The organism is Mucilaginibacter sp. UR6-1 (assembly GCF_020880975.1).
Taxonomy (GTDB): Bacteria; Bacteroidota; Bacteroidia; order Sphingobacteriales; family Sphingobacteriaceae; genus Mucilaginibacter.
This window is the reverse complement of record NZ_JAJIWP010000003.1, coordinates 980,415-1,080,300: the sequence shown is the minus strand read 5'-3', so window position 1 is coordinate 1,080,300 and position 99,886 is coordinate 980,415. Positions and strand designations below refer to the sequence as shown.

The 99,886-nt window shown below is 44.3% G+C and carries 84 protein-coding genes and 1 tRNA gene (1 of these 85 running past the window's edge); 26 read left to right on the top strand and 59 right to left on the bottom strand.

Translation table 11 applies throughout. The features are described from left to right. The 12 genes from LJ707_RS15235 to LJ707_RS15180 form a co-directional block, all read right to left on the bottom strand. Positions 1-888 (bottom strand): DUF6443 domain-containing protein (locus LJ707_RS15235; RefSeq protein WP_228952500.1); only part of this gene is annotated, 888 nt, incomplete at its 3' end. 16 nt (positions 889-904) lie between these two features. Next, a complete protein-coding gene (locus LJ707_RS15230; RefSeq protein ID WP_228952498.1) occupies positions 905-4,885 on the bottom strand; it encodes a PKD domain-containing protein in 3,981 nt (1,326 codons plus the stop codon). Between the two features lie 809 nt (positions 4,886-5,694). After that, entirely contained in the window at positions 5,695-7,131 is a 1,437-nt protein-coding gene (locus LJ707_RS15225; RefSeq protein ID WP_228952496.1) for a tetratricopeptide repeat protein, read from the bottom strand. Next, positions 7,118-8,155: a tetratricopeptide repeat protein gene (locus tag LJ707_RS15220; RefSeq protein WP_228952492.1), complete on the bottom strand. Its 1,038-nt coding sequence runs from the start codon at positions 8,153-8,155 to the stop codon at positions 7,118-7,120. Before LJ707_RS15220 ends, LJ707_RS15225 begins: the two co-directional genes overlap by 14 nt. Positions 8,156-8,713: 558 nt before the next feature. Then, a complete protein-coding gene (locus LJ707_RS15215; protein ID WP_370632408.1) occupies positions 8,714-9,013 on the bottom strand; it encodes a hypothetical protein in 300 nt (99 codons plus the stop codon). Continuing rightward, the gene (locus tag LJ707_RS15210; RefSeq protein WP_228952489.1) at positions 8,949-9,893 is read right to left on the bottom strand and encodes a site-specific integrase; all 945 of its coding nucleotides are present in this window, start codon (positions 9,891-9,893) and stop codon (positions 8,949-8,951) included. Before LJ707_RS15210 ends, LJ707_RS15215 begins: the two co-directional genes overlap by 65 nt. A gap of 564 nt (positions 9,894-10,457) precedes the next feature. Further along, positions 10,458-10,545 (bottom strand) — tRNA-Ser (locus LJ707_RS15205). A 100-nt stretch (positions 10,546-10,645) separates the two neighbouring features. Further along, on the bottom strand, positions 10,646-11,647 hold the full coding sequence (locus LJ707_RS15200; protein ID WP_228952485.1) for a YihY/virulence factor BrkB family protein: 1,002 nt from the start codon (positions 11,645-11,647) through the stop codon (positions 10,646-10,648). Positions 11,648-11,657: 10 nt separating this feature from the next. After that, on the bottom strand, positions 11,658-12,065 hold the full coding sequence (locus tag LJ707_RS15195) for a thioesterase family protein (RefSeq protein WP_228952479.1): 408 nt from the start codon (positions 12,063-12,065) through the stop codon (positions 11,658-11,660). Further along, on the bottom strand, positions 12,065-13,120 hold the full coding sequence (mltG, locus tag LJ707_RS15190) for an endolytic transglycosylase MltG (protein WP_228952476.1): 1,056 nt from the start codon (positions 13,118-13,120) through the stop codon (positions 12,065-12,067). The genes LJ707_RS15195 and mltG overlap by 1 nt, the downstream gene beginning before the upstream one ends. A 15-nt stretch (positions 13,121-13,135) precedes the next feature. Beyond that, on the bottom strand, positions 13,136-13,441 hold the full coding sequence (locus tag LJ707_RS15185) for a rhodanese-like domain-containing protein (RefSeq protein WP_228952474.1): 306 nt from the start codon (positions 13,439-13,441) through the stop codon (positions 13,136-13,138). Further along, the gene (locus tag LJ707_RS15180; protein WP_228952471.1) at positions 13,422-14,225 is read right to left on the bottom strand and encodes a PASTA domain-containing protein; all 804 of its coding nucleotides are present in this window, start codon (positions 14,223-14,225) and stop codon (positions 13,422-13,424) included. The genes LJ707_RS15185 and LJ707_RS15180 overlap by 20 nt, the downstream gene beginning before the upstream one ends. Before the next feature lie 185 nt (positions 14,226-14,410). On the opposite strand from LJ707_RS15180, the gene LJ707_RS15175 reads away from it, so the two are divergent. Then, complete coding sequence (locus LJ707_RS15175) at positions 14,411-15,394, top strand: D-alanine--D-alanine ligase (protein WP_228952470.1); 984 nt, start codon at positions 14,411-14,413, stop codon at positions 15,392-15,394. A gap of 11 nt (positions 15,395-15,405) precedes the next feature. On the opposite strand, the gene LJ707_RS15170 is transcribed toward LJ707_RS15175, so the two are convergent. The 4 genes from LJ707_RS15170 to LJ707_RS15155 all read right to left on the bottom strand — a co-directional run bounded on the left by LJ707_RS15170 (position 15,406) and on the right by LJ707_RS15155 (position 18,217). Further along, the gene (locus LJ707_RS15170; RefSeq protein ID WP_228952468.1) at positions 15,406-16,095 is read right to left on the bottom strand and encodes a hypothetical protein; all 690 of its coding nucleotides are present in this window, start codon (positions 16,093-16,095) and stop codon (positions 15,406-15,408) included. After that, positions 16,058-16,606, bottom strand: a complete 549-nt coding sequence (locus LJ707_RS15165; RefSeq protein WP_228952466.1) for a hypothetical protein — start codon at positions 16,604-16,606, stop codon at positions 16,058-16,060. Before LJ707_RS15165 ends, LJ707_RS15170 begins: the two co-directional genes overlap by 38 nt. Positions 16,607-16,669: 63 nt before the next feature. Further along, on the bottom strand, positions 16,670-17,398 hold the full coding sequence (locus LJ707_RS15160; RefSeq protein WP_228952464.1) for an intradiol ring-cleavage dioxygenase: 729 nt from the start codon (positions 17,396-17,398) through the stop codon (positions 16,670-16,672). A gap of 147 nt (positions 17,399-17,545) precedes the next feature. Further along, positions 17,546-18,217, bottom strand: coding sequence for a basic secretory family protein (locus LJ707_RS15155; RefSeq protein ID WP_228952462.1), 672 nt, complete (start codon positions 18,215-18,217; stop codon positions 17,546-17,548). Between the two features lie 125 nt (positions 18,218-18,342). On the opposite strand from LJ707_RS15155, the gene LJ707_RS15150 reads away from it, so the two are divergent. Next, on the top strand, positions 18,343-18,759 hold the full coding sequence (locus tag LJ707_RS15150; RefSeq protein ID WP_228952460.1) for a thioesterase family protein: 417 nt from the start codon (positions 18,343-18,345) through the stop codon (positions 18,757-18,759). A gap of 33 nt (positions 18,760-18,792) precedes the next feature. Here the strand turns inward: LJ707_RS15150 and LJ707_RS15145 are convergent, their stop codons facing one another. Together LJ707_RS15145 and recQ are read right to left on the bottom strand one after the other, a co-directional pair. Further along, positions 18,793-18,951: a twin-arginine translocase TatA/TatE family subunit gene (locus LJ707_RS15145; RefSeq protein WP_370632405.1), complete on the bottom strand. Its 159-nt coding sequence runs from the start codon at positions 18,949-18,951 to the stop codon at positions 18,793-18,795. 160 nt (positions 18,952-19,111) lie between these two features. Beyond that, entirely contained in the window at positions 19,112-21,304 is a 2,193-nt protein-coding gene (recQ, locus tag LJ707_RS15140; protein ID WP_228952542.1) for a DNA helicase RecQ, read from the bottom strand. A gap of 230 nt (positions 21,305-21,534) precedes the next feature. Here recQ and LJ707_RS15135 point away from each other — a divergent pair, with 230 nt between their 5' ends. After that, entirely contained in the window at positions 21,535-22,620 is a 1,086-nt protein-coding gene (locus LJ707_RS15135; RefSeq protein ID WP_228952456.1) for a mannose-1-phosphate guanylyltransferase, read from the top strand. A gap of 116 nt (positions 22,621-22,736) precedes the next feature. On the opposite strand, the gene rlmB is transcribed toward LJ707_RS15135, so the two are convergent. After that, entirely contained in the window at positions 22,737-23,498 is a 762-nt protein-coding gene (gene rlmB, locus LJ707_RS15130; protein ID WP_228952454.1) for a 23S rRNA (guanosine(2251)-2'-O)-methyltransferase RlmB, read from the bottom strand. Positions 23,499-23,770: 272 nt separating this feature from the next. Here rlmB and dnaB point away from each other — a divergent pair, with 272 nt between their 5' ends. Both dnaB and LJ707_RS20430 read left to right on the top strand, forming a co-directional pair. Beyond that, positions 23,771-25,333 carry a replicative DNA helicase gene (gene dnaB, locus LJ707_RS15125; RefSeq protein ID WP_228952452.1) on the top strand — a complete coding sequence of 521 codons (1,563 nt, stop codon included), beginning with the start codon at positions 23,771-23,773 and terminating at the stop codon, positions 25,331-25,333. Positions 25,334-25,895: 562 nt separating this feature from the next. After that, a complete protein-coding gene (locus LJ707_RS20430; RefSeq protein WP_370632407.1) occupies positions 25,896-26,006 on the top strand; it encodes an LIM domain-containing protein in 111 nt (36 codons plus the stop codon). Positions 26,007-26,352: 346 nt separating this feature from the next. On the opposite strand, the gene LJ707_RS15115 is transcribed toward LJ707_RS20430, so the two are convergent. The 6 genes from LJ707_RS15115 to prmC form a co-directional block, all read right to left on the bottom strand. Next, positions 26,353-27,225, bottom strand: a complete 873-nt coding sequence (locus tag LJ707_RS15115; RefSeq protein WP_228952448.1) for a hypothetical protein — start codon at positions 27,223-27,225, stop codon at positions 26,353-26,355. 23 nt (positions 27,226-27,248) lie between these two features. Further along, a complete protein-coding gene (locus tag LJ707_RS15110) occupies positions 27,249-28,175 on the bottom strand; it encodes a hypothetical protein (protein ID WP_228952446.1) in 927 nt (308 codons plus the stop codon). A gap of 14 nt (positions 28,176-28,189) precedes the next feature. Next, positions 28,190-29,077, bottom strand: coding sequence for a hypothetical protein (locus LJ707_RS15105; RefSeq protein ID WP_228952444.1), 888 nt, complete (start codon positions 29,075-29,077; stop codon positions 28,190-28,192). Positions 29,078-29,165: 88 nt separating this feature from the next. Then, positions 29,166-29,927, bottom strand: a complete 762-nt coding sequence (locus LJ707_RS15100) for a TIGR03915 family putative DNA repair protein (protein ID WP_228952442.1) — start codon at positions 29,925-29,927, stop codon at positions 29,166-29,168. 2 nt (positions 29,928-29,929) lie between these two features. Then, positions 29,930-31,186 carry a putative DNA modification/repair radical SAM protein gene (locus tag LJ707_RS15095; RefSeq protein ID WP_228952440.1) on the bottom strand — a complete coding sequence of 419 codons (1,257 nt, stop codon included), beginning with the start codon at positions 31,184-31,186 and terminating at the stop codon, positions 29,930-29,932. A 62-nt stretch (positions 31,187-31,248) separates the two neighbouring features. Next, positions 31,249-32,112: a peptide chain release factor N(5)-glutamine methyltransferase gene (prmC, locus tag LJ707_RS15090; protein WP_228952438.1), complete on the bottom strand. Its 864-nt coding sequence runs from the start codon at positions 32,110-32,112 to the stop codon at positions 31,249-31,251. Positions 32,113-32,145: 33 nt separating this feature from the next. On the opposite strand from prmC, the gene ribD reads away from it, so the two are divergent. The 6 genes from ribD (at position 32,146) to bioB (ending at position 37,231) form a co-directional block, all read left to right on the top strand. Continuing rightward, on the top strand, positions 32,146-33,201 hold the full coding sequence (ribD, locus tag LJ707_RS15085; protein ID WP_228952437.1) for a bifunctional diaminohydroxyphosphoribosylaminopyrimidine deaminase/5-amino-6-(5-phosphoribosylamino)uracil reductase RibD: 1,056 nt from the start codon (positions 32,146-32,148) through the stop codon (positions 33,199-33,201). Between the two features lie 10 nt (positions 33,202-33,211). Further along, the gene (locus LJ707_RS15080) at positions 33,212-33,826 is read left to right on the top strand and encodes a YigZ family protein (RefSeq protein WP_228952435.1); all 615 of its coding nucleotides are present in this window, start codon (positions 33,212-33,214) and stop codon (positions 33,824-33,826) included. Positions 33,827-33,876: 50 nt separating this feature from the next. After that, positions 33,877-34,380, top strand: coding sequence for a DinB family protein (locus tag LJ707_RS15075; RefSeq protein ID WP_228952433.1), 504 nt, complete (start codon positions 33,877-33,879; stop codon positions 34,378-34,380). A gap of 92 nt (positions 34,381-34,472) precedes the next feature. After that, positions 34,473-34,751 (top strand): hypothetical protein, encoded by a 279-nt coding sequence (locus tag LJ707_RS15070; protein ID WP_228952431.1) that lies wholly within the window; start codon positions 34,473-34,475, stop codon positions 34,749-34,751. 86 nt (positions 34,752-34,837) lie between these two features. Beyond that, positions 34,838-36,187, top strand: coding sequence for a magnesium transporter (gene mgtE / locus LJ707_RS15065; protein ID WP_228952429.1), 1,350 nt, complete (start codon positions 34,838-34,840; stop codon positions 36,185-36,187). A gap of 24 nt (positions 36,188-36,211) precedes the next feature. Beyond that, positions 36,212-37,231: a biotin synthase BioB gene (bioB, locus tag LJ707_RS15060; protein ID WP_228952427.1), complete on the top strand. Its 1,020-nt coding sequence runs from the start codon at positions 36,212-36,214 to the stop codon at positions 37,229-37,231. A gap of 74 nt (positions 37,232-37,305) precedes the next feature. Here bioB and LJ707_RS15055 read toward each other — a convergent pair whose 3' ends face one another. Then, a complete protein-coding gene (locus LJ707_RS15055) occupies positions 37,306-39,213 on the bottom strand; it encodes a DUF3857 domain-containing protein (protein ID WP_228952424.1) in 1,908 nt (635 codons plus the stop codon). A gap of 9 nt (positions 39,214-39,222) precedes the next feature. Then, positions 39,223-41,202 (bottom strand): DUF3857 domain-containing protein, encoded by a 1,980-nt coding sequence (locus LJ707_RS15050; RefSeq protein WP_228952422.1) that lies wholly within the window; start codon positions 41,200-41,202, stop codon positions 39,223-39,225. A gap of 137 nt (positions 41,203-41,339) precedes the next feature. Between LJ707_RS15050 and LJ707_RS15045 the strand changes: the two genes are divergently transcribed. Continuing rightward, a complete protein-coding gene (locus LJ707_RS15045) occupies positions 41,340-42,347 on the top strand; it encodes a 3'-5' exonuclease (RefSeq protein ID WP_228952420.1) in 1,008 nt (335 codons plus the stop codon). A gap of 34 nt (positions 42,348-42,381) precedes the next feature. On the opposite strand, the gene LJ707_RS15040 is transcribed toward LJ707_RS15045, so the two are convergent. From LJ707_RS15040 to LJ707_RS14990, 12 genes are all read right to left on the bottom strand, one after another. Then, positions 42,382-42,726 (bottom strand): energy transducer TonB, encoded by a 345-nt coding sequence (locus LJ707_RS15040; RefSeq protein WP_228952418.1) that lies wholly within the window; start codon positions 42,724-42,726, stop codon positions 42,382-42,384. A gap of 15 nt (positions 42,727-42,741) precedes the next feature. Next, entirely contained in the window at positions 42,742-43,716 is a 975-nt protein-coding gene (locus LJ707_RS15035; RefSeq protein WP_228952416.1) for a polyprenyl synthetase family protein, read from the bottom strand. 13 nt (positions 43,717-43,729) lie between these two features. Beyond that, on the bottom strand, positions 43,730-45,865 hold the full coding sequence (gene rnr / locus LJ707_RS15030) for a ribonuclease R (RefSeq protein WP_228952414.1): 2,136 nt from the start codon (positions 45,863-45,865) through the stop codon (positions 43,730-43,732). Between the two features lie 115 nt (positions 45,866-45,980). Further along, positions 45,981-47,672 (bottom strand): ABC transporter ATP-binding protein, encoded by a 1,692-nt coding sequence (locus LJ707_RS15025; RefSeq protein ID WP_228952412.1) that lies wholly within the window; start codon positions 47,670-47,672, stop codon positions 45,981-45,983. Then, positions 47,672-48,382, bottom strand: coding sequence for a 3'-5' exonuclease (locus tag LJ707_RS15020; protein WP_228952410.1), 711 nt, complete (start codon positions 48,380-48,382; stop codon positions 47,672-47,674). Before LJ707_RS15020 ends, LJ707_RS15025 begins: the two co-directional genes overlap by 1 nt. A gap of 45 nt (positions 48,383-48,427) precedes the next feature. Continuing rightward, positions 48,428-50,818: a penicillin-binding protein 1C gene (gene pbpC / locus LJ707_RS15015; protein ID WP_228952408.1), complete on the bottom strand. Its 2,391-nt coding sequence runs from the start codon at positions 50,816-50,818 to the stop codon at positions 48,428-48,430. Between the two features lie 421 nt (positions 50,819-51,239). After that, entirely contained in the window at positions 51,240-51,389 is a 150-nt protein-coding gene (locus LJ707_RS20425) for a GIY-YIG nuclease family protein (RefSeq protein ID WP_228952406.1), read from the bottom strand. 1 nt (position 51,390) lies between these two features. After that, positions 51,391-51,513 (bottom strand): hypothetical protein, encoded by a 123-nt coding sequence (locus tag LJ707_RS20325; RefSeq protein WP_255678940.1) that lies wholly within the window; start codon positions 51,511-51,513, stop codon positions 51,391-51,393. A gap of 23 nt (positions 51,514-51,536) precedes the next feature. Next, positions 51,537-52,172 (bottom strand): C40 family peptidase, encoded by a 636-nt coding sequence (locus LJ707_RS15005; protein WP_228952404.1) that lies wholly within the window; start codon positions 52,170-52,172, stop codon positions 51,537-51,539. A gap of 138 nt (positions 52,173-52,310) precedes the next feature. Then, positions 52,311-53,696, bottom strand: coding sequence for a dihydrolipoamide acetyltransferase family protein (locus LJ707_RS15000; protein ID WP_228952402.1), 1,386 nt, complete (start codon positions 53,694-53,696; stop codon positions 52,311-52,313). 46 nt (positions 53,697-53,742) lie between these two features. Beyond that, the gene (locus LJ707_RS14995; RefSeq protein ID WP_228952400.1) at positions 53,743-54,993 is read right to left on the bottom strand and encodes a competence/damage-inducible protein A; all 1,251 of its coding nucleotides are present in this window, start codon (positions 54,991-54,993) and stop codon (positions 53,743-53,745) included. 2 nt (positions 54,994-54,995) lie between these two features. Next, positions 54,996-57,752, bottom strand: a complete 2,757-nt coding sequence (locus LJ707_RS14990; protein ID WP_228952398.1) for a putative LPS assembly protein LptD — start codon at positions 57,750-57,752, stop codon at positions 54,996-54,998. A gap of 107 nt (positions 57,753-57,859) precedes the next feature. Between LJ707_RS14990 and LJ707_RS14985 the strand changes: the two genes are divergently transcribed. Genes LJ707_RS14985 through LJ707_RS14975 form a run of 3 tightly spaced genes read left to right on the top strand, consistent with a single transcriptional unit; the run spans position 57,860 to position 60,638 of the window. Continuing rightward, positions 57,860-58,717, top strand: coding sequence for an N-acetylmuramoyl-L-alanine amidase (locus LJ707_RS14985; protein ID WP_228952396.1), 858 nt, complete (start codon positions 57,860-57,862; stop codon positions 58,715-58,717). Positions 58,718-58,760: 43 nt separating this feature from the next. Further along, positions 58,761-59,666, top strand: a complete 906-nt coding sequence (locus tag LJ707_RS14980; protein WP_228952394.1) for an N-acetylmuramoyl-L-alanine amidase — start codon at positions 58,761-58,763, stop codon at positions 59,664-59,666. A 27-nt stretch (positions 59,667-59,693) separates the two neighbouring features. Continuing rightward, entirely contained in the window at positions 59,694-60,638 is a 945-nt protein-coding gene (locus LJ707_RS14975) for an MlaD family protein (RefSeq protein ID WP_228952393.1), read from the top strand. A gap of 54 nt (positions 60,639-60,692) precedes the next feature. On the opposite strand, the gene LJ707_RS14970 is transcribed toward LJ707_RS14975, so the two are convergent. After that, a complete protein-coding gene (locus LJ707_RS14970) occupies positions 60,693-61,199 on the bottom strand; it encodes a 2'-5' RNA ligase family protein (RefSeq protein WP_228952391.1) in 507 nt (168 codons plus the stop codon). Between the two features lie 457 nt (positions 61,200-61,656). Between LJ707_RS14970 and LJ707_RS14965 the strand changes: the two genes are divergently transcribed. From LJ707_RS14965 to LJ707_RS14935, 7 genes are all read left to right on the top strand, one after another. Next, positions 61,657-62,316 (top strand): GNAT family N-acetyltransferase, encoded by a 660-nt coding sequence (locus tag LJ707_RS14965; protein ID WP_228952387.1) that lies wholly within the window; start codon positions 61,657-61,659, stop codon positions 62,314-62,316. A gap of 30 nt (positions 62,317-62,346) precedes the next feature. Further along, a complete protein-coding gene (gene argG, locus LJ707_RS14960) occupies positions 62,347-63,543 on the top strand; it encodes an argininosuccinate synthase (RefSeq protein ID WP_228952385.1) in 1,197 nt (398 codons plus the stop codon). 19 nt (positions 63,544-63,562) lie between these two features. Beyond that, positions 63,563-63,967 (top strand): cupin domain-containing protein, encoded by a 405-nt coding sequence (locus LJ707_RS14955; protein ID WP_228952383.1) that lies wholly within the window; start codon positions 63,563-63,565, stop codon positions 63,965-63,967. Positions 63,968-63,995: 28 nt separating this feature from the next. Next, positions 63,996-65,045 carry an N-acetyl-gamma-glutamyl-phosphate reductase gene (argC, locus tag LJ707_RS14950; RefSeq protein WP_228952381.1) on the top strand — a complete coding sequence of 350 codons (1,050 nt, stop codon included), beginning with the start codon at positions 63,996-63,998 and terminating at the stop codon, positions 65,043-65,045. Between the two features lie 57 nt (positions 65,046-65,102). After that, positions 65,103-65,465, top strand: a complete 363-nt coding sequence (locus tag LJ707_RS14945; protein WP_228952379.1) for a four helix bundle protein — start codon at positions 65,103-65,105, stop codon at positions 65,463-65,465. Positions 65,466-65,504: 39 nt separating this feature from the next. After that, entirely contained in the window at positions 65,505-66,632 is a 1,128-nt protein-coding gene (locus tag LJ707_RS14940) for an aspartate aminotransferase family protein (protein ID WP_228952377.1), read from the top strand. A gap of 62 nt (positions 66,633-66,694) precedes the next feature. Next, positions 66,695-67,642, top strand: a complete 948-nt coding sequence (locus LJ707_RS14935; protein WP_228952375.1) for an N-acetylornithine carbamoyltransferase — start codon at positions 66,695-66,697, stop codon at positions 67,640-67,642. 146 nt (positions 67,643-67,788) lie between these two features. Here LJ707_RS14935 and LJ707_RS14930 read toward each other — a convergent pair whose 3' ends face one another. Beyond that, positions 67,789-69,033, bottom strand: a complete 1,245-nt coding sequence (locus tag LJ707_RS14930) for a sodium:proton antiporter (protein ID WP_228952373.1) — start codon at positions 69,031-69,033, stop codon at positions 67,789-67,791. A 367-nt stretch (positions 69,034-69,400) separates the two neighbouring features. Between LJ707_RS14930 and argB the strand changes: the two genes are divergently transcribed. Together argB and proC are read left to right on the top strand one after the other, a co-directional pair. Then, on the top strand, positions 69,401-70,192 hold the full coding sequence (gene argB, locus LJ707_RS14925) for an acetylglutamate kinase (protein ID WP_228952371.1): 792 nt from the start codon (positions 69,401-69,403) through the stop codon (positions 70,190-70,192). Positions 70,193-70,194: 2 nt separating this feature from the next. After that, entirely contained in the window at positions 70,195-71,010 is an 816-nt protein-coding gene (gene proC / locus LJ707_RS14920) for a pyrroline-5-carboxylate reductase (protein WP_228952369.1), read from the top strand. A gap of 80 nt (positions 71,011-71,090) precedes the next feature. On the opposite strand, the gene LJ707_RS14915 is transcribed toward proC, so the two are convergent. From LJ707_RS14915 to LJ707_RS14905, 3 genes are read right to left on the bottom strand one after another with little or no spacing between them, the layout of a single operon-like run. Next, the gene (locus tag LJ707_RS14915) at positions 71,091-73,124 is read right to left on the bottom strand and encodes an alpha-galactosidase (RefSeq protein WP_228952367.1); all 2,034 of its coding nucleotides are present in this window, start codon (positions 73,122-73,124) and stop codon (positions 71,091-71,093) included. A gap of 2 nt (positions 73,125-73,126) precedes the next feature. After that, positions 73,127-75,463, bottom strand: coding sequence for a glycoside hydrolase N-terminal domain-containing protein (locus LJ707_RS14910; RefSeq protein WP_228952365.1), 2,337 nt, complete (start codon positions 75,461-75,463; stop codon positions 73,127-73,129). Positions 75,464-75,474: 11 nt separating this feature from the next. Further along, on the bottom strand, positions 75,475-77,430 hold the full coding sequence (locus tag LJ707_RS14905) for an SGNH/GDSL hydrolase family protein (RefSeq protein ID WP_228952363.1): 1,956 nt from the start codon (positions 77,428-77,430) through the stop codon (positions 75,475-75,477). A 261-nt stretch (positions 77,431-77,691) separates the two neighbouring features. Here LJ707_RS14905 and LJ707_RS14900 point away from each other — a divergent pair, with 261 nt between their 5' ends. Further along, the gene (locus tag LJ707_RS14900; protein WP_228952361.1) at positions 77,692-78,609 is read left to right on the top strand and encodes an AraC family transcriptional regulator; all 918 of its coding nucleotides are present in this window, start codon (positions 77,692-77,694) and stop codon (positions 78,607-78,609) included. On the opposite strand, the gene LJ707_RS14895 is transcribed toward LJ707_RS14900, so the two are convergent. The 9 genes from LJ707_RS14895 to LJ707_RS14855 all read right to left on the bottom strand — a co-directional run bounded on the left by LJ707_RS14895 (position 78,602) and on the right by LJ707_RS14855 (position 92,046). Next, on the bottom strand, positions 78,602-79,789 hold the full coding sequence (locus LJ707_RS14895) for an alpha-L-fucosidase (RefSeq protein ID WP_228952359.1): 1,188 nt from the start codon (positions 79,787-79,789) through the stop codon (positions 78,602-78,604). The two genes, LJ707_RS14900 and LJ707_RS14895, sit on opposite strands and share 8 nt — an antisense overlap. A gap of 145 nt (positions 79,790-79,934) precedes the next feature. Then, entirely contained in the window at positions 79,935-81,140 is a 1,206-nt protein-coding gene (locus tag LJ707_RS14890; protein WP_228952357.1) for a DUF4998 domain-containing protein, read from the bottom strand. A 22-nt stretch (positions 81,141-81,162) separates the two neighbouring features. Beyond that, a complete protein-coding gene (locus LJ707_RS14885) occupies positions 81,163-82,386 on the bottom strand; it encodes a DUF4959 domain-containing protein (RefSeq protein WP_228952355.1) in 1,224 nt (407 codons plus the stop codon). A 19-nt stretch (positions 82,387-82,405) separates the two neighbouring features. Next, on the bottom strand, positions 82,406-84,325 hold the full coding sequence (locus LJ707_RS14880) for a RagB/SusD family nutrient uptake outer membrane protein (RefSeq protein WP_228952353.1): 1,920 nt from the start codon (positions 84,323-84,325) through the stop codon (positions 82,406-82,408). A 13-nt stretch (positions 84,326-84,338) separates the two neighbouring features. Next, a complete protein-coding gene (locus LJ707_RS14875) occupies positions 84,339-87,533 on the bottom strand; it encodes a TonB-dependent receptor (protein ID WP_228952350.1) in 3,195 nt (1,064 codons plus the stop codon). 414 nt (positions 87,534-87,947) lie between these two features. Continuing rightward, positions 87,948-88,361, bottom strand: coding sequence for an L-rhamnose mutarotase (locus LJ707_RS14870; protein ID WP_228952348.1), 414 nt, complete (start codon positions 88,359-88,361; stop codon positions 87,948-87,950). Between the two features lie 4 nt (positions 88,362-88,365). Then, a complete protein-coding gene (locus LJ707_RS14865; protein ID WP_228952346.1) occupies positions 88,366-90,018 on the bottom strand; it encodes a sodium:solute symporter in 1,653 nt (550 codons plus the stop codon). Positions 90,019-90,030: 12 nt separating this feature from the next. Then, positions 90,031-91,254: an enolase C-terminal domain-like protein gene (locus LJ707_RS14860; RefSeq protein WP_228952344.1), complete on the bottom strand. Its 1,224-nt coding sequence runs from the start codon at positions 91,252-91,254 to the stop codon at positions 90,031-90,033. Between the two features lie 18 nt (positions 91,255-91,272). Then, positions 91,273-92,046, bottom strand: a complete 774-nt coding sequence (locus LJ707_RS14855) for an SDR family NAD(P)-dependent oxidoreductase (RefSeq protein ID WP_228952342.1) — start codon at positions 92,044-92,046, stop codon at positions 91,273-91,275. Between the two features lie 420 nt (positions 92,047-92,466). On the opposite strand from LJ707_RS14855, the gene LJ707_RS14850 reads away from it, so the two are divergent. Then, positions 92,467-94,677: an alpha-galactosidase gene (locus tag LJ707_RS14850; RefSeq protein WP_228952340.1), complete on the top strand. Its 2,211-nt coding sequence runs from the start codon at positions 92,467-92,469 to the stop codon at positions 94,675-94,677. A 72-nt stretch (positions 94,678-94,749) separates the two neighbouring features. Here the strand turns inward: LJ707_RS14850 and galK are convergent, their stop codons facing one another. The 6 genes from galK to LJ707_RS14820 form a co-directional block, all read right to left on the bottom strand. After that, positions 94,750-95,913: a galactokinase gene (gene galK, locus LJ707_RS14845; protein ID WP_228952338.1), complete on the bottom strand. Its 1,164-nt coding sequence runs from the start codon at positions 95,911-95,913 to the stop codon at positions 94,750-94,752. 106 nt (positions 95,914-96,019) lie between these two features. After that, entirely contained in the window at positions 96,020-96,598 is a 579-nt protein-coding gene (locus tag LJ707_RS14840) for an LUD domain-containing protein (RefSeq protein ID WP_228952336.1), read from the bottom strand. Continuing rightward, positions 96,595-97,977 carry a lactate utilization protein B gene (locus tag LJ707_RS14835; RefSeq protein WP_228952334.1) on the bottom strand — a complete coding sequence of 461 codons (1,383 nt, stop codon included), beginning with the start codon at positions 97,975-97,977 and terminating at the stop codon, positions 96,595-96,597. The genes LJ707_RS14840 and LJ707_RS14835 overlap by 4 nt, the downstream gene beginning before the upstream one ends. Then, positions 97,974-98,714 carry a (Fe-S)-binding protein gene (locus LJ707_RS14830; RefSeq protein ID WP_228952332.1) on the bottom strand — a complete coding sequence of 247 codons (741 nt, stop codon included), beginning with the start codon at positions 98,712-98,714 and terminating at the stop codon, positions 97,974-97,976. The genes LJ707_RS14835 and LJ707_RS14830 overlap by 4 nt, the downstream gene beginning before the upstream one ends. Before the next feature lie 12 nt (positions 98,715-98,726). Next, complete coding sequence (locus LJ707_RS14825) at positions 98,727-99,509, bottom strand: SDR family oxidoreductase (protein WP_228952331.1); 783 nt, start codon at positions 99,507-99,509, stop codon at positions 98,727-98,729. 12 nt (positions 99,510-99,521) lie between these two features. Further along, a protein-coding gene (locus LJ707_RS14820; protein WP_228952330.1) for an amidohydrolase crosses the window boundary here: on the bottom strand, positions 99,522-99,886 show its 3' end. It continues 469 nt past the right edge of the window; 365 of the gene's 834 nt are visible here — the last part of the coding sequence; the start codon falls outside the window, past its right edge; it ends in the stop codon at positions 99,522-99,524.

Genomic DNA, 99,886 nt, shown 5'->3' with positions numbered 1-99,886 from the left:
AGGGATGGTCTTTTCAGTCAACCTGCCTTTGTCGTCGTACGTATAGGTAAATATCAACTTACTGATGATTGCTGTACTTAGCGTATAACTGTTGTTAGCAGCCAGCAAGTTTACTGCCTTTGGTGGCAGGATATGGCTGATCAGGCCCGCTTCGTTATATACATAATAAGTATCATTGTTCTCTGTTGCACTGACCACCTGACGTTTGAGTAGAGTACGCCCGACATTATCTGTGAATATTAGTGTTGTATGGTTCTCCGCGTCAGTGGCCTGGGTGACATTTAAGCTGCCTGCCGCATAAACGCCTGATTTGGTTCCGCCAGGAAGCCAAACCGGTATAGTGCCGTCTGCCGCTACGCTCGTTCGGTAGTTTATCGTAGCATAATGATCTCCTGCTAAAGGCTGGAAGCCATTGCCAACACTCCCGGCGGACAATACACGTTGCAGGGGGCTGTTTTCAAACAGTTGCTCTGCATAAGGCTTGTTGTCATCGGCGATTTTATCTGCAGTACCGTTGCTGTAAAACGCGGGCTGTTCTGTACTCAGGGCATTCGGCCGGTAAACACCTGTGCCATCGTTACCAGCGTAAGGTAGGTAACTACGGTTTTGGCGGCCCTGGCTATCATAATCTATGGGCTGTATGATGTCCTTTTGTGTCGGACTGCCTTTCGATACCACCGATTGCACCGGACGGCCTAAGCCATCCAGGAATACCCGGCTAACGTCCTTTTCATAAGCTGACAGATTGTAAATACTGGTATCGCTTTTTATTCCGGCTACTTTTATACGTTCTGTTTGCTCAAACGTGATTGGCGTTTGTGAGTAGGCAGCGTTATTGCTGATTAGATATATTATCGCTGTGAGGATAAAATAAATACGTGATCTCATGTGATAGGTGTTAAAGTTATTCGACGCCTCCTGTAGGTGTGCACACTTGCGTTGATACAGTCAGGTACATCGCCGTTCTACCATTAAGTTCCAGTCCCGGATAATAGATGGAAGCCCCTCCTGTATAATTCGCGCAAAACTGATCGTTCCCTAAACTCGTGGGTTTTAATAGGAAGTCTATACCTCTGAAACCTTTTCCTGTAGACGAATTATAAACCTGCCCGGTCACATAGATGCGTAGGTCATATTTACCTTGTGGCACTTGGATAGAATAAGGTGTCCCGTCAGGCCCGAGCACCACGTCAAAATGATATTTAAGCACACCATTCTTATAAAAATCAAGTCCTGTTATTTTCCCGGTACCATTTGTAAGATTGGCAATGGTAACAGGTACCTGTACTTGGGAAGAGTCAATAACGGTAATACTTCGGTTGCTTGATTTGGTTCCATAGAACGGAGATGTTTTGGTAACGGAAACATTGTAGGTACCGGGAGCCATATAACGATGCGCAACCAATCCGGTAGGTTCTTTACTGATAGTTACCGGAGTGCCGTCACCGAAGTTCCAGCTATATTGCAATCCGTCTGCGTTGAGCAGCGTATTAACAAACGAGTTAACAGATGTGTCGGCGAACATTGACTGGTTATTGTAATTGCGAGGGTTGGGTAACGAAATGGCCGGTGTCGTAAAGGACTGGAAGCTTTCCTTAGTTACATAGGATTTTTTCATCACAATATTTTTATCCTGGTCATAAACGTGGGACAGGCGGCCCCGGCCTTCATAATCAAAATAAGTACTAATGCCGTTACTGTTCGTTTCAGACGTTTTTTGCTGCGTTTCAGCATCATACCCAAAACTGCTTACTTGTGCGTAATCAGGATATAACCAGACATCGTCCACTTTGGCATTACCGGTTACCGTAGCTGTGAACGTAGCTGACATATTGGTCACCGGCACAAGCATTGAGCGGTAGGTATAATCACTACCCGATACCGCCGGAAGCGTATAGGTGAACGCTTGGTTGCTGCTATTAGTCAATGTGAGTGTTACCGTACCGCTTGTAGCCCAGGCTGAGAAGATGTAAGATGTGGCCTGGCTGCTTTTTTTAAGCGTACGGGTGAGCGTTTTACCAGTCAAGTCTTTGCTATAAGTCCCCGAATGTCCGCCAATAATCTTTGCGGTATCCGTGTTGAATGCCGGGCCTACCGTGCTTATGTAATCAAAGTCTGTAAAGCCCACCTCATCTGCACCGGCACCCGCCACCCTTGCCGCTGGATTGACCGTGTTCTCGTCCTCAATATTTGTGAATACCTGTTTCCGGTTATTGTTGTAAGTCAACGGTGCTCCACTCAGATTAAATGACACATTGTTTTGTTGCACAATATATCTGCTGTCATGACTAAATACTCCTGAACTAATGACCGAAGGCTGGAAGTTGGTTATTCCTATTGGCGATATTAGAGTAAGGGACTGAACAGGTAATATGCCGTCAATAATCCAGTTTCCGCTTCGATTGAATTTGGTAAGTTGCGCGCTGATGGTTTTAGTTACCCCTGCGCGTGTTACCTGCGTATAACTTTCGACCGGCAGGTTTTGATTACCCAATTGCAACACATACAAAGCATTGGCAATACTGTCGCTGGAGGCTGCGGGGGAATAATCCTTAACGTATTTTATATTGGTCGTCCGCACGCTACCATCACTGCGGGTGGTTTGGGTACTGGTCGGCAGTTTGTGGTTTGTGCCATTGTAATTATAGCTTACAGTATTGGTTTGAAACCTGGTCTCATCATTCAGGTCATAGCTTTTCGTTGTTGTCTGTACAGGTAACTCTGATGTGGTAGTAAAGATACTGTACTTTATATAGTTCTTGGCCAGCGTACTATTATCTTCAAACTTTAACCCTGTGATGATTACCGGCGTGCTAAAGCTTCGATTATAATTGTATGTTGTTTCTGTTACTTTCTGACCGCCTTCGTTATAAGCAATGGTGCTTAACGGTAGCCCACGTTCAAACCCGTAGTTAATATCGGGAGCAAATGGATAGGCCCTTTTTTCGTTTGATGCATAGGTAGCTGTGCCACAGCCAATCCTTGCCGAATAGGCCATTGTGGGCTGCCAATCTGGGGAGGCCGACAAATCCCAGTTCATGGCCGGTGTGCTGTATTGGTATAAAACATTACCGGTTCCCGGTGAACTCACTCGCACGTATCCGTACAAAACATTGTTGTCTGTCGCTGAAAGATCGGTTTCCGAACGCACGGTGCTGGCTGCCCACTTGGCCTCTGTCGTTCCTGTTCCTGTATATGGTGTGGTAAAGGCATAAGCCGGCATCGTTACAATGCTGCCACTGCTTTGTCCGGTTGATGGGTTTAAATAAGTATAGTTAGTTACCTGGTTACGGCTAATGTTGATGCCATCATAATCTGTAATTTGTTTGACACGCACACCGCCACCCTGGATTACAGCCTGCGCTGTTCCGTCATAGAAGTCGTTAGGTTCATATACCAGTGTCGTACTGCCACCGTTCAGGTAGTTGATACGCTCCAGCATCCCGTTAGCAATAGCGGATGGATTAACGGTACGATCTGCTCCTATTAGCTGGTAAGCATAGCTCGATGATGAAGCTCCCGGTGCAATCGCCCTGTATCGTTCTAAATTGGAATTAGAGGGGTTGATGTAGAGCGTTGGTAGCAAAGTTGTGTTGGAAGCCGCATTATAATAACCCCATAAATCTTGAGCCTTTGAGGTGGAATCAGGTAAAGACAATGTATTGTTGGTTGCTGAAAGCCCTTTGTAATCAAATTTGAATTGATTCAGGACATCATTATAAACTGGACTTTGAACTCCGAATTTTTCAGGTCGAAGAACTCTCACGCTTCCTAAGTAATGCCGCAGATGCGTATTTGGTGTATTAGGATTAACGGGCGCAAAGTAGGAGAAGCTGATTTTTTTCCCCAGCCCGGTAATATACTTAAGCAAAGGGGCATTAGTGCCATCCTGTATGATATTTTCGGCTGGGTTTCCCTGAGATATAACATTACCATACCAGAAATCGACTGATGTTGTGGGTAATCCGCCCATGCGGATAAGGATATTTGTCAAGCACTTAAATTGCGTGATGTTCTTTAGTGTAAATTGCGTGTTTGTACTGTTATTCCCGGTAGCTAGGCGTAACGTTGAATAACTCGTGTTTCGGCGGGGAGCCGATCCATAACTGAACATGATAAAGTTACCCATAACATCAGCCATGAAACTGAGCTTCCATGCCCGGTAGTAGCTTACACCCTGAGATAGCTGGTTGTATAATCTTTTATTATACGATGGAGATGATGTAGCGACGGCTGTTAATGATGTGGATTCTTTTTCTTCAAACGAATATCTTACACCTTTATCATTAATTATTGTGAATGAGCCTAACCTGTTAGCGGGATCTATTGTATAACTAACTTGAATATCCTGGTAAGGTGTGACTTTAATATTATGGTTAGCATCAAAAATCAAGTCGCAACTCAAGCCGGGCGCATTTACATGAAAAATATCGGGTTCTGTGTCTGAGTAATCCGTAAAATTATTCGTCAGGTAATTATTATCGGCCGTTTCATCGGTACAGTTAGCTGTGCTGCCGTCATTTGTAATATTGAAATTATTAATCTTAGTACCGTTGCTATTGTAGAACCATCCTAAACGTAATGCATCTGTACTCGGATTGTCGTCAGGCAAACCGCGTAATTCCCTTGTGATCTCTCCACCGGCAGAAAGGGACCAGCCAATACCGGTATATCCATCTAGCGCGTTTACCTTTACCCCTCGACTTGCGTAAACAAGCGAGACAGGCACAGATATCTGCCCGGTGCTCATCGTGTGAAGCGGAATTGACGCAATGGGGGTACCGGTAGCGTTATTAACACTTACATTTGCACCGTTTTGAGCCATAGCTGTGCGTGAAATTATGCCGATCAGGCACAAAAGAAAGAGAATTTTACTTTTATTCATTGTGATAAGAAAGATGTAAGCGAATTTTAATACTTATGAATAAAAACTCAGTTACAGCAACCTGTTAAATTTGACTAAATATGATAATGAAGTATTTTGACGTCCCGGAGCAAAGATTTCAGGGAAAGTGAAATTGTCAATTTTGGTATAGCACAAGTATTACACTGATTGTCGGATTTAGAGATTTGCTGATGCATTGTGACGAACAAACGTTTAAGGTTCTCAATTATAGGTAAAATCTTACAATTATTTAAATCTAATTTTTTTGAAATAAAAAAGAGAAATCGGCTGATCAAGAGATACCAATGATTGGCAGACGTTAAATATTACAGCCCTGCCTATACAGCACGCAAAGCAAATGACATAGCACCAAATTCAATATCAGTAGTAAAAGTCTGACGCTTGCTTAAACCTAAAAATCAAATGCCTAAAATACACCCTTTTAACTTTCCTTTGTTTATCTTTGCATAAGTAAATCAACCGGATTGCAACGTTCTTTAAGTCAAGTAGCTTCCAGCAGGAAGCTTTTAAAAATATTGGGATTGATTAGTGGCAATTTAGTGGCAGTAATTTAAAAAACATGCTAAAAATAGCCTCAGAACGCCCGAATCGAAGAAAGTTCAAATCCCTCCGGTATCGTAGCCTCCCTAGAATTTCGCTGACCGGTCGCAATGGGCGAATTTTCGAAATTTTTCGCTAATGTAGTGGTGGCAGGTATGTTTTAATGGGATTTAGTCGTCAACAGGGTAATTCAAAATATATTAATTTTAGTTAGCTCTAAATTAGCAAATTTTAAAGGAGTGACCGGATCACAATACCCGTTTGAGTATTTCCGTTACACTGATAAAACAAAGGTCTGCCTTCGTTTTATCAAGGCGCTCTTTCAATTCCCGGCCAGGGTGGATATAATTGCGGTAGATACGTGATAAATTGCTAAGATGCGGGAAATCATTGCCAAAAAGCTTCTGCGATTCGGCATGATCGATAAGGTCACTTAGTACGCAGTTGTACAATTTTTTTGGCTTCAGTACCCCTTTGTCCATGACTGGTATGGTCGCCATTTTTTTCTTCTCAAAATAATAGGTCAGGACTAACTCAACCATAGAACCCGAAAGTACAATGGTCGCTTTGTCATTGCCCACAAGCGCATTAAATACCAATTCATTGTAATCCCTTTCAAGCAGGGGAGAAAACTTCTTATTCGCCTTTTTGATTTTTTCGATCAGGCTGAAATAACGGAGCTGTTCTAACTTTTCGGGAGTCATTGACGCGATTCCTGCAATCCACTGAGCGGGAAGCTTATAGTTTTCTAACCTAGTTAATTCCGCTTCGATATTAGGATTTATGGCATAGACCATCGCTTGGTAGTCATTGCGTTCACCCGTTTCGGTAATGTATTTCCTGCCGATCCACTGATCACGCAGTGAATCTGCGAATTGCTTCTGTGCCCCCATTAATTGCGGGAATCTGTTTTTCGGGATGGCCAGCTTTCCGTCTTTAAAGCCACTTTCCTTTTTAACATTCGCTAAAAATATCCGCAATTTATCTAAAGCGAAATCCGACTCTTTTTTCAGAAGGGCAATGGCTTCCCTTTGTTCTTGTTCAATTAGCTTCTTTACTTTGGCTTCTTCCTCTTGTTCTTTTAATTTTTGTCGAGATGATTGCAGATTATTTTTAAGAAACTCATCCTTCGGATCGATACTTAGTCCCTTTTCATACCACTCAACCGCCAGGACATAATCTTTACTTTTGCCGGCGATTACCCCAAGGTTATTACACGCTCCGCTGCTGTTTGGGTTTGTTTCGAAGAGCCGCACGTAAAGTTTATAGGCCTTGTCATCATCCCCGAGATGGCTGAATGAATAGGCCAGTTCAAATAAAAGGTTTGCTTCCTCTAATTGCTGCTGGGTGAAATGCGCGGAAAGGTTGATTAGCAACTGATATGATTTGGCATTAAAAATTTTAGAAAATATCTCCTCAAGCTGCGAAACCATTGCCTCTTTAAGGGCATAGTAATCATCCAGGTCTTTGATCAAATCATTTACTGCCAGATCTAGCTTTCCTTTATTTTCTGAAGACACACTAATTTGAATTCCATGCGAACTAGCCAGTTCATCAATGATAAAATCATAATTATAAGAACCGATCAATGTCAGAGTTTTCTTTAAGGCCTGATGGACATCCGCTTCTTTATAAAGAGCTTTGGCAAGAATAAAGCGGGTAAACCAGAGTTTACCCTGCTGCATATTGGACAAACCCTTTAACCTTGATCTTTTTAATAAGCTTATAAGCTTCTTCCAGTGAAGGTTCAAAATAAATGGAATCAGTAACATTAGGCGAAAGCCAGACCGGACCGCCTGTTAAACTGCCGTCACTCATCTTTTCCTCGGTGATGAATAATTCATTCAGCAGTCCGCTAATAGCCGTCTGGTTGCCTGTCTCTGCATAGAGGCTTAATAGGCTAATAATTCCAAACCAACAATCGTTGTGATCAGCACTTAAATTCAAAGACCTTCTATAAAAATCCTCTGCTGCTTCGGGGTCATTAAGCTGTCGTTGACAAACACCCAGCATATAAAGTACAGGCCATTGATGGTGACCTCCATTTTCTATTTGCTTTAGTCCCTCATTATAATAATTCAGCGCGGTTGAAAATGAGCCGTTCTTATAATAATACCAACCCAGGTTCCAATAAAGTGAAGCTGATGTCACTTCATTATTTATGGCGTCATTATAAACCAAGAGTTCTTGCTTGAAATTTTCGTTTCGCCTGTATTGTTGTGCCAGGTTAATATAAAATACCGGCTCTTCTGGAAATTTCTCGATGGCTTCCTGATAGAGCACTATTCGCTCTCCATCACCATAGTAGGAATAGCCGGAATGATAAACTTCTATCGGTGTTTCTTTAGCCTTACGCGATTTTTCGTGGTAATATTTAGCTTTTGACTGGTCATATATATAGTTATCAGCTTTACTGCTGTCATAACATCGCTTGTCATAGATGATCGACAAGCTGTAACAAACGTGACCGGTCATCACTTCGTTTTCGTCACGAAGTAGGAGGTTCAATAGATATTTTTCAGCATTTTTATATAGTTTATTGTCGATGGCTATTAGCGCCTCAATATATTCATAAGTAAGTTTTTGAGGGAAATGCAATCTCAATTCCGAGCAAAGCACTAAAGCTTCGGTTTCTGCTTCTTCGGAGTAAAACTTCCAAGCCTGGTTGATTTTTTCTTTATAAATCTCTTCTTCGTCGTTCTTGGTCATTAGTGTAGGTTTAAGCAACTCTAATGTACAAATTTATGCAAATTTGAAATGCACACTCTGCTTCTGATTTATTAACATATTAGTACCAATGAAGATCAAGAAAAAAATTTGTTGCTGATTTTTCTGTTAGTGAAGTGACGATATATAATGGCATAAATGCTTATTGAATTTTTTTATCGAGAAATATAAATCTCCATAACCCTCTCTGCACGAATTTGACCGACTTTTATGAACATAATATTTCTTGATTTTGGATAATAGTTGAATTGTGTTTCAAATAATTGATTATTAATGATTTAAATATTTTCTATAAAAAACCCATTTATTGTTGCCAAAATCGATTAATGCTCTATATTTCCACCCGCGTTCGGACTTTAATTTAAGGAATAAAATATGATGATTTAAACGACGATTTCTATTCTTTAGAAAATAGAGCCACAAGACGCCGTAAATCCTTTAAAAAGAAGTTCGAGTTTTGTACCAAAGGGTTCACATACAATAATATAAAAGCCTTAAAGAACTCTTTAAGGCTTTTATAATTAAATCTTATTATCAAAATCAACAGGTACGCTGAGTATCGTCTAACTTCTTCTTCATCGCATTGAGATCAGCTTCCATTCGGGTAATAATTTCGATCGAAATTTCAGGCGTAAATTCAATTTTAGGAACAAGCTTGTCTCTGAGGGTGTTCATTTCCTTGGCAATGCTCTTTTGTTCAGTGATTGCATATTCTTCCGTCTGCTTTACTGACTGGTGGCCAAGAAGTTCCTTCACAATATGAATCGGCACGTTATTAGCCAACGTAACTGTGCTTCCGAAGGTACGTCTCGCTTTGTGCGTATTTAATTCCGATGAGATGCCGCAGATGTCGCCTATCTCTTTTTAGATAAGCATTCATCTTCTGATTAGACTTTACTGGAAGAACGCTTCCGCGCTCCAGGCAAAGCGGATGGCTCTTATACCGGCTTATGATTTCTAACGCCTGAGGTAGTAACGGTACATTAGTGGCTGATCCTGTCTTTTGGCGCTCGATCATGATCCAGGGCTCACCGTCAATGCCATCCTTAATGTCACTTGGCTTCAAGTTAAAGGCGTCAACGTATGCCAGACCCGTATAGCATTGGAATACAAATACGTCCCTCACGACCCCTAACCTCGAAGTGGAAAAATCATGATGTTCTAACTTATAAAGCTCATCGCTCGTAAGTGGCTTCTTATTGGTCTTAATTTTCCGTGCCTTGAAATTCTTAAAGGGGTCCGAAGCGATTATATCTTTATCAATGGCACGTAGTACAATTTTTTTAAAGTTAGCAATGTACTTTAAGGTAGTATTGTGGCTGCAATCCCTGACCGTTTTCAAATAAAATTCATAATCTTTCACAAACTCATAATTCAAATCCCTAAATTCTATATCCTCGACCATATACTTGAACTTAAGGAATTCATGTATATGCTTTCTTGCAGTTACATAACGTTCGTGCGTTGCGTACGTATATTCACCTTTGCTTATTAAAGCTAGAATTTCGTCGTTATGCAACTGAAACTCTTCTAAAACTGTAACCTTTGATACTGTCTTTCCCAATACATAATCCATAAGTTTTTGGGCAGTTACGGAACGCTCGTTGTACACAAGCTCAATTTTGTACTGGTTAAATCTTGATACCAGCGCATCAAGAAATTGATTAAGCAAGCGGGCATCTTCTTGTTGCCTGTTGCTCGTTCTGCCTTTTGGTCCCATCTTGAAACATCCCACTTATGCCTGGTTGATGTTTCTTTGGGAACTCCATCGACGATGACCCTAAGGTAAATAAATCTGATGTTGTTTGCCGTTTTTGGAGTCTTCAAAAAGAAGGTTAGTCCAATGTTGCTTGATAACATAATTCAACTTTTTAAATTGTTATTAAATGTCGAACTATAGCGCTTTCAAATCAAGTCGTTAACGTGCTTTACATGTTGATATAAAAATACTTATATCTATTTTTGTGGCACTTTTTTTTAAAATAAAAAATGCCACAAATCTGCCACAAAAAGTTTGGGCATTTTTGAAAATTTTGGTGGTACAGGGTTAAATGAAAAAAACCTGCAAATCCAAAATTTGCAGGTTTTATCAAGCTTTTAAAGATATCTCCAGGTTTTTACACCTGAAGCTTTACCGTGGTAGCGGAGAAAGAGGGAATGGAACTTTTTGCTGTTTTACCAGCATTTACGCGGTTTTCCAACTTTCAATATCGTTTGTGCCACAAAATTGCCACAAATTTTATTTCTACCATCTTAACCACCTTTTGATGGGTGATTTTTGATTTGGCGGAGAGAGAGGGATTCGAACCCCCGGACCTTTAACAGTCAACGGTTTTCAAGACCGCCGCAATCGACCACTCTGCCATCTCTCCGGGGGCAAAAGTACAAAACCGACTTGAATTGCCAAATTTCAATGTTAATTTTTTCTTAAAAAATCAGCTTTTTGAAACAACCCTTTGATAAACAAGCAGATTAATTTTCATTTGGCTTGTTATTTGTGGCCCTGAATGTATTAAAAAGGGGTTTTGCTATCTTGATATTGCGCTTCGAGAGATCGACACTGGCGTTCAATTCAAACCCGATAAGCACAACAAGCGAGTTCAGGTACATCCATATCATTACAACAATCAGCGTACCGATAGATCCGTAAACCTTATTGTAAGCCGAAAAGTTATTGATATAATAGGCAAATCCTATTGAAATGAGTAAACCTAAAAATGTTGCCAGTACCGAGCCAGGGTTAATAAATTTCCAGCGTTGTTTGTGTGCGGGGCCATATCGGTACAGCACGCCCAGTGTTACAAAGAATATGATCACGATAATGATCCACCTTGAGAAGGCTATAATGTACGACCAAAAATTGCTCGTACTATAAATATGCTCCTGCAAAAAGCTGATCACTGATTGCCCGGCTATCATTAATACTATGGCGAAGAACATGGCAAAGCTTAACACCAGTGTAAGCAATAAGGCTGTCCACCGGCGTTTTAGCCAGGTGCGGGTTTCAAGTTGTAAAGATGATTTATTAAAGGCCCGCATAAGATTGCTGATGCCGTTGGTAGCAAAATATAAAGCTGAAAAGAAACCGAACGAAAGCAACCCGCCATTACGGTTCTTAACCAGATCAACAAGCGTAAGTTTAAAGGCCTGATAAGCGTCATCAGGCAAAATCAGTTTAAATAGCTGCAATAACTCCCGCTGAAACTTGTATTCGGGTATATAAGGGATAATAACCGGGATGAACGGGATAACAGATACCAGGAAAATCAATGCCGGGAATATGGCCAGCATGAAACTGTAAGCTAATGATGACGCACGGTTACCCAGCGACCCTTGTTTGATCTCCAGGATAAAAAATACAACTACGGTATATAGCGGCAGCGGCCGAAAGCCGGGTATAATGAGGGTTTTAGTCCAATCAATAAACCTGCGGTAAAATGCAAACCTGAAAAAAAAGTTGTGCAGCCACTCCATTTACTCAAAGCTACTCAAAATATGGCTTGGTCTTTTCAATAAACTCCTGCGGGGCAAGGCAGGGGCGGTTAGTTTTCATGTTGATGAAGGCAAGTAACGTTTCGCCTATATTGATGAGTTCTTGTTTTTCATTAAACAGTTCGTACCTGAAATGGATCTTAACACCGGGCAGTTTATCCATAATTACACGGATGGTTATTTCCTCATCATACAATGCCGGTTTAAGGTACTTGCACTTCATCTCGAGCACGGGCATCATAATACCGGTTTCTTCCATTTTACGATAGGTCATGCCTAATGAGCGCAGCATATCCACCCTGCCTACTTCATAAAACTCAGCATAGTTACCATAGTAAACATAACCCATTTGGTCGGTTTCGCCATAGCGTACACGTATCTTGGTGGAGTGCTCAAACATTACTTTTTGATGTTCCTTTCGTTAAGTGCCTGCTGAAATCTGCGTGCGTTCTTTAAGTGCTCAGCCTCAGTAACCGCGAAGTTGTGATAGCCGGAAAAATCCTCTTTAGCGCACATGTATATGTAATCGCTTTTTAAAGGATCAAGCACGGCTTTAATAGCATTGATGGATGGCATCATAACCGGGCCGGGGGGCAAACCCTCGTGCAGGTAAGTATTATACGGCGAGTTAGTAACCAAATGGCGGTTAAGCACACGCTTAATAGTAAAATCGCCTGTAGCGAATATAACCGTTGGATCGGCCTGTAGTTTTTTACCTATGCGCAGCCTGTTAAGATACAAACCCGCTATGGCAGGCATTTCATCATCATACATAGCTTCCCAGTCGACTATTGAGGCCAATATAGATACCTGGGCCGGTGTTAGGTTTAATGCCTGCGCTTTGGCTTTACGCTCGGGTGTCCAAAACTCGGTGTAATAGGTATACATCTTATCGATGAATTTATCGGCCGATGTGTTCCAGTAAAACTCATAGGTATTAGGCAAAAACATCACGTAAACATTATCCGTGTTTAAGCCGAATTTTTCAACATATTTAGCCGAATCAAGTAAATTGAGCAATGTGGTTGAATCAGGTTCTAATTGCTTTGATATAAACGCCGCGAACTGGTTTTTAAGCCTGATATTACGGATGGTTAGTTTCACCGCTTCCTGGTTACCGGACTTCAGCATGTTAATAAAGGCCCTGTTGCCCATACCCTTTGTTAAACGGTATTTGCCCGGTTTTACCTTAGCGGGGTAATCCATACTTTCGGCGGTAGCCTCAAATGCATAAACATCCTTAACTATATGCTGATCCTTAATTGTGTTAAGTACCGCATTATAATCAGATCCTGTTTTTATGTAAAGGTATTCTTGCTCATCAGTAACATTGGGGCCAAAAAAGCGCAGGTAATAAAATATACCGGTAATACCCAGCCCAACAAACACTAATACAATAAAGGCTATAATAAATTTTTTAAACCTGCCCGATGCAGGCTTTTGCTGCTGATCCATCTTGGTTATAACGCGTTATTTAATTTTTTGAATGGCGATCAATCCGCCGGTTAAGTTCATTACGTTTGTGTAGCCCTGTTGCTGCAACAGTACTTGTGCGGTACGGCTGCGGAGCCCGGCTTTGCACACAACAACTATTTCGTCGCTTTTGTTGTGGCCGGCATCCTCAATATAGTTTGCCAGTTGTGCCAGCGGCACATTGATGCCGCCTATGTTATAGGTATGATATTCTATTTTTTCGCGAACATCAATAATAACCGGCTGGCGGTTGCTGTTGATAAGCTCCAGCAGTTCGGTAGCGTTAATTTTGGTTTTGCTCATCAGGTGGCAGTGGTGTTGCAGTACCTTGCGATACCGTTACATTAATACGCGTACCTATACTTGTTTTGGAAGCCGAATCAGTAGGCATAGGCGATTGCGATACAATGATAACGTTTGATGAATCGGTTATAGTGCCCTCATAGGTAACGGTACCTAATGACAGCCCCGCCCCTTTTATAGCAAAACGCGCCGCGTCCAAATCCTGGTTTAGCAAATCAGGTATATCAACCTCGCTTGCGCCCTGCCCATCACCCAGCACCAGGTCAACCGATGAACCTTTTGGTATTTTAGTACCCGCCCCAACAACTTTGCCGCCAAAGCGCACCTCAAGCACACGGTCGCGGGCAATGTCTGACCGGTAACTGGTATCGCCCAGTTTTAGGCCGTAGTTGGCCAATGTAGCCAGCGCTTCGCGATAGTTGTTCTGCTCCATATCCGGCAGTGATACCATCGGGGCTTGTGTGGTAACTATGGTAAGGTAGATTACACGACCCTCTTTAACATTAGTTTCCGGATCCGGGTCCTGCTCTATAACAGTACCCGGCGGCTGATCGCCTATGTAGGCTGAATCTATTTTATACTCAAAACCCTGCTCTTTAAGCAGGCTGATGGCACGATCGATGTTCATACCCTTTAACTTAGGTACGGGTATACCTGAGCCGTGGCGGGTATAGTAGCTCAAACTAAAAAAGGCTATCAGTACAACAGCCAGTATGGCGGCCGCTGCAAATAATAATGTTTTACCGAATGAGGCAGATTTTATATATGCACCAAATTTACTCATGTTGTAAGCAGGGGTAGCTATTAGCTATCAAACATAGGTGAAATATTTTAATTAAGGAAGCACAAGCGCCAAACACAAGCCAAATGACTGATATACCGAACTTATAAAACGACGCAACCCGGCATGTGTATTTTTGTATTTTTACGGCATATACAGGTATCAGCTAAAAACCTATATTTGACCCCATGTCAGCAAAAAACATAGCCCTTTTGGCCGGCGGATATACCGGCGAATATGAAGTTTCAATAAACAGCGCCAAAAACATAGCGGCAAACCTCGACCCTGAAAAGTATACCGTTTATACCATTTTGGTTGATAAAAACCGCTGGCTGCACGAAACAGCCAATGGCACCGTTGATGTTGACAAGAACGACTTTAGCATAACATTAAATGGCAGCAAGATCAGGTTTGACTTCGCTTTCATCACCATACATGGCACACCCGGCGAGGATGGCAAGATGCAGGGCTACCTGGATATGATAGGCGTACCTTACAATACCTGCGATGCCACCACATCAGCCATATCCATGAACAAGGCTTACACCAAAACCCTGGTGCATGGCATACATGGGTTGAACACCGCACGCTCTATCAAACTTTTTAAAAATGACGCGCATGATGTGGCCACCATTGCCGCAACTTTAAAATTCCCGTTGTTTATAAAGCCTAATAATGGTGGCAGCAGCGTGGGCATGAGCAAGGTGTACAACGCAGCCGCGTTACCAGCCGCGCTGGAAAAGGCTTTTCATGAAGACGACCAGATACTGATCGAGGAATTCATCCAGGGCCGGGAATTCAGCATCGGCATAGCGCGATTAAACGGAAAGGTAACCGTGCTGCCCGCTACTGAGATCATCAGCTCAAAAGATTTTTTTGATTACGAAGCCAAATACACACCCGGCGTTACCAACGAGGTTACTCCTGCCGATCTGACCGCTGAACAAAATGAACTGGTAGCCAATATTGTAAAAGATGTTTACAGCCGCCTTAATTGCCGCGGTATGGTACGCATTGATTTTATTATTCAGGAAGGTACCGGCGATTTTTATTTTATCGAAGTAAATACAACTCCCGGCCAAAGCGCCAACAGCCTGATACCACAGCAGGTACGCGCCATAGGCATGAAGGTGGGCGATTTTTATGGTATGCTGATAGAAGGCGCGTTATAAACCCCATTCAATCAGCTATATAGTTCAATTACCAGCAACACGGCGTTATTACTCAAGGCTTCGGCCTCGAATGCTTCGGCATCCCATAAAGCAAGGCCATCGCCTGTGTGTAATAACCTGTTTTGCGCCTCAAAAGCTCCGGCTATGGTAAACGCGAATAGCGATGATGCTTTGTCGCGTGCCTTATACCTGGTTTCGCAGCGGCCTGCAAATCTGCCTATCTGCATTGCGAAAGGCAGGTCATAGGCACTAATAATCGGCACCAGTTCATCCTGCTTGTAATAAATATCAAATTCGGCCTTTTGCAAAGCACCCGGCGGCACCAGGGTTGTTTCAATATTTATCATCACAAAACTTACCCAGTTAGCTATATACGGATTTTTAATGCGGAACCCCTGCCCTGCATCCGCAGGTATAATAATAGCCTCCCCTGCCTCGGCATTAGTTTCTTCCGATGCATCATGGTATTCAAATGCCCCCGTAACCGGGATTAGTATGATGTAGCCGGTATGTTCAGCCTTGTAATCGGCGGCAGCGCCTCCGGCTAATATGATCTCGTTAAAGGCGCAGAGGTTTTTAAACGGCAGCTTATGCTCATTATAATAACCGCCAAAGTTAAATGTACTGAAGCGCCGCTCGCGTTCATCCTGCATCAGGCCGCGATCATCGGCTAAAAATATGGTTGCTTGCGTTTGTTCCATGATTATTGATCTCCTGGTTTTGTAACAAATAAATACTGATGTAAGGGGTTAACGGCAACAAATCGGTAAACATTGCGTTGGATTGCTGATCTGTACCGGCCAGTAACAGATTTTGCCCGATGGTATCCAACCAATACATAGGCTCTGAGTAAAAGGTAACAGAGATACGATGCTTATCCTTATTATCCAGATGCGAGTTAATGACCTCAAACTTAAATTCATTAAACTTTAAAAACCTGCGGCCAAGCGCGTTGAGTACATCGGGCATCATACTATCCAGCAATTGCAGGTAACCAATTACAGCGCCGCTTACCATATGGTTTATCCTGATCACATCAGGGTTGTGGTGCAGCAATTCGCTATACAGCGGATATTGATGCGCCAGGGCAAAGTTTTGCACCTGTATACGGTACTCGGCATAACTATCGTCAAACAATTGCCTGTCCCAGGCTTTGGTTGCCGATACATCTATTATTTTACGATAACAAAGGCGTATTATCTTGTTATACATCTCTAATTACTTTAAATAAGGGCATACCTGCGTATGCCCTCTCAGTTATGAAAACAGAACAAATTAAGCGGGCACACCAAAAGTTATGGCCAGCTCAAAACCATCAGCCTTACTGCCGGTTACAGTAGCTATCTCAATGCCTGCACTATCATCACTAAAAACATTATCGCTTTTGTTATAGGTATAATTAGTCATGCCCTTATCGTAGCCATTAACCAATGCTACTGCGGAGCCAGATCCTTCAGGAAATGCGATCTGTGTAACCTTTAATGATTTACCTGCCGAGTTGTATACATGCACATGGATATGCGTTGCCCTGCCGGTATACCATCCCGGGAATATGCTGGTGAAGGTTACCAGGCCGTTCGCGTCGGTTGTTTGGCGGCCACGCAGAAAATGTACTGACTGGTAGTTTGTTGACTGCATACCCGAGCCGCCATACTCCGAGTAGTTACCCTCAGCATCGCAATGCCAAATATCAACCAGCGCACCTGCCAGCGCCGAGCAATTGCTGTTGGTGTTGGTAATGGTGATACTGGCGGTAAGCTTATAGCCTGTACGCCCATCGGTAATATCACTGCGTATGTACGAGGCCGGTTGCTTGGTTGGGAAAGGCCCTTCGGTTTCGGTAGGCGCAACATTACAGCCCGATGTGCCCGAACCCGTATTGGTTGCCTCTGTATCATCCGAATCGAGCGTTACCGTATCATCATCCTTTTTGCAGGCGTGCAATAATACCGGGGTTGATATCGCCCCGATCATTAAACTCTTTAAAAAATTCTTGCGTTCCATAACTCTTATATTTTGATCGATATAAAAGTGGGGCAATAACCGGGTATAACGATAAGTGTATCGGTAAACCGGGCTGATGAGTCGATAAACAAAAAAGGGGCAATATTGCTATTCCCCCTTTGATGTATGTATGTTTATTAACCGGTATTAAATCGCCGGGTTCTCTGAATATTTTTTCCAAAGATCTTCAACGGTATAACCTGTAATATCTTTCCAGGTGGTTTCAGTATAAGCATGTCTGCGCATCACATCGTCAAGCTTTTTAACAGTACCTTTTTTTACCCTGGCTTCTATCCAGGCCAAAAAGCGGGCGGTAATACGGTAGCTGTTATCAAATTTTTGTGTGGATTTAAATTCAGGCAATGCCCAGTTACCGGCAGCGTTAGCCACGCCGAACTTATAACGGGCGTAATCAGCAATACCTTCGGTTACCCACCATGGGCCATTAGTATCGCCATAACCCTGTACAATGTGCATTACCTCATGCGTTACCACATCAATGTCGGTTTTATGCTTTGTCATGTACTCAGCGCTAAATACCACCTTGCCATCACCGGTTGCGGCAACGCCATGGTAAGCGGTATCAATAAAAAAGTTCACCACTTTATCGGTATTCTTATTATACTCTTTAGCCAGTTTTGGGTAAACTTCAAAAAAAGTATTAATAAGCTTTTGGGTAAGCTCCTTATCAAAATTTTCGTCGTTACCTGAAACAATTAAGGTGTAACCGTTTTTCTTTAGTGTATCGATACCGCCCGAATAACTTTTGGCGGTGAATGCTACAACAGCTAACAATGCCAGTAAAAATATTTTTTTCATGTTTAATTGGTAATGGTTAAGTATTAATCCGCGATAAATATAAATAATCCTAAAACGTTTTATCAATTATTGATAAAATAGTTACAAGGCTCATTAATAATGGCTGATACAATTTATAATATAAGATGTATAAAATTTTTGAAACAGAATTAAGGGTTAGGCCCGATGATATTGACATGTACAAACATGTACACAACAGCAAGTACTTTGATTATGTATTAGCTGCCCGATATGACCAGATGGACGTAAACTATGGCATGAGTATGGAAGCTTTTATGGAACGCGGCCTGGGCTGGCTGGTACAAACCGTGCACATAAATTATAAACGAGCCCTAAAAATGGGCGATACCTTTTTAGTGCGCACCGGTATTGAAGATATAAGCAGCAAAAGCTGCCGCGTTAAATTCACTATACTGAACAAGGCTAACGGCAAAGTAAGCTGCGACGGCTGGTTTGATTTTGTACTGATCGATCTGGATACAAACCGCGGCGTACAAATTCCGGCAGATGTAATTGAGCATTATACCCGCTTTAAGGCATAAAAAAACGCATGGCCTTGCGACCATGCGTCACCATCACTCTTTTAACGGGCCACTTGCACTATTTTTGGCATCGTTAAACTCTTTAATCCCTCGCCCCAGGCCCTTCATTAGTTCCGGTAGTTTTTTGCCGCCAAACAGCAGCATTACCACCACAACTATCAATATGAGTTCGGGCGTTCCTATACCGCTCATGTTGTTAATTTTCATCAAATGTAATGGAGTTGAATGATGTATTATAGCGAGTATAGATGAACAGACGCAATGTGCCGACGAATAGCTTATTACAACCTGCATCAACAAAAAAGGCGATGAAAAATTCACCGCCCAGCTATATTTTTTAATGTTTATATGCTTAGTTACCCAGCTCAGACATGAACTTGATGCGCATCAACTGTATTTCTTCATAAGTATAATCATCGCCGCCTAATTCGGCCAGGGCATTATCAATGGAGTCAACCTCTGCGGTTTTAAAGTAATCGAATACCTCATCCTGCTTATCCTCGTCCATCACCTCGTCAATATAATAATCGAGGTTTAATTTAGTGCCCGAGTTAACTATTGATTCCACCTCACGCAATATCTCTTCATAAGTCAACCCTTTGGATGCAGCTATATCTTCGAGGTTAAGGTGCCTGTCGATATTCTGGATAATGTATACCTTGAGCGCTGATTTATTAGCCGCGCTTTTGATCACCATATCAACCGGGCGGTCAATATCATTATCCTCCACGTATTTTTTTATGAGTTCGATAACCGGCGCGCCAAACTTCATGGCCTTACCTGCACCTACGCCCGATATTTGCTTCAATTCATCAATTGATACCGGGTAATGCGTACACATTTCCTCAAGCGATGGATCCTGGAATACTACGAACGGCGGCAGGTTTTTTTGCTTGGCTATCTTTTTACGCAGATCTTTAAGCATTTGCAATAACTGCGTATCTAACGCGCCGCCGCCCTGTTTAGGGCCATCCTCGTTGTCGTCATCATCGGCAGCCTCGATCACCCTGTTGATCAGGAACCTGATGCTGTAAGGGTTATCAATAAAGCCTGCCCCCTTTTCGGTAACACGTAGTAAACCGTACTGGTCAATATCCTTTGACAGGAAATCATCCAGCAAAGCCTGCCTTAATACCGAGTTCCAAAGATTTTCGCCATCCTCTTTACCTGAATTAAAGTATGGCAGTATATCATGCCCGTAATTGCGTATCTGCGGGTTATCGGCACCAATCAGTATATCGATAATATAACGATCGTCAAATTTTTCACCCAGGTGTTTGATAAGGCTGAGCGCTTTATGCAAGTGGGCCTCGGCATCAAAAAATGTTTTTGGCGCGCAGCAATTGTCGCACATGCTGCTGCAGTTGCTTTCGTCAAAACTTTCGCCAAAGTAATGCAGTATCTGCTTACGGCGGCAAACTGACGATTCGGCATAGTCTATCACCTCTTTCAGTATCTGCGTACCAATTTCGCGTTCAGATACCGGCTTATCCTTCATGAATTTCTGAAGCTTGTCAATATCCTTTTGCGAATAGAACGATACACATACACCCTCGCCCCCATCACGACCGGCACGACCGGTTTCCTGGTAGTAACCTTCCATGCTCTTAGGCACATCGTGGTGTATTACGTAACGAACGTCGGGTTTATCAATACCCATACCAAAGGCTATGGTAGCTACTATAACCTCTACGTCCTCCATCAGGAATTTATCCTGCGTATCGGCACGTACCTTGGCATCAAGCCCGGCATGGTAAGGCAGGGCGCGTATGCCGTTCAGGTTAAGCACCTCGGCAACTTCCTCCACCTTTTTACGGCTAAGGCAATATATAATACCCGATTTACCGGCATTTTGCTTAACAAATTTTACAATCTCCTTAATTACGTTTCGCTTTGCGCGAACCTCATAAAAAAGGTTGGTACGGTTAAATGATGATTTATAAACCGTAGCATTATTCATCTGCAGGTTTTTCTGAATATCGTGCTGCACCTTTGGCGTAGCCGTAGCGGTAAGCGCTATGATAGGGATATTCTCGCCAATATTACTGATCACCTGCCTGATCTTACGGTACTCCGGGCGAAAATCATGCCCCCACTCTGATATACAGTGCGCCTCGTCAACCGCTACGAATGATACATGGTTGAGGCGTAAAAAGTCGATATTTTCTTGCTTGGTCAATGATTCGGGCGCAACGTACAAAAGCTTGGTTTTACCACCCAGGACATCCTCTTTTACCCTGGCGATATCGGCCTTGGTAAGTGATGAATTTAAAAAGTGCGCAATGCTGTCTGATCCACCGAAAGCCCTAAGCTGATCGACCTGGTTTTTCATCAGTGCAATTAACGGTGAAATAACGATAGCGGTACCATCGCTCATAAGTGCAGGCAACTGGTAACACATTGATTTACCGCCACCTGTTGGCATAATAACAAACGTATCCCTCCCGGCTAATATATTGGTAATAATTGCCTCCTGGTCGCCCTTAAAATTATCGAATCCAAAGAAATTTTGAAGATTATCAAAAAGCGACTTCTTAGTCTCTATCATTATTTGTTGAGTGCTTGAAAATAAAAGTTCAAAATAACAAATTATTTTATAAAAACATTAGCTGTAAACCAAAATTTTATACAAAAATGATTTAATTATTAAAAACAATTTGGTTAATTACGGCATTTTTAAACCGGTGCCGTTTTTTGAATATTTAACGTTGATTTATCAAATAATTGTTCAATTTTACGCAGCACGTCACATTTAACTATTTTTCAACCTTTTCAATGAACAGTAACTACTATGCCATTATAATGGCCGGCGGTATCGGAAGCCGCTTTTGGCCGATAAGCAGAACAGCTCACCCTAAACAATTTATTGACATATTAGGTACCGGTAAAACACTTATACAAAACACCTACGATCGTTTTTTAAAAGTATGCCCTAAGGAGAATATTTACGTTGTTACTAATGAAAACTACGCCGAGCTTGTAAAAGAGCAATTGCCGGACATGGGCGACAACCAGATACTCACTGAACCTGTAATGCGTAATACCGCGCCATGCGTTGCTTACGGCTGTTTTAAAATTGAGAGCATGAACCCTGACGCTGCCATTGTGGTAGCGCCCTCAGATCACCTTATACTTGACGAAGCCGCTTTTATAAGCGCCATTGAAAAATCGCTTGAAACCGCGGCAGCCCACCAATGCCTCGTTACCCTGGGCATCAAACCATCAAGGCCTGATACGGGTTACGGATATATTCAATTTACCGATAACGTAATTGACAATGAATTCCATAAGGTAAAAACATTTACCGAGAAGCCAAACCTTGAACTTGCCCGTACCTTTTTGCAAAGCGGTGATTTTTTGTGGAACGCGGGCATCTTTGTATGGTCGGCTAAGGCTATTGTAAAGGCATTTGGTAGCTACCTGCCTGATATGTATGAAATATTTGCCGATGCACGCTCGGTTTACAACACCGATGATGAGCGCAGATATGTGGGCACCGCCTATCAGCGCTGTACCAACATATCCATAGATTATGGCATTATGGAAAAGGCTGAAAACGTGTATGTGCTGCCATCTGAGTTCGGGTGGTCTGACCTGGGTACATGGGCATCAATATATGACCTTGCCGACAAGGATTACGTAGGCAACGCCGTTATCCCGGCCGAGAAGGTGATTATGTACGATTCATCAAACTGTATGGTTAACGTACCTGATGAAAAACTGGTGATACTGCAAGGCCTGCATGACTATATCGTTGTTGAATCAAACAACACCCTGCTGATATGCCCGCGCGACCAGGAGCAAAACGTTAAACAGGTTGTTGCCGATGTTAAACAGAAATTCGGAACAAAATATATTTAAGCCCCCAGCCCTGAAGGGGAGTTTTAGTAAAAAAGTAAAGGCCGGTTGTATATACAACCGGCCTTTACTTTTTTTCACTGCGTAAAATACAATTCCCCCTTTAGGGGATTAGGGGGCTAAACATTTCGTTGCCTCACCGCCTCATAAATAATTATCCCAGTGGACACACTTACATTGAGCGATTCTATTTCGCCGAACATGGGTATTTTGGCCAGATGATCGGATATGCGGATGATCTCGTTACGGATACCGTCCTCCTCTGACCCCATGATGATGGCCGTTGGCGCGGTGTAATCAGGCTTGTACAGATATTCGTTTGTTTTTTCGGTACAGCAAACCAGTTGCAGACCCGACTCCTGGATAAACCTTACCGTTTGTAAAAGGTTGGTATGGCGGCAAACCGGTATTTTATACAGCGCGCCTGCCGAGGTTTTAATGGCATCAGGATTTATTTGCGCCGACCCTTTGGCGGGTACAACAATAGCGTGTACACCTGCGCATTCTGCCGTGCGGGCAATAGCGCCCATATTACGCACATCAGTAATACTATCAAGCACCAGTATCAGCGGCACCTCTCCCCTTTCAAATATTGCGGGAATAATGTCCTCTATCTTCTGATAAACAATAGGCGATATAAAAGCCACCGCGCCCTGGTGGTTTTTGGGTGTAAGCCTGTTAAGCTTTTCAACCGGTACTTGTTGCGCGGTAAGTTGGTACTCATTAAGCAAACCTTTAAGCTCGCTCATCAGCCCGCCACTAATGCCGCGTTGAATATATATGGATTCTATCTCCTTACCTGCACGTATCGCCTCAATTACGGCACGTATGCCAAACACCATCTGGTTACTCTCTCGAACAGGTTTTGAATTAAACGCCATAGTAAAAATTTAAAGGTCAAAAATAGCTATATTAATTTGATTATGCACTTATTGAACCGAAGTGTGCTTTGGGTATAGCACATCTAAATTAACAATGCCAAATAGTTATCAACACTATTGATATACAATAACATAAACCAACAACTAACACGTTATTAACATAGCGTGTTAGTTATAATACCTTGCTAAACCATTTTTTTTCAACGTATGGTTTTGCAATTTCCAGCATAATGTTAGCTAATGCGATAAGTTTTTGTATATTTTTGTAGGCTATGATCCCCGATAACGACAATCAGTATAATAAGCCTAATACCAACGAACGCCGCAGCAGGTTCACTGCCGGAAATACTTACAGCGGACTGGGTAAACTACCACCTCAAGCCATTGATCTTGAAGAGGCGGTTTTAGGCGCGCTGATGCTCGAAAAGGATGCGTTGTCATCAGTGATCGATATATTGAAACCGGAGGTTTTTTACAAAGACAGTCACCAGAAAATATTTCAGGCCATCCGCATTTTGTTTGAAAAAACATCACCGGTGGATATCCTGACCGTAACGGCGCACCTGCGTTCGCAAGGAGAACTTGAAATGATAGGCGGCGCCTATTACATTACCGAGCTTACCAATCGTGTGGCATCCGCGGCCAATATTGAATACCACGCGCGTATCATCATCCAAAAATTCATTCAGCGCGAGCTGATCCGTATATCAACAGATGTGATCAACAGCGCTTATGAAGATACCACCGACGTACTGGACCTGTTAGATAAGGCCGAGAAAAACCTGTTTGATATTGCCCAGAACAACCTGCGCCGCGACTCGCGCAAAATGGACGACCTGATGCACGAGGCCCTGCGCGATATTGAGGCCCTGAAAGATAAAACCGATGGGCTTACCGGTGTTGCATCGGGCTTTACCGAGCTTGACCGTATGACCTCGGGCTGGCAAAAATCGGATCTGGTTATTATCGCGGCTCGTCCGGCGATGGGTAAAACGGCCTTTGTATTAAGCTGCGCCCGTAATGCCGCCGTTGATTTTGATAAGCCCGTAGCTGTTTTCTCGCTGGAGATGTCGTCTGTTCAGTTGGTTAACCGTTTAATATCCGGCGAGGCACAAATTGAACAGGAAAAGATACGTAAAGGCAACCTGGAACCATGGGAGTGGGAACAGATACACAGCAAGGTACGTAAACTGGAGCAAGCCACCCTTATTATTGACGATACCCCAGCCCTTAATATATTTGAATTTAGAGCCAAATGCCGCCGTTTAAAAGCCCAGCATGATATACAGCTTATTATTATTGACTACCTGCAACTGATGCACGGTAAAAATGATGGCAAGGGCGGTAACCGTGAGCAGGAGATCGGTAGTATATCCCGTGCGCTTAAATCAGTAGCTAAGGAGTTGAACGTGCCTGTTATCGCATTATCGCAGTTGAGCCGTGCGGTTGAGAGCCGGCCGGGTGGTTCAAAAAGGCCAATGCTGTCTGACTTACGTGAGTCTGGTTCAATTGAGCAGGACGCGGATATGGTATTGTTTCTTTATCGCCCGGAATACTATGGTCTTGATGTAGATGAGGACAATAACCCAACACAGGGCGTTGGTGAAGTAATTATAGCCAAACACCGTAATGGTGAAACCGGCCGTGTACGCCTGCGTTTTGTGGGTAAATACGTTAAGTTTGAAGATCTTGAGCAAGGCAGCGATTTTGGCATGCCTGCCAATAACGCCTTTGCAGGCTTGACCCCATCACCGGGTTTTGATAACCCTAACCCAAGCAACTTCATCATACGTCCATCCCGTATGGATGACATGGACGACGAAGCACCATTTTAAGCTGAAAAATTATTATAAACAACAAAAGCGATAGTTGCCTATCGCTTTTGTTGTTTATTGATCTTTGAGTTTAAAAGTTTTTAATTATGCTGTCAGTATCAAACGCCGTTTTAAAAGTGGTTTGAAATCCTGCATTACCTGCACCTGACGGTTCGTTAGTAAATAACTTACCGGTAAGTATAGTGGTTGTATTACGATAGAACATTACATTGTATACCGTTTTTTGAAAACCGTTTGCCCTGATAGTAACTGTAATAGGCGTAACTGTATTTAAAATATAAGGCCATACCGCGGATGTGGTATTGGTTTGCCCGGGTGTTGCGGCGGTAGACATGCCATGATCAATTGATCCCCAAAAGTGCTCGTCATTAGGATCCCAATTAGGTATTGGTTTATTATTAAATACCTGAAAGCCATTATAATCCTGATATGAAGCTGCAATATATGTAACACCAGCAGGTACAGCATCGGTAATTTTTAACTGTAAACCCGCGTTAACACGCTCTAACGCAATTGTTGATGAATTACTGCCTGATGATGTAACTGTAAAACTTATCTTTTTATAAAAGATAAGCGCTTCCATCGGGGTTGTTTCCCTTGCAGTAAATGTAAAAAGATCATCAGGCCCGTTGCCTCCAACACTATATCCACCATGGCTTTTATCATAAGCTAAAAAAACTGCGATATAATTGCCTACCGTAAGGCTATCTTTAAATTTGTTAAAATCAGCAAGCGTGTAGTTAGTATTTCTGCGTGATTTAACCAGCGTACCATCAGGTTTATATACACGATAATAAATGCGCTGAGCCAATGCCTTCAATGGCGTATCAGCCGTTAATTTCTTTCCGCTGGAGTTAGTAATAGGTTCATGTTGCTGGATAAAACCATTCACAGTGAAATTCACCGGGTACAATTTTCCATCATCAACAGGCTGATTACTTGTTTTATCCTTTTTGCATGATAGCGCGGCAATCCCTATCAAAATAAATATCAATACTTTGCTTTTCATGATAGCTTTTTTAAAATTCAGTTGTAACAGGGGTATTCCAGCTTGGGTCAATTGTAATGGTAAAGTTCTCAGCACCTCCGTCCGGCGGATCATTTGTAAATAAATTACCCGACAATATGGTACGCACATTAGGTTTACAAACTACATCATTTATAACCGCTGTGCCGGTAGGCGTTGTTAAATTGGCTTTATAATACTTAACTGTTACCGTAAAAGGCACACTATCAGCTAAAAGGTTGATCGTGCGTCGATAATTGGTTTTACCGGCATCAGCAGCGGTTAACAATATGGTTTCTGTTTTATTAAGATACTCACCGGCTTGGAAAATACCGGCTAATGTTCTGAAATCTATAGTTATTTTTTGCGTATTTGCCGGAATAGCATCATTAATATTAAGCACCAACTGACCAGACACACGCTCTAATTCAACACTTTGCGATACCGGGGCCGAAGCAACCGTTACATTTATACGTTTGTAAAATACTTCTCTGTTGTCGTATGGATAACTTACTCCGGTTTGATCATATGCTACAGGCGACCGACCCATAAATATTACTGAATAATTACCCGGCGGTACATTCTCTTTAAATACACCAAAACCGCTGTCTGATTTTTTTAATGTTTTTTGAGCGATCAATGTATCCAACGAATCTGTATATAAAGAAAATGTAAGACTTTCAACAGGTATGGTATCCGTTGCATTTACCTTTTTGCCCGCATTACCCTTTAAGCCCATTGGTGCGTAGGTTTGCCCAAAACCCGACACATTGAAGGTTATTGGGTACGTTTTGTTATCAGAGGGTGCAGGACTGGCTGTTTTATCCTTTTTACAGGAGAAAACCAACATGCTTAATGCAGAGCAAATGAGTAAAAAGCGTTTCATAGATTATAAGATAAAATGTTCATTTAAAACTCGGCTGTAATGCTATCCGGTAAAAACGTTTCAAAGCTGGCGCTAAAACCGGCGTTGTTACCGGTTTGGTTGCTTTCAAATAATTTACCGCGTAATATGGTTTTGGTATTTGTATAAAAATTAACGTTTGGTAGTACTTTTTGAGATAGTATACCAGTTGATCCATAAGCTGTTAAGACAACCTCAAGAGGCCCGCCTGTTCCAAATACTCTTATGGGTGTATTATATACGTAATTTGTTACTCCGGCTTTACCAGCAAGATTTTGAGTTGAAGCCGTTATTTTACCTATCGCTTTTGAGTTATTCAAACCGCTAAACATATACATGCTCACACAATCCCGTACACGAGCTTCGATGCTTGTTATGTTTGAAGGCAGAGCATCGGTTATTTGCACTGCCAGGTTACCAAAATATCTATGCAATATTATATCTTGAGAAATATCCCCTGAAGAAGAAGAAACCGTCAGGTTTATTCTTTTACCAAAAATGTCAGGTAAAGTATCATTTACAGCTTCATAACCTAAATTATTCCACCTTAATGCGCCGGGATATACATAATCATCACTGAATCCTCTACTGTAAGCGTAAAAAAGTATAGTGTAATTGCCGGGTGCAAGTTTGGCTTTGAAAGTTCCGTAATCATCATCATATTTAGACATTTCATCACTCGTTACAAAGGTGCCATCAGACCTATAATAAAGACATCTTAAATCTAAGTTACCTAATGAAGGGTCAGCGGCTTGAATCTTCTTTTTACTGAGAGAATTTTTGGCAGGTTCAATAGATTGGTCAAAGCCAGTTATATTAAATGTTACGTTGTGTACATCCTGTCGCGTGACATCATCAGTTGTATTATCCTTTTTGCACGATAATGCCGATACTGTAATAAATATAACTAAAGTTAAAATATTCTTTTTCATGATAAGGTGGGGCGTTAAAAATCAATATATATTGGATCAAACCACTCCGAGCCAATTTTCATTTTAAATTCATTACTATTTGAACTGAATAAATTACCTGATAAAATGGTGCGCATATTGGTTTTACAAATAACATTAGGTATTATTTTTGAAAAAGTCTCACCATTTTGTACATATGAGATTGTTATTGAAAAGGGAGTTATGTTATGTGAACTGCTTACAAATAAGCGGTAATTAGTTTTTCCGGCATCAGTCGCAGCAATAGTATTACTTACATACCGGTCATCAAAACGAAGGTATTTACTTTGCAGCATTATAAAATCAATACTATCTTTTAATGCTACAGTAATTGATGTTACCCCTGCCGGAATTGCGTCATTTATATTAATTACAAGTTGTGATGTTATTCGGTTTAACAATACGTTTTGTGTTATCGTTGTATCCTTTACTGTAAGAGCGTATTTTTTATAAAATAAATCACTGCCATTTAATAGTGGGGTTCTTCTTCGCACAAATTGTTCTACCTCCGGGTCTAATAACAATTCCTCTGTAGATACATTACCTGGAGCGCCACCGCTAAAAGCGATGATATAATTTCCGGCCGCTAAATTTTCAGAAAATGTTCCAAAACCAGCATCGCCTTTTTTTGAACCTTTTATAGAGACTATATCATTATCTTTAAATACAACAAAAGACAAATTAGTTACAGGCAATGAATCTACATCCGCGGTTCTAACCTTTCCGGTTGCACCACCCTGTGGCTCGTAGATTTGGGTAAACCCGGACACGTCAAATTTTACGGGATATTTTTTTTCTCCACTATCAGGAGAAACGCGTTTTTCTTTACTGCATGAAGGAAAAAGCAGTACAATGGCCGCACACAGCAGCAAATAATGTTTCATCAGGCTTAAGTATTAACTTTTACGAAGTTAGCTATTTTTTTGATTGCAAGATATTTATCATACAAAACTGTACGCAGATTGTTTCAGGTCAGATCTTTTCGGTTAAATGCTTCCAATAGCGTTTTGGTATATGCCTGATGTGCAGTTTGGTGTTTTTGCGGGATGCTATGTTTACGCTTTTAAAATAGTTTTTCCACAAATGCTGGTAGCCATCCTCATCATCAGTAAATGAATTGATAACGTTGCCTGCCCCCTGCCCATCGCTAAAATCCATCTCCATGTATTCAACCTGGTGCAGATCATAATAAATACCGTATTTTCTTTTCAGGTCATAGATCATCCATTTCTGATCGGCATAACGGTTTTTAAAATGGCGGATCAGCATGGGCAACACATTAAAATCAGGCTCGATAACGGAATAGAACAAACCATCCTGTAATCTTTGAAAACGCACAAAGGCTTCCATCCTATGTTTTTCGCGGCGCATCATTTTCACAATTTCTGATACACGCATTACATGCCGGTTGCCATAATCTTCCTCAATATTTTGCGGCGCATCAAACACATAGCGTATATACCCTAAAACCGCGGCATCGGCATCATCAATAGCTGCCAGGTGGGCAACATACAGGCGCTGCATACCATTAGGAGATAGCTTTTTTTGCAAGCCTTTTAATACCCGGCCATAACGGTGTTCATCGGTAACTATCTGCATCACGTTATCAAAAAGTGCAGTGCTGCGCCATTCGCCTTTTACCAGCTTAACATATTCCAGGCGATGTTCGTAAACCTCAAACACGGCGGTCAGCAAGCCTTCAAACGTACTATCGTAAATCAGCGTGGTTGTCATATTTAAAAAAGGCTTAGCTGATCGGGTTTATTTTTGAGGTATTTGCTCTGTGATTCGGCCAGGATGAATTGTTTAATGCGTGTGCCGGTAAGGTCGCGGCGCTCGTAAGCATTGCTGTTACAGGTAATAAAATAACGGGCGCGGTTTACGGCAACGCCAAGCTTTTTAATATGATCCCAATTTAGTTTACTGAACTTACGGGCACTTACAATTTTTTGTGCCGATAGCAAGCCGATGCCGGGGATACGCAGAATAACCTGCAGATCAGCCTTATTAATATCCACCGGGAACACCTGCATGTTGCGTAAGGCCCAGCTTAATTTAGGGTCGATATCCAAATCAAGGTGCGGCTGATCATTATTTACGATCTCGTTCACCCTGAAACCATAAAAACGCATCAGCCAATCGGCCTGGTAAAGCCGGTTTTCGCGCACCATGGGCACGGCGGTATTTAGGGCCGGTAAACGAGTATCAGCCAGTACGGGTACATAACCTGAATAATACACCCGTTTTAAATTAAAGTTCTTATAAAAATGGTTTGCTGAATAGAGTATGGCGCGGTCGTCCTCATCGGTAGCTCCAATGATAACCTGCGTGCTTTGCCCTGCCGGGGCAAATATAGGCGCTTTTTTAAACAGCTTTTTCTCTTCTTTACGCTGAATGATCTCGTTACGCAAAAAACCCATCGGCTGTATCATGTCTTTACGGTCTTTATCCGGCGCTAAAAGTTTCAGCCCTGCCTCTGTAGGCATTTCCAGGTTTACGCTCAACCTGTCGGCATACAGGCCTGCCTCGCGCATTAATTCATCACTTGCCCCGGGGATAGATTTGAGGTGGATATAACCATTAAATTTATGCTCGGTACGCAGCTTTTTGGCCACTTGTACCAAACGCTCCATCGTAGTATCGGCATCCTTAAAAATACCTGAGCTTAAAAATAAACCCTCAATGTAATTGCGGCGGTAAAAATTAATGGTCAGGTCAACCACCTCCTGCACGGTAAAAGCGGCGCGCTTAATATCATTACTCTTGCGCGATACACAATAAGCGCAATCAAAAATACAGTGGTTGGTAAGCAGTATTTTCAGCAACGACACACATCGCCCATCTTCGGTATAAGAGTGGCAAATGCCATTACTGGCGTTACCCAAACCCTTGTTCTCGTTTTTTCGCTTACTACCGCTCGATGCGCACGATACATCATACTTAGCTGCATCAGCCAGTATATTAAGCTTTTCTGTTATCCGCTCTAAATTCATCCCAAAACAAAATTACTAATATTTTTAGCAATTAATAATTTTATTAAGAGCTGACAGGAATATTATTTTATAGCCTTAATCATCCTGTCCCGGCCGCTCATATCCTTTCGCAATTCTATATCTGTAAAACCCTTAGCTGCCAACATAGCGACCGTTTCGGTACCGTAACTTTCGTTGATCTCAAAGAATAGCATACCCGGATTTTTTAAGGCTTGCAATGCATAGTCAGCTATGACTTTGTAAAATAACAACGGCTCTTCATCGGGTACAAAAAGTGCGGTGTGCGGTTCAAAATCGGTTACGTTGGTGTGCATCTGCCGCTTATCATGCGAAGTAACGTATGGCGGGTTGGAAACAATGACATCATACTTTGCCGCATCCGGCTTTGCTGAAAGTATATCCCTCTCCATAAAATTCACCTCTACCCTGTTCAGCACGGCATTACCTTGCGCTGTTTGCAAGGCATCAGCGGAAATATCCATAGCTGATACATCAGCGGCTGCCAGATTTTTTTTCAGGCTGATCGCGATACAACCACTCCCGGTACCTATATCCAAAATATTTGCGCCCTGCACCAATGACCATTGACCAATGCCCAATGACCCTATGACCCACTCCACCAGTTCCTCTGTTTCGGGCCTGGGAATAAGCACCGAAGGGTTTACATTAAACGTTAACCCATAAAATTCGGCTTTGCCTAAAACATACTGTAAAGGTTTGCCGCTTTGCAGTTGGGTGGCAATATCATCAAGCCTGGCTGATTGCTCATTACTCAACTCACGCTCGGGGAAAGCCTTGATACCCGCCCTGCCCAGTTGTGTTATTTCGGCAATGGCGGCCAGGGTAAGCGCCTCAGTTTCTTGCGCATCATACACCGCTGCGAGCCTTTGCCTGAATTTATTGAACACATCCTTTACAGTTTCCATGCAACAAAGTAACATAAAAGCTACTTTTGCACCATGCTTGGGCATCAAAAATATATGCAGCGCTGCCTGCAACTGGCAGCCTTAGGTGCCGGGGCGGTAAGCCCCAACCCTATGGTTGGCGCGGTAATAGTACATAATGACAGTATTATAGGCGAGGGCTGGCACCAGCGCTATGGCGGGCCACATGCCGAAGTAAACGCCATAAACAGCGTTATCGCTAAATACCCTAACCATGCGGAGCTTTTGGCTCAATCAACCATCTACGTATCGCTTGAACCGTGCGCCCATCATGGTAAAACACCACCCTGTGCCGATCTGATCATTAAACACCACATACCCAAAGTAGTGGTTGGCTGCCGCGATCCGTTTGCGCAGGTGGATGGCAAAGGCATCGAAAAACTGATGGCCGCGGGTATTGAGGTTGAAACGGGCGTGTTAGAGCAGGAATGCCAATGGCTTAACCGCCGGTTTTTTACGAGGGTACAAAAACATCGCCCTTATATTATTTTAAAGTGGGCACAAACCCACGAGGGCTTTTTTGCCCCTGCCGATAAATGCCAGTACTGGATAACCGGCACCGAAGCCCGCAAACTGGTACACAAATGGCGCAACGAGGAAGATGCCATACTTGCCGGAAAGAACACCGTTGCCATTGATAACCCCCAATTAAACGTACGTTACTGGCAGGGTAAATCGCCGAAGCGGGTAATTATTGACCGCCGTTTAGCGCTTGACCATTCGTTGCATGTGTTCGATCAATCTGTCGAAACCATGATTTTTAACGAGGTTAAGACGGATATTGACGGCAACATCAAATACATCGCTTTGGAGGACTTTGACCGCTTTGTACCACAATACATTATGTTTCAGCTTTATATGCAGGATGTGCAGTCGGTTATTATAGAGGGCGGCGTGCATACTTTAAATATCTTTATTGAGGCCGGCCTGTGGGATGAGGCCCGAATATTTACCGGTAGCAACAGCCTGATAAGTGGCATTAAGGCCCCTACTATTAGCGGTACATTTCATTCGGAAGAAGCCGTGGGTGCCGACCGGTTAAGGGTTTTAGTAAATACTACCGCTTTTTAATTTTATTTTGATGCTTTTTGACGACACCTACCAAACTATTGAAAAACCTGCTGAGGGCATATTCAGCGATCGCGGCAGCAAATTCATTGGTTATATATTCCCTATAAAATCCGAAAATGAGGTTAAGGCGCTGCTGGCGCAGGTAAAGCATGAGCACCCTAAAGCCCGCCACCATTGCTGGGCATTGCGCCTAACGCCCGACCGTTCCATTTTTCGCTTGAACGACGACGGCGAACCATCAGGCACCGCGGGCAGGCCTATACTAAACACTTTACTATCGTATAACATTACCAACGTTTTTGTAGTTGTGGTACGCTACTTTGGCGGCACGCTGCTGGGTGTACCGGGGCTTATCAACGCCTACAAAACCGCTACCGAGGAAGCCGTAAAACTGGCAACCATCGTACAAAAAACCGTTAATGATGTTTACAACATCGGCTTTGATTATTTGCAGATGAACGATGTGATGCGGATAGTTAAAGATGAGGATACAGAGGTTATTGAGCAAGCGTTTGATAACCAATGTAGCATCATCCTATCCATCAGGCAGCAGCAGGTTAATAAGGTATTAGGCCGTTTAAACACGGTTGAAGGCGTAAAAGTTAAGTTCCTGTATCAAAGCTAAACAGCAAACAATCCGGCTGTCAAAAACGTAGTTCATTTAAAACCATCACCATGAACGACGTTGATTTTGCAAAGGCCCGTATTCATGAATTAGAGGCCGAATACACCGCATCATTGAAATGCCTGGAACGCATCCCCGAATCATTATTTGGTTATAAGCCGCACGAAAAATCAATGGCATTGGGCTACCTGGCCTTGCTGGTTGCCGAAATTCCGCTGTGGATCTATCACATTGCACAAGGCAATGATATTGACTTTGCAACTTACACGCACTTTGAACCCAAAACTACTGATGAACTGGTTAACCATTTTAAGGAGAACCAGCAAAAAGCTGTTGACATGCTGGCCGGTGTTAAGGATGGCGACCTGGACGGTACATTCTCGCTAAAAAATAATGGTACAGTTTTACATACCGAAGCACAAAAGGACAGCATTGAATCGAGCATAAACCACATGGTGCACCACCGCGGGCAATTAACGGTTTACATGCGGTTGAATGATATACCGGTACCATCTATCTACGGCCCATCAGCAGACGACCGGACATTTGGTTAATCAAGCGCGCATCAGGCTTTAAAAATAGTTTTACGGAATAAAACATTCACCCGGCGCAACCTGTTTATCAGTTGTAATTTACCTATTTAAACATGAACAGCCTGCCTTTGGGAATCTATCTTGAAAACGAGAAAAGATTTGAATTTGACTTTGTACGCCACCTTTTAAAGATCAGCTATTTTAAGGATGCCAAAGTATCCGGCACTATTGTATCACCGTTTCGTGTTATGCGTACCGATGATGGCCTGTGCCTGGTTGTACATAATTACGACCGATCCGGCGAGCGCCGCATTATGGTTGAATCCGTTGGTTTGGATGAATTGGTGATCAATCACGAAAACACCTCATACAAACTCAAAAAAGTGGCTTAACAATAAAGCATTGATGATCAAAGGGCGGTGAATAACCGCCCTTTTTTATTTTTATTAAGCTACATTTTTAGTTACATTAGGCAGGTATGCAATCCTTTGAACTTGATAAAACCGACCTGCAGCGCATTAAGCTCGCGCTTGAGGGCAATGATGCTGATTTAGAGAAAATTCTGAATGAGTACCATGCCTCGGAGATTGCCATATTGTTTGAGAAACTCCCGCAGGAAGCCAGGGAAAAGATCATCTCTGTACTCCCGGCCGACTTTGCCTCGGATGTAATTGCCGAGATGGATGAGGAGCATCACCCGGAAGATATATTAATTAACCTTGACCCGGAGAAACGCACCGAGATTGTTGAGGAACTGGATGATGACGTAGCTACTGACATTATTGCCCAGCTTGACGAGGATGAACAGCAGGAAATATTGAGCGACCTTGACCACGAGGATGCCAGCAATATACGCACCCTGCTAAGTTATGCCGATGATACTGCCGGTGGCCTGATGACCACTGAGATCACTACGGTAAACATCGGCATGAACAAAATGGAGGCGCTGGATGCCATTATCAAACAATCAGAAGAACAGGAAGAATTTTACACTGTTTTCGCGGTGGACGATAATGATATACTACAGGGCATCGTATCACTCAAAAATATTATTAAAGCACGCCATGATGTAATGGTGAGCGAACTGGTAGTAACCGAGTTTGTGCACGTACAAGCCAACGTTGACCAGGAAGAAGTGGCCCGCCTTATACAGCAATACAATATAAACAGCATCCCCGTGGTTGATGAGCACATGAAGCTGCTTGGCCGTATTACGGTTGATGATATTATAGATGTAATGCAGGAAGAGAACACTGAGGATATATTGAAGATCTCCGGTGTATCAGAAGATGAGGAACTAAGCGGTAGCTGGCAGGATGCGGTAAAAAGTCGCCTGCCCTGGCTGGTAATTAACCTGGGTACCGCTTTCCTTGCGGCATCCATTATCAGGAGTTTTGATGATACGGTTAAGGCGCTGCCCATCATGTCTGCATACATGACCATTATTGCCGGTATGGGCGGCAACGCGGCCACGCAGGCACTGGCTGTTACGGTAAGGCGTATCTCGTTAAGTGATTTGACCGACAACCAGGCTTACCGAACCGTTTTAAAAGAGTTATTGGTGGGTATGATCAACGGTGCATCCAACGGCCTTATCGTGCTGCTTGTGGCCTTATTTTATGATGCCAACCCAATGCTCGGGCTGGTGCTTTTTATAGCAATGACGTGCAATTTGCTCATTGCAGGTATTACCGGGGCATCCATACCATTGATACTTAAACGTGTCGGCATTGATCCGGCAGTGGCATCATCCATCATAATAACCACATTTACAGATTGTTTTGGTTTTTTGCTGCCTTTATGGGTAGCTTCAAAGCTTTTATTATAAATTTGAACCATCAAAATTGAAGAGATGACAGAGGTAAGAAATAACTGGACACAGGAAGAAATTGCCGAGATTTACCACTCGCCATTGCTTGACCTGGTTTACCGCGCGGCCACTATTCACCGCGAGAACAAGGACTACTCCGAAGTACAAATAAGTTCACTAATATCAATTAAAACAGGTGGTTGCACCGAGGATTGCGCGTATTGCCCGCAGGCCGCGCGCTACAACACCGGTGTTGAAGTGCACGCCATGATGCCTAAGCATGAAGTGGTTGCCGCCGCCGAAAGGGCTAAAGCCGGTGGTGCATCCCGCCTTTGCATGGGTGCAGCCTGGCGCGAAGTGCGTGATAACCGCGACTTTGATAAAGTGATTGATATGGTGAAAGCCGTGAACGAGCTGGATATGGAAGTTTGCTGTACCCTGGGTATGCTTAACGAAAGCCAGGCACAGCGTTTGGCCGATGCCGGTCTGTATGCCTACAATCACAACCTGGATACCTCAGAGGATGATTACAAGCGTATTATTACCACCCGTACTTATGACGACCGCCTGAAAACATTGGAACACGTGCGCAAGGCTAAAATTACGGTTTGCAGCGGCGGCATCATCGGCTTGGGCGAAACGGTTGAGGATCGTATATCGATGCTGAAGACCCTATCAAACCTGCCTAAGCATCCGGAATCGGTCCCCATTAATGCGCTGGTGCCTGTTAAAGGCACCCCGCTGGCAGATCAGCCACGCGTTGCCATTTGGGATATGGTGCGCATGATAGCTACCGCGCGTATTATTATGCCACGCACCGTTGTACGCCTTTCAGCAGGCCGTACCGAAATGAGCACGCTTGAACAAGCCTTCTGCTTTATGGCAGGTGCTAACTCATTATTTGCAGGAGAAAAACTGCTGACCACGCCAAACCCTGCCTTTGCTGATGATATGGCTATGTTTGAATTGCTCGGCCTTACACCACGCAAAGCATTCAAAAATGGTCGCCCTAACGAGGTGAAAGAAATAAGAGAGATGAGTATTAACGAAGTGATAGGTTAATACTTTACATACCTAACAATAAAGGTGCTTAAAATTTAAGCACCTTTATTGTTTTACAGCGTTTCGGTTAAAAATCATTCCTTAACCAATATGGCACTATAATTATCAGCATCCACTATATCCTCAAAAAACTTCACCATTTCGGCATAGGTTTCTTTAGGGTAAGTGCCGTCTATGAGTTTCATGTTGCGCTTGTAGATCAGCTTATTGCCTTGTAAAGTAAGCGAGGCTGTATACTTGCCAAAAGGCTTATCAATACTAATAGCGATCGGCTTTTTTTCGTGCCTGTAATTATTTGCAGGCAGGGTGTAAATTATCTCATCCTCATCGGTATAACCTCGCTGTATGCAAACATCGGTTAAACGGTTACGCACTTCGCGAATGCCACGGCTACGGTTAGCCAAATTAGGTGTAAAATGCAGCTTGCTACCCGCTATTGAAGCATAATTGCGGGCGCTAAACTGTAACTCCTCATTTAGCTCCGGATAAATATTCTTGATCTTATCAAACTTTAGCCTGCCTATTTCAAGGTTATTAATATGATAGGTCTTTTTAATCTGCTTCAACTGATCGGCAGGAGCCTCATAGGTCAGTTCTTCCTGATTTTCGTATTGCGTACCCTTATAAACAGTTTTCATACTGCCTGCAACCTCTCCTGCCGAATCAAGTGTAAGCTCGGCTTTACGTACCTGCAAATTCTTTTCGGCAATATACTTCGGCGTGTGTAATATCATACCGCCCTCAGGAGTACAGGCCAGCACGGTGCGGTCGTCAGTAAAGTCGCCAAGGTAACCAAATGGCATTTTCTGGCTGGTACACTCCAGCCAGGTAGTATCGTTTTTAAAAGGCAGGCATAATATCACATGGTTACCATCATTCATACTTGCAAACACCGGGTCAAAATTCACCTTGCGGCTGCCTGCTTCAACTACGCAATAGTATGAGGGTATGTTAGCCGCAGCCAATAAAGCCTGGGTATAGTTAACCAGTGCCTTGCAATCGCCATAGTTAAGCCTGTCAACATCCGTTGCCGGAAAAGGCTGAAAACCGCCAATCCCTATCTGTATACTGATGTACCGTGTACGCTGCTGCATGTATTCATATATCTTTTTAGCACGGGCTTTTTCATCAGGAATATCTTTTACCAGTTCCTTAACATCGGCTACGGTAGCCGGGGCAAGCACCTGCCGGCCGGCAAGCAGGCGGGTATACATCCACTTTCCTAACTCATTCCAGTTGTTAAAGCTGCCGTTAAGCGCGCCATATTTAAAATTAACCGGCGCAATTTTAACCATGGCTAAAAATGTTTCAGGGTCAGCGCTGTAAGGTTCTTCGCGTGTGGCTTTTAAGTTACTTACCTGCCAGGTAAAGGTATTCATACCGGCTTTATTGGTACCTGTTTGCACCTTTACCGGTAAGTTTACCTCCTTATAGCGTATATTAAAACCGGGCTTGCAAATAAACGTGAATGTGCTATGCTCAACCGCCATATTGGTATTATTGGCGGGCAACCATCTGCTAAAATACAAGGTTTGCTTTTCGCGCGTTTCATACTCATACGCTATGGTATAAGGGTAATCAACCACAGCGGGCCTGAAGTGCATCACCCGGGTATCCTCAAACAACGAAAAATTGTTGCCCGCATAAGCATCCTCAAAGTTACTTTCGCTGAATTTTGAGAGCAACTTACCGCTGCCATCATACACCAACCCTTTTATTGATCGTATGGATGTACTTTTATCATGCCATACCAATATCTCGGCATCGCTATCACCACTGCTGTTAAAAATGGTTATCGCCTTTTTTATACGGTAGGTTTGCGAACCCGGGTCATCAACCTGTACCGATTCATCGCAATACCGTATAACCGATGAGGCATAGGGCAGCAATTGCTTAGGTACTAATGATACATCCAGATTTTGCTGTGCCCTGGCTGCAAGGCCCGCCGCCAGCAGTATGATCAGGAAATATAAATGCTTCATTTTTAAAATTTATCCTTTAGTAAATAACAGGTCAACCTTTTGTGCCAGGATGATCTGGTTAAACAATTCTTTAATATATGGATATTCTGAAGCTGAATATACAGGCTTGTTTAGCTGGATGATGTGAGAAAATGTGAACACATTACCAGTGGTATTAAAGTTAGTAATAAAACGGCCGCCATTATCAGGCAGTGCCAGGCCTACGTTTTTTGGAGAGTACTCCACCTTATAGTTTTGCGGCAGCTCAATGTTGAGGGTTATCCTTTCAGTTGAGGCTACTCCCCAGTCAACAGGATAATTCCGTTCTTCGAGCTTAAACGGGTTTTCGGTGATTTTATTCAGCAGAAAGGGATTGAAGGTAAACTTTTTAGCATCCAGGTTATCATAAACATCAATTTCAACCTCATATTTTTCTATCAGTGCTGCTTCAAGGCTGTCAATATTGTTAATAGTGCCTTTAAGTATTTTGATTTTAGACATCCTCTCGTCGTAGTTTTCAATAAACTCGTCAACGGTATTGAATTTTTTGATCTGGGCGCGTTTACGGTAGGCATCGTACCCGGTTAAATAGCTGGATATGGTACCTTTTAGCTTACCGTTCTCCTGTAACTTAAAATCAAGCGAATAGGTGGTTGTTTCCTTCTGGATAGCAAAATCTATCCAGAAGGAAGGTTTTTCCAGGCTAAACACTCTGCCCTGATCGTTCAGGCAGCGAAAAGGCAACATACCAAAACCCAGCAACGGGTCGGTAGCATCTAAAAAGTAGCTTTTACCGTCAATTTCGGCTTTGGCAACTACATAATCAAACTCACTTAAAACGGGGTATATCTTAGTTACCTGCCCATGATCGCGCGTTGACATGATTACGGCATCTGCGTCAATGCCGGCGCTTTTCAGAGCTACTATCAACGCAATATTTATATCGGCCGAATTGCCTGTATGTTTCTCGAATGATTTTTTAACACCATCGCCGCAATACATGCCGTAAATCTTGTTAAACTTTATATTTTTTTGGATAAAGTGATAAACCGCCTGTGCTTTTTCAAGATTAGTGCTTTTACCGGCAAGTACCGGCACCAGTTTATCCTTAAAAAAGTCTTTCTTTTTTAGCTGGCTGCCAAAGCTTTCCTCCGTCCTCATTTCACGGTCAACATCCTTCCACTCTTTAGTTACCTTTACTTTTGAGCCGGTGTTTAAACTGGTATAATCCTCCAGCTCAAAGTTAAGGGCCGATAAAAAGTTATTTTTCGAGGTCATGTATTCCTCTTCCTTAAACGCCGGAATATCCTTCATGGCAAACAAAAACCTGGAGCAATCGGCCTTAATACCGTTCACACTAAAACATTCACGGTCAAGCTGCGGCTCATACTCTTTACCCTCAAGCAATTTTAAAAAGCCGCGTAATGATATTTTATAGTTATAAACAGCAGGCAACCTCACCTGGTAAACCGACGATACTTTTGGAATATCCGACTGAAAATCCCAGCTCTTGAATTTAAAGATATAAGGACTGCGTAAATGATACTTATACTCAATAACACAGCCATTACGTACCGCGGGCATAGCAAATTTCACGGTAGTCCAATATATGTTATCCTTTACGGTATATACATTTTTAGGATTGAGTTCGGCACGTACTGCTTCACCCTTTTCGTTAATGTAATAGGTAACACCCTCAACATCTGTTATTTCTTCGCCCGAATCTGAGTTTACACGTATCGGAATTTCAATATTGCCATTATCAAAGCCCTTATTATCAAATATTTTGATTTTAACATGATAGTCAAATTCAACCGTAATACGGTCAGCCTCACCAATGCGGGCATTACCATATTCCTTTAAAACTACAGCGTGGGCTGATGTATCGTTATTGTATGATTTGCTGTTAAGCTCATCATACGAAAACTTACCGTAATCAAAATCCTGTGCGTTAACTGAGGTGCAAAGTGCAAAAATGGCCGGAGCCAGGGCGAGTAAAAATTTTTTCATGAAGTGATAAAGTCCGATCTTTTATTGCGGTAAAATTACTACAATACTGCGTAATTGTAAATAGCTGTAAAACTTTGGATAGCCATATCGCTAAATAAATTTAAACAACTAAAAGTTTTTTATGACCTTTGCCACTGATGAAATTGATTTTGAAGCGCCCGCTGGCATTTTTCGACCTTGAAACTACCGGCACCAACCTTGGTTCCGACCGCATATTAGAGATAGCTGTTATAAAATTACATCCTGACGATAGCGAAGAAATAAAAACCTGGCGCGTAAACCCGGGTATGCCTATACCGCTGGAATCGTCGTTAGTGCATGGTATTTATGATGAGCACATTGCTAACGAGCCTTTTTTTGAGGCGCTGGCCCAGGATATTGCCGATTTTATTGGCGACAGCGACCTGGCCGGTTATAACTCCAACAAGTTTGATATACCTATGCTGATGGAGGAGTTTTTACGTGCGAAAGTGAATTTTGACCTGGAGAACCGCCATTTTGTAGATGTACAGAACATTTTTCACCAGATGGAACAGCGCACTTTGAAAGCCGCATATCAATTTTATTGCAGCAAGGATATTATTAACGCCCACAGTGCCGAGGCTGATACCCGCGCTACTATGGAGGTGCTTTTAGCCCAGGTAGCCCGTTACCACGGCACCGAATGGGAAGATAAAAAAGGCGTACGCAGCATACCCGTTGTTGGTGATGTTGAGGCGCTGCACAAATTTACCAACCTGAGCAAACCGGTTGATTTTGCCGGCAGACTGGTTTATAACGAGGATGGCGAAGAACTTATAAACTTTGGCAAGCATAAAGGCAAACGCGTTGAGGATGTATTTGATGCCGAGCCAAGCTACTACTCGTGGATGATGCAGGGCGATTTCCCGCTGTATACCAAACGTAAACTGGAGGACATACACAAACGCTGGAATGCCAAGAAGGCCGTTGAAAGACAAAACCGCCCGCAGCAGCCCAAACCACAGCAACCGGTACAACAAAACTTTGAAAAAAAGGACTATCAGAAACCGCAATATCAAAATAACCGCCCTAACAATAATTATCCAAAAAAGGATGATACCCCGGCAAAACCCGTTAATGATGATATGCTGAAACTATTAGCAGATAAGTTTAAAAAAGGATAAACACAACAAAGGCTGATCGATGGATCAGCCTTTGTTAATTATAATAACCGGTAAACTTCATCGGAAATGTAAACTTTTTCCGGATAGGTTTACCATTTAAAGTAGCAGGTTGCCATTTGGGTGAAGCCTTTAGTTTTTTTAGGGCGATCGAGTCCAATTCAGGTGTTAAATGTTTGATGATCTTTATATCGCTCAAACTCCCGTCCCGTTCAACGACAAACTGAAAAACGACACTCCCGTTAGTGTATTTTTTCAGTGGCTTTTTATCAACTATTTTTTCGGTTGTATCTATAACAGCAGAATCTGCCTTGGGTGTTTGTGCCTTAACATTAAGGCTTATGCATAATAATAATATCGCTGCTGATAAGGTTTCCTTCATTTTAATAAATAATTACTAATAATCCCGCACCATCAATCCATCGGCAAATTCCTGTAAAAACTGTTTTTGGTTTTCGGCTACGCTAATGGCGTTTAAATATTGGTAAGCTTTTTCGGCATAGCTGTTCATGGCTTCTTCGGCCTGTTGCTTTACTTGCAGCTTATTGTAAACCGCGGTTACGGCGGCTACTTTCTCTGCCGGTTCATAGGCGCGTGCGGCAAGCCAGTTGTGCAGGTTAATAGCATCATCATCTTTAGCCAGTTCAAGCGCTTTTATCAGCAAATATGTTTTTTTGTTTGACAGGATATCGCCCCCTACCTGCTTGCCGAATTTCTGAGGGTCGCCGTACACATCCAGTATATCGTCCTGCAGTTGGAAGGCTATACCCAGGTTAACGCCAAAGTGGTAAATATTTTCAGCATCGGCAGTGCTTGCACCGCCTATCAGCGCACCTATGCGTAAAGCGCCACCCAGCAGCACCGCCGTTTTAAGGCGTATCATCTCTATATATTCATCAATGGCAACGGTGTTATGCTGCTCAAAGTTCATATCATACTGCTGGCCTTCGCACACGCCCTGGGCGGTTTCATTAAAAATATCCAGCACTGGGCGCAGTATGCGGTCATCAACCTGCATCATCAGCTTATTGGCCTCTACCATCATTACATCACCGGATAGGATGGCGATGTTACTGTTCCACTTTTCGTGCACGGTGGCTTTGCCGCGCCTTAACGGGGCATTGTCCATAATATCATCGTGCATCAGCGTAAAGTTATGGAACACCTCAATGGCCAGCGCAGGCTGTACGGCGCCGTAAACATCACCGCCAAACATATCGCAAGCCATCAGCACTAATGCCGGGCGCAGGCGCTTTCCGCCTATGCTCAGAATATAGCGTATAGGCTCATATAGTTCGGCTGGTTGTGCAGGTAAGGTATAGCGGTTAAGCGCTTCGGATATAATATCCTGCAATTCGGCAAGTTTCTTCACCCGGCAAATATACTTACTCCTGCACTAATGAAAAATCAATTTGCTTTTTTGTCAGATCGACGTTCTTCACCTTAACCTTTACCTCATCACCAAGCTGGTAAACCTTCTTTTTACGCTGACCGATGATGGCGTAGTTCTTTTCATCAAGCGTATAAAAATCATCGCTTATATCGCGCAGGCGTATCATGCCCTCACACTTGTTTTCAATGATCTCTACATACATACCCCACTCCGTAACACCTGATATAATGCCGCTAAAGGTATTGCCCACCTGGTTTGTAAGATATTCGGCCTGTTTGTATTTTACCGACGAGCGCTCGGCATCGGCAGCTTTTTTCTCCATCTGGGAGCTATGCACACACAACTTTTCATAATGCTCGGCATTGGCCGATTGGCCGCCATTGAGGTAATGCAACAGCAGTCGGTGCACCATCACGTCCGGGTAGCGGCGTATGGGTGAAGTAAAGTGTGTATAGTGATCGAACGCCAACCCGTAATGGCTGGTACCTTTTGTAGTATAAACAGCCTTAGCCATGGAGCGGATAGCCAGGTGGGTAAGCACATTCTGCTCTTTTTTACCCTCAACGCTTTCCATCAAATGGTTTAGTGAACGGGCAACTTCCTTATCGCTCTTGGTATTTATTTTATACCCAAAACGGGAGGCAAACTGTGCAAAGTTTGCCAGTGTTTCGGGCTTAGGGGCATCGTGCACACGGTAAACAAAAGTAAACTTATGTTTACCCTTTCCTTTTTTGCTTACAAATTCAGCTACCTTGCGGTTGGCCAGCAGCATAAAATCTTCAATCAGCTTATGGGCATCCTTACGTTCTTTCACGTAAACACCTATCGGTTTACTATGCTCGTCGAGCTTGAATTTAACCTCGGTAGTTTCAAAACTGATGGCACCGGCTTTAAACTTACGGTCGCGCAGTATATAGGCCAGCTCATTCAGCTTTAATATTTCTTCGCTGTATTCACCTGCCTTATCTTCAATAATCTGCTGCACCTCCTCGTAAGTAAAGCGCCTGTTGGAGTGGATTACCGTTTTGCCGAACCACTCGGTAATGATATTGGCATTTTCGTCCAGCTCAAATACAGCGGCAAAACACAGCTTATCCTCATTCGGGCGGAGTGAACATAGTCCGTTCGACAATCTTTCGGGCAGCATCGGTATCACCCTATCTACCAGATAAACTGACGTACCACGCTCAAAGGCTTCCTTATCCAAAGCGGAATCAGGCTCAATGTAGTGCGCTACGTCGGCTATGTGAACACCAACCTCGTAATTGCCATTGTCCAATTTTTTAAAGGAGATGGCATCATCAAAATCCTTGGCATCATAAGGGTCAATGGTGATGGTAAGCACCTCACGAAAATCGCGGCGTTTGGCAATTTCTTCCCCGGTGATCACTTCGGGTATCGATTCGGCCTCGTGCTCTACCTCTGCCGGGAACGACAGCGGGAAACCGTACTCGGCCAGTATGGCGTTCATTTCGGTATCATTTTCGCCCTGCTTGCCTAAAATGTGCTTTACCCTACCTACCGGATTTTTTGCCTCAGCAGGCCAGTCGGTTATTTCGGCAACAGCTTTTACACCGTTACGCGCGCCGTTCAGTTGCTCCAGCGGTATAAAAATATCGTGCAGCATCTTGCGGTCGTCAGGCACAAAAAAGGCATAATGCTGAGATAGCTTTACTATACCGGTAAACTCCATTTTGCGGCGTTCCAATATCTCTATCACCTCACCCTCCTTACGGCGACCCTTGCTTTTGGCATATACATAAACCTTAACACGGTCGCCGTTTAGGGCGGTGCGCAGCTTACGCGGGGCAACAAAAATATCATTCTCGTCCTCATCGTCAGTAACGATGAACGCCGAACCATCATTGGTCATATCAACCTTGCCCTCAATAAACGTTTTAAGTTCGAGGAGTTGAAATTTGCCCGGAGAAATTTGTTTGATGGTATCCTTCTTTGACTCTTCTTTTAGTATCTCCAAAATAATTTCGCGCGATTCGGGATCGTGCACGTTCAGTTTAGCAGCAACCTGCTTATAATTTAACGGCGTGTTGCCGTTCTGTTCAAATACGCCCAGCACCATTTGTGTGAGCACTTGTTTTATGGTAGAATCACTTTTCTTTTTTGACATGGAATTATTATAAACCGCAATTGAAATACGGATAATTTAGTTGGATAAACGTACTAAACACATTACCCATATATGTATTAACACTCAAATATAGATAAAGTGTTTCTCATCTTCCTTAATCAGGTATCGCGTCAATCAATCGGCGTGTATATTCATTTTGAGGGTTAAGATAAATATCTTCAGGAAAACCGTGCTCAACAATGCGCCCTTTGTTCATCACCATCATGCGGTCAGAGATGTGTTTGATCACCGCCAGATCGTGCGAGATGAAGATATAGCTCAGCTTGAACTCCTCCTGAAGATCGCGCAGCAGGTTTAATACCTGTGCCTGCACCGATACATCCAGCGCGGAAACTGATTCATCGCAGATGATAAACTTAGGCTGCAGCACCAGCGCCCTCGCTATAACAATACGCTGCCTTTGCCCACCCGAAAACTCATGCGGATAACGGTTGATGTGTTCGGGCAGTAAGCCTACACGCTGCAGCACTTCCTTTATTTTTTGACGACGTATAGTATCATTGGTATATAAGCGGTGTACCTGCAACGGCTCAAGCAAGGCCTGCCCCACGGTTAACCGTGGGTTGAGTGATGAATACGGGTCCTGAAATATGATCTGTATATCGCGGCGCATACGGCGCATTTGGTCAGCGCTTAATTTGCAAAGATCAGCCCCCTCAAAATGTACGTGCCCATGCGTGGGTGCTATCAGCTTTAAAATACTGCGGCCAAGTGTGGTTTTTCCGCAGCCCGACTCACCCACCAAACCCAGCGTTTCGCCGGGATATACATCAAAGCTCACCTCATCAACGGCCTTTATCACCTCATGGCTTGTACCAAACATTCCACTTTTAACAGGGTACCATTTGCTTAACCCTTCAACTTTCAGGATAGGCTCATTAGCATAAAGTTGCTGCCGCCTTGCCTGCAACTCCCCGGGCTCATAAGCATATCGGCCGCACATCTCGTTAACGCAAAGCTCGTTGCCTGCTTCTAAAAAATCGGCCACGGTAGGTAGCTTTTTCAGCAGCCGCTGCGGCGATGGGCGGCAGGCCAGTAAGCCTTTGGTATAAGCGTTTCGCGGGGCATCAAACAGTTGCTGTATCGGGGCATGCTCAACTACCTCGCCTTTGTACATCACCAGCACGCGGTCGGCTATCTGCCGGATCACACCCAGATCATGCGAGATGAAGATCAGGCTCATGCCCCGTTCTGCTTTTAGTTTTAAAAGCAGTTCAATAATATTCTTTTGTACGGTTACATCCAGCGCGGTAGTAGGCTCGTCTGCTATCAGCAGTTCAGGGTTGCAGGATAGTGCCATGGCAATCATCACCCGCTGTTTTTGCCCGCCCGATAACTGGTGCGGATAACTGTCAAAAATAGCCTCAGGACGTGGCAGTTGTACTTCTTTAAATAAAGCGACAGCGGCTTCCCGCGCTTCTGCTTTAGTTTTTTTAAGATGGGTAATTATGGCTTCGGCTACCTGGAAACCACAGGTAAGTACAGGGTTAAGCGAGGTCATGGGTTCCTGGAAGATCATGGCCATGCGGTTGCCCCGCACTTCGCGCATTGCATCTTCACTCAGCGCAAATACATCCTGCCCATTCAAAAACACCTCTCCGCTTACTTTTGCCTGCCTGTCGAGCAGGCGCATCAAAGCCAGTGAGGTAACAGATTTGCCTGAGCCGGATTCACCTACAATACCTAATGTTTCGCCTTTATTTATCTGGAAAGAGACACCCTTAACGGCTTCAAAAAAGCCGCTCGAGGTTTTAAATTTTATATCTAAGTCATCAACCCTTAGCATCAGCCGCCCACTATGGTTACATTTTCATCCGGAATTAAAGGCTCGCCACGAAAACGCCGTAACAGTTGTGCCGTGGCCACCACATCCTTTTGGCAATAGGTGCAAATGCGTTCCAACTGATTTTCAACCCAGTACACATGGCCAACCATGCTGCCATCAATATCATCCTTTGGGGTAGGTATATCAAAAATAGCGGTAAGCAGGCTTAGGGAGGTATAGTTTTTATAGTCACCAAACTTCCACAACTCCATGGTGTCAATATGATTTATTTCCCAGGGCTTTTTGCCTGATAGTTCCAGTTGTGTTGGATGTTTGATGCCGTGGACCAGCATACGGCGGCATATGTACGGAAAATCAAACTCCTTGCCGTTATGGGCGCACAATACCTGGTTAGGTGGCTGACTGTTTAATAAGCGTGCAAAATCAAGCAGCAGCTCCTTTTCATCGTGACCCGCGAAGGATTTGATGCGCAGGCCAACCCTTTGGCCTCCGGTAAAAATACCTACCGATATACAAATTATCTTACCAAACTCGGCCCAAATACCGGCACGCTCGTAAAAAGCCTCTGCGGTTTCATCCTTACGCTGATATTGCGTTTTGGCATCCCATAGCTTTTGCATATTTGCGGGCACTTCATCAAAACCGGCGTATTGCGGCACAGTTTCAATATCAAGCACCATTATGTTATACAGATCGTACTGCTCAAGCATCAGTTTAGTGGTATTTTATTGCCAAGATAAGCATTCGCCCCGGTTTTACTTATCCTTATCCAGCACCTCAAAATTTATGACAGTGGTATTGCCGTAAGCATCAACCAGGGTTAGCTTATGTTTTCCGGGTAATGGGTTAAGCGCCATTTGGTGCAGATCGTGGCTTTCGCCCTGGTATCTATCATCCAGGTGCCAGTATATTTTCACCCCGGCTTCGCGATGCGCGGCATTGCAGATCATCCGCCCGCGAGAGCCATCGGCTTCTATAGGCACATAAATTTTAGCGCCGTTTTTAGGGTAGATCACCTCCATAGGGCTAACATTCTCCTGCGTGCAACCGGCCCTGAAAGGCGGCAGCACATGATATTGATAGCTTTTTGATTTGTAGTAATACTCCATGGATGGCGGCAGCACAAACCAGCTTTTATTCAGGATGCGCTCGGGCGACTCACAATCTGTAGTTACCTGCCATTTGCTATCCATAGAGAGATGTACCAACTGGTGCCAGGGGCATACCTTGGTTTTTAATCCGCCCCGGGGTACCCATTGCTCTGCTGCATGGTTACAATACTGCCCGGCACGGTAACCGCTCTCCGGGCAAACGCTTATCTTCACCATATCGCGCACGGGCATCTCAAACCAATCGCGCGCCGAAGGCAGCAGCCTGAAAATATCAAACAATACCGGGGCAGCGGTACTAATACCTGTTAAGCCCGGCCTGCCCTCGCCATCGGTATTACCTACCCATACCCCTACTACGTATTTAGGTGTTATACCTATTGCCCAGCCATCGCGAAAGCCAAAGCTGGTACCGGTTTTCCAGGCTACCCGCTGTAACGAACTGAATTGCTGCCATAGCAACTCCTCGCCCGGCCGCATTACTTCTTCCATGGCTTGCAGGGTGTAGTATATGGAGCCGGCATCCAATAGTCCGTGTTTTTCCAGCTCCGGTTTGTTTTGTGGCGATGCGGAGTAAACCGGTTGATGCCAGTCAGCAGGGTCATATTTACCGCCGTTTTTGTTATAATGGTTTAATACGCGCGCTATTGCGGCGTAATTACCGGTAAGTTCCCACAGGGTATTTTCGCCACCACCTAAAATCAGGGCAAGGCCATAATGATCTGCCGGTTTGGTTAAGGTGGTGATGCCCGTTTGTTTTAAAAAATCGTAAAACCGCTCGTACTTGTACTGCTGCAGCATTTTAACCGCAGGCACATTCAGCGAGCGCGACAGCGCCTTTGATGCCGTTACCGCTCCATCGTAACCCAGATCAAAATTTTCGGGATGATAACCGGCTATTTGCGTGGGTACATCGGGTATCAGGCTGTTGGGCAAAATAAACCCATCATTCAGCATGGCGGCATAAAGCAAAGGTTTTAACGTACTGCCCGGACTACGCGGCGCGTTCACCACATTAACATCGCTCTCCAACTGGCTTTCGCCCGGATGGAAGATATTGCCCGCATAAGCCAGCGCAGCACCGGTTTCCACATCAAGCACCACAGCGGCAATGTTATTGATCTCATTGGCGCGTAACACCTGGTGATGCCGCTCCAGAATATTGCTTACCTGTTGTTGCAGATCGGCTTTGATGGTGCTGGTTATGCGCGTATCTCCGGATTGTTGATTTCTTCTGTGGTCTGCCTTAAATACCTGTAACAGGTGTGGTGCCATTTGGGGCAAAGCCACAGGCCGATCAGGTACCGGCTCAAGTTTGGCCAGGCGGGCGGTAGTACTGTCTATCACTTTTTCGGCAACCATTTTATCAAGCAGGCGATTGCGCTTGTTTAACAGCACCGTCCTGTTTTTACCGGGATGTACCAGCGATGGCGCATTAGGCAGCACAGCCATGGCCGCCATTTCTCCCCATGATAACTTATCCGGACTGCGCCCAAAGTAGCGCCACGAAGCAGCATCCAACCCGATAACATTACTGCCGAATGGCGCGTTACTTGCGTATAAAGCCAATATCTCATCCTTGTTGTATCCGGCTTCAAGCCGCAGGGCCATGAATATTTCGATCAGCTTATTCCAAACCGTACGCCTGTGGTTAGTAGCCATACGGATTACCTGCATACTTAACGTACTGCCGCCGCTGGTTACATGCCCGGCCTTAATGCTACGACTGATAGCCCTGCCAAACGCCAGCGGATCAAAGCCGGGATGGTATCGGAAACGCTTATCCTCAAAGGTGATGATGCACTGCTTAAATTTTTCGGGAACGCTGTCGTTATACGGAAACCGCCACTGCCCGTCGGCCGCTATAGAAGCGCCTAAGAGCTGGCCTTTATCATCATCAATAACATACGAAGTGGGTTTGTTGAATAAAGGCTTAGGCAGGCAGAAGATAAAGAGAATAAACAGCATCAGCAACACGGCTAACGCGATGATGCGTTTGGGTTTACTGAGCCATTTGAGTATTTGTTGCTTTGCCATGTTGGATGCCGATGCACCGGCGAACTTACAATTTTTATCTGTATGTCATGCTGAGCCTGTCGAAGCACTCGCACACTGTTCAGGCCTTCGCGCGCCCTTCGACAGGCTCAGGGTGACAGGCCCCTTTATATTTTCCACCATGTCATGCTGAGCTTGTCGAAGCACTAACGAACTATTTCCCCACACACGCACCCTTCGACAGGCTCAGGGTGACAGGCCGACGCTCTTGAATTTTCTAACCAACTCAAACTGTCATGCTGAGCTTGTCGAAGCATTAGCAACTACTTAGCTGTTCTTGAAAGTTCCGGCAATAAATCCCACCGACGAGCGATAAGTGCTTCTTTTTTTGCCCTGCGCCAGCCTTTAACTTGTTTCTCAAAAGCTATGGCCTGACTAATGTCGCCAAACGACTCATAGAAAACTAATTGTAAAGGCCGACGTTTAAAGTATAACAACTTACATTAACGCCCTGCTGGTGTTCCTGAAACCGCCGGTCAACATCATTGGTTACGCCGGTGTAATAGGATCCATCGTTACATTTGATAATATAAACAAAGTATTGGTTAAACACTTTACGAAAAGATAGCGATACCCACTATAATGCCGATAATCATGATCACGTACAGCATGATCTCCGTAGTGGCGAAGCGTTTATACTGTGTCCAGAATGAGTAATCTTCTTTAGGTTTTTGCATGATGGCAAAAGTAACAAATAAGCTTAACGACCGCTGCTTTCGGCTTCACCTTCACGCTCAACCAAAATTGATCCGCCGCGCGAGAAATATTTATACATATAAGGATCCTTCAGCTTAATGATCATCACACCTTTGCGGGTGCTGGCATGTACCACGTAACCGTTTTGCAGGTACACCCCTACATGGCTGAACTGCCTGCCGTCAAAATCAAAAAACACCAGGTCGCCTTCTTTTAGTTCTTCCTCGTATTTGCGTTTGATAAAGTTGATCTGTGTACTGGTTGACCGGGGCATGTTCTCAATATCATATACCTCCTGCTGCAAACGGTAAACAAAGCCCGAACAATCCACGCCATCCTTATCTAAACCGCCAAACTTGTATGGCGTACCCATCCAGTCATCAATAAAGCTGTAAAGCCTGCCATTTTTAATGTCGCTTTTTTTCACGTTCATGATGGCCGAATATTTTTCTATATCATCCTTGTCCGGCTTTTCCATTACATAAGGACCTGAACGCTTTATTGTAGGGGCAGCGGGGGCACCGCCGTTATTATTGCCGTAAACAGGCCGCTGCGTTTTTTTTATACTGCTGCATGATGACAGTATAAATGCTGCTAATGCAAATATGATTATTGGCTTACCTGCTAAAACTGATCTCATTGATAAAAAATTTCCGGCAATATAGCTCAATGGCATAAAACGAGACATCAGTCGAAATTAACTACACTGGTTGATTGCTGCTAATGTAAAATCTTAACATATTAACATGCCTCAACATAAGTGGTATAAATTAACACACTATATCTCACGCTTAACGTCCCAGTTTTCCAGATAATCGGCAATACGTTTCAGGAACGAGCCCCCAAGCATACCATCAACCACACGGTGATCGTACGATAACGAAAGATACATCATCTGCCTGATGGCGATCATATCGCCCTGCGGAGTTTCAATAACGGCGGGTTTCTTTTTGATGGCACCGATAGCTAAAATAGCTACCTGCGGCTGGTTAATAATGGGCGTACCCATAATATTCCCAAACGTGCCTATGTTGGTGATGGTAAAAGTACCCTCCTTCACATCATCCGGACTAAGCTTATTATTGCGCGCACGGTTGGCAAGGTCATTCACCGCGCGGGTAAGCCCAACCAGGTTAAGCTGATCGGCACGTTTAATTACCGGAGTGATCAGGTTACCGCTTGGCAACGCGGTTGCCATGCTGATGTTGATATCCTTTTTACGGATGATTTGTGTATTTTTTACCGATACGTTGATAAGCGGAAAATCCTTAATGGCTTTTACTACGGCTTCAACAAATATGGGGGTAAAGGTTATCTTTTCGTTTTCGCGCTGCTCAAAGCTGTTCTTCACGCGGTCGCGCCACATTACCAAGTTGGTAACATCGGCCTCAACAAATGAGCTTACGTGCGGCGATACCTGCTTGCTCATCACCATATGGTCGGCAATCAGACGGCGCATCCTGTCCATCTCGATAATCTCCTCGTTACCTGATGATGATACTGTGCTTACTGGTGATGTGTATACCGATTTGGCAGCGGGCTGAGAGATGGCTTGCGACTGTTCGGCACGTGGTTGTTGTACAGGCTGGGTGCCTCCTTTAGCACGGCTGTCAAGGTAGATCATCAGATCGTCTTTTGTCAAGCGGCCATCGGCACCGGTACCAGGTATGTTATCCAGTTCGTCGTTACCTATTCCTTCGGCCACAGCAATGTTGCGCACCAGGGGCGAGTAAAAACGTACAGATGATGAGGATGTATGCGCCACAGTTTGTGTTTCGCGCTGTGCCAGTTGCTCAGTGCCTGGTATGGCTTCCTGTTCGGCAACCGGTGTTGCAGCTTGCGGTTCGGGCTCAACTACAACAGCCTTCTCCGGTTCAGAAACCGGAGCAGCGGGTTGTTGCGGCTCTTCAGCAACGTCTTCGCCCTCAACTTCAATTATGGCTATGGTCTGTCCAACCTCTACCACGTCATCCTCGTTAAAAAGTATTTCAACAAGTTTTCCGCTTACGGGGGATGGAACCTCCGAGTCTACTTTATCAGTCGCAATTTCGGCTATGGTATCGTCAGCCTCTACTGTATCGCCGGGCTTTTTTACCCACTTTACAATAGTCGCTTCGGCAACACTTTCACCCATTTTGGGTAATATTAACTGAAATTTAGCCATAGTATGATGTAAACAGTTGGTTCGCCAAAAATAACTAAATCTGCGATTAAATTGCCTTGTCGTTAAGTAAAGTATTTAACATACCTAACGCGCTGATGGCCGAACGTTCAATATTTTGCTGGCGTTTGCCCCTGAAAGTGAATTTCTTAACCAATCGTTTTGATACCGAAATTACCGCTATCCAAACCGTGCCTACAGGCTTGTCAGGCGTGCCGCCATCGGGCCCGGCAATGCCGGTAACGGCAATGGCATAGTCTGATGCGAAGTTATTAAGTGCGCCTTTGGCCATTTCAAGCACTGTTTCTTCGCTCACCGCGCCATACTGTTGCAGCGTTTCGGCGTTTACACCCAGTATGCTTTGCTTTAGCTGGTTTGAGTAGGATACGGCTCCGCCTAAAAACACCTTTGATGAACCCGCATGTTGTGTAAGCAGGCTCGATATAAAACCGCCCGTACAGCTTTCAGCGGTAGATAGCGTGAGGCTACGCTTGGTCATCATATTTAATATGGCCTTTTCCAGCGGAATGTCCTCCAGCGCTGCCACTACATTACTCACCCGTTCGGCAATACGGTTTGCAAATGTATCAACCTCGCTTTGCAGCAGTGTTTCGTCGCCATCGCTGTAGCCGCTAACACGTAAACGTACCTGTCCTAATTTGGGCAGGTAAGCCAGTTTTACATGCGGCGGCAGTTCATTCTCTATATCGGCAATACGTTCGGCTAAATATGATTCGCCCTCACCTACCGTTAATATCGTTTTATGTATAATGGTTGATAGTTTGAAGGTTGCCTTAATTTTTGGCAGCACCTGTTCATCCATCATGTACATCATTTCAAAAGGCACGCCCGGCATTGACATGTATACCTTGCCCTTATGGTTAAACCACATACCCGGCGCGGTGCCGTTGTTGTTATTAATTACCTCGCAATTGGCAGGTACCAGGGCCTGCTGGCGGTTGGTTTCAAGCAATGGGCGGTTATAGCGCTTAAATATCTCTAATACATTATTCAGCGCTACTTCGCTTTCTACAAGCTCAACGCCAAAGTATTCGGCCAATGTTTTTTTGGTGATGTCGTCCTTTGTGGGGCCGAGGCCGCCGGTTATGAGTATAATATCGGCACGGCTGCTGGCTTCGTCAAAAGCCTTTAATATATGCTCCCGATCGTCAGATACTGATGAGATCTGCTTTACCCGCACCCCTATTTCATTAAGGCGCTGTGCCATCCAGGCCGAATTGGTATCAACAATTTGCCCAATCAGTATTTCGTCGCCAATGGTTATAATTTCTGCCAGCATAATTAAAAGCCGCCGCCATAATACCTGTTGCTGGTATAATCGCTGCGTTTGGTAAGTTTAAGGTCCTGTAAAATTGATGATTTAACTTTAATAGTAACGTTGTACGATTTATAGTAACCGAACGGCAGCCACTGTACCGACAGGTCCCAGCAATGCAAATCGCGGTATATGGCGAATGACGTTGCATCGGCCAGCTTCATGGCATTAAAGTCAAAGTTGGTGGAGTATTGCACCTTCCATTTGGGCGAGATACTCACGTCACCACTTATCATCATGGTATTGGTGGTGGTAGTGGTTACCCCGCTGTTATTATAGTTAAAGTTGTAGCTAAAGGATATGTTCCAGGGTACGGTAAAGTCAATATAAGCCCCCGGATCGCTGTTGATCAACGATAACTGCCTTGATTGCTCCGGCGTCATGTTTTGCATGGTGTTGGGCTGCGCCTGCTTTTTTGGGCTGAATGATGATGAGTTAAGGCTACCGCTCATGGATAAGCCCAGGTTAGTCAGCATCGGGAATTTACCATCCTGCCAGCTATAACGCGCCAGCGAGCGTGCATAACGTACAACGGCACCGTTAGATATAGAGTCGCGTGTTTGCACCACATAAGGGTTTAATGATCCGTTAAAGCTGATATTCACCTTTTGCCCGAATAAGCCGGTATGGCCTGAGAACGATATTGGCGAAAGCTTGATAGAATCTGCCGCGAAGTTATAGAAGGTTGATACCGAGAAGCCCTGTAATATGGCTATCTTTTTATCGGTATTAGAGGTATCGGTTGCGCTTGGCCTGATCTTGGCCTCAATAACGTTATCAATGTTAAGCCCGATACCTGCCGAGCGGCCTGCCGATGGCCCGCCGTAAACCGCCTGCTCAAATATAGAGTAGGTTTGCGCGGTGTAAGTATACGGTATGGAGGCCTCGCTTACAATGGTACGATAGTAGCCATAGCTCGGGTCAGAGAAATCCGGGCGGTAGCTGAACGTTAATGAAGGCGTCATTACGTGCCTGATGGCCTTTATTTTACCACCAAAGTTTGCCTGGCTGTAAATTTTGGTTGACATACCTGCATTCAGGTTATACTCCCCTGCCCTGGCAAAGCCGCCAACAGTATCAATAACCGCGGTACCCGGAGATACGTTCGGGTCATCACGATCATACCTCTTGCGGATAGATTGCAGGTACCAGCGCTCGGTATAGTTAGCTGATGTATTGAACTGAAAGTACTTAAATACATTTAAGCTCAACGCAACCGGTATGGTATGCTGCATACCGTTTTGCAGGCGCTTGGTAAGTGTTTCGCTGGTAAACAGTTGCGACTCCGGTATATTGTTCAGTTTATTTTGGGCTTGTAAGCTGTAGCCTACTGTAATTTTTTGATACCATTTTTGCTCGCCTACCCGGTTCTTACTGTCAAACGGACTAAGGGTTGACATATTGAAAGATACGGTAGGCAGATCGAGCGTTACCCTTTTTTGGGTAATATCCTGGCTGTGGCCTAAGCTCACGTTTAAGTTAAATGGTGTACCGGCCCAGGTTTTGCCATAGGCGATACTTGAACGAAGGTTGTTTTGCGTAAGCTGCGTAAGGCTATAGTTTTGCCCTGCGGGCGAGTTTTGGTAAAAGCTTGAGGTACCCGCGTTAACCGAGGCACTGAATGTACTGCCCGGATGGGCGTTGGCATCCTGACTGTGTGACCAGGAAATGTTAAAATCCTTTGCAGCCGGATCGCCGGGCAGGCCGTAATTGTGCGAGCCGTAGCTCAGCGTAAGGTTACCCTGGTACTTGTAACGTTTTAGGTAACGGGCCGCGGTACTCAGCTCGTACGATCCGCGCGAATAGATAGATACGTTGCTGGTAAGGTCCATATACTCGTTAAGCGCGATGTAATAGCCCAGGTTACGCATAAAGAAACCCAAACGCTGGTCTTCACCAAAAGTTGGAAATATAACCCCTGATGCCCTTGACTCCGGCTTGGGGAAGAAACCGAACGGTACCCCCAGCGGCAATGGTATACCGGCTATCTCGAGGTAAGCAGGGCCTGATATGATGCGGTGCTTCTCGCCTATACCTTTGGTTATTACTATACCAAAGTGCGTATGCGGATATGGCTCATTACAGGTACTGTAAATAACATTTTTATAGGCTACTTCCTCATTGTTCAGTTTTTTTGCCTGTCCGCCCGAAATAAAGTTGCCGTCCTGCTCAGATGCCGGGTTAAATATCTTTCCTTTCTTGGTTGTGTAATCAAACAACAGCGAATCAGCATATGATGGTTTATCATTTTTTTGCTGGAATATCGGGCGGCCTATGTAGCGGCCTGTTTTAGGGCTTGGCCTGCCGCTGGCATATATCAGGTGATTTTTTTTATCTACGCGAATGTACTCGGCATCAAGCTCAACATCCTCATAAGTAACCCGTGCTTTGCCATACAGGTACATAATGTTGTTCTCGTTATCAACTATAATACTATCTTCGGCATGTGCTTTCACTTCTGATTCGAGGCCACTGGCTGATTTTCTGCCGGTATCGGCAGCCATAGCCATGCGGCCGGTATCACGTGAGGAAGTATCGCGGCGCAACGAATCTTTAGGAATGGTGTCTTTTTTTACAGGGCTTTGTTTAGGTGCCGGTGTAGCTTTACGAAACGGGCCATTTATAAGCCGCCGGTCAGTAGCCTTGGTGCTGTCAAGCTTAATAATAGTGTCCCTCGCGGTAACGGGGCTGCTTTTATATCCGCTTCTGTATGCAACAGCCACCGCATTTACCGTTAATATAATTGCAAGCAGAAAAAAAAGCCTAACGAATTTCAAAATTAATAATGAATAGTATTTTTGCAGATATGGTTAACCAGCGTTCAAACATAATGAAAACACTGAACAGATTGAATTATTGTTTAAGGTTCCTGTTTATATTACTTCCATTTTTTTCATTTAAAATGATGTTGGCGGCCAATAATTATGCGCCCAAAGATACGGTTAATCAAACTAATAAATTTAAACTAAAAACGGTAATTGTTGATGCCGGCCATGGTGGTTTTCGGGCCGGTGCATCGGGCAAATACTCTGTCGAAAAGAAGGTAACGCTACAAATTGCCTTTAAATTGCAAAAGGCGATAGAAAAAGAATTAAGCGATGTAAAAGTGGTGATGACCCGCACTACCGACGATGATATTTTATGGCAAAAACGCTCGGACATCGCTAATGATGCCAAGGGTGACATATTCATATCCATACACTGCAACTCACTGCCTAATAAGATAGTACGATCAGCGTCGGGTAAAAAAACAAGCGTAGCCAACCGCTCCGGCAAAGGTGTATTGCTGCTGGTATATGGTTTTCATCGCACCAAAGAAGAAGAAAAGGCCATTAAGGAAACCCGCCTTGGCGATGAAGAGGAAATGGATGCCGTAATAGATCCGAATGATCCATCGGCCATGATACTGATGAATGAGTACAAACGCAAATACCGCAAGCAAAGCGTACGGTTTGCCAGTATATTAAACCAGGAGTTTGTTGAAACCGATGGCCGCCGTAGTGAGGGCATACGCGAACAGGGCGTACTGGTACTTTGCCACAGTGCCATGCCCGCGGTGTTGATTGAAACCGGATACATCAATAACCCTGATGAAGAAGATTACCTGAACTCGGAAGAAGGGCAGGACCAGATAGTGGCCACAATTGTGCGCGCGTTAAAAACTCTTAAAACCGAAGTGGAAGCTTAGTGTTTAATAGCCAATAAATTTAAGGTTAGTTCGTTCACTACACATGATGATAAAAATTTCAAGGAAACACATCTATACATTTTCAGCTCTTTTAGTTTCATTTTTTTACGCTGCACAGCCCGCAAGGGCCTTAGATCAGCAAACCACGGATTCGGTACAAGCCCCCGAAGGCTTCAGGCTGCGCACGGTAGTTATTGATGCCGGCCACGGTGGTAAGGACCCCGGCGCTTTTGGCCCCAACACCAACGAGAAGACAGTTACCCTCGCCCTCGCCCTTAAATTGCAAAAGGCCATTGAACGCGACCTGCCCGGTGTTAACACCATTATGACCCGCAGCAACGATACCTTTGTGGAACTGCACAAACGTGCCGATATAGCTAATAATGCTAAAGGCCAGTTGTTTATATCATTACACTGCAACTCGCTGGCCAACCGTAAGGTTACCGAGGTTGTGGGCTATCGTAAGCGTAAAGGCAAAAGCATCCCTATTTACAAAACAAGCACGGTAGCTAATCGCAGCGGCAAAGGCGCCATGATACTTGTTTATGGTTCGAGGCGTGTTGGCGCGCAGGAAGAAGCGCTGCGTGAGAACGCGGTTATCTTTACCGAGAAGAACTATAAGGACAATTACGCGGGCTATGATCCGGATAATCCGGCATCGGTTATCATGTTAAACACATTTAGAGATAAATACCGTAAACAAAGTATACGCTTTGCGAGTTTAATAGATAGTGAACTTACAGGTAACTATAACCGCGAGAGCCACGGCGTAAAGGAACAGGTGGTTTTGGTGCTCGATCATACGGCCATGCCATCAGTACTTGTTGAAACCGGATTTATAAACAATCCGGATGAGGAAGACTACCTTACATCAGACGAAGGTCAAACGGAGATAGTGAACTCGATATTAAGTGCATTAAAGAGTTATAAAAAACAGTTAGAAAATTAATATCATTTATAAAAACACTCTACTACCTTGAAAATATCAAACGAAACCAAAATAGGCGTATTCACGGCAATTGCCATAACGGCGCTTTTATTAACATACAGTTACCTGAGCGGGAATGATGTATTTTCGGGCTCGAACAAGTACTACGCCATATATAAGAACGTAGAAGGTTTATCGGTTTCAAAACCGGTACTTGTAAATGGTTACCAGGTTGGCCGTGTATCAAAAATGGAATTACAGCCTGATGGGCGTACCGTGGTTGAATTTAAGGTTGATGATAAGTATAACGTGCCATCAAACACACTGGCACAACTGCAAAGCACAGACCTGCTGGGTGGCAAGGCTATTGTTTTTGATTTAGGGGACAGCGCAAAACCCGCCCAGGATGAAGACACCCTGCGTGCTGACATACAAGGCAGTTTGGCCGAAAGCCTGCAGCCGATACAAAAAAAGGCGGAAGCACTGATCACTAAACTTGATTCATCGCTGGCATCCATCAACCGCATCATGAACCCTAATTTTGAGAAAAATGTTGACCGCAGCTTTTCAAGCATAGCCAACTCATTGCAAACACTGGAGGGTACCACTAAAAAAATTGACGCTTTGGTTGGCGCGCAATCAGGGCACATTAATACCGTTATGGGTAATGCAGCAACTATATCAGGCAATTTAAAGGGTACTACAGCTCACTTTAATGATATCGCGCTTAACTTTAAAAAGTTTAGCAACGATTTGGCAGCTACAAACCTGAAACAAACTATGGATAATGTAGACAAAACCATGGCCAACCTTGAAACTACCACTAACAAGATCAACAGCCGCGAAGGCAGTTTAGGTTTACTTATAAACGATAGTACGATGTATAAAAACCTGAGCAATGCTTCGGCTAACCTCAATAACCTGTTTATTGATCTGAAAGCTCACCCAAAACGTTACGTAAGCTTCTCGATATTTGGCGGCGGTAAGGATTAAGAAATTTTAGACTCACACATACATCAGGCTGTTCAGTTATTTGGGCAGCCTTTTTTATTGAAACAAAAACTCCTCTGCAAACTCCCACGGGCCGCCCAGGTATTTCCATAAGCTAAATCCGGTTACTTTTATACTGAATGGTGTAAACGTTGCTAAAAGCCTGTTCAATGTAGCCTGGGCAACATCAGCGCTAACTTTATTTTGTATGGTGATGTGCGGCCAAAGCTTTTGCCTATCCTGCGGAATTAACCACTGCCGCCATTGCTGCTGTAAATACTGGTGAAGTTTTTGTAGTTCATCGCTCTCGCATTTAAACGCCACGCCATTACCAATACTAACTATCCTGCTTACATTAACTGTAAAACTTTGGCGCTGCTTACCTATTTCATAAAGCAACTCAAAAACCTCGTGCTGCCCTGGCGGTAACTGATGGAACAAGGTAAGGTGAGCATCAATAAAATTACGCCCGGGCGGAAAGTACTGCTTGCGCAGGTCATTAAAAAACATCTGCGCGTTGTTATCAAGTTTCAGTGTTAAAATAAGCGGTTGTGTTCCCTCCATTCGTTAATGTATTTGTGCGGTTAATAACGGGCACAACCACACTTCTGTTTTTAACAGTTAACTCCCTGATGGCATGGTGTGTTATTCGCATTTTTCAATTGATTGTAATTATCCATTGTTAACTTATTAATTCGTGCACTTTTTTCTTGCATAAATAAAAATTAATACGATACTTTGCACAAAATTTATAAAACGCAAATAATACTGTAAAAATGAACCAGCAAAGCTTATATAAGCCAGTTACAAGAGCAATTTTTGCTCCTGTTGCCAATGCTTTGGTTACAGTAATTTTTATGTGTATTCCGTCTCGACGACGATTGTTTATCCCCCGGGTTTAATTTACTTATCTCAACCCCTGTTGCTGAGTATATATTAAACTCTGCCAACAAAAAAGCATCTGATTACTTAATAGGTTTTAAATAACCATTTGGTTTACAGCAATCATTCTATTTTTTTAATGACCATACAAGATTTTGATATATTAGTTGCATCAGCACAGCACGTTGATTTTGCGCAGCAGATATGTGATGAAATGGCTGAATCAGCTAAAGCACGCGGTACCGGTATAGCACAGCGTTCGCCCGAGTATGTGGCCAATAAAATGCTTGAAGGTAAAGCGGTTATTGCTTTACATAAGGATGGCACCTGGGCCGGCTTTTGCTACATTGAAACATGGAGCCATGGGCAGTTTGTGGCTAACTCAGGCCTTATAGTTAATCCTAACTTTCGTAAAGTGGGCCTGGCAAAGGCTATTAAAGAACGCATTTTTGAGCTCTCGCGCAGCAAATACCCTGAAGCTAAACTGTTTGGCTTAACAACAGGCTTAGCCGTAATGAAGATCAACTCCGAGCTTGGTTACGAGCCGGTTACGTATTCGGAATTAACGCAGGATGAAGATTTTTGGAAAGGCTGTACCAGTTGCGTTAACTACGATATTTTAATGAGCAAAGGGCGTAAAAACTGCATGTGCACCGCCATGCTGTTTGATCCGGCTGATAAAGCTAAACAAGCAGAAAACAAACTAAAAAACATTACCCACAAGGCTACCCTGCTTGAGCGTATTGAAAATGCCCTGCGCGGATCATCAAAGATTATTGCACTATTAGCAAAGGTTTAAACTTTTAACCCGGTTGAACAAACATATATAATGAAGAAAAAAGTAGTATTGGCATACAGCGGCGGTTTAGATACATCGTTTTGCTGCATTTATTTAACCCGCGACCTCGGCATGGAGGTGCACTCGGTAATTGTAAACACTGGCGGCTTTAGCGATGAAGAACTTAAGAGCGTTGAAGAACGTGCCTTTAAAATGGGCGTAACCAGCCACCACGTGGTTGATGAAACTACCAATTTTTACGATAGCTGTGTGCGCTACCTTATCTACGGTAACGTATTAAAAAACAATACTTACCCCCTTTCAGTAAGTGCCGAGCGTGTTAGCCAGGCTACAGCCATAGCCAATTACGCTAAAGAGATTGGTGCCGAATATGTTGCCCATGGCAGCACAGGTGCCGGTAATGACCAGGTGCGTTTTGATATGATATTCAACATCCTGGTGCCCGAAGTTAAAATACTTACCCCTATCCGCGATCTTAAATTAAGCCGCGAAGAGGAAATTGAATACCTGAAAAAGCACGGTGTTGAGATGAATTTTGAGAAAGCCAAATATTCAATCAACAAAGGCATCTGGGGTACATCAGTTGGTGGTAAGGAAACCCTTACCTCAAATTTAGGCTTGCCTGAGGATGCATGGCCTACACCGGTAACAGCTACCGAAGAAAAAAACCTTGAGCTTACGTTTGATAAAGGCGAACTGGTTGCTATTAACGGGGAGCAGTACGATCATCCTACCAAAGCTATACAGGCATTGCAGGCCATTGCCCAGCCTTATGGCGTTGGCCGTGATATACACGTTGGTGATACCATCATCGGCATTAAAGGCCGTGTTGGCTTTGAGGCGGCTGCCCCCGTGATCATCATTAAAGCACATCATACTTTAGAAAAACATGTGCTTACCAAATGGCAGCTATCATGGAAGGATCAATTGGCTACCTTTTACGGCAACTGGCTGCACGAAGGGCAGTTTCACGACCCGATTATGCGCAACATGGAAGCATTTTTAACCGATACTCAAAAAACAGTTAGCGGTAAAGTATACGTTCAGCTTAACCCTTACCGTTTCCAGATAGTAGGTATTGAGTCGGACCACGACCTGATGTCGAACAAATTTGGCAGCTACGGCGAAATGAACAACGCCTGGAGTGGTGAGGATGTAAAAGGTTTCTCCAAAATATTTGGCAACCAGGTAATGATCTACCATAAAGTTAACCCCCAAACCCCCTAAAGGGGGCTTATAAGAGCTTATGTCATCAACGGAAAACAATAGTGCTAACAGTGTTCCCCCTTCAGGGGGCTGGGGGGCGACCACTATTTTTTCAAAAAGCGAATGCCTTAACCATTATACATGGGGCGATGGTTGCCACGGCTGGACCTTTGTTGATACTGACGGATTATCGGTTAAGCAGGAATTAATGCCGCCCGATACGGCTGAGCAGTTGCATTACCATGAAAAGGCAACGCAACTGTTCTTCATATTAAAAGGCAGGGCAACATTTGTTATTGACGGTGCCGAGCACGCCTTACGTGAGCAGCAGGGCATCCAAATCAACCCGGGCCAGCATCATTATATCATTAATAAATGGGATGCCGACCTGGAATTCATTTTGTACTCATATCCATCTACAAAAAATGACAGGGTTATCCCCTAATCACTAAAGGGGAACTAATTTTATTATAATGACTGAGTTACATTCAAACATATCCAACAACAACTCCCCTTTAGGGGCCGGGGGCATCCGTGCAGGAATTATAGGCGGTGCCGGTTACACCGGCGGCGAAATGCTGCGCATCCTCATTAATCACCCTAATGTTGAGATTGCCTTTGTGCATAGTAACAGCAACGCGGGCAATTATGTATATGAGGTACACTCCGACCTGTTTGGTGATACCGATCTGAAATTCGCGGCTGAACTATCTACAGCTATTGACGTACTTTTTTTATGTGTAGGCCATGGCGACGCGCGTAAGTTTTTAGAGGCCAACCCTATCCCGGATACGGTAAAGATCATTGACCTGAGTCAGGATTTTCGCCTCAAACCAAAGGCTACCATTGGCAACAAAAGCTTTGTTTATGGGTTGCCCGAACTAAACAGGGATGCCATCCGCGAAGCGCAGAATATTGCCAACCCGGGTTGTTTTGCCACCTGTTTGCAGTTAGGCTTGCTGCCGCTTGCATCAAAAGGATTAATTACCAGTGAGGTAAATATTACCGCCACTACAGGATCAACCGGCGCGGGACAGAGCCTTTCAACTACCTCGCACTTTAGCTGGAGAAATGATAACCTGTCGGTTTATAAAGCGTTTGATCATCAGCATCTGAATGAAATAGGTCAGTCACTTAATCAATTGCAATCAGATTTCACTCCCCCATCACAGGATTGGGGCAATCTGAATTTCATCCCCTACCGTGGCGATTTTACACGTGGCATCATAGCATCCATTTATACCGACAGTGATTTAACCCAGGAGGAGGCTTTAGCATTATATACAAACTTTTACAAAGATCAGGCATTTACCCATGTTACCGATCGTAACATCGATCTGAAACAGGTGGTTAATACCAATAAGTGCTTTGTTCAGGTTAAAAAACACGGCAATAAACTATTAATAATAAGCATTATAGACAATTTACTCAAAGGCGCGTCAGGCCAGGCGGTTCAAAACATGAACCTACTGTTTGGTCTGGATGAACGCGCCGGATTACGATTGAAGGCGATTGGATTTTAATGGAGGTGAAAGGATAAAGGTGAAAGGGAAAAGGTAGCTAAAGAAACAATAAAGGTAATGAGGGACTATAAAAAACTGGATGTTTGGTTAAAAGCACATTTGCTTACCAAGCGAGTTTATACCGAAATAATTCCTTTGCTACCTGTTGAAGAAAGGTTTGCTTTATCCAGCCAATTAAGACGATCAACTTACTCTATACCGTTAAATATAGTTGAAGGTTGTGGCAAGAATACAAATAAGGACTTTGCGCATTATCTTGATAATGCTTTAGGTTCGGCACATGAAGTAGAATATACTTGTTATTTAATTTTTGATTTGGGCTATGTTCCAAAAAACAAGTATGATAATATTAACCAGGAGATAAATGAAGTGAAGGCCATGTTAATCGCATTCATCAAGTTTTTGCGAAACGAAAAGTAACCTTTATCCTTTTACCTTTCTCCTTTAACCTTAAAATAAATGAATCTGTTCGACGTATATCCTATCAACCCAATAAATATTGTTAAAGGCACCGGCAGCCTCGTTTATGACGATAAGGGCACGGAATATCTTGATCTTTACGGTGGCCATGCCGTTATTTCTATCGGCCATACCAACCCGCATTATGTAAAACGTTTGGAGGATCAGTTACATCAGATCGGCTTTTACTCCAACTCGATAGAGATACCGCTGCAAAAACAACTGGCCGAAAAATTGGGCCATGTATCGGGCAAAGAGGATTATCAGCTTTTCCTGTGTAACTCGGGTGCCGAAGCTAACGAGAACGCCTTGAAACTGGCATCATTTTACAATGGCAAAAAAAAGGTGATCGCTTTCCGCAAAGCTTTTCACGGTCGTACCTCACTGGCGGTTGCCGTAACGGATAACCCAAAAATAGTTGCCCCCATCAACGAAACTGATAACGTGATATTTTTGCCCTGGTGCGATGAGGCTGCTTTGGAGCAAGCCTTTGCCGATAACGAAATATCATCCGTAATTATCGAAGGTATACAAGGTGTTGGTGGCATACAGGTAGCTACCGAAAGCTTTTTGCAAAAGATAAGAACATTGTGCGATGAGCATAATGCCGTATTCATTGCCGACTCGGTACAATGTGGTTATGGCCGTACCGGTAAGTTCTTTTCGCACGATTTTGCCGGTGTTGATGCCGACATTTACAGCATGGCCAAAGGCATGGGCAACGGCTTCCCTATTGGTGGCATTATTATTTCGCCTAAAATAAAACCGGCTTACGGTATGCTGGGTACTACCTTCGGAGGTAACCACCTGGCCTGTGCCGCCGGTTTAGCGGTGCTTGAAGTTATAGAGCAGGACAACCTGCTGCAAAATGCTGCCGAGGTTGGCGGTTACCTGATTGAAGAACTGAAAAAATTTGAACAGGTTAAAGAAGTTCGCGGCCGTGGGTTGATGATCGGTATTGAACTGCCCGAGGAGTTAAGCCACGTACGTAAGGATCTGCTATACAAGCACCATATATTTACAGGCGAGGCCAAGCCAAATGTGGTACGGCTGTTACCGGCGCTTAACCTAACTAAAGCATACGCCGATCAGTTTTTGGAAGCGTTTACCTCTGTTTTAAAAAAATAATTTGTGCTGCTGGTAATAGCATTTATTACCAGCAGCATTTTTTACCCTATAAAAGGTCATCCATGAAACTTTTTACATCCGTTCACGACGTAACCGACATTAACGCCCTCGCTGCCGAAGCTTTGCAGCTCAAGCAAAACCCGTATGCCCACCAGCATCTGGGTAAAAACAAAACGCTGGGGCTGGTATTTTTAAACCCGAGCCTGCGTACCCGTATGAGCACGCAGAAAGCGGCGCTTAATCTGGGCATGAATGTAATGGTATTGAATATTGATAAGGAAGGCTGGGCATTGGAATTGCAGGATGGCGCGATAATGAATGGCGGCACTGTTGAGCACGTACGCGAAGCAGCAGCCGTTATGGGCCAATATGTTGATATTATCGGTGTCCGCTCCTTCCCGGGATTAAAAGACCGTGAGGAGGATTACAGCGAGGCTATATTTAACAAGTTTGTACAATATTGTGGCGTACCGGTTGTCAGCCTTGAATCAGCCACCCGCCACCCGTTGCAAAGTTTGGCCGATCTGGTTACCATTCAGGAGCTCAAAAAAACAGCGCGCCCGAAAGTAGTATTGGCCTGGGCACCGCATATTAAAGCATTACCACAAGCCGTTCCTAACTCATTTGCCGAGTGGATGTGTAAAGCCGATGTAGATTTCACCATTGCTCACCCCGAAGGTTATGAGCTGAATACTGATTTTACAGATGGCGCAACTATTACCCATAACCTTGATGAAGCACTTACAGGTGCCGATTTTATTTATGTAAAAAATTGGTCGGCTTACGAGCCTTATGGCAAAGTGTTGCCGGGTAACGAGGATTGGATGCTGAACAACGACAAATTAAAGATAACCAACGATGCCAGGGTAATGCACTGTTTACCTGTGCGCCGTAACCTGGAATTATCTGACGAGATATTGGACGGGCCAAACTCCGTAGTAATACATGAAGCGGGCAACCGCGTGTGGGCGGCACAGGCGGTGTTAAAGCAAATGCTGGAGGCTATTTAACTCACCCCGACTACGCTACACTGGTCACCCCTCTCTCTGCAAAGCAGAGAGAGGGGTTTATTTTTTTAAGAGATATTGAACTGAATTTTACGTCCTCTTTGCGCTCGCGCAGAGAGGGATGTCGAGCGTAGTGATGACAGGGTGAGTCACCCTTTATCGCCGTACCAGGCATTTATAACCTTATTCAGTGTAAGCCCCTGCACTACTATGGAAAATATCACCACAAAATAAGTGGCCGATAGTATAAGGCCTTTATAATCTGAGGCGGGTAATGTTAGCGCCAGGGCAATAGAGATGCCTCCCCTTACCCCTGCCCAGGTAAGTATGTTGATACTGCCATAATTAACGTTAAGCGAGCGCCGCAAAAAAGTAAGTGGCAGCATAATACTCAGCCAGCGGGCGAGCAGCAATATTATGATGCACACACTACCAATAAGCCAGTAATTATCAATTGCGGGTATATTGATCATTTGCAGGCCGATCATCACGAAGAGGACAGTATTAAGCATTTCATCTACTAATTCCCAAAAGCTTTCCAACTCCTGATGCGAGCGCTCGTTTTTAGCCGCGTTGATTGATCGGCTGCCGGCAAATAGCCCGGCGGTTACTACAGCTAATGGTATAGACAGATGCCAGTAAGAAGCGATAACCGAATCGCCCATTACAAGGGCAAATGACACCAGCACAATGGTTTGAAAATCGGTAACGGACTTCATTAACCGATGGGCTATGTAACCCGTAAAAGCGCCTAAAGCGATGCCGCCGAACACTTCCTGCACAAACATTACAAAGGCTTTGTTAAAATCAGTGTTTTTTATTCCTGCGTCGGTTATCTCAAGCAGGGTGATGAAAAGCACCAGCCCTATACCATCATTAAATAATGATTCGCCGGATACGATTGTTTCCAGGTTTTGGGGCAGTTTTGATTCTTTAATAATAGCTGATACCGCCACCGGGTCAGTAGGTGAAACCAGTGCCCCAAATGTAAAGCAATACAGCAACGGCACATTAAGCTCAAGCAGTTGCGCAATCAAATAAAGCAAGCCGCCAAATATAGCTGTTGATAAAAGTACACCCACCGTACTTAAAATGAGTACCGGCCGCATTTGCCTTTTCAACTTACCCGTATCAACACGAAAAGCGGTAGCGAACAATAAAAAACCCAACATAATGTTAAGCACCGTTCGCGAAAAATCAATACTGTGTGCCAGCTCTGTTAAACGCTTGGCCCAATCAGGATTAAGTTTATTGCTGATAATGATACAAACAGAGCCTATAATAGCAATGGTGATAACCCCTATTGTACCCGGTAATTTAATGAACCGGGCATTGATGTATGAGTAAACCGCACTTAAAATAATGAGTAATGAAATAATTACAAATAGCTCCATTTAAAGTTATTGAGTGTTTAAACTCTAACATTAGGTTCATAAAAAAGTTTAGGCAATAAAACACGCCCTTGTACTTCAACCTGATAATTCGTTCAAAATATTACCTAAATTATATTTTATCATATTTTACACCATTTTTATTTAAAATTTATAAATCAACATCATTTTTTACTAAAATATTGATAAAATATATTAATAATGTCAGTCAAACATTTGTGCATTGATAATATTAATACTTAAACAGTCATTTATTTATCAAACTAAGCTTATTTCACAAAAAATCATACAATTTGTTATTTTTGCATATACATTTTAGCATTTAGTATGGCTGTGCTATCAGGCATAACCATATCCAGATTGGAAAACATTGAGATCATTACATATCATAAAAATTGGCGGCAACGTTATTGATAACTCAGAGAACCTGCACCGTTTTTTAAAGGACTTTACAGCACTTGAGGGTGATAAGATACTGGTGCATGGCGGTGGCAAGGTAGCAACGCAATTATCAGAAACATTGGGCATTGAGGCCAAGCTGGTTGATGGGCGCAGGATTACGGATATTGAAACCTTGCGCGTGGTAACAATGGTATACGGGGGATTGATAAACAAGAACATTGTTGCGCAACTGCAAAGGTTTGGCACCAACGCTATTGGCCTTACCGGTGCCGACGGTAACTTTATCCGCACGAAAAAAAGGCCTGTAAAAACAATCGATTACGGGTTTGTGGGCGATATTGATCCAACATCTATCAACCCGGAAAATATAGGCCGCTTGCTGGATGCCGGGTTTACCCCGGTGTTTTGCGCCATTACGCATGACGGTGAAGGGCAGTTATTAAATACCAATGCCGATACTATTGCCTCGGCTTTGGCGGTAGCATTGGCCAGGCTGTATGAAACTACGCTGATCTATTGTTTTGAAAAAGCGGGTGTATTGCATGATATTAATGACGAAGATTCCATCATTCGGGATATTGATCCGGAAAGATACCGGGAACTAAAAGAACAACAAATAATACACAGCGGCATGCTGCCAAAGCTTGACAACGCTTTTTCGGCCATTGCCTGCGGGGTACGATCAGTGATAATAGGAAAATCGGACGACTTAGGTCGTTTGCAGCAGAAACAACCATTTGGGACAAGGTTAAGTAATTAATTATGAATGCGAATCAACAAATTGCCATTTTAGGCAGCGGTAACATTGGGCTATCATTAGCAAAGGGATTAGTTACCGCCAATATATGCCAGCCATCGCAGGTGATCCTTACACGCCGCAATATTGAGGCCCTGGCATCATACGAGGAACAGGGCTATCAAACTACATCGGCCAATTTAAAAGCTGTAAAAAAAGCGGATATAGTGGTATTGGCCGTATTGCCGCAACAGCTCAACAAACTGCTTGACGAGATCAAGCCTGCCATTAAATCAGAAAAACAACTGCTGGTATCGGTAATATCGGGTGTGAGCTGTGATGATATCCGCCGTTACCTGGAGATGAACATACAGGTGGTTAGAGCCATGCCAAATACGGCGATAGCCATTGGCCAGTCCATGACGTGTATTGCTACCGACAACGGCACACCAAAAAATGTTAACCTGGTACGCTCGCTGTTTAACACCGTGGGGGTTACCATACAGATCAACGAAGAATTGATGACCTCGGCCACCGCCCTTTGCGCCTGTGGCATCGCGTTCTTTTTACGGTCGATTCGTGCGGCATCGCAAGGTGGCACGGAAATCGGTTTCCACGCGCAGGATGCCTTGCGTATGGCAGCCCAAACCGCCAAAGGCGCGGCCGACTTGCTGTTGCAGTTATCATCACACCCCGAGCAGGAAATTGATAAAGTAACCTCACCAAAAGGCTGTACCATTGCCGGCTTAAATGAGATGGAGCACCACGGCTTCAGCTCGGCCATGATAAAAGGCATCAAGTTCTCAGCCGAAAAGGCAGGTGAACTTTACCACGAAGATTAAGATATTCATCAAAGTCCTCCCCTTTGGGGAGGATTATTCGCTATCATTATTTTTAGCGGTGCTCATGAGGGCTTCGCCGTTTAGGAGGGGTCAAACCTGTAAATAACGGCATCAGCCACAGGTAGTGAAACGTCTATCTCATTATTGAACAAGGCCGGTTTTTGTATATCCAATATCTCCGTAACTGTACATTTAGCCGGTATACCCAAACGCTTAGCATCAAGCTTTAAATTAGCTTCTTTATCGGTATAATTGAACACCGCTACGTAATAGCTCTTGCCTATCTTATTTACAAATACCGCCGATGCGCCATCTCCAACATTGCCATCAACAGGTTTAAAAGCTTTTCCATTTTTTACGATGGTTAATAGCTCCGGGTTTTGCAGATACTCCTTAGCCCGGGCTTTCCATAGGCCGTTGGCTGAATAATCATCCCCGGTAATCAAAGTGCCTGTTATTAATCCTGATAGTAAGCGTGCACGATTGGCACCTTCGCTTTCGGTTGAAAATACAATGTGGTCGGCATCCACATAATCATACACATAGCTTTGCCACCAGCCATAGGTTACGCTGTTTAAGGTATAACGGCTATCCTTAATAGACTTAAAAGCGTCGCAGGCTATACGGCGGGTATGCACGTACCGGCCGCTGGCCAAACTTGGTGATATAGCCGCATAGATCAGCATCTGCCCGTCAATGCGTTTTATCAGGTATTCCATCCCTTTACGGTAGGCCTGCATACCGGTAGTTACGCTTTTATCATAAAAACCGGTCGACTCAACAGCAGCATGACCTAAAAAATCGATTTTGATCATAGTGAAACCGCAAGCCTTAAAATGGTCGATCATATAATTGATGCGCGCCTGCGTGCCGGGATGCGTTGGATCAATAGCACATGCACCGTCAAGCTCATGGTACTGGTTGCCGATCTTTGTCCATGCCTCGCCCCAGGTATAGTTACTACCCTCTATCTTTCTGCCTGGGCCTGACTGAAAGCCCCAATCGGTAAAAGGCGCCCAGTAGATGCCCGGCTGCAAGCCTTTAGCTTTGCAGTGATCGGCAAACTCTTTTAGTTTTGAAAAATCGCGCTCACCATTTTTGTTAACCAGCATATTGTCCCAGTAGGAATCCAGGTCGATGTAAGCGGTGTTACCCAGGCGGAAACCTTTCAGGCTATCAGCAAAAAAATCGGCTACCTTGATGGCTTTATCAAAGGTCAGCTTTTCCTGCATTACGCCCCAGCTATTCCAGCCTACGGGCGTAGGTTTCGTCCATCTGGCTACAAAGGGCGGCTCGGCTGTACGGTTGGCTTTACCAAATGCTTCAAGGCCGGTACGGTAATCAGCAAAATAGCCAACAAATATCAGCGGCGAACGCACCTCGCTCCCGCTTACCAGGCCATGGGCAATTTTGTCGCGGGTAACGCTTTCTTCGGTATAGCCCACAGCAACCTTTATGGTATTTGTTTCCGCAGAGGCGGTGGTTACGCCGGTCTTCCAAACCATATGCTCAACCGAGCCAACCACCAACCCGCCGCGAGTATTGTTATCATAAACGGCACCTACTTCGGCACTGATTACTTTTTCGTTACCCTTAAATGGCCTTGCATTATAGCTGATAAAGGTATCGTTATCAAAAGGCATAAACAGCGAATATACATCGCCGCTTAACTGCCTGAAACGCCCGGCAAAAGGCACCATATTATTAGTAGATATGTATTTACCCGTTATAATTAATTGCGTAAAAAAGCTACCATTGTTGTAGATGTAGAATACCTGCTGCATGGTTGGCAGTGCTTTACCTGTTAAAGTGATAACATGCTTTATTCCTTTACCAAAGCCGGTTTTTACAACGGTTTTGGTATAAGTGCGCTTACTGTATTTTGCTGATGACAAAGTTTGCTTATCAACAACGGCTGATGCCGAAACATCATCAAAAACCTTTGTACCATTTTGGTGAACATCATACAGCCCGTTACTTAAATTGTATGTTATATAGCGGTTCGTTCCGTACGGAATGCGGATGATTTTTGACTGCGCGTTGGCTGTTGTTGATAGTACACAAAGGCATAGTAGCGCTACGCACAACAATCTTTTTTTTACAGAGATATACATGTTCAGGCTTTTATGGCTTTAACAGTGATGAATTTACCATTTACTTTAAGCTTTACTGTTTTTGGTGTTGAAGATGTTACTTTGTAGCTGGTTACCTTACCGTTTTTCCAGCTAAAATTAACCGTAAAATTGCCCCGCGCCCTAAATCCTTTGGCTGCACCTTCGGCTTTCCAGCTATCAGGTATAGCGGGCAACAGGTTAATGTACCCTTCATGACTTTGGATCAGCATTTCAGTAATACCGGCCGCGGTGCCAAAGTTGCCATCAATCTGGAACGGTGGCCCGGCTGACAGCAGGTTGGGATAGATACCGCCTCCGGCGCCGTAATTAATGTCGGTACGCTCAGTTGGTTTCATTATCTCAGTAAACAGTTTGTAAGCGCGGTTACCATCGTGCAGGCGTGCCCAAAACAGCAGTTTATAAGCGATAGTCCAGCTTGGGCCATCATCACCACGAACGTTAAGCGTTTTTTTTGCAGCCTCAGCCCATTTTGGTGTGCCATCAGCCGTAATGAGCGATGCAGGGTATAATCCATATAAATGCGAGATATGACGGTGCTGCGGATCGGTTTCCTTATAATCCTCCAGCCATTCCATCACACGGCCATCCTTAGCGATGTTGACCGCCGGAGGCAGGCTCTTCAATTTGTCTTTTAATTGCGCACTAAATGCAGCATCAATGCCCAATGTTTTCGAGGCGATGATCACGTTATTAAACAGCTCGCGGATAATCTGGTTATCAATGGTAGCACCGATGCAAATACTGGCATGTTTACCGTTTGGCAGGTAAAAGCTATTTTCAGGTGATGATGATGGCGAAGTTACCCGCCAGCCCGTTTTTTTATCTTTTGTAAGAATGCTGCTATAAAACTGTGCCGAACCTCTAAGTATCGGGTAGATCTTTTTCAGGTAAGCCTTGTCATTACTAAACGCGTAATGATCCCACAGGTTATTACACAACCAGCCCGAACCGGCCTTGGTTATACCCCATGAGGCGCTCTCGCCTGGTTCGGTAAAACCCCATATATTGGTAATAACATGGGCTACCCAGCCATCGGCATTATAATAAGCCTTGGCGGTGCGCTTGCCGGGTTCTACCATGCCCTGCACCAGATCGGCAAGCGGCAGGTTAAGTTCGGACAGGTTGGTTACCTCTACCGGCCAATGGTTCATTTGCACGTTCACGTCGAGGTGATAATCGCCATTCCATGGGGTTTGCACCTGGTTAGCCCACAGGCCCTGCAAATTGGGTGGCAACAGCCCTACCCTTGTGCTGCTGATAGATAAATATCGACCGAATTGTAAAAACAGCGCAGGCAATCCTTTATCAGCCGCTGGATTTTTATGGAAAGCAACCAGGCGCTGATTGGTGGGTAAAGCATCAGCCGCCCTGCTTTGCCCTAACGACAAACTCAATCTTCCAAATAATTTATTGAACCGGGATATGTGCTGTTGTTTTTGCTGATGGTAAGGCTTTTTAATCGCCAAGTTAAGTAACTCCGTAAGCTTTTGCTTGTAAGCCTGATCTTTATAATCCGTACCCATCGATACAAACAGTGTAACCTCATCGGCACCCTTTATTTCGAGCGTACTGCTTGTAGTGCTTTGTGTACCGCCTTTAAGTACAGCTTTTACTTTAGCTAAAAATTGCATACCGGGTTTATCGGTACCACTTTTAAGGCCACCCTCCATTTGCAGGGTATTATCGTTTACGCTTACTTCTACGCGTTCGGGTCTGCTTAACGATATGCTTAAATTAAGCATCCCTTTTTTATTTGCCGTAAGGCGGATAACGCTTACATCAGTACCAAAGCCTGTAAAATATTCGCGCCGGTAGGTTACACCATTTACGATATAGCTGGCAGATGCTATAGCTCTTTCTAAAGACAATCCCCGCGTATAATTACTGTATTGCGGTTCCTTGCCATCGCCATAGTTAAATTTAATATTCAGATCGCCAAAAACCTGGTAACACCCAAAAGGCACATCGCCCGAGCCGGGAGCCTTACACACAAAATTTTTATCGATCAGATCCTGCGCTTCTTCATTTTTGCCTTCATCAAGCAGGCGGCGTATCTGCGGCAGATATTTGTAGGCTTCATAATTATTGGCATCCTGCGGCGCGCCAGACCATAGCGTGATGTCATTCAGCACAATCTTCTCGTTGCTCACGCCGCCATCGGGCATCATACCTAAACGCCCGTTGCCCAGCGGCAAGGTTTCTTCCCAAACACGGGCAGGCTTATCATACCATAACCTAAGCGATTGCGCGTTAACCGCTGATGTACTTACAAAAATGAATAAGGCAAAAAACTGAAGATACCTTGTGTAAAATCTCATGTATAATGGGGTTATTTATTGATCAGGAAATTAACTATACGGCAGGCGTTGCCTTTGCTTTTGTCACTTTTGTCGGCACTTATTTTTATTTGCAGGGTATGATCGCCGTTTTTTAAACCTCTTCCCAGCATAATGTACCATGGCAGGTGTAAAAAGCCGCTCCACTCGGTGTACAAGTCAGCCTGCTTAAATGGTGCGCCATCAATTGAGTAGGTAATAATACCCGCATCACCCCCTGAAACTATGGCTATACCAATTGCACTCCCTTTAAATGGCAAACTAAGCGTAGCCCCCGGAGTAGTAGCAACCAATACAGGCACATGTACAAAACCGGGTCGTGTGCCTAAGCCATCAGCAGGTTGCCAGTTTTGGTTAATCTTCCATTCATCATCATGCCGGGCATTGGTGATGCTGTAATATTGCCCATGCTCAAACGAATACTGATTAAGCGGCTTTGGCGAATGATATTTTTTTGCTTTAGCTGATGGATGATCAAAGCAGTCTGTCAGCAGCGACTTGATAAAGGCGAAATAAAGTTCCTGCCCGAATATGGCCGGATGCAGATCCTTAAAATCGTCATTCCAGTTAAACTCGTTATTAGCCAGTTTTTCCTTAACGCCTTTGGCAATGTTGATTGATGGCAGGCCGTAATGTTCAGCTACCAGTTCATGATTAGTTATCTCGACAGGTTGCTTACCCGCATTATAATCATTGGTTTTATCGGGATCGGCAAATTCCATCATTACTATGTCCATCTGCGGATTGGTTTTACGCGCATGGCGAATTATGCCCTCCAATGCCCGTACCTGGGTGAGGCTATCGGTTTTGTTCACGCGGTCGTTCACGGCGGCTTCAACAAATAGCAGGTCAACCTTTCCGCTATCCAGCAGGTCACGCTGTAGCCTGAACGCGTGAGGCAAACTCCCCAGCGATGGAATACCCGCCATTATGAAACGGAACTTAGTTTGCGGAAAGCGTTCCTTTAAATATTGATACACCCTATCGCGCCAGCCGGGATTAAACGTGATCGATCCCCCTAAAAAAGCTACCGTGGCTTTTTTGTTTATAGTAGCCGCGTGATAAAAATTATTGATACCATTCCGCTTTTTATAGTAATCAGCATAAGGCAATATTTTTTTAACGGGGTAAGAGTTACAGTAGATAAAATCGGCCCATTCATCGTTATGCCTGTCGGGCACATGGTGGCCATTTAATTGCTGCGGGCCTTCAGTTACCGGGTAAGTTGTTACCGGGCCACCGGCGGCAATATACCTTTGGGCAAACAACAAACTATTTTCAGCAGGCGGAACAACTTTATCCTCCAACCCTACCATGTTTAAAACCGGCACTTTGTATGATGCCAGGCCTTCAAGGTTATTTAACGGGTTATCATTATAAGCCAGGGCCTGTGCCTCGGTAAATTTATAAACCTGTTTAAGATGGTTCCATGCCGTTTCATCGCCCAAACCCTTGCCTTTACCGCCAGGCCAGCTTTTTATATCATAAACGGGTGTTTCGGCGTATATACAGCTAACCTTATCAGGATTGCGTTTTGCCCAGCCCAAAGCGTACAAACCGCCACGGCTTACAGCCTCCAAAGCTACCCGTGGGGCAAGCTTTACGCTATCAGTTAAATAATTATAAAAACTATCCCATACCTGCATAGCGTAGGGGCTGCCGTACTCATCATCTACACTAACATAGGCCACATGAAAACCACGTGAAAGCAGTAAACTGTCAATACCGGTATGCCAGTCGGCAAATGACGCACGCCATACCCACGGCCTGCCCGGCAGGGCAACTCTGGGTTTTACATAGTAAGCTTTGTGACCGGCTATGTTTACATGGGTTTGTGCAAACCCCTTCCAGGTGGTTTGCGCACTGGTGTGCAAGCTGTAAAGAACTGCTGTCAATACAATAAAAATAAACCTGCGGCATAAAAGCAATCTTTGGCGATCGATGGTCATATTGGTTAAGATAAAGTTATGGCCGGGCGCTAACCCTTAAAATGGATAAACCCTTAAATTAGATGGATTATACTATCTTTTTTTAATTACAATTAACAATTATAACTAACCGTGCACATTGCCAATAAGCAATATATTCAAATTATTATTTGATATTAGCTAAAGCACTGTAAGGCTTTTGATGGATAAAACAAATGTATTATAATAGCACAACGCAGCCATAAACCCTGCGTAGCGATCCTGCTTTTTAATTAAAATTTGATGAACAACATTGCTTTCAAAAGAAGAGATGGCTTTGAGGGTGAAAAAATTATTAGCATCCCACCAAAAATATGGAAGGATGTTTTTAAGAAAGATCCCGGCTTTTTCCAGATATATGTTGCCCAGATAGGCTATTTCCCGCGTGCATCATACCATTACCGCGAACGGCGCAAAGGTTGTGAGGATAACATACTGATATACTGCGTGCAGGGTAAAGGTTACTTTGTAATTGATGATAAGCGCATTGAGGTAAACGCCAACCAGTACATACTGGTAGCGGCAACTGATAAATACATGCGTTACTGGGCTGATACCGAAACCCCATGGACCATTTACTGGGTGCATTTTAACGGCATAAACATTCCTGATTTTAACCGTTTTTTAAATGTAAACAACAGCAAAGGCGCGGTAACCATACCCTTTAACGCCAAGGCTATTGACCTTTGGAACAATATGTATGATAGCCTGGAAATGGGTTACAGTACCGAAAATTTATGCAACGCCAATTTTTGCCTGTATAACTTTATCGCCAATTTTTTATTTCCCGAGCGGCATATCGCTGTAGCACGTGATGAAAGTACCGATGTTATTACCCTCACCATTAACCATATGCGCGCCAACCTGGATAAAAAACTAAGCGTTGATGATATGGCCAACCAGCATAAGTTGTCAAGCTCCTATTTTTCCATACTATTCCGCAAGGCAACGGGTATGCCGCCTATTGATTATTTTATCAACCTAAAAATGCAGAAGGCCTGCCAGCTACTGTTTTCTGACGAGATAAGGATAAAAGCCGTAGCCAATAGCCTGGGTTATGAAGACCAGTATTATTTTTCGCGCCTCTTTAAAAAGTTCATGGGCATGTCGCCCGAGCAGTATCGCTCATCGGCAAGGCGTGATGTGATAGCTGTTACTTAATAACGGCCAACTTTTCGGCGTCGCTGTTTATACCTATAACGATAACGGTACAGTTTTCATCAGGTAATTTATCGGGTATGGTTATCTGCAAACCATCGGCAGTTGTAAATTTCAGAGTGCCTCCACCTAAAACACGGGCGCTTTTAACCGTTACGCCTGTAAGCGCGGGTAATTTGAGGCTGCCGCCAACAGGCTTAAATAAATGAATATATATCTTACTGCCTTTGCGTGTAGCCGCATAAACCTCATTGGGGGCATAAGGACCGCCTTTAGTGCCGTATATAGCTTCGCCGTATTTGGATAGCCAGCTACCCATTTGTTTAAGCCGGTCAACTTGCCTCTGCTCCATTCGGCCATCCATCATGGGGCCTACATTAAACAGCAGGTTACCATTGCCGCCCGCGGTTTTTACCAGGGTTTGTATACACTCCCTTAATGATTTCATCGCATCGTTAGGCTTCCAGGCCCATTGATTGCAAATGGTGATGCAGCTCTCCCAGGGTTCGAGCATGTTAATATTACCGATGCGCTGCTCCGGGGTCAAAAAATCACCTACCGAATTTTCGTTCAGCTTCTCGCTCTCCTTACCAAGCCGGTTGTTTACCACAATACGCGCATCGAGTTTTTTAATGTGCTGATAGATCTGGCGGCCAAATTCATTCGTCCAGGGCTTTTCCCAGTAACCATCAAACCAAAGCATGTCGGGCTTGTAACGGGTAATCAATTCGGTAAGCTCACTTTTCATGGTGTTTACAAACCTTGGCATATCGCCTTTTACATTATGCAACGTATCATGCGGACTATGGATCAGGTAGTCCGGATCATGCCAGTCAAGCACCGTCATGTAGATACAAAATGACATCCCCTGTTTTTTACAAGCCTTTGCCAGTAAGCCAACCATATCCTTTTTAAACGGTGTATTAGCTATATTGTATGCTGATACTGCCGATGGCCATAGCAAAAAGCCATCATGGTGTTTGGCCGTTATCACCAGGTATTTCACACCGGCATCTTTGGCAGTCTTCACCCACCTGTCAGCATCAAATAAAACCGGGTTAAATTCACGGTACAGCGAATCATAATCTGCCTCGGGTACCTCCTTGTTGCGGCTCCAGCCTATTTCAGTGCCGCGCAGGGTAACCGGCCCAAAGTGTATAAACATGCCGAACCGCTTATCCATAAAACTATTTATAGCTGATGGTGGCGTTTTAATATCACTTTGAGCAAATGCACAAGTAGCAATACACAGGTATAACAAAGTCAAAAGTCGGTACATCATAAAAAAATTAAAGCCTGCACAGTTTAAGCTATGCAGGCTTGTTAATTTACTGTTTATTCCAAAGGGTTATCTCGCTCATGTTGCTGTAGTTACTTTCGCCGTTTGAGTTATGCTTAACACGTATCCTGATGTAGCGTATTGGCTTGCCCTGATTATCCAGATCAAACTTGTACGGATTTTTGCCATCATCAGTACGTACCACATCTTTAAGCAGCACCCAGCCTTTTGCTATGGCTTCATCTTTCCAGCCGGCATTGTTTGATGGTAAGCTGGTATCGTGCCCGTTAATATCCGCTATCCCCCAAACCTCAAACTGATCGGGATTATGGCAGCAATCGCGCCCGGTTTCTTCCATACGCCCAAGGTTATCATACAACCTGCCTAAGTCAATAGTAAGCTGTTGCGGCAGCGCCCGCTCATTGGAGTGAAATATGTTTGGATAGCCTTGCGGCGTGGTTGTACCATCCCACAATTTATCAATAGCGGTACCAAAATCTGCCCTTACATCATTAGCGATGTTCATCTGCGCGAATAATGATTTACCGCAAGGCACATAACTATAAATGTATGGATAATCATCAGCGGCAGCTACCCTGAACGTATCTATCGAACCGCGCTCAGGTATATAGGCCGACTGGTATTTGATGATGGTACCCAGTTTAAAATCATTCAGGGTAATGCTGTTTACATCAGCGGCCAGATCAGTTGTTACCTGGTTACCCGCGTTGTTGGTATACATTAATTTTGTGGTGATGTTAATGGTATCAGGCGTAATAAAATTAAGCGTTACCGAGCCATTATCATTAAGCACATAAGGATTAACCGCATCATATGCCCTGTTAAGCAATGTACTGTTATATATCGGTCCATAAACCTTCACATTATTCACCTCTCTGGCGATGGATCTGTTGCCCTTTGCATCAAATGAGTATATAGTGAAGGAGTAAACATACTCGCGCAGGCCGCTGATCACGGTACTGATAGTATCCTTTTTCTCCGTAATGTTTACTATTTGCGAATCGGCTTTGTTGTTCCAGTAAACAATGTACCGGGTAATGCTTGGATCGGTACTGGCTTTCCATTTAAGGCCTACGCGCAGATCGCCGGGCTGTGAGGTAACATCGCCTACAGCACCGGTGTAGATTACCTCTTTGCCATCAAAAAAATCGCGGAACTCTGTATCCTTTTTTCCGCAGCCATAAATAACGGCAAACGTTGCACAGATAATTAAACAATATTTCAGGGTCTTCATTTTTAGTAGTTTTGATTGATTATTACTGTGGGTTACCATATAATGAGAGCTCCATAACGTGGGCAATATCACCGCCGGACCACGTTCTGTTAACTGCCAGGCGTATAAACCTCACCGTAGGCGCATCAAACGGAACATTAAAGTTTACGCCGGCACGCACAAAAGCCTCGTCAGACGCGGTGGTTGAGCCCGGCGGCGAGCCTGACGGCGGATCAGGATAATGAAAGTTGCCCAGGTTTATCCAGTCGCCCACCACAGTGCCGGCCGGTGCCGATACCGGCAGTTGCGCATCACGCGGATTGGCGACCTTGGTACCCCACAGGCTAAAATCGCGTGGGTTACCATGCCCGTAAGCCCATTCGCCAAAACGTTCCCACATTACAAAACGGCTTAGCTTATACACACGGCCAACATCAAACGAACATACAAATGGCGGCCTGTTGCCCGGCAGCGTATGCCAGCCATCGCCATTCTCGGTACCATTCCACAAGTTAGGCAATACCCAACCGTAACCTATCGGGGTATCGCTTGGTAAGTTGAAAGCACTAAACAGACTTTTGTTCAACAACTCCTCATAAAGCGGACTGATCTCTCTTTTCAGCGTGTCAGATATATTGCCCCATTGGTCGGTAACATACACGCCAAACTCTCTCGCATCAGTACTATATCCCCTGATGGAATAATTGATCGTGTCGGACTTGGTAAAAAACTGATCCTGCACTTCCATGGAATTTGTTGTAGCATCGAACGCCGTAATGATGATGCCTATCTCCTTTTTAAGCGGATTTAAGGCCTGTACATTCACGCCGCCAAAATCGGCATTGATGTTAATTGACGGGCGGATCAACTGGTAAACCGGCGTTTGCGGATGCACCGTAACCTTAACCGGATCAGACATTACATTGGCGCGTGATACGGTATAAAGTGTAACGTCATAATCGGCAGCACTGGCAAAACCGTTTACCGTAACCGTATCAGTATAATAGGATGATTTGGTTTCGCGCTTTACACCATCCCGAATGTTGTACTGCGCCAATACGTATAGTATATTTTCGGAGTTGGGCAAATCGTAAGAGATGTAGGCGCCGCCGTTGTAATTATCAACCTTAATATTGGTTACCACACCGGGCTTTGTTGTATCGCCGGATATGGGGGTGGTGTTATAACCATCATTTTTTTTGCATGCTGCAACCACCATTATAATAAGGCAGGCTACAGCAGCTATATAATATTTAATATCTTTCATGTTATTTGAGTTTACCTTGTTACCAGTTAGGATTCTGTACAAGATTGCCGTTCACTATCAGATCATTATTTTTTATTGGCCACAGGTAGTTACGCACGTTAAATACAGGTGTAAGTATGGTACGCGGGCGGTAATAGTTAAGCGCCTGCTCCTCATAAATATTCCAGCCCTGCATTGGCCTGCTCATTACGTTCTGTATCTCTTTCCAGCGGCGAAGATCCCAACCGGCCTGACCTTCAAAAGCCAGCTCGATACGGCGCTCCTGGTGAATGATCTGGCGCATACCATCCTGCGTAGCATACTTTGAGGCATTGCGCGAGTAGGTGCTCCAGGCGTTAACAACACCCGGCAAACCTGCACGCTGGCGCACAGGGTCAATATACCTTACCACCTCGGCAAAGGGTTTGCCCTGCTCGTTAAGCACCTCGGCATACAGTAAATAAAGCCCGGCCAGCCTGATAAGCGGCATCCTGAAGTCAACCCAGGTCATGTTCTCATCATACACGGTTTGATAGTTAACCAGCTTTTTGGCCCAGTACCCCGTTACGTTTATACGGATATTATCCTTTGGCCCCGCGTATGAACTGCTGCTGCGTGCCTGTACATACAGGGCATTCTCCTGGTTAAATACATTATTACCATACCATATAGCACCATCAAACGCCAGGTCGGCATAAAAGCGCGGCTCGCGGTTAAAGTGCGCCCTAACGGTTTGATAGCCGTTACGTATATAAAAACGGTTATCATCATCGCCCGTGCGCAGGTTGTAGCGGTTGTTATAATCCCAGGTTTTGTCTTCGCTGATAGGCACACCGTTGTTGGTATAAAACAATTCCTGCTGACTAATTGGCACGGCAAAAGTACCCTGCGCAATTAGGTTTGCCGCGGCTTTAGCCGTTAAGCGCGGCATATTATACTCCTGCCTGCCGTAGCCAAATACGGGGTTTAAAGCCCATATCAGCTCTTTATTAAGCTCCCATTTTTCGGTAATGGCGGTTTGCAGGGTAAGCACCCTCCTTAACGAGTCGGTTAAATTGGTAGGTATATTAGCCGGCGCGTTAAAGGTGTGCAAGGAAAAGCCATTAGCTTCGCAAAGCTGAATAGCGGCTTCGCAGGCCGCGGCGGCCTTGTCCCACTTGGTAGCATCGTAAGTATTTGTAAACAGCGCCTGCCCGTCCTTATTGGCCAAGCCGGCAAAATCGGGGTTACCGTTAAACATCGGGCTGGCAGCAGTGGCCAATACATCTGCCTTAACGGCAAGCGCAATGGGGCGGGTAATACGCCCAAGCTCACGTACCTGGTTTTGTATCACTACGGGCAGATCTGGTGCCGATTCATCCAGCAAACGCACAATGTAGTTTACTACTGAATCCGCCGGATCGCGCTTAACTTTAACCTCTTCGGTAGAGCTGGTGATAGGCAAATTTTTATCAGTAATAGGTATGGGCCCGTACATCCGGAACAGGTAATAATGGTAATAAGCCTTCAGGAATTTTACTTCGGCTATCCACCTGGCCTTTTCTGATGTGGTAAGGTCTATCGGTTTGTCAATATTTTCGAGCATAGTATTACAGCGGCGTAAGGCCCTGAATATGGCTTGCCCGCCATTCTCACCATCCCAATAATTGAGGCCTGGGTTCTGCACATTTTGCGTTCCGCGTATCAGGTTAAACCCTGTCGGATCGATCCCCTGGTTATCGGTAAGGTTATTAGGGAATATGATCTCGCCTGAACTGGTAAAACTTGGATCGTTTTGCGGATACTGGAATTGCTGCAAAGTGGCATAGCACGAAAACAGGTAGTTCTCGGCCTCATTACGGTTCCGGAAGGCGTAATCAATAGTACCCACATTCTCGGGCGTTACATCCAGAAACTTTTTGCACGATGTACCCAGCATGGTTACAGCCGCCAGGTATATTAATATTTTGTATGATCTCATCTTCATCTCCGATTTATAAATTGACATTGAGTCCCAGGTTAAACACTCTCTGGATAGGGTAATTAAAACCGTTGCCCCCTATTTCAGGGTCCCATAATTTGAAAGGGCTCCAGGTTAAAAGGTTAAGGCCGCTGAAATAGATACGGGCATTACGCAACTTTAGCGATTGAGCGTATTTTCGTGGAATTGAGTAGCCTATCTCCAGTTGTTTAAGCCTCAAAAAGCTACCGTCGCGCATCCACCAGGTGCTGTTTTGGCGGTTGTTTTCAATTTGGGCACCGTTAGCGCCAAGGCGCGGGTAAAGCGCGTACAGGTTCTGGTTCTCTTCGGACCAATGATTATCAGCATAAGCTTTTAACAATTGGGTATTGCCGGGCAACCATGAATCAGGGCTTTGAATAAACGGACTGGTACGGGCCGGATCAATAAAGAATGACACCCTGGCCTGCCCCTGGAAGAAGGCCGAAAAATCAAAATTGCTGATCTGTGAGGTGATACCGAAACCATAAACAATTTCGGGCACTGTAGGGTAGCCAATAAATGTTTGGTCGGCACCGTCAATACGGCCATCATTATTCAAATCCCGGTACTTGATATCGCCACCCATAGGTTGCTGCCCGTTGGTGCTGAATATTTGCTGCGGCGAGTTACGTGCCTCGTTATCATCAACAAACAAGCGCTCGGCAATGTATCCGTACTGCCTGTTTAATGACTGGCCTACGTTGTAACGGTAGGGTTCGAGGTAATTTGGCTCCTCAAACTGGGTAAATTTATTTTGCGCGAAGGTGAAGTTACCACGTAACGAAACCGACGCGGTTTTTGAAAATTGCTTTTTACCATCGATAGACAGATCAATACCCTTTGAATCAACCTTGCCAATGTTGGCGGCTATAGGTGCTTCAAGCCCCATAGTGGTTGGTATTGATGCCCTGTCCTGTAAAATGTTGTATTTGTGGTTTCTGTAAACCTCGGCAATAACGTTCAGATTCTTCAGTAGAGTAAATTCCAAACCAAGTGTTGTTTGCTGTGATGTTTCCCAGGTTACATCGCGGTTTTCGTAATTACGGATGCTTACCCCGTTACGGCCATAACCGTTATTGGTACCAAAAACGGCTGAGTTACCACCGTTGAGGTTAACGTCTGACAGGTAATAAAACCTTTGTACGCCGATAGCGTCATTACCTACCAAACCATGGCTGGCCCTGATCTTCACCCTGTCAAATATCTCGTACAGATCGCCCCAGAATTTTTCTTCTGAAATGATCCATGACGCGCCTACAGCCGGGAAGAAACCATAACGATGCTCTTCTGAAAACCTTTCGGAGCCGTTGTAGCCAAAGTTAAACTCCAGGAAATAACGACTTTTGTACGAGTAAGTAGCACGACCGGCAAGCGTAAGGTTGCGGTATGGCAAAGAATATTGCAGGGTTGTTGTACCTGATCGCGGGTCTTTAGCATCAGAGTAAACCTGCTGCTGACGGGTACCTATCAGTGAGCTGCTGATGTTGTGGTTCTCGCCTATTTTTTTGGCATAATCAAGTACACCCTGAAAGTAAACAAACGTATTAATGTTATCGCTGCCTACGTTACGGTTATAAGTTAAATACTCGGTGGCAACATTGCTGCCCGTAGGTTGCGGGTTAAGCCATTGCAGGGTGTAGGTATTGCTTGGCTTATCATAAGTGGCTACGTTGTAATAAAACGGCGAGTAGCTCATATCCGAGGTGTAGTATGAGTACCTGTTGGTGCTGAACAAACCGTGAAAGTTAAGGCCGCTTGTAATAAAATTTAAATTCTGGTTCAACTCCAACTGCGCCAGCATACGCGACTCCACAAAGTTTTTATGCCCCCGCAACAATGCCGCGTACGGGTTTATTTGCCCTATGCTGTTGTTTGATGGCGACCCACCATTGGCCAGCGTATTACCAAATAAAATGTGCTGGGTATTGCGGTTTGCCTCATCGGGCTCATAATACGCCGGGAAAAGTACCGGGCTGGTGTGCATGGCCACGTTGTACAAGTCGGTTGAAAAGGATGCATCGTTAGTAAGCGGACCGTTGTATTCGTTAAAATTACCTGATAACCTCAATACCAATTCTGTTTTATCAGTAAGGTTAACGTTGATGTTTGAGCGTAACTGGTAATTGGTGAACTTTACGTTGTTATTATTATTGTTACGGATGTCGGTACGTAAAATACCGTTATCATTTGAATACGAGCCGGCAAAGTAATATTTAGCTACACCGCCGCCACCGCTGATGTTGAGGTTAGCGCGCTGGGTATTGGTACGATCCTTAAACAGCATATCGATCCAGTCAACCGCCGGATATACATACGGGTTGCTGCCCGGCGCACCGGCCAGTGTGGCCTGCGTATTCAATATCTGGTTCTCAGTAAATGGGCGTGGTGCCAGCGGGTTACGGGTTATTGTAGCCTCATTAAATAAACGCATGTAGGTTATCGGGTCGGCCAGCTCAATGGTTTTGGCTGATTGCGATATTGAATTCTCCAGCCTGAAGTTGATCTGGGCCTTACCTACCTTTCCCTCCTTGGTTTTCACCAAAATAACACCGTTACCGCCACGTGCACCGTAAAGGGCTGTAGCGCTGGCATCTTTCAATATCGAAAAGCTCTCAATATCATCAACCTGTATACGCGCCAGATCTGACGAGGTAAGCTCCACGTTATCAACTAAAATCAATGGGTCGCGCTTATAACCAAAGGTGGTTACCCCGCGAATGAAGAAGTTGGCATTATCCTGCCCCGGCTGCCCGCTTGGTGTGTAAGCAATTACACCGGCAACCTGCCCCGCAAGCGCGGTTGTTAAGTTACTGGCCGGTATTTTTAAGTTTCCGGGTTTTACCGTAGTTACCGAGCCCACCAAGGCTTCACGCGTTTGCTTGCGGCTATAGGCGGTAACTATTACCTCTTCGGCAAGGGCTACATTCTCTTTAATAACAATTTTATAGGTACGCTGATCGGCGCTAACTGTTACCTGCTTATCCTGATAACCAACAAAGGAAACCTTTAAAACAGTACCGGCCTCAACATCCAAAACGAATTTGCCGTTGGCATCTGTTGACGTGGCTTTGCCGTTTTTGTTTAGCGCTGTTATGTTAGCACCGGCAATAATTCCGCCTGTTGTATCAGTTACAGTACCGGTAATTGTAATGCGGTTTTGTGCAATACTACTTTGTGCCAATGCCATGAGCATTGCAAAAAGCAGCAAACAACATGCTACCGGCAAAACTGTCCGGGGGATTTTAAACACCAGATGGCGCTTACTTAAATTGTAAAGTTTACTCATAAAAAGGGTGAATAATTGGTTAAAAAATGCAATAAAATGGCCGTGCAGGCTTATATCCTACATTCGGGTAGCATTACTGTATGCAATGCCTTTACACTAAATTGTTCTTATTTTATTTTGGCTTATAAAACAAATGTATACCAACGCCTTAGCGGGATAAATGACCTATCCTTTTATTATAATGGATTATTCCATTATGGTAAAACCATTTTCCATTTCAGCGCAATTTTAAGCTAAAATTTTAGCTACAGTTAACATAAATCGATTGCGTAATTAAATACTAAAAGTGCTAAAACGTTTAACATTGAAAAACTTTCAGGGGGTATGAAAAACTTCGGGCATATTAGTCCAAACCTCATGTTTGGCCAAAGCCCGGGGCAAGGGTAATTGGGTTGGATCGGTTTCTCTCCACCATTTTTGCGTGAGGCTATCAGCAGCCATCCTTTGCATATCGGCATCAAAATCATTCCCGGTGTATTCAAAATAGCTGAACAGGTAATACTTGTCATCTATTTTTTGCAGATATATAGAGTAATTATGAATGTTGCACTCGGCTATTTTTTTAACCACACCCGGCCAGGGCGCGGCGTGCAGCTTTTTGTAATAGGCTATTTTATCAGGTTTTATACCGGTAACCATGCCATAGCGTATCACCTTGGGCGCCGGTGGTTTGCATCCGGCAATAAACGCTAACACACACAACGCTATGCTGTAAATAATATTTTTCATCTCTTTATCTGAATAAATAAAACAGTACCGACATGATCAGCAATAACAATACTGATAACACTTTGTAATTGCCTATCCCCTTCCAGCTATCACCTTTGAGGGCCTCTAACGGAGAGTTCCAGTATAATTTTTGGCTTTCAACTGTATGCTTTACAGGGTATATAAACGAGAATAATACCTGCATCAGCACGCAGGCGCAAAAAAGGTAAAAGGCCATCATCATGAATGGGATTTGCCCTATTACTGAAGCGGGCATTAGCTTTGAAGTTATAAACACCACTACGCCCAACAGCGAGCCAAACCACAAAGTAAGTTTTGATGATGCCGCGGATGCTTTTCTCCAGAATATACCTAACAAAAATACGCAGGTGATGGGTGGTGCTATATGGGCAATAATATCATTAAGGCCGTTAAATATACTCTCGTAACTATTAAGCAGCGGCAACATAAATAATGATACCAGCATGGCTACACCCGCGGCTATTTTACCGGTTTTAACCAGTTGCCTGTCTGTAGCCTGCGGTTTATAACGTTTGTAAATATCATAACTTACCAGCGTTGATATGGAGTTTAACGCGCCCGAGATCTGGCTCATTAAACCGGATAACAGCGCGGCTACCAATACGCCTACCAATCCTTTAGGGATAAGCTGCGTTATCATCAGCGTATAAATTCCCTTACTGTTCACCACCGCTTTGCCATCAACTATGGTTTTTAAGGCCGATACGTCAAGCAATCCCTTTTGGGATAGTGCATAGGCGAATAAGCCCGGCAATACGAATATAAATACGGGCAGTATCTTAATAAATCCGCAAAACAATGACCCTACACGCGCGTGATCCTTATCCTTAGCACCCAAAACACGCTGCACAATGGTTTGATCGGCACACCAATACCAGATACCCAGCACCGGGTAGCCCAAAAATACCGTGTACCAGGGCATTCCGCTGCTATCGCCATGCGGGCGCATCATAGAGAGTTTGCTCATTTGACCATGTTGCTGCAACACATCAACCATAGGTTCCCAGCCGCCCATTTTTACCCATGCCGCCACGCACATAATTACCGCACCTGCTAATAAAACAATGGTTTGTATTGATTCGGTAACCACTACAGCCGTTAAGCCCCCGGCAACGGTGTACAGGGCGGTTAACAACGAGATGATGATAACGCTGGTATACATATCAACCCCGAACAGCGTTTGCAGCACAATACCGCCAGCCAATAGTGAAAAGGCGATGTGTATAATGATTGCCGAAATAACCGATACGAAAGCCAGCCAATCCCGACTGGCGCGATCATACCGTTTTTCCAGAAAATCGGGCAGCGTAGTAACGCCCGATCGGATATAGAACGGCACAAAGAACAGCGCCAGCAAAATAAGCGTGAATGATGCCATCCACTCAAAATTGCCGTTGAGTAAGCCTGTATCAAAACCGCTTTGCGCCAGGCTTACCAAGTGCACACATGATATATTGGTAGCGAACAAAGCCAACCCGATAGTAGGCCAGCGCAGGGTTTTGCCGGCCAAAAAATACTCGCCTGCCGCGCCCTTGCTTTTGTTTTTATGCTGATGCCTTATACCCGACCATAAGCCGATGATGACAATGCCTAAAATATACAGCCCTGTAATAATAATATCTGCTAAACTTATCATGCTACCGTTTTATTATGCTTTAAGGTCGCAGCTACTGCCTGGGGCCTGTGGGGTTTGGTATAATCCGTTCTCAATTATCACCGGGTTAACAAAGTGCTTTTGCAAGTGCGGAATATGCTCTAAAAATAAGGCTTCGTGACCTAATTTGATATGGTTAAATAAAACAAGGTGCTGGTGCAATTGCCCCATATCGCCCACATGGGGTACCACCGGTACGCTATACTTTTTGCAAAGTAAACTAACGGTAATAAATTCACTAACCCCACCCACACGCACCGCATCAACCTGAATAAATGAGGCGGCACCGGTTTGCAGGTAATTTTTAAATATTACCCTGTTAGGCACATGCTCCCCCAAGGCAAGCTTTACCGGGGCAATGGCTTCGGCAAGTGTTTTATGGGCAAGTACATCATCGGGGTGTGTTGGTTCCTCTACCCAGTAAGGGTTCATGCTCTTTAACTCATTACAAATACTGATAGCCTGCGGCAGGTTCCATTGCTGGTTGGCATCCAGCATCACCTTTACAGCATCACCGGCGGTTTCACGTACAATATGCGCCCGGCGTATATCTCTCTGCGGGTCGGCCGAGCCTACCTTCAGCTTCATGGCGGTAAAGCCTTCGGCAACGGCTTTCAGGCAATTCTCGCGTACTTTTTCGTCGCTGTAATTAAACCACCCGATTGACGTATCGTAACCAGGGTAGCCCTGCTGTGTTATCAATTCCCGTTCAGCTAACCCTTTGTGTTGCTCGGTGATGAGTTGTATGGCCTGCCCGGCCGTCAACTCATCTTCCAGGTAACTCAGGTCAAGCGTGTTAACTATTTGTTCGGGAGATAGCTCAGTAAGCAGTTTCCATAGCGGCACGCCACGCTTTTTAGCCCAAAGATCATAACAGGCATTGGTTACCGAGGCCAGCGCCAGATGAACCACCCCTTTGTGCGGCCCCAACCACCTGAACTGCTGCTCATTAGCCAGCTTATTAAACAACACGCCGAAGTTGCTCATCACCTCTTCAATATCTAACCCCTTCAGTTTATCGGCATAAAATTTTGCGGCAGCGCAAACCAGCTCATTACCCTTGCCCAGGGTAAAAGCCAGCCCGGTACCGGTAATACCGCTATCATCATGCAGCAAGGTTACCGCATATGAATATACCGGATCACGATGGATGGCATCACTCCCGGCGTTGCCATCCAACTGATAACGGGCATCTTTTATTTGTATATTTTTAATCATTTAATTAGCGTTAAGCGGTTAATTACTACGGCGATAACCCAGTTCGGCACCACCGCTTACGGGTAATATGCAGCCGGTTATAAATCGGGATGGTGTTGATACCAGGAACAGGCAGGCATCGGCAATTACATCGGCATCAGGGCAATAGCCCAGCAGGTGTATGCTATCCAGGTATTTCTCGATAGATGCTGGGCTGGGCTGCTGTTCGCTCCAACTGCGCAGCATGGGGGTCCACACCCCGGCAGGGGCAATAGCATTTACCCTGATACCATGCGGCGCATAATCAATAGCCATTGATTTGGTGAGCGCGCTTATAGCACCTTTGGTAGCACTGTAAGCCGCGTGTATCTCCTGCCCTATTTCGCCGGCCATACTGCCTGTATTTAAAATATTGCCTTTATGTTTTATAAGCTGATGTATGGTATGGCGCGTGGTATTGAATATACCTTTAACGTTTACATCAAAAAGGCGCTGCCATTCGTCATCTGTAGTTTCGTGCAGGTTTTTTGAGGGATCGGATATACCGGCGTTGTTATGCACCACATCAATACGGCCAAACTTTAACACAGCGGTATCAACCGCCTGCGCTATCTGCTCGGGTACTGATACATCGGCATAAAGGTATAACACATCATCGCCATTAAGCGTAACCGACGCTTTTTGTATGCTTTCACGATTGTTTGATACAATGGCCAGTGCCGCCCCGGCATCGCGGTAAACCTTGGCACATTCAAAGCCAATACCCTCGGTACCGCCGGTTATAAAAACTACCTTATCTTGTAATAACTGCATTGCTATGCGTGGTTTTTAATATTGTTATCATCAAAAAAAGTCAACAAGATTTTAACACGGCCGTGCCATGAGCGCTACTTAAATAATACTTAACTGATTATTATTGGTTTATTAAATTGGTTTGCTGACGGTTTCAAAATAACGGCCTGCCACGAGCATTAAGAATAGAGGATACATTTTTTTTGATGGACAATACCATTCACAAATAGTGGAATTTTCAAACACTATCACTTTTCATAGCTGATATATGCCTAAATAATCCATTTAATTTATAGAATTATCCATTTGATTACAGAGCCGCAGGTATTAGGTTTGGGCGTGCCTGATACAACCAATCGGCTTTATCTATTGCTGTAAAAGCAATAAACCAATTATCCGTATTAACGACAGTAATTACCTATTAAATATTATTTTTATAGAATGAACGCTAACCAACCAATTATCAACTTTAAAACTTTTACAACGCTCGCGCTCGCCCTGGGCATATCCTGCACCGCATGGGCCCAGGATATCACCATACGTGTTGAAACTAAAAACAACGCGCTTGTTTTACAGGTTGACAGTAAAAAAGACGTAGGCACCATCTATCTCGGTAAAAAATTAAGCGATGCCGCGGCATATGCACAAATACCGGCTGTATATAAACAAACTGCTGATTATACCGACAATACCTCAAACTCAGCTTATTCAACCTCCGGCTCGCGCGGATATTTTGAACCGGCCATTACCGTAACCCATGCCGACGGCAACAACTCGCTCGACCTGCGGTATGTGAGTCATAAAGTAAGCAAGGTTGATGCTAATGTATCGCTGTTAAGCGTGGTGCTTAAAGATCCGGTTTACAATTTTGAGGTTACCCTTTACTATAAATCATACTTTAACGAGGATGTAGTTGAGCAATGGAGCAGTATTAAACATACCGAAAAGAGCAATGTGGTGCTGCAAAAATTCGCTTCGGCCAACCTGTATTTAAAGGCGTCTAAATACTACCTTACCCAATACCACGGCGATTGGGCCAAAGAGATGCAACCCGAAGAAAGCCTGATTACCCACGGCATCAAAACTTTGGATACCAAGCTGGGCACAAGGGCTAACCTGTTTCAGCCATCGGTTTTCATGGTATCGTTAGATAAACCGGCTACCGAAGACGAAGGAACTGTGCTGTACGGCTCGGTGGAGTGGAGCGGAAACTTCCGTACCGACCTGGAACTGGATAACCAGGATAACCTGCGCATTATAGCCGGTGCCAATAATTATGCATCAGCCTATACCTTAAAACCCAACGAGGTGTTTACCACGCCTGCCTTTTTATATACCATGAGCGATAAGGGCAAGGGTGATGCCAGCCGAAAATTGCAGCACTGGGCGCGCAACTACCGCATACTGGATGGCAACGGTAACCGCCTTACCCTGTTAAACAATTGGGAAGCCACCTACTTTGATTTTGAGGAACAAAAGCTTTTTGAACTGATAAAAGACACCAAAAAGCTTGGCGTTGATATGTTTTTGCTTGATGACGGCTGGTTTGCCAACAAATATCCGCGCAATGGCGACAATGCAGGTTTAGGCGACTGGCAAGAGAATAAAAAGAAACTGCCGAACGGTGTGGCATCATTAGTAAAAGAAGCATCAGCAAACGGGGTTAAGTTTGGTATTTGGCTGGAGCCTGAAATGGTTAACCCTAAAAGCGAGCTGTATGAGAAGCACCCTAACTGGGTAATTAAACAGCCAAAACGTGCCGAACATTACTTTCGTAATCAGTTGGTGCTTGACCTGGCCAACCCGGAGGTGCAGAACTTTGTTTTCAGCATTGTGGATGACTTGTTTACCAAAAATCCTGACCTGGCTTATATCAAATGGGATTGTAACGCGGTGATATTTAATGCTTACTCGGCACACCTAAAAAACCAGTCGCATTTTTATATTGAGTACATGCGCGGGCTTTATAAGGTATTGGAGCGTATACGTGCTAAATACCCTAAAGTACCCATGATGTTATGTTCAGGTGGTGGCGGCCGTGTTGATTATGCCGCTTTGAAATACTTTACCGAGTTTTGGCCGAGCGATAATACCGATCCGCTGGAAAGGATCTTCATTCAATGGGAATACTCTTACTTCTACCCTGCCATTACCAGCTCAAATCACGTAACCGATTGGGGCAAGCAGCCTATAAAATTCCGTGTGGATGTAGCTATGATGGGTAAACTGGGTTTTGATATTGTGGTAAGCAAGCTCAGCGGCGATGAACTCAAATTTTGCCAGGATGCTATCAAAAATTATAACCAGTTAAAAGATATCATCTGGCATGGTGAACAATACCGTTTGGCTGATCCGCGCAAAAACAGTGTAGCCTCAATTATGTATATTGATGAGGCGAAAAGCAGCGGCGTAATGTTCAATTACCTGGTGAACAATCGTTATGACGAAGGCAGCAAACTACCGATAAAACTTAAAGGCCTGGATGCGGCAAAGCGTTATACTTTAAAGGAGATCAACCTGTACCCGGGCAGTAATTCATCGCCGGATGCGACGAAAACCTATAGCGGCGAATTCCTGATGACCATTGGTTACAATCCCGATGTTAAAGCCGGGCGTAACAGCGTGGTACTGCAAATTAACGAAGCGAAATAACCCAAACCCTATACTACAAAAAAGGCCGGATGTTTACACATCCGGCCTTTTTATTATTTGTTAGTTAAGTGGTTAAGCTGCAACTACAGGTTTTGATACGATTGAAGTACCATCGCCGGTTAATACCACGTACGTGGTAAGCGGTTTGCCCATAGCGGCTTCATATTTAGGTGCCAGGTCTGTAGCTATTCTGTCTATGGCTTCTTCTTTAATCAGGTTGATAGTGCAGCCGCCAAAGCCGCCACCCATCATACGCGCGCCTAATACATCGGCATCCTCCCTTACCGCATCAACTAAAAAGTCGAGCTCAGGGCAGCTTACATTATATTCTGCCGATAAACCGTGATGTGTAGCATACATCTTTTTACCAAAGGCAATCAGATCGCCGCTACGCAAATCCTCACAACCGGCAAGCAGGCGTGCATTCTCTTCAACCACGTATTTACAACGGGTAAAGGTTGATACGTCAACCGGTTCTACCAGTTCATGCAGCATAGCCATAGTTACATCGCGCAAGCTGTTTACCTGCGGATATTTTTCTTTTACCAGGGCTACGCCTTTTTCGCATTGCTGGCGGCGCTGGTTATATTCAGTTGAGGCCAGGTTGTGTTTTACGTTAGTATTAAACAATACCAGCGCGTAACCTTCCATCTCAATAGGCACATATTTATATTCAATGCTGCGGCAATCCAGTTGGATTAAGTGATTAGCCTTACCAAATAAACTGGCAAACTGATCCATAATGCCACAGGCCACACCGGCGTAGTTATGCTCGGCCCATTGGGCGGTACGAGCTAACTGCTCACGGCTTAAACCCAGGCTAAATAATTCATTCAAAGAGAAAGCCACCGCGCATGATATGCCTGCCGATGATGACATACCCGCACCGATTGGAATATCACCATCAACAGCGATATTAAAACCGGTTACCTTTTTGCCGCCATGTATCAGGCCGTCGGTTACACCTAATACATAATTTGTCCATGAATTTTCGGTTTGCGGGGCAATCTCTGCCAATGGCAAGGTTACCGTTTTATTAAACTGCACCGAGTGCATTACAATATTGCCGGTATTATTAGCGCTTATAGCAACCGTAGCATATTTATTTACTGCGGCAGGCAATACAAAGCCTTCGTTATAATCGGTATGTTCACCCAAAAGGTTAATACGCCCCGGCGATTGCACCACTAAAGGCTCCGCCTCAAAAATACTTTTGAAGATATCTGTTACGGTCATTATAATTGTGTTAACTGTCAAATTTACATATATTTTCAAAATATAAAAATTTAACCATTAAATTTTTCAATCAAGTAATTAACTGATCAATAATACTTTGAGATTGCTAATCTGTTAAAATAATAGTTAAACTGCGCGGGCCATGCGCCCCTATTACCAGCGACTGTTCAATATCAGCGGTTTTTGACGGACCTGCGATAAACGCGGCATAACCGTACTCCACATTGCCTATTAACCGGTAAGCCTGCTGCATTAGCGGCACTATGTTGTTTTTGTTTAACAGTATAACCAGGTGCTGGGTAATAAAGGGCAAAGCACGTGCGCCCATAAGTTCTTCCGTTACCCAAACAGCGCCATTTTCGGCAACGCCAAAGTGGGCTTTTATAATGGCTACATCTACATTTTCAAGCAAGTGCGGATCTCCGGGTTCAATCAACGTGGCATGATCCTGAAATTCAGGAACAGCCGTTATCCATCGCCCTGCCGGCGGCATAATCGATTCGAGATACGCCTTTGCTTCAGTATAATTACTTACCGCGTGCAGCCTGCCGCCAATAAACTCCAATACCTGTTTAAATTTTTCTATCAGATCAACATCTTCAAAGTAGAAGTTAACCTCCTCCGGCAAAGGCTGATATTCAGGTTGGTTTTGCCTGATGGCATTCAATATCTTTTCGCGGCTCATGGTTTTCCTCCTTTCCGGTTCTTTTTATACCAGTCGGTAAATGAGCCTTCGGGTGGCGTTGGCATATCGCGCTGTTTGTACCAGGGGTTAAGGCCATTGTTTACCGCAAACGGAATAAATTTTAAAGCCAACCGGCCAGCCTTACCCGACAGGTTAAATATTGCCGGGGATGATAAAGCCAGGGTCATGCCCTTCATCATGGCTGTTTTGGTTTTGGTGGAGTAACCATTTTTTACGATCACCTGCCGCCATTTATACAACTGATCGTGAATATCGATTTTAACAGGGCATACGTTTGTGCACGACCCGCAAAGCGTTGAAGCGAATGGCAGGTCGGCATATTTTTCCATATCCAGGTTGGGTGCCAGTATAGAGCCAATCGGCCCCGCCACAGCCGTATGGTAACTATGCCCCCCGCTACGGCGGTAAACCGGGCAGGTATTCATACAAGCGCCACAACGTATGCACTTTAATGAGTTACGAAAATCCTCACGGCTTAATTGTATGCTGCGCCCATTATCAACAATTATAATGTGCATTTGCTGGCCGGGGCGCGGCTTTTTAAAATGACTTGAATACGTAGTAATAGGCTGCCCGGTAGCGCTGCGGGTTAGCAGGCGCAGAAATACACTGAGGTGTTTACGCTGCGGGATCAGCTTTTCAAAACCCATGCTTGCTATATGTACATCGGCCAGGTGAGCACCCATATCAGCATTACCTTCGTTGGTGCAAACCACAAACTCGCCTGTTTCGGCAATGGCGAAATTTACGCCGGTTAGCGCGGCACGCCGGGTTAAAAATATTTCGCGCAGGTGTTGTCGGGCGGTTTCGGTCAGTATCTGCGGGTCAGATTCTCCTGCCGCTGTGCCCAGATGCTCATGGAATATATCGCCTATTTCTTCCTTTTTCTTATGGATGCAGGGTAATACGATATGGCTTGGCGGCTCCTTGGCTAACTGAACAATGCGTTCACCCAAATCCGAATCAATTACCTCAACACCATTATCCTGCAAAAAATCATTCAGATGGCATTCCTCTGTAAGCATTGATTTGCTTTTCACCATGCGCTCAATACCTTTTTCTTTCAGGATAGATAATACTATGGCGTTATGCTCGGCAGCATCAGCAGCCCAATGCACTTTGATGCCGTTGGCAAGCGCATTTTCTTCAAACTGCACTAAATAATTGTGCATGTTTGATAGTACGTTATGTTTGATGCGGGATGCTGTTTCACGCAGCAATTCCCAGTCAGGTATGCCATGACTGGCGCGATCACGCTTGGCACGCACAAACCACAAGGTTTCATCGTGCCAGTCTACACGTTCTTCATCGTTATTAAAAACCTGGGCTAATGCCGCGTGATCTTTTGTCAGGCTCATACCATGGCAGCATTTAAAATTTCGGCAATATGCACCACTTTTACCGGGCTTTTCTGGCGTTTCAGGATACCTTCCATATGCATAAGGCAACTCATATCGGCCGCGGTAATATATTCGGCATTGTTTTTTATGTGGTCGGCTACGCGATCCTTTCCCATTTTTACAGATACTGCTTCTTCGGCAACGCAAAACGTACCGCCAAAGCCGCAGCATTCATCGGCACGGGTTAAAGGTACCAACTCAATACCCTCAACCATTTTGAGCAATTGCTCGGGTTTGGAGAAGGCAGGCGCGGTAAGTTCCGTCATTTGGGCGAGTTTGAGGCCGCGCTGCCCATGGCAGCTTTGATGCAGCCCTACCCTATGCGGAAAGCTGGCTTTAATATTATCGACCTTAATGATATCTGTTAAAAACTCGGTTAGCTCATAAATGCGGGAGCGAATATTCTTCGATTCGGCGGGATATCTATCAGAATGTAAATGATCCTTAATGTGCAGCGTACAGCTACCGGATGGGGAAACAATATAATCGTACCCGGCAAAGTTTTGGGTAAACAACTCGTTGGTTGAACCGGTTAAGTGCTCATAACCCGAGTTGGCCATAGGCTGCCCGCAACAGGTTTGGTTTAGCGGATAACCTACCTCAAGCCCCAGTTTTTCCAAAAGCTCCAGTGTATCAATAGCTACCTTGGGGTAAAACTGGTTTATATAGCACGGAACAAATAACCCGACTTTCATCTGCACAAATATTTATGATATTGCCCTGTCTAAATGCACATATCCCCCATCAACATAGATCAATTGCCCGGTGGTATGGCTCGATACCGGTGATAACAGAAACGCTACCGTATTGCCCAGCTCCTCGGTAGTGGTCATGCGGTTACCCAGTGGTATTTTCGAGGTGATCTCTTTTAGTTTTTCCTGCGGATTATCAAGTGTTTGTATCCAGCGCTCGTAAAGCGGGGTATAACACTCGGCAACAACTACGGCATTTACACGGATGTTATGCGGCAATAATTCAACCGCCCATTCGCGGGTAAGCGCGTTACGGCCACCATTAGATGCCGCATAGGCCGATGTACCTCCCTGCCCTGTATCGGCAGTTTTGGAACTGATGTTCACAATGCTACCCTGCGATTTGATGAGGTAAGGGATAGCATAATGCGCCATCATATAATAGTGCACCAGGTTTTTGTGCATCGATTGCATAAATTTTTCGTAACTGCCGTTTTGCAGCCCCACACCATCATTTTCACCGGCATTGTTCACCAGCCCGTCAATACGGCCAAATTCAGCAACAACAGCATCAATGGCTTGCTTGCTGGCAGCAGGGTCTGACAGCTCGGCCACAACCTGAAAGCCTTTGCCACCTGCCGCTTCAATTTCGGCAAGCGTTTTCAGGTTCTCGCCTTCGGTACGGCTAACAATGGCTACTGTGGCACCCTCTTTGGCTAATACCAAAGCAATGCCCTTACCTATGCCCCTGGCTCCGCCGGTTACTATAATAACTTTATCTTTAAGTTGCAGATCCATCAAGGTTCAGCTTTATATATCTAAATTATAAAAATCGGCAGCATTACCGCCCCAAAACAAATCCTGCTCATGCGGGGTAAGTTGCTGCACATACGTTTTCAGGCTTTGTATAACCCGGTTATAGCCACCGGCCAGTAAACTCACCGGCCAGTCTGACCCATACATTACCCTATCTGTGCCAAATGCGGCGAAAACCACATCAAGGTATGGAACAATGTCCTCCAGCTTCCAGTGATACCAATCAGCCTCGGTACAAAAGCCTGATATTTTGCAATATACATTTTTGAAGGATGCTATTGTTTGAATGTCTTTTTTCCATCCATCAATTTCTCCTGACTTGATATTCGGTTTAGCCAGATGATCGACCACAAACTTTT

Excerpts from the sequence above, each read along its gene's own strand:
- LJ707_RS15230 (WP_228952498.1), bottom strand. The coding sequence starts at position 4,885 with ATGAATAAAAGTAAAATTCTCTTTCTTTTGTGCCTGATCGGCATAATT.
- LJ707_RS15225 (WP_228952496.1), bottom strand. The coding sequence starts at position 7,131 with ATGCAGCAGGGTAAACTCTGGTTTACCCGCTTTATTCTTGCCAAAGCT.
- LJ707_RS15220 (WP_228952492.1), bottom strand. The coding sequence starts at position 8,155 with ATGACCAAGAACGACGAAGAAGAGATTTATAAAGAAAAAATCAACCAG.
- LJ707_RS15210 (WP_228952489.1), bottom strand. The coding sequence starts at position 9,893 with ATGGGACCAAAAGGCAGAACGAGCAACAGGCAACAAGAAGATGCCCGC.
- LJ707_RS15200 (WP_228952485.1), bottom strand. The coding sequence starts at position 11,647 with ATGGAGTGGCTGCACAACTTTTTTTTCAGGTTTGCATTTTACCGCAGG.
- LJ707_RS15195 (WP_228952479.1), bottom strand. The coding sequence starts at position 12,065 with ATGTTTGAGCACTCCACCAAGATACGTGTACGCTATGGCGAAACCGAC.
- mltG (WP_228952476.1), bottom strand. The coding sequence starts at position 13,120 with ATGGATCAGCAGCAAAAGCCTGCATCGGGCAGGTTTAAAAAATTTATT.
- LJ707_RS15185 (WP_228952474.1), bottom strand. The coding sequence starts at position 13,441 with ATGAGCAAAACCAAAATTAACGCTACCGAACTGCTGGAGCTTATCAAC.
- LJ707_RS15180 (WP_228952471.1), bottom strand. The coding sequence starts at position 14,225 with ATGAGTAAATTTGGTGCATATATAAAATCTGCCTCATTCGGTAAAACA.
- LJ707_RS15175 (WP_228952470.1), top strand. The coding sequence starts at position 14,411 with ATGTCAGCAAAAAACATAGCCCTTTTGGCCGGCGGATATACCGGCGAA.
- LJ707_RS15170 (WP_228952468.1), bottom strand. The coding sequence starts at position 16,095 with ATGGAACAAACGCAAGCAACCATATTTTTAGCCGATGATCGCGGCCTG.
- LJ707_RS15165 (WP_228952466.1), bottom strand. The coding sequence starts at position 16,606 with ATGTATAACAAGATAATACGCCTTTGTTATCGTAAAATAATAGATGTA.
- LJ707_RS15160 (WP_228952464.1), bottom strand. The coding sequence starts at position 17,398 with ATGGAACGCAAGAATTTTTTAAAGAGTTTAATGATCGGGGCGATATCA.
- LJ707_RS15155 (WP_228952462.1), bottom strand. The coding sequence starts at position 18,217 with ATGAAAAAAATATTTTTACTGGCATTGTTAGCTGTTGTAGCATTCACC.
- LJ707_RS15150 (WP_228952460.1), top strand. The coding sequence starts at position 18,343 with ATGTATAAAATTTTTGAAACAGAATTAAGGGTTAGGCCCGATGATATT.
- LJ707_RS15145 (WP_370632405.1), bottom strand. The coding sequence starts at position 18,951 with ATGAGCGGTATAGGAACGCCCGAACTCATATTGATAGTTGTGGTGGTA.
- LJ707_RS15135 (WP_228952456.1), top strand. The coding sequence starts at position 21,535 with ATGAACAGTAACTACTATGCCATTATAATGGCCGGCGGTATCGGAAGC.
- rlmB (WP_228952454.1), bottom strand. The coding sequence starts at position 23,498 with ATGGCGTTTAATTCAAAACCTGTTCGAGAGAGTAACCAGATGGTGTTT.
- dnaB (WP_228952452.1), top strand. The coding sequence starts at position 23,771 with ATGATCCCCGATAACGACAATCAGTATAATAAGCCTAATACCAACGAA.
- LJ707_RS15115 (WP_228952448.1), bottom strand. The coding sequence starts at position 27,225 with ATGAAACGCTTTTTACTCATTTGCTCTGCATTAAGCATGTTGGTTTTC.
- LJ707_RS15110 (WP_228952446.1), bottom strand. The coding sequence starts at position 28,175 with ATGAAAAAGAATATTTTAACTTTAGTTATATTTATTACAGTATCGGCA.
- LJ707_RS15105 (WP_228952444.1), bottom strand. The coding sequence starts at position 29,077 with ATGAAACATTATTTGCTGCTGTGTGCGGCCATTGTACTGCTTTTTCCT.
- LJ707_RS15100 (WP_228952442.1), bottom strand. The coding sequence starts at position 29,927 with ATGACAACCACGCTGATTTACGATAGTACGTTTGAAGGCTTGCTGACC.
- LJ707_RS15095 (WP_228952440.1), bottom strand. The coding sequence starts at position 31,186 with ATGAATTTAGAGCGGATAACAGAAAAGCTTAATATACTGGCTGATGCA.
- prmC (WP_228952438.1), bottom strand. The coding sequence starts at position 32,112 with ATGGAAACTGTAAAGGATGTGTTCAATAAATTCAGGCAAAGGCTCGCA.
- ribD (WP_228952437.1), top strand. The coding sequence starts at position 32,146 with ATGCTTGGGCATCAAAAATATATGCAGCGCTGCCTGCAACTGGCAGCC.
- LJ707_RS15080 (WP_228952435.1), top strand. The coding sequence starts at position 33,212 with ATGCTTTTTGACGACACCTACCAAACTATTGAAAAACCTGCTGAGGGC.
- LJ707_RS15075 (WP_228952433.1), top strand. The coding sequence starts at position 33,877 with ATGAACGACGTTGATTTTGCAAAGGCCCGTATTCATGAATTAGAGGCC.
- LJ707_RS15070 (WP_228952431.1), top strand. The coding sequence starts at position 34,473 with ATGAACAGCCTGCCTTTGGGAATCTATCTTGAAAACGAGAAAAGATTT.
- mgtE (WP_228952429.1), top strand. The coding sequence starts at position 34,838 with ATGCAATCCTTTGAACTTGATAAAACCGACCTGCAGCGCATTAAGCTC.
- bioB (WP_228952427.1), top strand. The coding sequence starts at position 36,212 with ATGACAGAGGTAAGAAATAACTGGACACAGGAAGAAATTGCCGAGATT.
- LJ707_RS15055 (WP_228952424.1), bottom strand. The coding sequence starts at position 39,213 with ATGAAGCATTTATATTTCCTGATCATACTGCTGGCGGCGGGCCTTGCA.
- LJ707_RS15050 (WP_228952422.1), bottom strand. The coding sequence starts at position 41,202 with ATGAAAAAATTTTTACTCGCCCTGGCTCCGGCCATTTTTGCACTTTGC.
- LJ707_RS15045 (WP_228952420.1), top strand. The coding sequence starts at position 41,340 with ATGAAATTGATTTTGAAGCGCCCGCTGGCATTTTTCGACCTTGAAACT.
- LJ707_RS15040 (WP_228952418.1), bottom strand. The coding sequence starts at position 42,726 with ATGAAGGAAACCTTATCAGCAGCGATATTATTATTATGCATAAGCCTT.
- rnr (WP_228952414.1), bottom strand. The coding sequence starts at position 45,865 with ATGTCAAAAAAGAAAAGTGATTCTACCATAAAACAAGTGCTCACACAA.
- LJ707_RS15025 (WP_228952412.1), bottom strand. The coding sequence starts at position 47,672 with ATGCTAAGGGTTGATGACTTAGATATAAAATTTAAAACCTCGAGCGGC.
- LJ707_RS15020 (WP_228952410.1), bottom strand. The coding sequence starts at position 48,382 with ATGCTTGAGCAGTACGATCTGTATAACATAATGGTGCTTGATATTGAA.
- pbpC (WP_228952408.1), bottom strand. The coding sequence starts at position 50,818 with ATGGCAAAGCAACAAATACTCAAATGGCTCAGTAAACCCAAACGCATC.
- LJ707_RS20325 (WP_255678940.1), bottom strand. The coding sequence starts at position 51,513 with ATGCAAAAACCTAAAGAAGATTACTCATTCTGGACACAGTATAAACGC.
- LJ707_RS15005 (WP_228952404.1), bottom strand. The coding sequence starts at position 52,172 with ATGAGATCAGTTTTAGCAGGTAAGCCAATAATCATATTTGCATTAGCA.
- LJ707_RS15000 (WP_228952402.1), bottom strand. The coding sequence starts at position 53,696 with ATGGCTAAATTTCAGTTAATATTACCCAAAATGGGTGAAAGTGTTGCC.
- LJ707_RS14995 (WP_228952400.1), bottom strand. The coding sequence starts at position 54,993 with ATGCTGGCAGAAATTATAACCATTGGCGACGAAATACTGATTGGGCAA.
- LJ707_RS14985 (WP_228952396.1), top strand. The coding sequence starts at position 57,860 with ATGAAAACACTGAACAGATTGAATTATTGTTTAAGGTTCCTGTTTATA.
- LJ707_RS14980 (WP_228952394.1), top strand. The coding sequence starts at position 58,761 with ATGATGATAAAAATTTCAAGGAAACACATCTATACATTTTCAGCTCTT.
- LJ707_RS14970 (WP_228952391.1), bottom strand. The coding sequence starts at position 61,199 with ATGGAGGGAACACAACCGCTTATTTTAACACTGAAACTTGATAACAAC.
- LJ707_RS14965 (WP_228952387.1), top strand. The coding sequence starts at position 61,657 with ATGACCATACAAGATTTTGATATATTAGTTGCATCAGCACAGCACGTT.
- argG (WP_228952385.1), top strand. The coding sequence starts at position 62,347 with ATGAAGAAAAAAGTAGTATTGGCATACAGCGGCGGTTTAGATACATCG.
- LJ707_RS14955 (WP_228952383.1), top strand. The coding sequence starts at position 63,563 with ATGTCATCAACGGAAAACAATAGTGCTAACAGTGTTCCCCCTTCAGGG.
- argC (WP_228952381.1), top strand. The coding sequence starts at position 63,996 with ATGACTGAGTTACATTCAAACATATCCAACAACAACTCCCCTTTAGGG.
- LJ707_RS14945 (WP_228952379.1), top strand. The coding sequence starts at position 65,103 with ATGAGGGACTATAAAAAACTGGATGTTTGGTTAAAAGCACATTTGCTT.
- LJ707_RS14940 (WP_228952377.1), top strand. The coding sequence starts at position 65,505 with ATGAATCTGTTCGACGTATATCCTATCAACCCAATAAATATTGTTAAA.
- LJ707_RS14935 (WP_228952375.1), top strand. The coding sequence starts at position 66,695 with ATGAAACTTTTTACATCCGTTCACGACGTAACCGACATTAACGCCCTC.
- LJ707_RS14930 (WP_228952373.1), bottom strand. The coding sequence starts at position 69,033 with ATGGAGCTATTTGTAATTATTTCATTACTCATTATTTTAAGTGCGGTT.
- proC (WP_228952369.1), top strand. The coding sequence starts at position 70,195 with ATGAATGCGAATCAACAAATTGCCATTTTAGGCAGCGGTAACATTGGG.
- LJ707_RS14915 (WP_228952367.1), bottom strand. The coding sequence starts at position 73,124 with ATGTATATCTCTGTAAAAAAAAGATTGTTGTGCGTAGCGCTACTATGC.
- LJ707_RS14910 (WP_228952365.1), bottom strand. The coding sequence starts at position 75,463 with ATGAGATTTTACACAAGGTATCTTCAGTTTTTTGCCTTATTCATTTTT.
- LJ707_RS14905 (WP_228952363.1), bottom strand. The coding sequence starts at position 77,430 with ATGACCATCGATCGCCAAAGATTGCTTTTATGCCGCAGGTTTATTTTT.
- LJ707_RS14900 (WP_228952361.1), top strand. The coding sequence starts at position 77,692 with ATGAACAACATTGCTTTCAAAAGAAGAGATGGCTTTGAGGGTGAAAAA.
- LJ707_RS14895 (WP_228952359.1), bottom strand. The coding sequence starts at position 79,789 with ATGGATAAGCGGTTCGGCATGTTTATACACTTTGGGCCGGTTACCCTG.
- LJ707_RS14890 (WP_228952357.1), bottom strand. The coding sequence starts at position 81,140 with ATGAAGACCCTGAAATATTGTTTAATTATCTGTGCAACGTTTGCCGTT.
- LJ707_RS14885 (WP_228952355.1), bottom strand. The coding sequence starts at position 82,386 with ATGAAAGATATTAAATATTATATAGCTGCTGTAGCCTGCCTTATTATA.
- LJ707_RS14880 (WP_228952353.1), bottom strand. The coding sequence starts at position 84,325 with ATGAGATCATACAAAATATTAATATACCTGGCGGCTGTAACCATGCTG.
- LJ707_RS14875 (WP_228952350.1), bottom strand. The coding sequence starts at position 87,533 with ATGGCATTGGCACAAAGTAGTATTGCACAAAACCGCATTACAATTACC.
- LJ707_RS14870 (WP_228952348.1), bottom strand. The coding sequence starts at position 88,361 with ATGAAAAATATTATTTACAGCATAGCGTTGTGTGTGTTAGCGTTTATT.
- LJ707_RS14865 (WP_228952346.1), bottom strand. The coding sequence starts at position 90,018 with ATGATAAGTTTAGCAGATATTATTATTACAGGGCTGTATATTTTAGGC.
- LJ707_RS14860 (WP_228952344.1), bottom strand. The coding sequence starts at position 91,254 with ATGATTAAAAATATACAAATAAAAGATGCCCGTTATCAGTTGGATGGC.
- LJ707_RS14855 (WP_228952342.1), bottom strand. The coding sequence starts at position 92,046 with ATGCAGTTATTACAAGATAAGGTAGTTTTTATAACCGGCGGTACCGAG.
- LJ707_RS14850 (WP_228952340.1), top strand. The coding sequence starts at position 92,467 with ATGAACGCTAACCAACCAATTATCAACTTTAAAACTTTTACAACGCTC.
- galK (WP_228952338.1), bottom strand. The coding sequence starts at position 95,913 with ATGACCGTAACAGATATCTTCAAAAGTATTTTTGAGGCGGAGCCTTTA.
- LJ707_RS14840 (WP_228952336.1), bottom strand. The coding sequence starts at position 96,598 with ATGAGCCGCGAAAAGATATTGAATGCCATCAGGCAAAACCAACCTGAA.
- LJ707_RS14835 (WP_228952334.1), bottom strand. The coding sequence starts at position 97,977 with ATGAGCCTGACAAAAGATCACGCGGCATTAGCCCAGGTTTTTAATAAC.
- LJ707_RS14830 (WP_228952332.1), bottom strand. The coding sequence starts at position 98,714 with ATGAAAGTCGGGTTATTTGTTCCGTGCTATATAAACCAGTTTTACCCC.
- LJ707_RS14825 (WP_228952331.1), bottom strand. The coding sequence starts at position 99,509 with ATGGATCTGCAACTTAAAGATAAAGTTATTATAGTAACCGGCGGAGCC.